Source organism: uncultured Albimonas sp. (assembly GCF_963977235.1).
Taxonomy (GTDB): domain Bacteria; phylum Pseudomonadota; class Alphaproteobacteria; order Rhodobacterales; family Rhodobacteraceae; genus Albimonas.
In genome coordinates this window covers 1-112467 of record NZ_CAXBOD010000009.1, presented here as the reverse complement: position 1 = coordinate 112467, position 112467 = coordinate 1, and the positions used below count along the sequence as shown (strand labels likewise).

Sequence of the window (112467 nt, the reverse complement as noted above, 5' to 3'; positions counted from 1 at the left end):
CTCCTCCGCCGCCGGCGCGAAGGACGAGTCCGCCGCCTCCCCCGCCGAGCGGGGCCACCATGCCGAGCGTCCAGGCCGGATCCCCGGCCCCGGCTGGCGCGAGGTGCTGGGGCGGGTCTGGCGGGCGCTCAACACCGACCATGTCGGCCTGATCGCCGCGGGCGTCGCCTTCTACGGGCTGCTGGCGCTGTTCCCCGCGATCACCGCCTCGATGGCGCTGGGGGGGCTGGTGCTCGATCCGCCGCGGGTGACCGAGCAGCTGCAGACCTTCGCCGGCGTCCTGCCCCAGGAGGCGGCCGAGATCGTGCTCGGCCAGGCGCGCGACGTCGCCGGCGCGCAGCGGGGCCTCGGCCTGGCCGCGATCCTGGGCATCGGGCTGGCGCTGTGGTCGGCCTCGCGCGGGGTGGCGAGCCTGGTCGAGGGCCTCAACGTCGCCTATGGCGAGCGCGAGACCCGCGGCTTCTTCAAGCGCACCGCCATCGTGCTCGCGCTGACCGTGTGCATGATCTTCGGGCTGATCGCGGGCCTGGGGGCGGCGCTGGTTCTGCCCACGATCTTCGCCATCGTCGACCTCGGGGTCACCGCCGAGATCCTGCTGCGCGGCGCCCGCTGGCTGCTGCTGATGGGGATGACGATCCTGGGCCTGTCGATCCTCTACCGGTTCGGGCCGAACCGGCGGGGAGCCAAGTGGCGCTGGCTGACGCCGGGCTCGATCGCGGCCTGCGGACTGTGGCTGGCGGCCTCGATCGGCTTCTCGGCCTATGTCTCGAACTTCGGCTCCTACAACGAGAGCTTCGGGGCGCTGGCAGGCGTGGTGATCCTGCTGATGTGGCTGTGGCTGTCGGCCTTCGCGGTGCTGATCGGCGCCGCCCTGAACGCCGAGGCCGAGCAGCAGACCCGCGTCGACACCACCGCCGGCGCCCCCCGCCCGATGGGCGAGCGCGGCGCCCACGTGGCCGACACGCCCCCGCCGACGGGCTGACCTCCGCGCGGGCGGGGGCGCCCGCCCGATCCTGGTGCGGGCGGGGGCGCGCCTGACTTGGTGCGGGCAAGAGCGCCCGCCAGCGTTTCCCTCTGCCGCTTCCCCTCGAGGATGGCGCCACACAGGTCGACCCCGTCTTTCTGTCGAGGTTCGGGATCTTCGCGATCGAAACGACGAACATCACGGGCTGGATCTTCGGCGGCGCAAGACCTCCCGGGCGCGCCCTGCCGCCATGTCCTCAGCCTTGTCGTTCTCATCGGCGACGCGGAGGCCAGGAGGCCGATGCCCGCCGGCGTGGCGTGGGGCGGAGACGAGTGGGTGGCCCTGATCGCGACGCGGCGCTCGGCATTGATCGGCCGCGATGAGCTGGCACGCTGCCGCGATCGCCTGTCGCACCCCGGCCTCTCGGCCAGTCTCCTCTCGCGAGGCGCCCATGTCGCGCGCCTCGGCCGCCCGCGCCGGACGCGCCGGACGCGATGCATCGCAATGCCCTCGTTGCGGCAGGGACCTGGCTGTGCGCACCAACAAGCGCAATGGCGGCAGGTTCGAGGGTGCACGCGACACCCCAAGCGCAAGGGAACTCGCAGCCTCATGCGATCTGGCGGTCGTGCGGAGCCGGTCTCCGCAGGCCCGCCCTGTGCGCTTTGCAAAGGTGTCCTGACGACGAAGGCTTGACCGACCGACAGGCAGGGCCGATTTTACGGCGTGGCCGCGGGGAATCCGATCCCGCGCGCGGCCCGAGTTGACAGCTGTCAACTTTCGCGCCCCGGCGCCCCACGACTGGCCGCGAAGACGGCCCCTCCCGGAGGAGACCCCATGCGTCCGCCCGTGCTCGACCTCGCCGACCTTGCCGCCCGGATCCCCGACGGCGCCCTCGTCTCCGTCGCCAAGGAGCCCAACGCCCCGATGGCGCTGGCGCGCGAGATGATCCGGCGCGGCGCAAAGAACCTGCACCTGGTCACCGCCCCCACCGCGGGCGTCTTCGCCGACGCGCTGATCGGGGGCGGCTGCGTGAAGATCATCGAGACCTCGGGCGTCAGCCTGGGCGAGTTCGGCCCCGCGCCGTTCTTCGCCGAGGCGGTGAAGACCGGCCGGGTCGAGATCCGCGACGCCACCTGTCCGGCCGTCTACACCGGCCTGCAGGCCGGCGAGAAGGGCATCCCCTTCATGCCGATCCGCGGCGTCATCGGCTCGGACATCCTGGCCAACCGTCCCGACTGGCGGGTGATCGACAACCCGTTCGAGGAGTCGGGCGATCCGATCGTGCTGATCCCCGCCATCCGCCCCGATTTCGCGGTGGTCCACGTCTCGGAGGCCGACCGCTTCGGCAACGCCTGGATCGGCGGGCGCCATGAGCTCAAGATCATGGCCCACGCCGCCCGCTGCACCCTCGTCACCGCCGAGCGCATCGTCGACCACGACCTGCGCGAGGACGAGGCCAGGTCGGCCAACCTGATCACGCCGATCTACGTCGAGGCGCTGGCCGAGGCCCCCGGCGGCGCCTGGCCACTGGCCTGTCCGCCCGACTACGCGCTCGATCCCGGCGCGGTGCGGGCCTACGCCTCGGCCGCGCGGCAGTCCGCCCGCTCGGGCGGCGGGGACGAGTGGCTGGCGCTGCTGACGCCCTCCCACGCGGAGGCGGCGGAATGAGCGGGGGCGCGACGACGGGCGAGTCGACGGGGGCGGCGATGGGCGAGGTGAAGCGCGAGGAGCTGCTGATCTCGGTGGTCGGCGACCTGCTGGAGGGGGCGCGGCATGTGGCCGTCGGCGTGCTCTCGCCGATCCCTGGCGCGGGGGCGCTGCTGGCGGCCTCGCGTTCGGGGGGGCGGGTGACGATCATCGGCTCGGACCTGCCGGCGCACCGGATGGACGGGGGGCTCGAGCTGTTCGACATGGCCGCCCAGGGCCGCGTCGACGGGTTCTTCCTGTCGGGGGGCCAGATCGACGGACAGGGCAACATCAACCTCACCGGCGCGGGCGCCTATCCCCAGGGCGACGTGCGCTGGTCGGGGGCGTTCGGCTCGGCCTTCCTCTATTTCCAGGTGCCCCGCGTGATCCTGTTCCGCGAGGAGCACACGCGCCGCATCTTCGTGCCGAAGGTCGATTTCGTCTCCGCCCCCGGCGCCTCCGAGCCCGGCGTGTTCCGGCCCGGCGGCGCCCATGCGCTGGTGACGGGCCTGTGCGTGATGAGCTTCGACCGGGCGCGGGCGCGGTTCACGCTGACGTCGGTGCACCCCGGCGTCACGGTCGAGGAGGTGAAGGACAACACCGGCTTCGACTTCGACCTGCCCGAGAGCGTGCCCACCACCGCGCCGCCCTCGGCCGAGACGCTCGGCGTGATCCGCTCCGAGATCGCGCCCACCATCGCCAACCCCTATCCGGAGTTTGCCGAGCGGGTCTTCGGCATCGCTCGCCAGGCCGCCTGAGGCCGGCGCCCTCCGGCCTCGAGAAACGCCCCGGCCTGTCCCGGGGCGTTTCGCATTCGGGGCCCGGCGTCGCGAGGCCGGCCCTCTCGCGCGCCCTGCGCGCCGCCCCCCGGCACGCTCCCCACCCGCCCACCCTCGCGCGCCGGCGGGCGGCGCGCAGGGCGCGCGGGCTCAGGCGGGGACGGCGCCCTCCAGCTCCTCGGCGAAGTGGCAGGCGGTCTCGTGGCCGTTCGCCATCGGGCGCAGGGCGGGCTCCTCGGCCGCGCAGCGCTCGCGCGCAAACGGGCAGCGGGTGCGGAAACGGCAGCCGGACGGCGGGTTGGCGGGGGAGGGGATCTCGCCCTGCAGTTTCCAGGCGCGCCCCCGGTCGTCGGGGTCGAGCGAGGGGATCGCCGACAGCAGGGCGCGCGTGTAGGGGTGCAGGGGGCGCGCGAACAGGGCGCGGGTGGGCGCGGTTTCGACCAGGCGGCCCAGATACATCACCGCCACGTGGTCGCAGACATGAGCCACCACCGAGAGGTCGTGGCTGATGAACAGGAAGGTCAGGCCGAGGTCCCGCTGCAGCCCCTTGAGAAGGTTGAGAATATCGGCCTGGATCGAGACGTCGAGCGCCGCCACGCTTTCGTCCGCCACCAGGAAACGGGGCATGGGGGCGAGCGCCCGGGCGATGGAGATGCGCTGGCGCTGGCCGCCGGAGAAGGCGTGGGGGAAACGCCGCAGATGCTCGACGTTCAGCCGGCAGCGGGCGGCGATCTCGCGCACGCGCTCGTCGGTCTCGGCGCGGGTCCTGGTGATCCCCATCACCTCCAGCGGCTCGGCGATGATGTCGCGGACGGTCATGCGGGGGGAGAGGGCGGCGTAGGGGTCCTGGAAGATCAGCTGGGCCCGCCTGCGGAAGTCGCGGATCTCGCCCTTGTTCTTCATCGCGCCGACGTCGTGGCGGGCCTCGCCGTCGTCGTATTCGATCGCGCCCTCCGCGATCGGCGCCGCCTTGAGGATCGCGCGGCCGAGCGTGGTCTTGCCCGAGCCGCTCTCGCCGACCAGGCCGAAGAACGACCCCTTTGGGATCTCGAGGTTCACCCGGTCCACGGCCCGCAGCATCGTGGGGCCGCCGAGCAGCCCGCCCTTGAGCGCGTACTGGACCGAGAGGTCGCGGACCTCGATCAGCGGCCGGCTCATGCGGCGCCCTCCGTCTCGCGCGCGAAGCAGGCGCAGGCGTGGCGGGGGGCGACGGGGGCCATGGCCGGGACCGAGGCGTCGCAGCGGCCGGGGATCTTCTCGGGGCAGCGGGTGTGGAAGACGCAGCCCGCGGGACGCTCGAGCGGGCTGGGGATGTCGCCGGGCACCGGCTGGAGGGGCGTGTCGAGGTCGCCGAGGTCGGGCAGGGCGTTCAGCAACCCTTGCGTGTAGGGGTGGGAGGCGGTGCGGATCACCTCGCGCACCGGGCCCTGCTCGACCATCTTGCCGAGGTACATGACGGCGACCTTGTCGGCGGTCTGGGCGATGACGCCGAGATCGTGGGTGATGAAGATGATCGCCATGCCGAACTCGGCCACGATCTCCTTCATCAGGTCGATCACCTGGGCCTGGATGGTGACGTCGAGGGCGGTCGTCGGCTCGTCGGCGATCAGCAGGCGCGGGCGGGTGGAAAGGGCCATGGCGATCATCGCCCGCTGGCGCATGCCGCCTGACAATTCGAACGCATACTGGTCGAAGCGGCGGGCGGCGTCGGAGATGCCGACGCGGTCGAGGAACTCGATCGAGGTCCGCTTGGCCTCGGCCTTCGAGACGCGCTTGTGGAGCATCAGCTGCTCGACCATCTGGTCGCCGATGGTGATGGCGGGGGCGAAGCTCGCCATCGGCTCCTGGAAGATCATCGACACCGCGCCGCCGCGCACCAGGCGCAGGTCGCGGGGGCGTTTCAGCTTCAGCGCGTCGGTCTCCTGGCCATCGAGGCTCAGCAGGATGCGGCTGTCCTCGCCATAGCGGACGCCGCCGAAATTCAACTGCATGATCGCCTTGGCGGTCACCGACTTGCCCGAGCCGCTTTCGCCCACGAGGCCCATCACCTCGCCGGGCTCGAGGTCGAACGAGACGCGGTCGACGGCGGTCACCAGCCCTTCGTCGGTGGCGAACCGCACCGTCAGGTCGCGGACGGACAGCAGGGTCATTTGCGCTCCGAATAGGGGTCGGCGGCGTCGCGCAGCCCGTCGCCCACGAAGACGAAGGCCAGCACCAGGCACACGAAGACGGGCACGGGGATGAAATACCACTGGTAGTTCAGCAGCACGTCCACCTTGGTGGTGTTCTGGAGCATGACGCCGAGCGAGTTGACCGGGTCCTTCAGGCCGAGGCCGATGAAGGAGAGCGCGGTCTCGGACAGCACCATGTAGGGAAACGAGATCACCAGATCGACGATGATGTAGCTGGCGAAACTGGGCAGCAGGTGACGACGGATCACGTGGCCCGGGCGGGCGCCGCAGAGCTCGGCCGCCAGCACGTAATCGGCGTTGCGCTCGGCCAGGATGTGGGTGCGCACGCGGCGGGCGAGCGTCGGCCAGTTGATCAGGCCGATGATCATCGAGATGAAGAAGAACCGCGTCTCGGCCGACCATTCGTCGGGCACGAAGGCCGCGAGCGCCATGAACAGCGGGATGGTGGGCACCGTGCGCACGGCGTCGGTGACCATCTGCACGACGGTGTCGTAGGTCCCGCCGAAGTAGCCCGAGGTGCCGCCGATGACCAGGGCCAGCACGAAGGAGATCACCACGCCGATGGTCCCCACCGCGAGGCTGACCCCGATGGCGTGGAGCGTGCGCGAGAAGATGTCCTTGCCCTGCGCGTCGGTGCCCGCGATGTGGATGAAGCCCTCGCCCTCGAGGCCGAAGAGGTGGGTGTCGAGCGCGATGCCCGGCACGAAGACGCGGCCGACGAGGGGCAGGGTCACGTCCATGCGGAACCAGTGGTAGGTCCAGCCCTCGGCGAACAGCTCGACATAGCGCCGCTCGTCCGTCTCGCGCGTCACCCAGCGGAAGTTGGTGTCGGCGCCGCGATAGCGCTCGACCCCCTTGATGAAGGGGACGAGCGAGCAGCCCCGGTCGTCGCAGAACTGCGGCAGCTGGGGGGCGCCGTTGGTGTAGTCGGGGTTGCGGCCCGCCGAGGTCGGGTCGTAGGGCGAGAGGAAATCCGCAAACACCCCGCACAGCACGAAGATCAGCAGGATCGCGGCCGCGACCATCGAGGAGCGCTTGCGCTTGAACCGCGCCCAGATCAGCTGGCTCTGCGAGGCGGTGAAATAGTCTTCCTTCGACTGCGCCGCCCCGCGGCCGAACACCCGCGCGATCATTTGAACAGCCCCTTGCGCACGCGCGGGTCGATCACCGCGAGAAGGATGTCGGTCAGGAAGTTCAGCCCCACGATCGAGGCCGTCAGCATGAAGATGATCGCGCCGGCCAGCTCCTGATCGTTCGAGCGCGCCAGCGCGTCGAACAGAAGCTTGCCCGCGTCGGTCAGGATCAGGACCACGGCGACGATGGGGAGTTCATTGAACACCCGGTTGAGGTCGAAGCCGACCGAGTTCACCAGCGGCCCCAGCGCATGGCGCGCCGGATAGCGCCACAGCAGCCGCCGGCCGGTGACGCCGCGCGCCATGGCGGCGGTGACATAGAGCTTGTCGAGCTCGTCGGAGACCAGCGCCCGCACCGTCTGCAGCGCGAAGGCGGTGGCCGACCAGCCCAGGATCACGATCGGCACCCAGGCGTGGGAGAGCATGTCCACGAAGCGGTCCCAGGACCACGGCGCCTCGCGGTAGGGGGCCGAGAACAGGCCCGTCAGGTCCACCTTCCAGAACACCGTCGCCGCCAGCAGGATCATCAGCGCCAGCAGGAAGTTGGGCAGCGCGAGGCCGAGGTAGGAGGCGAGCCGCAGGATCGAATCCGACCACCCGCCCCGCACCCGGGCCGAGAGGATCCCCACCGGCACCGCGATCAGATAGGCCAGCAGCAGCGCGCCCAGGCACAGCGAGAGGCTGAGCCAGAACTTGTCGCCCACGATGGTGGTCACGTCGGCGCGGATCAGGCACGAGGCGCCGAAGTCGCCCTCGGCGAACACCCCCCAGACCCAGCCGCCCCAGCGCTCCACGAACGGGCGGTCGAGGCCCATGGTGACCTCCATCGCGGTGATGTCGGCCTGGGTGATCGTCTGCCCCTGGGTGTTCTTGTAGGCGATGTAGCGCTCGGCGCAGTTGCCCGGCACCAGCTCCATCAGCGAGAACACGATGAAGGAGATCAGCAGCAGCGTCGCCAGCGAGCTGACGAGACGCACGGCGATGAAGCGGGCGAAGGCCATGCGGCGCGACGGCTCCTGGCGCTCGGGCGCGGCGGGGGCCGCGCGGGATGGGAGGGGCGGGATGGGAGGGGCGGGGGCGCGCGCGGCCGGGCCGGCCGCGCGCGGGTCTCACGCCTGACGCGTCAGTCGGCCAGGGACCACTGCTGGGGGCGGTAGGGGTAGACGCGGTAGTACTCGTAGGACCAGGTCTTGGGCGTCTCGAAGTTCTCGAGCTTGGCGGAGTGGTAGATCGGGTTCGGCGCTTCCACCAGGCCGATGAAGATCAGCTGGTCGAGCTGCGCCTCGATCAGCTGGGCGCCCAGGTCGTCGGACTCGGGCGTGCCGGGCAGGTGCTGCTGCCACGAGAGGACCAGGTCCTTCCACTCGCCGACCCAGGCGGGGGGCTCGACGCCCTCGGCGCCGTCGGTCTCGAGATACTGGGCCCACAGCATGCCGTTGCGCAGGAAGAAGTAGCTGCCGAACGGCGCGATGAAGGGCTGCGGGTCGCCCAGCAGCACCGGGATCGGCGCGCCGTGCAGCCAGACGTGGACCGAGAGCTCGTTGGCCGACTGGGCGGCGCGATACTCGTCGGGCGTCACCTCCTTGATGGTGGCGTTGACGCCGACGTCCTTCCAGTGCTGGGCCACCAGCTCGATCACCGCGGTGGCCACGCCCTGGGTGGCGAACTGGATGTTGAGCGTCAGCGGAGAGCCGTCGGGCAGGTCGCGCCAACCGTCGCCGTCCGCATCCACCGCGCCCAGCGCGTCCAGCTTGGCCTTGGCGCCGTCGGGGTCGTATTCGGTCGCGAAGGTCGCCTGCTCCTCGCTCGCAAACGAGGGGGTGGGGGCGAAGGTCAGGCTCTGCTTGGGGGCGCCGAGGTCGAAATAGGCGACCGAGTTGATCTCTTCGCGGTTGATCGCGGTCGACATCGCGAGCCGGAACTCCTTCTCGGAGAACAGCGCCCGCTTGCCCATGTCGGCGTCGGTCAGGTTGAAGGTGATCGTGGGCGCGGCGATCTGCGGGCGAAGGTCGACGACGTAGCCGCCGGCCTCCTGCCCATCCAGAAGCGTGGGCGCGTCGGGCAGGGTGATCGACTGGGATTTGTAGTCGACCTCCCCGTTGACCATCTTCAGGATCCGGACCTCGTTCTCGTTGACGTAGAGCTCGGCCATCTCGTTGAAGTAGGGCAGCTGGTTGCCGGCGGTGTCGACCATGTGGAAGTAGGGGTTGGCGACGACGCGCCGGCCTTCCGTGGTGTCCTCGACGGTGATGTGGCTTTCCAGCGTGGGGGCGACCGCCGCGGGCAGGTCGGGGATCCGCTCGGGGTCCTTGAGGTAGGGCGAGGGCACGTCCTTCCAGTCCGACGCGCCGTAGTAGAAGTTGATCAGCTCATAGCCGCTCTCGAAGCCCAGTTCCTTGGCCTTGGCGTCCGCGTCGTCCGAGACGTCGGGGTGGTAGGGGCCGAAGAAGTGCCTGGGCAGGAAGGGCTGGGCGAAGTCGGTGGCGAAGGAGGCCAGCAGGCCGGGCTTGGGGGCGGCCATGGTGAACTTGACCGTGACCTCGTCCACCGCCTCGACCGTGAACGGCTCGCCGCCGGCGAACCACAGGTCGCGGGGCTTCTCCACCAGGTTCTGGTTCATGGTGACGTCGTTGTACCAGAACGCCACGTCCTCGGCCGTGAAGGGGGCGCCGTCGGACCACTTGTGACCGCGGCGCAGGACGAAGGTCAGCTCGGTGAAGTCCTCGTTCCATTCCCAGGACTTGGCGACGTTGGGCACGATCGTCTGCAGGTCGTCGGAGAAGCGCACCAGGTTCACGTGGCGCACCGACAGAAGGTCCGAGGTGCCGGCCTCGGTCGCGTTCGACAGCCCGTCGAGCACGCCGCCGTAGGCGCCGATCCTGGCGTAGGGGGCCACCACCAGCGGCTCCTGCGGCAGGCGCTCGGCCACCGGGGGCAGCTCTGCGGGGTTGCCCACGATCCTGGCGTTCAGCTCCCCGATCGAGGGGTTCTCCTGGTAGCTCAGTTCGCAGGAGGCCAGCTCCTGGAACTCGGCCAGGTCATACTGCTGGGGGTAGGCGCCCGCGCCGACGCCCATCGGGTCGGCGACGGTGACGGTCGGACATTCCTGGGCGGCGGCGGCGGCGGCGAAAACGGTCGCGACGGCGCAGAGCGAAGCGCTCGCGAGCAACTGGCGTTTCATGCGGTCCTCTTGTTTTCCTGGAGTGAGCTGCGGAACTCGGGGCGTGAAGAGCGGCCTTGGACGGGGCCAGCATGGCGTTTCGCCCGCGCCGGTTGACGGGGCGTGATCAGGCTGCGACTCGCCTTACGCGCCTGTCAAGCAAACCGGGCCGAGCCGGCGTTCATTCGCGCGCCAACGAACCCGGGCGCCTGTTCGGCAGGCGCAGGTGCGCAAACCGCAGGCGGACGTCGTTCACCGCGATGAGAAACGATCGGGGGGAGCGGGCAGGGACCGCCCGGCGGAGGCGGCCGGGCGGGGGTCGCCCGAGCCGCGGCGAGCAGGCGCGGCGCCGTTTGCCCGGCCGCGCGCGGGGATCGGGTCGCACGCGCCGCTGCAAGCAGGGCCGGGACCGCGTGCGCGGTGGCGAGCAGAGGGCCGGGGCCGCTTGCGCGGTGGAGAGCAGAGGGCCGGGGCCGCGTGCGCAGTGGAGAGCAGAGGGCCGGGACCGCTTGCGCGGTCCCCGGGGGGGGGCGGCGTCAGCCGCCGATCTCGACGGCGAAGTTGCGCACGCCCCCGCGTCGCGCGAAGCGCGCGCGAAGCGCCGCCTCGTCGAGCGGACCGCCGGTCTCGCCCGAGACCGTGGCGGGGGCCTCGCCGAAGCAGGCCAGCAGGTCGCGCGTCGCCTCGAAGGCGCGGCGGGTGGCGAACAGGGTCCACGAGCGGCGCAGCTTCTTGGTCAGCAGCCGCGGATGCAGCGACAGGTGCAGCGCCGCCCCGGTCGGCGCCGCGGCCCCGCCAAGGCGGGCGCGCAGGCGGGCGAGCTCGGGGCCGAGCGCGTATTCGTGCCCCTCGATGTCGACCTTCATCAGCGCGGGGCCCTCGCCGGCGCGGTCGGCGACCTCCTCGACCGTGACGGTGGGCACGTGCACCGGCTCGCCGCGATGCACGCCGAGCGCCGAGGTCATTGAGCCGCCCAGGCCCCGCCGCCCGCCGAACAGCGTCAGCCCACCGCCGTCGGCATGCAGGGCCGAGGGCACGATCTCGGCCCGCAGGCCGTTCAGCGCCAGGTTCTCCTCGAGCGCGGCGCGCGCCACGGGGTCGGGCTCGAGCGCCAGCACCCGCGCGCCTTTCGAGGCCGCCAGCAGGCTGACCGGGCCGATCCAGGCGCCGATGTCGACAAAGACCACGCCGCGCGCGGCGCGGGCGGCGACGAAATCGAGGGTCTCGTCCTCCCACCCCACGTGCTCGGACCCCTGCGCGAAGGGCGCCCAGAAGGCGCGCTCGATCTCCGAGCGGGCCTGAACGCGAAGGCGTTTTCCCTTCAGCATGACCTCAAGGGTCGTGGGCATCGGCTGGTCCTCCCCCCATCCCGCCTGCTGCGGGCCTGCGCGCGGGGCCGCGGGCGCGCCCGCAATGCGGGGCGGGTCGCCGCGGCCACTGGCGCGCCTCCTACCTCAGCCCTACAATTACGGCAACTCGGCGCCGCAGGGGCGGCGTCGGTCCCGGGGCCCGCGTGGGGTCCCGCGGACGAGGGAGGAGCGCGATGTCCACCTGCGCGCGGCCATGCTGATCCGAAGCCTCTCCGGCCGGCTGCTGCTGCTGACCGCCGCCTTCGTGATGCTGATCGAGGGCCTGTTCTTCGCGCCCACGGTCGTCACCTATCGCGAGACCTACCTCAAGGAGCGGCTGGAGCGGGCGCAGATCGCCTCGCTGGCGCTGCTGGCGACGCCCGACGACATGGTGACGCCCGACCTCGAGGCGGAGCTGCTCAAGACCGCCGAGGTGCTCAACATCGTCCTGCAGCGCGACGAGGCCCGCGTGCTGATCCTGGCCCAGCCCGCGCCGCGCCCGATCGACGCCACCTACGACCTGCGCACCGAGGGCGCGTTCGCCCAGTGGCGCCACGCCGGCCGGGTGCTGCTGCTGGGCGGCGAACGGGTGATCCGGGTGATCGGGATGCCGGTCAACGGGGGCGGCGACGCCATCGAGGCGACGCTGGAGGAACGTCGCCTGCACGCGGCCATGGTCTCGTATGCGCTGAAGATCCTGGCGATGTCGGCGGTGATCGCGCTGTTGACGGGCCTGCTGATCTGGCTGGCGCTGCGCCGCTTCCTGGTGCGCCCGATGACCCGCGTGATCGAGAACATGCGCCGCTTCGCCGAGGACCCCGAGGACCCCGAGCGGGTGATCCGCCCCGACAGCTCCATCGCCGAGATCGCCGAGGCCGAGAAGACGCTCGCCGGCCTCGAGACCGAGCTGCGCTCGGCGCTCCGCCAGAAGGCGCGGCTGGCGGCGATGGGGGAGGGGCTCGCCAAGGTCTCCCACGATCTGCGCAACCTGTTGACCACGGCGCAGTTGCTGGCCGACCGGCTGGAGGGCTCGGCCGATCCGCGGGTGGCGCGGGTGGGGCCCAAGATCATCCGCTCGCTCGACCGGGCGGCGGCGCTGTGCGCCTCCACGCTCGACTTCGGCAAGACCGAGGAGCCGGCGCCGGTGATCCGCACCGTGGTCCTGCGCGCGCTCGCCGAGGAGGTGGGCGACGTGGTCTTCCCCGACCGCAACGCCGCCGAGCCCGCCGGCGCGGGGGTGCGCTTCGTCAACGCGGCGCCCGAGGGGCTGACCGCGCCCGCCGATCCCGACCAGCTGCACCGGGTGCTGGTGAACCTCGCGCGCAACGCCCGCCAGGCGATGGAGAACGCGGGACGCTCGGGCGAGGTGCGCATCGGGGCCGCGCGGGAGGGGGAGTCGGTGGTGATCGAGGTCGCCGACCAGGGCCCCGGCCTGCCCGAGCAGGCGCGCGCCAACCTGTTCACCCCCTTCAAGGGCGGCGCCACCCGCGGCGGCGCGGGGCTGGGGCTGGCCATCGCCGCCGAGCTCGCCCGCGCCCATGGCGGCCGGGTGGAGCTGGCGACCTCCACCACCGAGGGCGCTGCCTTCCGCGTCACCCTCCCCGCCGGCCCCCGCCTGGCGCCGGGCGGGCGCCCCGATCGCCGCTCCGCCGCCTGAGCGCCGGGTTGCGCGACCGGGTTCGCGTCGGGCGGAGCGTGTGGGGCGGAGCGTGTGGGGCTGGACGGTCGGCTGAGCGTCGGGCCGGGCGCCGCCCGCGTCCCGCCCGCGTCCCGCCTGCCGGGCGAGCGGGCGCCGCCTTTCCCTCTGGCCCTCCGCGCCCCTATGGTCGGGGCCGTCCGTCCCGGCCCCTGGAGTCCGCATGTCCGCTTCCGTCCGCCCCGGCCCTCGCAACCTGCTGACCGACGTCGCGGGCCTGCGCGTCGGCCACGCGCGCCACGCCGATCTGGCGACCGGCGTCACCGTGATCCTCGCCCCCGGCCGCGTCCCCGCCGGCGCCGACGTGCGCGGCGGCGGCCCCGGCACGCGGGAGATCGAGGTCCTCTCGCCCGAGAACCTGGTGGGGGGCCTGCACGCGGTGGTCTTCTCGGGCGGCTCCGCGCTGGGGCTTGGCGCGGGCGACGCGGTGGCCGCCGCGCTCTCGGCCCGGGGCGAGGGGCTGCCGATGCCGCCGGGCCTGCCGCCGGTGCCCATCGTGCCCTCGGCGATCCTGTTCGACCTCGCCCCCGGGTTCGCCGAGACCTTTGCGGCCGAGGGCGGCCCCCCTCATCCCCGACTCGCGCGCGAGGCGCTGGCCGCGGCTTCGGTCGACTTTGCGCTGGGCAGCGTCGGCGCGGGAACCGGCGCCAACGCGGGGCGGATCAAGGGAGGGGTGGGCTCGGCTTCTGTCGTGCTGCCGGGGCTGGGCGCAAACGGCGCCGACGTGACCGTGTCGGCGCTGGTGGCGGCGAATCCCGTCGGCTCGGTGCTGGTCCCCGGCTCGCGCGCCTTCTGGGCCTGGCCCTTCGAGATGCAGGACTCCCACGGCGTCTGGGAGTTCGGCGGCGCGCGCCCCGACCCCCATGCCATGCGCGACCCGGCGCCGCTGCCGGCCGAGGGCCGCCTCTCCCTCGCGCCCGCCGACGCGGCGGCCGCCGAGCCCGGCCGCGCCACCGCCATCGGCCTGGCGGCGACGGACCTCGCCCTGACCTCGGCCGAGGCGAAGCGGCTGGCGATGATGGCCCAGGACGGTCTGGCGCGCGCGATCCGCCCCTCGCACACGCCGATGGACGGGGACACGATCTTCGCCCTCTCGACCGAGCGCGTGCCCGCCGGCGAGGGCCGCGAGCGCGCCCTGCGCCTTGCCGCGGTCGGTTCGGCCGCGGCCGACTGCGTGGCCCGCTCGGTCGCGCGCGCGGCCTTCGCCGCCACCGCGCTGCCCGGCGGCCGCCCGGCCTGGAGCGACCTCGCCTGACCCCGGAGCCTGGCGGGGATCACGCGCCGCCGCCGCGGTTCGGCGGTCGCTTGCCGGGGGGCTGGGCCGGCGAGGGGCCTGTTTGCACGACGTTGCGTCGCTCAGGCCAAAACCCCCCTTGCACTCCCCCGGCCCTCTGGCTAAAAGCCCGCACGCGCCGCGGAACGAAGCCCGCAGCGCCCTGCACCGGTAGCTCAGCTGGATAGAGCACCAGACTACGAATCTGGGGGTCGGGGGTTCGAATCCTCCCCGGTGCGCCATTTCCCCTTTTCTCCCACACATCGCCCCTAACACCTTGAACGGCAATGCTGTTTGCGGGGTTCGAAATCCTTCTTCGCGTCGGTAGCCGATACGCTCCGCGAAGGCCAATCTCAGCACCGTCCGCTTGAGCGCGTAGCTCTCCGAAGCCCAGAGTTTCCAAGGGCTTGAGAGGAAGAGCATGGCGAGTTCGAACATCTCCTCAAAGGTATGGCGCGGCTGGCCGCCGGATCGGGCGGATTCGGACAGCGCGACCTTCTCGCGCTCCAGCTTGGCGATGCGGGTTTCGTAGGCCTTCACGACGCTGTCGCTGGAGGCGTCCACGATCCGGTCCAGCAGCGCATCGATCTGCTTCTGCGTCTCCGCCAGCTTGCGCTCGGCCTCGCCGATCCGGGCGCGGCTTTGGTCGAGTCGCTGCGTCCAGGCGTCCTTGAACATCTGCCGCGCCAGGGCGAACAGCCCCTCGGTCGGTTGCAGCGTCTGGACGAGCGCGCCGAACTCGTCCTCCATCAGGTCGCGCCGGATCGACTTGCGATAGCTCGGGCAGCCTTTGGTCGGGCACAGATAATAAGGGTGTTTGCGGCCTGTCTTGCTGCGCGACCAGCAGGCGGTCAGCAGCTTGCCGCAGTCGTCGCAGGTGACGAAGCCGCGGAGCGGGAAATCGTGATTGATGTCCTTGCGGGCGGAGGCCTTCGCGCCCTCCTTCAGGCGGCGCTGGATCTTCTCGAAGGTCGCGAACGACACCAGCGGTTCGTGATGGCCCCGGCGCAGCGGCACGTTCCAGTTCGGAACCTCGATGTAGCCGGCATAGATCGAACGGGTCAGCAGCTCATAAACCCGCTGATTGCGGACCTGTCCGCCGGGCGCGTCCTTCGGATAGGAGGGCACGCTTTCGAGGAAGCGCTTCACCTCCACCTGGCTCTGGAACCGGCCGCAGGCGAAGCCTTCCAGGGCCTCCTGCACCGTCGAGGCGTGGGGCTCGTCCCGCACCAGCAAGTTGCCGTGGCCCGAGACGCGGGCGTAGCGGTAGCCGACCGGGGCCTGAAAGCACCAATAGCCATTGAGGGTCCGGGCACGCATCCGGTTGACGGTCTGCTCGGCGTTCTTCTGGCGCTGATGCTGGGAGACGCTGGCCAGCAGGTTCTCGACCAGGATGGAATCCGAATCCTCGCCGAACTCGATCGAGGGGCTCTCCAGCTTGCCGCCTGCAGCGGCAAGCGAGGCGCGCAGCTCGAAATGCGCCTGCAGGCTGCGGGCGAGCCGCGAGATGTCGTCGATGATCACGACCGTCTCGCGCTTCTGGGCGCTGAGAGCGGCCAGCATGGAGAGCATGCCCGGCCGGGCGGTCTTGCCCCCGGTCATGTCGTCGGTGAAGACGGCCACGACCTCGTAGCCCTTGTAGCGGGCATACTCGCGGCAGCGTGTCTCCTGCGAGGCCAGGCCATCGCCCTGCCGCACCTGCTTGGTTCCCGACACCCGGCAGTAGATCACCGCCTGCTGATCCGTCGTCACTCCCATGATGGACTCCTTTCCGCCGCGGTCGGGGTCGGCCCCTCCGCGTTCGTCTCTTCTTTTGTTGTCGCTGCTGTCAGGTCCGAGGATACCAGATCGGCCAATGCCCCGGCGCCCTCGGCGGAAAGTTCTCCACAGCTTTGCGGAGCCGGCTGCAGGTTGAACCCCAGATCAACGAAGGTGACGACGATGGCCCAAAGCGTCTCGATCAGCTCGCGCTTCTGGGCGTCGGTGGCGTCGCTCTCCGCCAACATGGCGGCGTAGAGGTCCCAGTCGATGGCGAGCGACGGCGGCCTTGCCTTGTCGGGGATTGGTGGTGTTTCTTTGACCATCGTCGTGTCTCCTCTCCGCCCTGCCGGGCTATTCTCACGTGTTCTTCATTCGCGCCCCAACATTGGAACATAAAGAGAACATTATATGAATAAATTCCTAGATTGCGCAAGTAATATTTGCCGAGCGACGAACTTACTTCGAACAATAGCGAAGCTACCGCGCGCAGCGCGCGGGCAACCGGCAGGCAAGAACGGGTAATCGGGCATGAGCGACGATCCGGAGACCATCGACTGGTACGCGATGCCGACAGCGGAGCGCATCGCTGCGATCAGAAGCCTCTATCGGGTCTTTCGGCAGGTGGCGGACCTGAGCGGCCGGCATGCCGAGGACTTGATGGACGACGCTCTCGGCTCACCCAGAGCCCGCAGCGCGTCCGACATGAACAACTTCAGCAAAGGTCGCATCGCTCGCACCCGCGTCCGAGCGATCCACACCTGGCTCATAGGCAATCACTTCGAAACCGGACAGCAGCTTGCCCCGCAGCTCTTCCAGTCGAACCCAGAGACGGACTGGGAGTTGTTCCTGAAGCGGCATGCTTCGGCTGAAGGCAAGCTTGAGGTGGTGCCGCTGAAGTCGGAACGCGGCCTGACGGAGCGGGCGGGCAACCAAGCTGAGAACGTCCAGACGCTCAGGCTGGGCCAGAGCTTCTGCCTTCGGCTCACCAGCCCCATCAAAGGCGTTGCTGTCGCCTTCGAATGCTACCAACGCAAATGGTACCCGATCCCGCTTGGCGCGGATCAGCGGAAAGTGCGAACCTCAATTGGAGTTGGCCAGCAGTGGCTTCCCAAGGAAGCAAACGGCGATCCCATCGCGCTTGTTGAGCACAACGACGCCGGAGTCCACCGGTATGTGGTCGTCATGTCAGAGGACGCAGCGCTGCCAGCGGACCGACAGAGCTTAGTCCGCGCATCCCTTGCTAACACCCCGGCTACCTTTGATGTCGAGATGAATTTTGTGACGTAGGACACTGTGAGCGACCCGAAGGGCGGAGACCGGCCTGACTGCATTGCAGTATGGCGGTCGCAGAAACACTGTCAGAGCAGCCGTTGTGCCGGAATGCCGCGCGATCACTGGAGGATCACTCCCGTCACCCGTGCAGCGGTTCGAACTAGGATGCGCCGCAACCTTCGAAGAAGTAATTTACTAATACCGAGTGCTCACAGTCCTGTCGATTTTCTAATTATGCACAGATGGGGTTACCAACTATTTTTTCAGCGTAGAAAACATAGCACTCAACGCATTATCGGAGATAGGCCTCGCAGAACTTGAGGGACCAGCTCCCGCTCCAGGAACGGGTGTGGAACCCCCGAACACAAGTGGCGCCCCTCTTCTGTGGTACCGCTCCTCCCGATGCTCAGCTTGAAATTCATAGTTTCTCACGATAACTTCCAACTCTTCTCTCTTGGCGCTTACTCTCCAATCTGAAACTACCCTCTCAATTTTCTCGATTTGATCGAGCCAGTCTGCAACCGTACTTTCACGATGCTCTGAAGCGACCTCCATTGGATCAAGATTTTCGACGGTGTAACCGACCTCTTCCGACAAACGCTCATAGAATTTTTCCGAAAACTCAACATCAGCAGCCTCTATGCTGGAGCACAACTCGCTCGCCTCCTCCAACTCCAAAAGATATTCTCTATCTGTAAGGAATTTCATGAGCTTCCAGCGCATTAGTCGAGCGACAGCGCGAGCCAAGGGGAGCGCAGTATACACCCCGAACTCTAGCTCACTTATTGTATCAGGGAGAGATGGCTCATTGATGTAACAGTGGTCTGCAAACTCTTCCGATCTAAGATAGCGAACTAGATCAGCATTCGCAACCACAATAAGTGAAGCCCCTACAGTGCGCAAAACGACATCGAGCGATGCTCGGCCATGTAGAGCACCTTCGATCACTCTACGCTGGAGAAGAGATGCGACTTCAACCAAATCCTTTCGACGATTTGCAAGACGGATCTTGGCAAACTCCCACAGACTCTGCGCGAGATCCCATGTAAGGCAAGACTGCATCATTGGCCCTACTACGTCCACAGACGCCGCTTCGACCTCCAGAAAATCTTGCACAGATGGATTAATAAACGACGTTTGCCCAGAGTTTAACTTAAGAAATGCCCCCTCAAGGACCATTATCTTGTCTTCAAACCTTTCATCACGCACCAATCCGAATGCTTCATTGCCAGCCCTGTATGCATCCTTCAGATCCCTAAGTCCGATTGAGCGCGTAACCACCGACGAACGACCCAGAATGTGCTGGTAGTAGAGAACTATCTGGCACTCCCTTGAGATATGTCTTCGAAATGCTTTTTCCCAAATTCGGTGCGGATTATCAAGCGCGTCAAGAAAGGTCTTCGCATACGTGCTATCATCTGCCTCCAGAAGGCCATACTCATCCGTCATCCACTCAACAATTCGAGGCATGTAGTTGGGGTGGTCAATAATTCGAATTAGGCTGTCGCCGGTCAGCAAGCTCGCAATCGCAGCACTAGAGATTCCAGAATGATATACGTGATTATATAGAATACGAGCGCGGATTTCTCGATTATACCTAGTCAGATCAATCACTAACTCAGCAAGTTTTACATACGCACGATCTAATGACTCTGAATTTAGTTTTGCTTCGTGATATATGTGCGATCGCGAAGTAAGTATGAACCTCTTATTCTTACTCTTCATGATCATCTTTATGAAGCGCGCAATTTTGCTATCTTTGCTTCCCAGAGACCGTTCATCCAGTCGTGTTGTTCCCAGGAAGTCGTCAAACAAGAAGACTTGACTTTCGGCCTCAGAGTGCGCGCTGTAAGCGTCGTCGATGTCCCGCACAGCAACAAGGTCCCAGCCGCTATCACAATAATGCGCGGCGAGCACCTCAGCCAATGTGGTCTTGCCCACGCCCGGAGGACCGGAGATGATAAGAACGTGATGTTTATCCAGTATCTTAGACGCTTCGTCCAAGCTAGGGCTGGCGACGTAGACCTTCAGCTTTCGGTCGATATCGTCCCTAGTATCCTTTGTAAAAAGCTCACCCCCCCTACTCAGTAACTTCTCCAATACGCTGGAGCTAGTGAGCCAGAGCTTGATATTTCTCTTCTCTACGTTCGGATATTTTCTGAGCAATTCATTTAATTCAATTAGACCATAAATGTCCGTTGTTGAGGCGGATGGATGACTCAGCGCCGCGACAAGCTTATCTTTGCGTTGCGGCGTGAGGGGGACTGAGGCGGTCAAGACGTAGCGCGTCGGATTTAGCTTAGCGAGTTTCGTGGCTTCTTTCTTTGCCGATCGCTCAAGTGTTGCAAATTCACCTGTGTATCGCTTCGCTTGGAGAATGATATCTCCAGAAGCTGACTTAAACCTTCCGTCGATTCCTAGGTCAGCACCTTCGCTGAAGCCTTCAAAGTGACAGCCAAGGTGCTCACCTAAAAGGTCACGGCAAAGGCTTTCAAACTCTATGGGAGATAGATTTTTGAAGCTGTAGTTTTCGGTCAATCGGGCACCCCCCAAATAAAACTATCATACGTCGCCGCGTGGACTCTAATAAATACCGGCAAAGAGTGCCTTGTGCAACATAGCAGTGACATTATCGAGCGGGAAGGCCTCGGGTTATCGATCGGCGCGCAGTGCCAGCTGTTTGCGGCGATCGCGACGATGATGTGTGATAGAGCGAACGTCGGCTTTCGGGAGACGCCGCTTCGCAGCATCGATGATGTTTAGGCGTTCGCCCTGAGCCGAAATGAGCCGCAACGCAGTTTCGGCCTCACAAATCGGCCAGCCCTAATCTTTCAAGAATCGTGACGTTGGTCCGAACGAAATCGGCCCATTGCTTTGCGCCTGCGGTCTTGAGGCGACGGAAGTGGCGAGGGTTCCCCACGCTGGCTATCTCGATATCGTCGAAGAACGCTTCGGCCGATCCGAGGTCGTTCTGGACGGCCAGCGCCCCGGCCGCCGCCGCAAGGCCTATGGAATCCCGATAGAGCGGCAGCGTCACCGCCTCGCCGAAGGCGCGCACTTCGTCCTCGTGCGGCAGGTCTGCCGGATCAATCGTATCCGCTCCTCGCGCCTCCGCCTTGAAGCGGGCGGGTAGGAAAGGCATCTCGGCCACGTGTCCGAGCAACTGAAAGATGCGCGTTGCGGCCTTAGGGTGCGTTGAGAGTGCGCCGCCGTGCCGGCTGTCTTCCACTTCGATCAGCACCATCATCGCCGCGACAGCCGCCGCTCGATGGCGCAGGCTCTTCCACTCCTCCGTCGAGTAAGCGTCAATCAGCAGCTCGATCGCGTCATGGTCTGCCTGCAGTTCCAGGCAGGGATCAACCTTCGCCATTTCCGCTGGGCCAAAACCTGCGAGGAGATTGGGCCGGGCAACGTGGCGCTCTACGAGCGCCAGCACTTGAGGCGCGCGCGTCTCCGCGATGCCGCCGCGCCCGATGATCTCGAAGTGCCTCAGATCGTGATGCTGCATCTCGTGGAGCATCAGCCATACCAGCGACAGGTCGGCCATCACGCGGCTTTGCGCCAGGAGCGCGTCGCTACGCTCCGCTTGTGTGGCGAGGAAAGCCGCCCAAAGAGCGTCGAAGGCCGCGACTACGCCCTCGCTCACCCGGATCGTGAGGCCCTTTCCGTCCACCTCGCAGAGCGCCCAAAATGCGGCGTCCTCATGCAGGATGAGCCTGGGGACAAGGGCGAAAGGCTCACCCATCAGTTCTTCGACTTGGGCAAGCGCCGTGGTAAGTGCGGCCGATAGCCTTACTTTCGCATTGGACATTGCCGGCTCCATGGCCCGAGCCGTGGATGGTGTGAGGTGCCGAAGGGTTTCGACACCCAGGTTGCTTTGGGGTCAGGTTAAACATTGGCGCTTATTGCAAGATGTGTGCGGTAGTACCGCACCTCTTGGCAAGGGGGCCCGCTGCGCGCCCCCGTTGCATCCCCCCAGGCCCTGGCTCCGTCGAGGCATTGACGCTTTGAACAAGCCAGTGAAACATGCCGTCGTTCCAATCGCTTGCTGGCGAGCCGCTCTTTAGCCATCGACGTAGCAGGATGCCCTTCCAAAGCCCGTCGAGCGATCTCGCCGCGGGTGGATGCCCAGCTCGACTGTGGATAGGGTGGCGAGGAGCGTGTTTAGCGAGTGATCTTGGCGCGCTCACCTGCTATGCTAACAAAAAATCATAGGAAATTGAGTGTTGAGAAGCGAAATGGCAAGTCAGGGCAGCCTGTTTACATCTGAATTTTTGATCGAAAGCATTCAAGAACTTTCGGAATGGAGCGTCGTGTCTGGAGCCGAGCTCGATCAGTTTGGCGAGGCTAGGTTATGAGCAACGTTAACGTCAAACGCGCTGTCGAAAATATCCGCTCGGGGACGAATATTTACACCCCTCTTGTCGAAACCATCGTAAACGCCATCCAGGCGATTGAAGCATCATCGTCCAAAACGGGTCGCGTCGATATTCTAGTAAAGCGGTCGAGCCAGCAGGAACTTGAAGGCAGTCAGCCGCCAGTCGAGAGCTTCATTGTCATTGACAATGGTATCGGCTTTAATGACGAAAACAGGAATTCATTCGATACCCTTTATTCGGATCACAAGATCGCGCATGGTGGCAAGGGATTCGGGCGCTTTACCTGTCTCAAATACTTCGATGATCTGCTAGTTGAGAGCGTTTTTGAACACGAAGATGGACGAAAAAAGCGCTCCTTCAAAATGGGTAAGCAAACCGACATCATCGTTAACGAAAGCATTGAGGATTGTCCCGATGGTGGTATCGGTTCCCGTGTCACCATGCTCAACGTAAAGCGCGCATTTCCCGACAAAAAGATCAAAACTATTGCCAGGGCACTTGTGGAACGGCTCCTCCCTTATTTCATTGACGCCGACTATCAGTGTCCCGAAATCGGGATTGCTGAGGACGATGGAGCCAGTCGCATAATTCTGAATAACTTTGTCAATAATCAACTTTCTGCGATGATTCAGGAGATCCCGCTTCAGAACGGAGAAATAATCCTTGGTTCCGGGGACAAAGTTCAGAGTTTTACGGTTCGCGTGTTTAAAGTCTATGCTCCACGAAATCAGAAAAGTAAGATCAGCTTAGTTGCAGATCGCCGTGAGGTTACGGATACGGCAATCCATAGTTTTGTCCCTGAATTCGTTGATGAATTTTTCGAAGCAGGATCACGTGAGGGCGAGGAAAAAGATCGTAATTACATAGTCAAGGCGTATGTCTTCGGTCCATATCTAGATGCCAATGTTTCTCTTGAGCGAGGCGGTTTCGAGTTTCCTAAGGTCGATGATCTGCTTCATCCAATCTCGCAATTTGAGATCGAGCAGGCAGTCGCCCAGATCGCGCGCGATGCACTTGGTGATACTATCACCGCACGTCAGGAGAAGAAACGAGCACAAGTGCGTGGTTACGTCGAAGACTCAGCTCCGTGGCACCGATCGATCGCGGAAGATATCGACTTGGCGTCGATGCCCTACAACCCGACACCAGAACAAATAGAGACGATATTTCAGAAAGAGAAGTTCTCCCAGGAAGTGTCCATACGACAACAGGTTAGCAGGATGCTTAACGAGACAGATGCGCAGGATCTCAACGACGGTCTACCAAAGATTTTGGATCAGATATCCAAGACAAGTCGTAATGACTTGATTCACTATATAGCGCTTCGGAAGCACGTTCTCACGCTATTTGGGAAGAGCTTCGAGCTTACTGGCGACCAAAAGTATCCATCCGAGGGGGCTGTCCATGACATTATATTTCCCCGCAAGGGCGATTCCGCTGTGACACCTTTTGAGGAACACAATCTTTGGATTATCGATGAACGCCTCAATTTCACAAATTTCGTTAGTTCCGACAGGCCCGTGGACGGAGGAGCAACTGAGCGTCCAGATTTGTTGGTGTTTGAAAAGCCGGTGCTGTTTAGGGGGGATAACGAGGCGAGCAACCCAATCACTGTCTTCGAGTTTAAGAAGCCAGGACGCGATGACTTTGCGAACCCGTCATCAAAAGAAGATCCAGTGCAACAGATCATCAGATATGTAAATAATGTCAAGAAAGGGAAGTTCAAGACTCCTAGGGGACGTCCAATCCTAGTTGCGGATAATACACCGTTTTACGGCTATGTGATGTGCGAAATTACCGAGAAGGTGAAAGAATGGTTGGAGATGGAGAAGGAGTTCACCCCCATGCCGGATGGTGGCGGGTGGTTTAGATGGTTTGGCAACAACAATCTATACATGGAAGTATTATCGTGGGACAAAGTGCTGCGAGATGCAGAGATGCGAAACGGAATCTTCTTTCATAAACTTGGTATATGATAGCTATCTGCAGAAAACAAGGAGTTGCGCCCCAAGGAAAAGGTCTCAGCACCTGTCACGGTGTGGATCTTGACTAGGCGTCGTTGGAGGCTTCGCCGTAGGCTTTGAAACCCTCAGGCGGCGTGTCGGTTGGCGTTTCGTCGCCGTTCCGATGGCGGTTGCACTCGTCGGTCCAGAGCCAGTGCATGAGCAGATGCGACAGGGTCATGCCCTCGAACGGGTGGGTCTCGCAGTGCTTCACCCACGCCGCGAAGTCGATCGCGCCGCGCGCTTCAAGCCAATCGACATAGTCCCAATAGCCTTGGGTGAGGAAGATCACCTGATCCGCTCCGCGAATGGACGGATAGACGCGCGGGACGACCTCTGCCGGCTCGCCGCGGGTGCGCAGGTAATCCATGAAGGCGATGTGATCCATCTCAGCAGGATACCATCCTCATGGGTTAAATCGCCATTTGAACATATTCCTAACGCCTTTGACGGCTGCGGCTCTGACTTGCCCCGCGTAAGAGAAAAGGACGCCTTTCGGCGTCCTCCTGAGCTTGATAAGGGCTGAGATGGCTAGTCACCGCTCCCAGCCCAGCCCCTTGTCCTTGCCGGGGTCGAAGCCCTTGAAGGCGCGCTCCTGGCTGTCGTCCAGCCCGCTCCGGATGCGATGGACCGCCTCCTTCTGTTCCGGGGTCAGGGGCTCCTGTTTCCACTCCCGGTCGTAGAGCGCCACCTGCCGCCCGTCTTTCATCACCACGAGCTGCTCGACGGTGCCGCCATCCAGGCCGCTCTTGTCCGGCGTCTCCGTCAGCTTCGCCGCGAAGCTGTAGCCCGGCATCGAGAGCAGCTTGCCATCCGTGAACCGCCACGCATTGCCTTGATCGAGGGTCGGCAGCTTCACCTCGGGGGTGGCGTGCGTGACGGGCTGCTGCTGCGCCGTGATGCTCGTCCGAATGCCCATCATGCCCGGCGGGGCGATGTTCGGGGCGGGCTTGGTCGCCTGTTCCGGCGGCGGCACTCTCGGCGCGGCGTTGTCCTTGTCGCGGAAGGCGGGCGTCTCGCCACGGGAGGCCTCGTTGAACGGCTTACGCTGTTTGTCGTCGCTCATGGGAACGGGTCCTTCTCATCACCAGAGGGGATCGCCAGGCGTCACCGCCGCAGGCCGGGCCACGCTTCGATATGTGAGGTCTGCGCGCGGCCCGGCCTGCTCATCGCGTCGATGGCAGCCGGCCCGATCAGGGGCCGGCCGTGGGGCTCAGGAAGGATCGACCGGCCGGTGGAGGTTCATGCCTTTGGCCTGAAGCTCCGGGTCCTCGTACCAGCGCAGCTTGCGGGCCATGATCGGATCGGTGTTCTCGATCAGCACCAGCTGCCGATCGAGCTGCAGACGCATCAGCTCGTCCGGATAGGCCAGCTTGCGCTGCGCCGCCGCCCGCGTGTCGGTCTCGGTCCAGGAGGAGCCAATGCTGTTTCCGCCAGGCCCGGAGCCATGGTTGAAGGCGCTCGCCAGCGCGGAGCTGAAGTTCCACACCGTCGTCACCCCGCACATCGCCGAGAAGTACTCGGCCGAGGTCTTGTCGGGCGAGCCGAAGTAGCTGACCGCCCCGCTGTTGGCGATGAAGCTCTCATAGTCGTCGCCATAGACCTTGCGGAGCTGGCACAGGTCCTGAACCACGCCCCAGAGCTGCATGCCGAAGCCCGCCATCAGCCCATAGGCCTGTTCGACCGAGGAGAGCCGACCCAGGGCCGCCATCTCGTCCAGCAGGAACAGCACCGGCTTCTTCGGCTTGTCCTCGATGTTGCGGGCGTTCACCGTGATCGCCTGCTGCACCAGCAGGCGCAGGAAGCGGCTGAAGGCGTCGAGACGGTCGGCCGGCAGGATCAGATAGACCGTCATCGGCCGCTTCTTCAGATCCTCGAACCGGAAGTCGGAGACCGAGAGGCTTTCCCGCAGCCGGGCGCTGTCGAGCATATGCGTTTCCGCCTGCGCCGAGGCGAGGACGTTGGCCATCAGCCGCTCTTCCTTCTGCAGGCTGCGCGCCCCGGTGCTCGCCACGATATGGTGGGGCGAGTTGGCCATGCGCTCGAACATGACCTTCATGTCCGGGCCGCTGAGCAGGAGCAGGTCCCGCACCGTCCCCAGATGCCGGCGGCCCTCGAACGCTTCATCGACGGCCACGTGCATGATGGCTCCCTGGATCAGGGCCTTCGCTTCCTCGCGCCAGAAGGCGTCGCCCTTGGCGTCCTGCTGCTGCACGATCGCGTCGGCGAGCAGCATGGCGTTCTCGGTAATGTCGACATCGCCGAGCTGAAGCCAGTCCAGCGGGTTGAACCGCGCAGGTTCCCGCCCCATAGCCCCGGCGGCGATGTTCCAGGGATCGACCAGCAACACCTCCTGTCCCATGGCATCGCGCGCATCGGCCGTGATCATCGCGTTCTCGCCCTTGGGGTCGATGACCAGGGCCGAGCCGGGATAGGTCAGCAGGTTCGGAACGATATGCGAGACGCCCTTGCCCGAGCGGGTCGGCGCGACCGTCAGCAGATGCCGGTCGCCCTTGTAGGCGAACTTGCGCAGGGCGTGGCCGTCATAGGCCTGGCCCAGCACCAGGCCGTCCGTCCCGAAGAGCTTCTTCGAAGCCATGTGCTCCGCATCCGCCCACTTCGCCGAGCCGAAAGTGGTGGGAACCTCCCCCAGCTTCCGCACCGCCCGCGCGAGCCAGTAGCCCAGGGCGAGGCAGAACCCCACGACCGACATCAAGACGGCCGTGCTCCAGCCCAGCGCGCCTTCATCGATCACCGACACGACCACGGCGACCGCCGCCATCGCCATCAGCACCAGGCGGCGCGCCAGCCGGCCTTCGGGCGAGAGGAACCAGCCGATCACGAAGCCCGCGAGGGTCGCCAGCACCATCATGCCCACGCGCATGATGGCGAGCTGAAGCATCACCTCCTCGTAAGTGCGGGGTCGCCACAGATAGGGCTGCGCCTGCGCGGTCGCGCTCAGCAGGCACAGGCCCGCGCTCGCCCCGGCGACCAGCGCCGGGGTTTTCCAAGACGGTCGCATCGCGCCATCTCCTCATGTCCAGAGTTGCAGTGCGTCTGGACTAGAGGCGGACGGCCCATCGGCGCGCGGGTAGACCATGGGCAAGAACGGGCAATATTCAGCGCTCCAGCCGGGGTCCCGTCCGGGATCGCGGCCGTTCCGGCGTCGGTTGCCGATCATTGCGAGCCGCCGCGAGCGCAGACCGAAGGCTGCGCGCGAGGGTCTTTCGATCTTCGGCTTGCCGGGCGCGCAGGCGATCGGCCTGCAGCTTGAGCGTCCGGCGCTGCGTGAGCTGCGCCGTGACGATGGCATGACGCTCCGCCTGATCCCGCTCGGCGCAGGCCAGGGCGTCCAAGCGGTTCTGTTCCTTCATGCGCGAATGCCGGCCGGTGATCCGGTCGAAGATGCCCCGTAGACCGCCATTGAGGCGGGCCATCCGAACCTTCGCTTCCGCGTCTGCGCGGTTCGTCTGCTTCTGCCGCAGCTCGGCGCGTTGCGTCCGCTGGACCGCGACCATCGTGTTCCGCTCGTTCAACAGCGGAGCCAGGTCGCGGGCCTGTTTCTCCTTCACCTGCCAGATATAGCCGCGAAGCTGATCGTTGATCTTGCTCTTCAGCACCGCGCGCAGGTCGGCGACCGAGGGCAGCTCGTCCGCCGCCGCGCCGCACTTGTCGCGCACATCCTTGGTCTTCACGCCGGACCACCGCGAGAGCGCATAGACCTCGCCCTGCAGGTCCAGGGCGACGACGCTCCTGCGGTCTCCTCGCGCCAGAAAGTATCCCCGCTCCTCCAGCAGGTTGCTCAGGCCCTTGAGGCTGTTCGAGCGCTCCCAGGCATCCCGGAACACCTGCTTGATCTCCCGAGGATCGACGGATTGCCGGCGCGCCTGTTGCCATTCGGCCAGGGAGAAGTTGAGCGGGTTCTTGCCGCCGTAGGCCTGCAGCCCCTTCGGCAAGACCCATCCGTGATCCAGGAACAGATCGCGCGAGACATCGCGCAGCCGGGTCTTGAAGTGCGGCAGGTTCACCGCCTTGATCGTCTCGGGGTCGATGCGGGACCACACGACATGCGCGTGCCGCCGACCTTCCTTCTCGTGAATGACCATCGCCCGCGGCTGGCCATCGAGGCCGATGGCCTTGCCGGCCCGGTTCGCAGCCTCGCGGAACTCGTCCGGGGTGGCGACATGGTCGCCGGGCGGATTGAGGCTCAGCGAGAACAGGTATTGCTTGCAGCGCGTCGCCTTCGAGATCGCCTCCGCCTCGCGCAGCGCCCCTCGCAGATCGTCCGCCATGAAGCCGGAAATCTCGACCACTTCCACATGATCGTTGTCCCGATCGTTGAGGAGATGCGTCGCCAGAGCCGCCGCCCCTGACCGCTGCGAACCGACCAGGATCATCGCGTGGCGCCCCGCAGTCCGAGCGCCTGCATCAGCGTGGCGCGCATCCAGGCGACATCCACGCAGGCCTGCCGAAGATCGGCCTCCAGCGCGTCATCGACGACCAGCGTGCCGAGATGCATGCCCTTGGCGATCTGATTGAGATTGTTCGCCGTGCGGCTCTCCCCGAGCCGCGCCAGGATCGCCGCCAGAAGCCGCTGATCCTCGACCGGCGGCTTCGGCCGCGCCCGATAGCGGGCGGCATCCTCCGCGAGCACCACCGACTTGATGTAGGACGCCAGCGGCAAACCACCGGCCTGCGCTTCCAGTCGCGCGCGCTCCACATCGCTCAGTCGCAGAGAAAACGGCGCGGGACGTTTCCGCGTTTCGACTTGAATCCCGCTCATGGCCGCGGCCCCCGCAGGGCATCCGCATGGGGCTTCAGCGCCCGGTTCCAGTCCTCTAATTCACTGAAAAGCGCGTTCGAAGCTTCCCCTTTGAAGTGCGCCACTTCCCCACCCTTATCCTGAGCCTTCCGCCTCAATCCGGTTTCTGGAGCTCGTTCCGGCACCAGGTCTCGGGTCGGGCTCTCTCGCGTGTTGGCGCCCCCTCCTCCTGACGTATCGCCCGTCGCAACTGGGCCGCGCGGCACGCGTCTGAAGCCGATGTTCTCGACCGCGCGTTCGGATCCGCGCCGCCAGGTTCGGTGGGGGCGGTCGCGGGGCGAGAAAAAGCCGCCAGGCGCAGGGCGCGTGGCGGCTTTGGTCGGATCGGGCCCCCCGGCGCGCGAACGGATCGGCGCCGGGGGGCGTTGCGGCTTGCGGGCCGATCAGCTTGGCAGTTCGCCGTCCACGCCCTCGACGTAGAAGTTCATGCCCAGCAGGGTGCCGTCGTCGGCCGTCTCGCCCTCGGCGAGCCAGGCCGAGCCGTCCTGCTTGTTGATCGGGCCGGTGAAGGCATGGTGGGCGCCCGAGACGATGCCGTCCTTGATCGCGTCGGCCTCGGCGGCGACGTCCTCGGGGACGTTGTTGTACTCGCCGATCTTCACCATGCCCGACGAGATGCCCTTCCAGGTGTCGGTCGACTCCCAGGAGCCGTCCATCGCCATGCCCACGCGCTCGATATAGTAGGGCGCCCAGTCGTCGATGATCGAGGAGAGCCGCGCGGTCGGGCCGAACTCCTTCATGTCCGAGGCCTGGCCGAAGGCGTAGATACCCTTCTCCTCGGCGATGGTCACCGGGGCGGGGCTGTCGGTGTGCTGCATGATCACGTCGCAGCCCTGCTCGATCAGGGCGTTGGCGGCGTCGGCCTCCTTGCCCGGATCGAACCAGGTGTTGACCCAGATGATCTTGACCTTGACCTCGGGGTTCACCGCGCGGGCGGCGAGGAAGGCCGCGTTGATGCCGCGCACCACCTCGGGGATCGGGAACGAGGCGATGTAGCCGATGGTGTTGGTCTTGGTCATCCGCCCGGCGATGGTGCCGATCACCGCGCGCCCCTCGTAGAAGCGCGAGCCGTAGGTGGCGACGTTGGCGTCGCGCTTGTAGCCGGTGGCGTGCTCGAACTTCACCTGCGGGAACTGCTTGGCCACCTTCAGCGTCGGGTTCATGTAGCCGAAGGAGGTGGTGAAGATCAGGCCGTGGCCCGACTGGGCCATCTGGCGCAGGGCGCGCTCGGCGTCCGGGCCTTCGGGCACGGATTCGAGATACGAGGTGACGACCTTGTCGCCATACGCCTCCTCGACCGCGAGGCGGCCCTGGTCGTGCTGGTAGGACCAGCCGAAGTCGCCGATCGGCCCGACATAGATGAACCCGACCTTCAGCGGGTCCTGGGCCATCGCCCGGCCGAGGCCCAGCGTCGAGGCCGCGGTGGTCGCGCCGAGGCCGGCGAGAAACGTTCTTCTTTCCATGGTGCTGCAACTCCCTGGGGGTTTGGCGGTGCGTCCCTGCGCAGGACGATAACGAGGCTTGTCGGGCGCGTCACGGTTCATCTTGCGGCGCCGCAACGCGCACGGCCGCCGGGGCGCCGGCCGCGCTCAGGACGAGGCGGCCTGCCAGGCGAAATCGGCGCGCAGCGCCGCGGCGTCGGGCCCCTCGTCGGCGATCAGCTCGCGCATCAGCGCCCGCATCGCGTCGCAGAGCGGAGCGTCGCGGGTCTGGTCCGTCAGCGCCCGCAACTGGTCGGCCGAAAGACGTCCCCCCACCCGGCGGCGGGCTTCATGCATCGCCTCGGGCGAGACGGTGCGGCCCACGGGCGAGCGCTCGCCCTGGGCCATCGCCTGCAACTGCACCTCGGACATCTCGCCCATCCGGGGGGCGAGACGCTCCTGCGTGGCGAGGGGCAGGGCGGGGACGCCCTCGCGGATCATCGTCGCGCATTCGTCGGGACGGTCGGCCAGCAGGTCGAGAAGCTCGAGATAGGTGTCGAGGTAGGCGATGACATGCGCGTCCCCGGCCTGCAGCAGCCCGTCGGCGTGGCGGCGCCGCACGTCATGGCCCGCCTGGGCGCCCATCGACCGCTGCTCCGCCTCGGAGAGGTCGCTCTCCAGGGCCTGGGTCACGACCCGGGCGAGGTGATCGACCTCGTCGGGGTAGACCTCGCGCAGGCTGCGCGCGAAGGCGCCCAGCGGGCGGGGGTCGAGAAGCAGGGCGCCGAGCACGGCGCGCTCCTGCCGGGTCAGGGGGGCGTCGCTGCGTGGGGCGGGCTGCGGCGGGGCGGGTTGCGGCGCGGCGCATGCCGCTAGCGTCAGAACAAGCAGAGCGGCCGCAGCCGTACGCAGGCGTTGGGGTTTCAATGATCTTCCCTCTGTAACGTCAGTGTCTTGAATGAAGGCGATGCGGCGCGGCAGGCTCTTCAGCCCGCCGCGAAGAAGGGCCGCCCGAGGCAGGCCGGCGCGTTCATCCGCGCCCGGCGCTTGTCCGAGGAGATGATCACCAGCACCACGATGGTCACGAGGTACGGGGTCATCGAGAGATACTGGCTCTCGATCGCCACGCCGAGCGCCTGCAGGTTCAGCTGGGCGATGGTCACGCCGCCGAAGATGTAGGCCCCCAGCACCGCCCGCCACGGCTTCCACGAGGCGAAGACCACGATCGCGAGCGCGATCCACCCGCGCCCGGCAGTCATCCCCTCGACCCACAGCGGCGAGGCGACGAGGCTGAGATAGGCGCCCCCCACCCCCGCGCAGGCCCCGCCGAACAGGATCGCGGCGGTGCGGATCGCGACCACCCGGTAGCCGATGGCGTGGGCCGCGTCGTGGTTCTCGCCGACCGCCCGAAGCACCAGGCCGGCGCGGGTGCGGGCCAGCGCCCAGGCCGTGCCGCCGGCCAGCAGCAGCGAGACATAGACCAGCCAGTCGTGGGAGAAGAACAGCCGCCCCAGGATCGGCAGGTCCGAGAGCACCGGCAGCCACAGCCGCGGGAACTCGGGCGCAGGGATCCCCGAATAGGGCTGGCCCAGCATCGAGGCGAGCCCCAGCCCGAACAGCGTCAGCGCGAGGCCCGTGGCGACCTGGTTGGACATCAGCACCTGGGTCATGAAGGCGAACACGCCCGCCAGCGCCGCCCCCGCCAGCAGCGCGCACAGCACCCCGAAGGTGGTCGAGCCGGTGACGTTCGCCCCCGCGAAGCCCGCGATGGCGCCCACGATCATCATCCCCTCGACCCCGAGGTTCAGGACCCCGGCCTTCTCGACGATCAGTTCGCCCAGCGCCGCGAACAGCAGGGGGGTGGCCGCCACGATCAGCGCGATGGCGATGGCGACCGGATTCAGCGACGAAAGATCCATCACGCGGCCCCCTTGCGCGCGCCCCGCGGCGCGGGCGCCAGCCGGTAGCGCGAGAACACGTCCATCCCCAGCAGGAAGAACAGCAGCATCCCCTGGAACACCGAGATCGCGGCCGCAGGCAGCTGCATGGCCAGCTGCGCGCCCTCGCCCCCGATGTAGGTCAGCGCCAGCAGCAGGCCCGCGAGCAAGATCCCCGCAGGGTGCAGGCGGCCGAGGAAGGCCACGATGATCGCGGTGAAGCCGTAGCCCGCCGGCAGACCGGGGACGAGCTGGCCGACGGGCCCCGAGGCCTCGAAGGTCCCCGCCAGCCCCGCAAGCCCGCCCGAGACCGCCATCGCCAGCAGCACCGTGCGCGACTGCGAGAAGCCGGCGAAGCGGGCCGCGCGCGGCGCCTGGCCGAAGAGCTTCAGCGAAAAGCCGTACTCGTGCCGCTCGAGCAGCGCCCAGCCGATCAGCACGGCCGCGAGCGCGGCCAGCGCCCCGACATGGGCGCGCGTGCCCTCGAGCAGGATTGGCAGGGTGGCGCTGTCGTGGAACAGGCGGCTTTCGGGAAAGTTGAACCCGTCGGGGTCGCGCAGCGGCCCGGTCACCAGCGCCGAGAGCCACAGGCCCGCGACATAGACCAGCATCAGCGAGACCAGGATCTCGTTGGCGTTGAACCTGACCTTCAGGATCGCGGGGATCAGCGCCCAGGCGGCGCCGGCCGCCGCGCCCGCGAGGCACATCAGCGGCAGCACCCAGATCCCCTGGACGTCGTAGACGGCGAGGCCCGTCGCGCCGCCGGCGATGGCGCCGACGATGAACTGCCCCTCGGCCCCGATGTTCCAGATGCCCGCCCGAAAGCCCATGGCGAGCCCCACCGCGATCAGCACCAAGGGCGTGCCCTTCACCAGAAGCTCGGAGCGGGAGAAGTCGTTGGTCAGCGGTTCCCAGAAGATAGTGATGATCGCCTGCACCGGATCCTTGCCGAGCAGCGCGAACAGGATCATGCCGAAGATCATCGTCAGCACGACGGCGATCAGGGGGGCTGCCAGCGCCATGGCGCGGCTGCGCTCCTTGCGCGGTTCAAGCCGCAGCATGGGCCCCTCCTCCCATCAAGAGGCCGATTTCCTCGACCGAGGTTTCGCCCGCCGGCCGCGGGGCCGACAGGCGGCCCCCCGCGATCACGGCGAAGCGGTTGGAGATTTCCATCAGCTCGTCGAGGTCCTGGGAGATCACCATGATCGCGCAGCCCTGCTGGGCGAGGTCGCGGATCGCCTGGCGGATCGCCTGCGCCGCGCCCGCGTCCACGCCCCAGGTGGGCTGCGAGACGACCAGCACCTCGGGGTTCTGCAGCATTTCCCGCCCGATCACGTATTTCTGGAGGTTTCCGCCGGATAGCGACCCCGCAGCCGCCCCCACGCCGGGCGTGCGGACGTCGAAATCCTGCACGATCCGCTGCGCATAGCCGCGCGCGGCGCCAAGCTTCAGCAACCCCTTCAGCGACAGCTTCAGCCGCGTCCGGGCAGAGACGAAAGTGTTGTCGGTCAATGACATCTCGGGCGCCGCCGCGTGGCCCAGCCGTTCCTCCGGCGCCACGTTCAGCCCCAGCCGACGGCGGCGCGTGGGGCCGAGGTGGCCGATCGGCGCGCCCTCCAGCACGATCATGCCCGGCGCGGTGCGGGTCTCGCCCGAGAGCGCGGCGGTCAGCTCGTCCTGGCCGTTGCCCGCGACGCCCGCGATGCCCAGCACCTCGCCCGCCTTCAGCGCCACCGAGATCGAGCGCAGCGAGACGCCGAACTGCGCCTGCGAGATCACCGTCAGGTCGCTCAGCTCGAGCCGCGTCTCGCCGCCCGCGCCGGCGGGGGCGCCGGGGGCCGAAAGCTCGCGCCCGATCATCATTTCCGCCAGTCCGCGGGCCGTCTCCTGCCGCGGATCGCAGGCGCCCACCACGCGGCCCCCCCGCAGCACGGTGGCCGCGGTGCACAGGCTGCGGATCTCCTCGAGCTTGTGGGAGATGTAGAGGATCGCCACCCCCTCGTCGCGCAGCTTGCGCAGGGTGAGGAACAGGGTCTCGACCTCCTGGGGGGTCAGCACCGAGGTCGGCTCGTCCATGATCAGCAGGCGGGGGGATTGCAGCAGGCAGCGCACGATCTCGACGCGCTGGCGCTCTCCGACCGATAGCTCGCCGACCTGACGCCCGGGGTCCAGCGGCAGGCCGTATTCGGCCGATACCTTTCGGATACGGTCGGGCAGGTCGCGCCCCGCCTGGGCGGGCGGCAGGCCGAGGGCGACGTTCTCGCCCACCGTCATCGCCTCGAACAACGAGAAGTGCTGGAAGACCAGGCCGACGCCCGTCTCGCGCGCCTCGCCGGGTGCGGCGGGGGCGAAGGGGCGGCCCTGCCAGAGCATCTCGCCCTCGTCCGGGCGCATAACGCCATAGATCATCTTGACCAGCGTCGACTTGCCGGCCCCGTTCTCGCCCAGCAGGGCGTGGATCTCGCCCGGCTGGATCTCGAAGCTGACGTCGGCATTCGCGATCACGCCGGGGAAGCGCTTCCACAGCCCCCGGATCGACAGAAGCGCGGTCATTCGGCCCCCTCTCCCGTTCGCAGCGCGCTCCCGCGGGAGGCGCGCCAGCGCAGGTGATCGGCGGCGACCGAGACGGCGATCTCGGCCGGCGCCTTGCCCCCCTTCAACCCCTCGGGCCCCGCAAGGCCGATGGGGCAGTCCATTCGCGCCACGGTCTCCGGCCCGTGACCGAGCGCCGCCAGCCGCCCCCTGAAGCGCGCCGCCTTGGAGGCCGAGCCGATCACCCCCAGCCGCGCGAAGGTCCCGCGAGCGAGGATCGCGTGCACGATCTCGAGGTCCATGGCGTGGCTGTAGGTCATCACCAGATGCGCGGCGTCGCCCGGCGCCAGCGCCACGGTCGCGGCCATGTCCGGCGCGGGCAGGGCGCGGACGTGGGGCGAGAGCGGCTCGGGGAAGCGCGACGGCGCGTCGTCGATCCAGGTCACGGCGAAGGGCAGCCCCTCGAACACGCGGGTCACCGCGCGCCCGACATGGCCCGCGCCCCAGACCCACAGCGGGGTCAGCGCCGGGGTCAGCGGCTCGGCGAGCCACGGCGGCTCGCCGGGCTGGAACAGGAACGCGGCGCCCTTGCCCGAGCGCGCCGCCTTGCGCAGGGACCGCATGGCGAGCGGTATCTCGGAGATAGCGCCCAGCGGACGGGCGTAGAGGGGCGTGGTCTCGGGGTCCGGCAGAGCGTCGAGCTTCGCCTGGTCCCAGCGCTCGAACCCCAGCGTCGCCGCGCCCCCGCAGCATTGGGCCAGCGCGGGGCCGAGCGGGTAGTGCACGACCCCGTCCGGCGTTCGCGCGGCCAGCCTGCGGCGCGCCTCGGCCAGCGCCTCGAACTCCAGCGCGCCGCCGCCGATGGTGCCCTCGAAGGCGTCGGCGTGGACCAGCATGGCGGCGCCCGGCTCGCGCGGGGCGGAGCCCTGGGCGGCGGCCACCACGACCCGGATCAGCGGGCCGCGCCGCCCGATCGCCTCGCTCAGGGCCGCAAGGTCGAGGCTCACCGGCCGCTCTCCCGCCGCGTCTCCCAGGCGCGGCCGCGCACGTGGTCAACGGCGCGCAGCACCCGCTCGGGCGTCGCGGGGGCGTCGAGCGCGGGATAGATCGTGCCGTCCCCGCAGGCGGCGACCGCGTCCGACAGCGCAAGCAGCGCGGAAATACCAAGCATCAGAGGGGGTTCGCCGACGGCCTTCGAGCGGAAGATCGTCTCCTCCCGGTTCTCGTTGTCGAAGAGCGTCATGCGCATCTCCGGCCGGTCCGAGGCGGTGGGGATCTTGTAGGTCGAGGGCGCGTGCGTGCGCAGGCGGCCCGCCTCGTCCCAGAACAGCTCCTCCATGGTCAGCCAGCCGAGGCCCTGGATGTAGCCGCCCTCGATCTGGCCGAGGTCGATGGCCGGGTTCAGCGAGCGGCCGACGTCGTGGAGCAGGTCGGCGCGGTCGAAGCGATACTCGCCGGTCAGCGTGTCGATGGTCGCCTCGGTCACGGCCGCGCCATAGGCGAAGTAGTAGAACGGCCGGCCGCGGGCGGCGGCGCGGTCCCAGTGGATCTTGGGGGTCGCGTAGTGGCCCGCGGCCGAGAGGCTGACGCGGGACATGAAGGCCTGTTTGACCAGCTCGTCGAAGGCGATCTCGGCCTCGCCGACCTTCACCCGGCCGGGGAGGAAGGCGACGTCGGCGGGGCGGGCCTGGAAGCGCTCGGCGGCGAAGGCGATCAGGCGGTCGCGGATCTGCTCGCAGGCATGTTTGACCGCCATGCCGTTGATGTCGCTGCCCGAACTCGCGGCGGTGGGGGCGGTGTTGGCCGACTTTCCGGTGTTGGTGGCGGTGATCTTCACGCGGTCGAGGTCGATCTGGAAGATCTCGGCTGCGACCTGGGCGACTTTCACGAACAGGCCCTGGCCCATCTCGGTGCCGCCGTGGTTCAGGTGGACAGAGCCGTCGGTGTAGATATGCACCAGCGCCGAGGCCTGGTTCATCCAGGTCAGCGTGAAGGAGATGCCGAACTTCACCGGCGTGAACGCAAGCCCTTTCTTAAGGACGGGACTTTGCGCATTGAATTCGTTGATCTTCGCCCGGCGCTCGGCATAGTCGGAGGAGGCGAGCAACTGCTCGGCCAGCGCGTGGATGACGTTGTCCTCGACCTCCATGTGATAGGGGGTCGTGACGCGGTCTCCGCCGGGACGGTCGTAGTAGTTCAGCGCGCGGATCTCGGTGGGGTCGCGGCCGAGCTCGAAGGCGATGTGGTCCATCACCCGCTCGATCCCCACCATGCCCTGGGGGCCCCCAAAACCACGGAAAGCCGTGTTGGAGCAGGTATTTGTGCGGCAACGGTAAGAGCGGATGCAAACCGCGGGAAAATAGTAGGCGTTGTCGGCGTGGAACATCGCGCGGTCGGCGACGGGCATCGAGAGGTCCAGCGACCAGCCGCAATGGGCGAGCTGTTCGAAGTGGATGCCCAGGATGCGGCCCTCCGCGTCGATGCCCACGCGATAGTCGATGCGGAACCCGTGGCGCTTGCCGGTGATCTGCATGTCGTCGTCGCGGTCGTAGCGCATTTTCACGGGGCGGTTCAGGCGCTTGGCGGCGACGGCGCAGATGGCGGCCAGTGCGTTGCCCTGGCTCTCCTTGCCGCCGAACCCGCCGCCCATCCGGCGCACCTCGACGGTGACCGCGTGGAACGGGACGCCGAGGTTCTCGGCGACCTTGTGCTGGATCTCGGTCGGATGCTGGGAGGAGCAGTGGATCGTGACGTCGCCGTCTTCTCCGGGAACGGCCAGAGCGGCTTGAGATTCCAGGTAGAAATGCTCCTGGCCGCCGATGCCGATGGAGCCTTCGATCCGCTTCGGAGCAGCCGCGATCGCCGCCTGCGCGTCGCCGCGCTGCATCACATAGGGCGGCTCGAACAGGCTGTCGGCGGCGACGGCGTCCTCGACCGTCAGGATGGCGGGCAGCTCCTCCCACTCGATCTGCGCCAGGCGCGCGGCCTTGCGGGCGGCGAGGTGGGTGTCGGCGATCACGGCGAAGATCGGCTGGCCGACGAAGAAGACCTCCCCATCCTCGGCCAGCAGCGGCTCGTGGGAGGCGTTGGGCGAGACGTCGTTGGCGCCGGGGATGTCCGCGGCGGTCAGCACCTCGACCACGCCGGGCGCGGCGCGCACGGGGGCGAGGTCGATCGAGCGGATGCGGGCGCGGGCCTTGGTCGACAGGCCGAAGGCGACCGAGAGGCAGTTGGCCGGCGTGGGGATGTCGTCGACATAGGTCGCCGAGCCGGAGACGTGCTTGTGCCCGGAGTCGTGGCGCTGCGCCGCGCGCACGCCGCCGTCGATCGCGGTCTTCTGCGAGAGCGGCTTCGTGGGGGCGTTCATGCCAGCGCCTCCGCGCCGACGAGACGAGTTTGTCCTGCGGCGCCAGAGGTTTCGTGGAACACCTTCAGAAGCAGGTTCTGCGCGGTGCGCAGGCGATACTCGCCAGAGGCGCGCATGTCACTCATCGGTTCGAAGTCCTCGGCATAGGCCGGCAGGGCCGCCTCGACGGTCGCCAGGGACCAGGGTTTGCCGAGCAGCGCGGCCTCGACCGCGCGGGCGCGCTTCGGGGTGCCGGCCATGCCGCCGTAGACGATGGAGGCCGAGGCGACGGTCCCATCCGCGACCTCGATCAGGAAGGCGCCGAGGGTGGCGGTGATGTCCTGGTCGAAGCGCTTGGAGATCTTGTAGACCTTCAGCGAGTCCGGGCTCTTGGGGCGCGGAATGCGCACGGCCGAGACGTATTCGCCGGCCGCCCGGTCCTGCTTGCCGTAGTCGAGGAAGAAGGCCTCGAGGGGGATCGTGCGGGTGCGCTCGCCATGGCGCAGCACCAGCTCGGCGCCCAGCGCGATCAGGGGCGGTGGGCCGTCGCCGATGGGCGAACCGTTGGCGATGTTCGCGCCCACACAGCCGGAGTTGCGAACCTGGACCGAGCCCAGCCGGCGGACCATCTCTCCAAGATCGGGCGAGAGGCGCGCCAGGGCCTCGGCGGCGCGGGCGTAGGTGGCGGCCGCCCCCAGCTCGACATGGGTCGGGGTTTCAAGCACTCGGTCGAAGCCCTTGACCCGGTTCACGAAGATCAGGGTCTCGGGTTCCATCAGCCGCTTGGTGATCCACAGGCCGACGTCGGTGGCGCCCGCGACGATCACCGCCTCGGGGTGCGCGGCGACCAGGGTCGCAAGCTCGTCCTCGGTCGCGGGGACATAGGCGGTGCAGTCCGCGGCGGTCAGGGTCAGGGTCTCGGGGGCGGAGAGGGCCTCGAGCGCAGGGGACGGGTCCGTCTCCCAGTCCGGGGCGGGGAGGCTGTGCATCTTCTCGCCGGACTCGAGGATCGGGCCGTAACCCGTGCAGCGACAAAGGTTTCCAGCAATGGCGTCCTCGACCGCCCGGGGCGGCTGGGGGCCGTCGGGATAGGCGCTCCACAGGCTCATCACGAAGCCCGGCGTGCAGAAGCCGCATTGCGAGCCGTGCAGGTCGACCATCGCCTGCTGGGCGGGGTGGAGGCGGTCGGGGCCGGCCAGGGCCTCGACCGTGGTCACCGCGGCGCCGTCGAGCATCGGCATCAACTGGATGCAGGCGTTCACCGCCCGGCGGCGGGGGACGCCGTCCTCGAGCCGGGTCACCGCGACCGTGCAGGCGCCGCAGTCGCCCTCGTTGCAGCCTTCCTTCGTGCCGGTTAGGCGGCGGCTCTCGCGCAGCCAGTCGAGCAGCGTGGCGCGCGGGTCGACGTCCCGCAGCGAGACCGCCTCGCCGTTGAGAACGAAGCGCAGGTCGTCGCGCATCTCACGACCCCCGGTAGGTGGAGTAGCCGTAGGGCGAGAGCAACAGGGGCACGTGGTAGTGCGTCTCGGACGCAATGCCGAAGCGGATCGGGATGTCGGAGAGGAACGGGGGCGAGGGCAGGTCGCCGCCGCGCTCCTCGAGGTAGGGACCGCAGTGGAAGACCAGCTCGTAAGTGCCTGCGCGGAAGGCGGTTCCTTCCAGCATCGGCGCGTCGGTGCGGCCGTCGGCATTGGTCACCGTCTCGCTCAGCAGGTCGCGGCTGTCGGCGGCGAGCCGGTAGAGGTCGATCCGGATCCCCGCGGCGGGGCGGCCGGAGGCGGTGTCCAGCACATGCGTGGTGAGTCGTCCCATCGGTCCCTCTGATGCGGGAAGGCGCGGTTCCTCCGCGCGCTGCTGCGACGCATCAAAGACCGCTTGGGCGGTCGGCGCAAGGGGGCGTTCAGGCGGTGGGCGGCGGAGGGGGCGTGACGTCGGCGCCGCGACGCTCGGCGCGGATCAGCCACAGGTTTCTTGCGTAGATGAAGAAGCCCAGGCTCTGGCCCAGGATGAACACCGGGTCGCCGCGGTGGATCGCATAGGCCAGCAGCACCGCCGCGCCCCCGATCGAGAACCACCAGAAGGCCAGCGGGATCACCGAGCGCCGGGCCTTCTCGGAGGCGATCCACTGCACCAGAAAGCGGCCCATGAACAGCGCCTGACCGGCGAGGCCGATCAGGATCCACGCGAACTCGAGCATCGTGTCCGCGCCCAGGAACTCGGCCAGCGCCTGCATCATGCGGGGTCCGGTTCGTCGAGGCCGGGGTCGAGCGCGGCGACCGTCTGCAGCTTGCGCCGGCGGATCAGCCACCACACGCCCAGGAGGTCCAGCGCCCCGACCAGCGCGCGCCCGAAGTTGGTGTAGTTGGAATTGCCCGCGCCGCGCGCGCGGTGGGAGACGTCGACCAGCGCCACACGGTAGCCCTCGCGCTTGACCAGCGCGGGCAGGTAGCGGTGGATGTGATCGAAGAACGGCAGCGACAGGAACACCGCGCGCGGGAAGGCCTTGAGGCCGCAGCCGGTGTCGCGGGTGTCGTCGTGCAGCATCCGCCGACGCAGGCCGTTGGCCGCGCGCGAGGCCCATTTCTTCGACGCCGTGTCCTGCCGGTCCACCCGCTGGCCCGCCACCAGGCCCAGCCGGCCGGTGGCGTCGTCGAGCAGCGGCGCCACGAGGTTGGGGATCTCTGCCGGCGGGTTCTGCCCGTCGCCGTCGAGCGTGCAGCAGATCGGCGCCCGGGCCGCCCGCACGCCCGAAAGCACCGCGGCCGACTGCCCGCAGGAGGCGGCGTGGCGCAGCTCCCGCAGCCAGGGGTGGCGGGCGCGGGCGGCGGCGATGGCGCCGGAGGTGTCGTCGTCCGAACCGTCGTTGACGAAGATCGCCTCGAACGGGGCGAGCGAGGCGCAGGCGGCCGCGATCTCGTCCGCGAGGGCGGCGACGTTCTCCGCCTCGTTCTTCATCGGGGCGATGACGGTGATGCGCGGGCTGATCATGCGGGGTCCCTCGGCTCCGGGGGCGCGGTATAGCGCGGGCGGCGCCCGGGGCCAAGCGCGGGGTGAGGAGCGAGGCCGGGGCGTGGCGCCCCGGCCTCGGCGATCAGGCGATCAGGGGCAGGCGGCGAACAGCTCGGCGCCCTCGCGGGTGAACAGGCGCAGGGTGGTCACGCCGCCGCGGTTGGGGTTGAAGGCGGTGACCGAGGTCAGCTCGCGCAGCGCCGGCGGCGGGGCCTCGCCGGTGGGGTTCAGCGCCTGGTCGAGCTGGTCGCGGCGGCGATCCTCGATCCAGACCAGCGGCGCGGGGTCGTCGCGAAGCGAGTCCGCGGCCTCGGCCGGCTGGAGCAGGCGGACGCCGGTGCCCTGCAGGAACACCAGGCTCGGCTCGCGATAGCTCTGGGTGTCGGCGGGGCGGCCGACGCAGGCCTCAAAGGGGGCCGCGGCGCTGGCCATCAGCGTGCTGGGAAAGCCCCAGGTCAGGGCGGGCAGGGCGAACTGCAGCGTGGCGGGGTAGAGGGCGAGCGCCGCGGCGAACATCGCCGCCACCGCCGCCCCGCGCCGCACGGTCCACAGCGACAGCGTCCCCAGCGCCACGAAGACCAGCCCGATCACCGCCAGCGCCGCGCCCCAGGGCGAGACGGCGCCGGCGACATAGAGGGGCAGCGCGATGATCGCGAGCCCCAGCGCGCCGCCGACCGCGCCGAAAAGCACGGCGGCCGCGATCGACTGCCAGCGCCGGGGCGCCAGCACGGGCGAGGTCAGCCACAGCGCCACCAGACCGGCCGCGGCGGGGGCCGCAGGCATCAGGTAGTGGGGCAGCTTGGTGGGCGTCGCCTCGATGATCAGCCACCAGACCAGCGCGATCGCCAGCAGCGGCGCGGTCGCCCGCGCTCCGCGGGTCCGCCAGGCGAAGGGGGCCGCCAGCAGCATCAGCGGCGCCCAGGGCCACAGCGCCGCCCAGACGACGGCAAAGTAGGTTCCCGGAGGGGCGCCGTGGTTCTCCTGCCCCGAGGCGAGTTTGTCGAGGAAGTCGCCGCCCAGCGACTCCATCCAGAACATCCCGTCCGAGGCGAGGTGGATCGCCACCAGCCAGGGGATCACCAGCGCCACGAACAGCACCGGCCCGAGGCTCGCGAGCCCCAGCGCGCGCACCGGGGCGAGGCTGCGCTCGGCCACCAGCACGCCGATCACGGCCAGCGCCAGGATCGCGGGCGCGATGGGCCCCTTGACCAGCACCGCAAGGCCCAGCGCCCCCCACAGGATCAGCCGCAGCGCCAGCGCGTCGGGGCGCGGGGCGCGCGCATCCTCGACCGGCGCCGCGCGGCCGGGGCGGGCGGCGTGGGGGTGGTAGGGGTCCACCTTCCAACCCTTGCCCGCGGGCGCGGAGGGCGCATAAGGGTCGGGCACGTCCAGCGCCCGCCCCGCCGCGATCTCGATGGGCGGCGGCGCCGAGGCGAGGCCCGAGCGGGTCAGCAGCCGCACCCAGGCCCCCAGCGCGATCATCGTCAGGCCCAGCAGCATGGCGTCGGTCTTGGCGATGTTGGCCTCGCCCGCCAGCACCAGGCTGATCGCGGTCAGCCCCGCGGCGAGCGTGGCGGCCTGCGCCCCCATCAGCGGCCGGAACGCCCAGCCGGTGGCGAAGACCGCCAGGATCGCGCCCAGCAGCGAGGGGATGCGCCAGGCCCAGATGCCGGTCCCCTCGGGCCCGCCCACGGCCGCGACCGAGGCCGCCTGCATCCAGTAGATCCCGATGGGCTTTTTCCAGCGCGGCTCGTCCTGGAAGCGGATGTCGACGAAGTCGCGCGTCTCGAGCATCTGCTTGGTGGCCTGGGCGAAGCGGGCCTCGTCGCGGTCGGTGACCGGCAGGTCGGCGATGCCGGGCAGGAACAGCGCCAGGCACAGGGCCAGCAGCGCCAGCGCCCGGACCCAGCCACGCTCGATCCCCCTGCTGGCCGCGTCCTGGGCAAGGGCGCCGAAGCGCTCGGCCGTTCGCAGGGGCAGGGAGGGTCGCACGCTCATCTCGATCATCCGGTCGCTGGGATACGATACGGCCGGCGGGGGCGCCGCCGGCCGGGGGTGAACGTCGACCCGCGAGGGGGCCGAAATGCGGCGGACCGAGGCGCGGAGGTTTGCTCCGCGCCAGGGGAGCGCAGGTCAGTCGGCCGAGGGCGGCGCCAGCGGCGCGTTGGGCGCGGGGGCCGCGCCGGTCCCGCCGCCGTCGGCGGCCGGCGGGCTCAGCAGGCGCTGCAGGTCGGGCGCAAGCTCGTCCCCGCCGGGGGTCGCGGGCGCCTCGTCGCCGACCGAGGGCGTGCCGATGCGGTCGAGCACCGAACGCTCGTTCGAGTTCTGAGCGGCGATCACGGTCAGGGTCAGCGAGGTGACGATGAAGGCCGCGGCCACCCCCCAGGTCACCTTGGCCACGCCCGTGGTCGCCCCGCGCGAGGAGACCATGCCCCCGCCTCCGCCGCCCCCGATGCCCAGCGCGCCGCCCTCGGAGCGCTGCAGCAGAACCAGGCCGATCAGCACGGCGGCGAGGATCAGGTGGATGATGAGCAGGACGTTTTCCATGAGACGGGCGCTCTTTCCTTCCGAGCCGCGCGGCACGCGCGGAGACGGAGCGCGCGCAGGCGCCCCTTGCAACTTGGCCGCTGATCTAACGCGCGCGGGCGGCGATGTCGAGACGCCGCGCCTGACGCGAGGGGGCGCTTGATCGCCGCGCCGCTTGGGCGCACCTGAGGGGGACCAGCAGGGAGGACGACCATGACCGCCGAGATCCGGGAGATCGCCCGTCACGAGGGCGAGACGATCCGCCAAGCCACGCTCGAGAGCGACCGCGCGCGGGTGCGGCTGTTGAGCTGGGGCTGCGTGCTGCGCGACTGGCGCGCGCCGACGGCGGGCGGCTGGCGGCGCTGCACGCTCGGGCTGGAGCGGTTCGAGGACTATCCCGTGCACTCGCCCTCCTACGGCGCGGTGGTGGGCCGGGTCGCCAACCGCATCGGCGCCGCGCGGTTCCCGCTTGGCGGGCGCGAGGTGCGCCTGACCCCCAACGAGGGCCCCAACATCCTGCACGGCGGCCATGGGCTGGGGCGGCGCAACTGGCGGATGGAGGCGGACGGCGCAGGCTCGTCCGTGCGCCTGAGCTACGACAGTCCCGATGGCGAGGACGGCTTTCCCGGCGCCGTCGCCTTCGAGATCGTCGTGCGGCTGGCGGGGGCGCGGCTGACCTACGAGATGCGCGCCCGCCCCGACCGCCCGACCCCGATCAACCTCGCCCAGCACGCCTACTGGAACCTCGACGGGGGCGGCGAGGTGCTCGACCACCGCCTGCGGCTCGACGCGCACGCCTGGGCCGAGATCGACGCGGGCAAGATCCCCACCGGCCGGCTGATCCCGGCCGGCGAGGGGCTGCCCGATTTCCGCGAGGCGCGCAGCCTGCGCGACGCGGACGGCCGGGGGATCGTGATCGACCACGCCTATGCGCTGAGCGAGGGGCGCGATCGCGCCCAGCCGGCGGCCGAGCTTGTGTCCTCGTCCGGCGACCTGCGGCTGCGGCTGTGGACCGATCAGCCGAGCGTGCAGGTCTACGATGCGCCCAGGCTGACGCTGCCGGTTCCGGGGCTCGACGGCGAGCGGGTCGCGCCCTTCGGCGGCCTCTGCCTCGAGGCGCAGAATTTCCCGGACGCCCCCAACCGGCCCGAGTTCCCCAGCCCCATCGCCTCGCCCGAGACGCCGTATTCGCAGCGGCTGGAGATCGAGATCGCGGCGACCTGATCCCATCCCCGAGGGGCGCTGGGGCGGCGCTCCTCGGGGATTTTCCCACGCGGACCGCAAGTGCTGCCGTCAGACAACCGGCAGGGTCCTCGGGGCGGCCCCAGGGGCTTCGGGAGGCAGGAAGGCGAGGGCGCCGGTCTCAGCCGTTCATCAGGCGGGCGACCTGGTCGGCGATCGGGTCGGAGGGCATGGCGGGGCCGTCGGCGCTGACCCGCTCAGGCGCCTCGACGCGGCGCCAGGTTTCGCCCTGGTAGACCTCGAACGGGGTGAACCTGGCCTTGTAGTTCATCTTCGGCGAGCCGGGCACCCAGTAGCCGAGATAGACATAGGGCAGGCCCGCCGCGCGCGCGATCTCGAGGTGGTCGAGGATCATCCAGGTGCCGAGGCTGCGCCGGTCCTCGTCGGGATCGAAGAACGAGTAGACCATCGACAGCCCGTCGGCGAGCACGTCGGTCAGGCAGGCGCCGACCAGCACGTCGGGCCCGCGCTCTCCGATCTCGCGGTTGGGGGCGCGGCGATACTCGACGACGCGGGTGCGGACCGGCGTCTCCTCGATCATCGCGGCGAACTCGAAGGCGTCCATCTCGGCCATGCCGCCGTCGGCGTGGCGGCGGTCAAGATAGCGGCGGAACAGGTCGTACTGATCCTCGGTCGCCTGGGCCTCGGCGGCGTTGCGCGTCAGGTCGGCGTTGCGCGCGCGCACCCGTCGAAGGGTGCGGCCGGGCTGGAACCCCTCGACCGGGATGCGGGTGGACAGGCAGGCGTTGCAGCCTGCGCAAGAGGGGCGGTAGACGACGCCTTGACTGCGCCGAAAGCCGCGCAGCGACAGGAAGTCGTTGACGGCCGAGGCGTCGGGATTGCGCAGCGTGGTGAACAACTTCCGCTCGGACCGCCCGTCCAGGTAAGGGCAGGGCTGCGGGGCCGTCACGAAGAACTGCGGCGCGATCTTTCCCTGATGGTGGCTCATGGACCTCTGGACGCTCTGAAACGAGTCGCACCCTAGCAGGCGGTCATCAAGGCGTCATCATTCCCGCGGCGCAAACTGCCGCCCGACTGCGCGATCATGGCGCCGGCGCCATGGTTTCGGGGCGGTTCGTTCGTTGGCAAAACCAAGTGCCGCGCGAGATCTGGACACGGTGCGGGGTGACGCCGCGAAATGGATGCGGGCGGGTCGCGCGCAATCCCTCACGGCGAACGCCCGGAGGCTGCGAGAGCTCCGGGCGTTGCAGGCCCCGGCATCGGGGGAGAGGGGAAGACCCCGCCGCCGGGGCCGCGGCCCGCTCGGGCGCCGTGCGCCCAAGCGGGCCGGTCTTTGGGGCCAGCCCGTTTGGCCGGTCGGTGTCGGCGCCGACCGGGCGCGGGGGGCCGGTCGGCGTCAGGCTCAGGTCAGCTGCGCGGCGAGGCGGGGGCCGCCGGGCCCGGGGCCCGGGCGGCCGCCCGCCATGGCTGCCTCAGGCCGGGGCGGAGTCGGGCGCCGGACGGCGGCGGTCGTCCATGAACTGGTCGAACTCAGCCTGGTCCTTGGCCTTGCGCAGGCGGTCGAGGAAGGACTGGAACGCCTCCTGCTCCTCCTCGAGACGGCGCAGCGTCTCCTCCTTGTAGCTGTCGAAAGCGGTGTTTCCGCTCGACCGGTAAACCCCGCGTCCGCTGCGTTTCCAGCGAGAATTGCAGCCCTTGCCCATGCGTCCGCTCCAGATCATGTAGAAGAGAAAGGCGAGGCCCAGCGGCCATGCCACGATGAAGAGGAAGACCATCGCTCCGATCCAGCCGGGCTTGCCCCAGTGATCCAGCGTGGCTTCCGCGCGTTTCAGCAGGTCTTTTATCCTGTCCATCTCCGTCTCGGTCCTCTCAGGTCGCGATGTGAATGTAAATCACATTTACATAGATGGGCGAGGCCCCCGGCTTCGCAAGAGGGCGCTCGCGGATTTTCACGCCGGGCGGTTGTTTTTCCGTCGGGGGCGGAGGGGGAGGGGGCGCTGCATCGAGCCGGGGTGGCCAGGGGGAGCTTTCGCCACGGCCAGGGGCCCCCGCCGCGAGGCCGCCGGACCCCGGCGCGCGGCGCGGCCCGCGGCGGTCGGGACCTGCAGCGGAGGGGACGGGAGGGGCGCCCAACAGGCGTTGCGGGCCGCGATGGCCGGCCTAGAACCGCCGCCACAGGCCGAGGCGGATCTGCACGCCGTCGGTGACCGCGCGGCTCCAGGGCGTCGCCTCGACCTGCATCGAGAGGCTGTCGCCCGACCCGATCTCGCGCACCGCGATCAGCGAGACGCGCGCGACTTGCCAGGCCTGGCCGGTGCCCTCGCCATCGATGTCCGCCTCGACCTGGGCCATCGCCAGCCAGCGCGGCGCGGGACGCAGCCCGGCGACGAAGCTGCCCAGCGCGCGGTCGGCCTCGCCGCCCGCGGTCTCGATCCGCCAGCCGACCGAGGCCTCGGTCCAGGCGGCGCCCAGCGAGGTTGCAAAGCCGTGGCCCCACAGCAGGCGCGCGGCCACGTCGCCGCCGTCGTCGGTCTTGAAGAATCCGCCCCCCGCCTCGGCCTGGACCGAGACCACGTGGCCCGACTCGCTGCTCAGCAGGCGGGCGCGCACGAAGCCCTCGATCCGGCCCTCGAACCGCTCCCGCTCGGCGGGGTCGATCACCTGGTTGCTGTTGAACCCCACGGTCAGGCCGTCGCGCAGCCCGTGCTCGACATAGCGGTCGCGGCGCAGGCCGGTGGGGCCGTCGGGATCGGGGGCCAGCGCGGTGCTGAGGAAGCTGGTCCCCGCCTCGGCCGTCCAGGCGCCGGCAAGCGCCGGGGCCGCGGGCGCGAGCGCCAGCGTCGTCGCCAGCAGCGCGGCGAGGCGAAGGGGGAACAGCGGGCGGGTCTGGCCGGGACCGGACATGGCGGGCTCCGTCCTGGGAGAGGGGGACCCGCAGAGCCTGCCTGTTCGTGGTAAATGGATCCTTACCAAGCCCGCCAGAAGGCTAAGAAGTTTTCCGCGCGCGCCCGCTGCGCCCCCGTTGCGCCCACCCTTTCCGCGCGCTCAGGCGCCGACCCGCGCGAGGCCGCGCTCCCAGAGGGCGAACAGCGCCATGCCCGCGACCATCGCCGCGAGGAACAGCGCCACCGGCGCCCCGCCAAGGCCAAGCGCCGCGATCCCGGCGCCCGGGCAGATGCCCGACAGTCCCCAGCCGACGCCGAACAGGGTCGCGCCGATCAGCAGCCGCGCGTCGATTCGGGGCCGGGCGGGCCCTGGCATCGCGCCCCCGAACAGCGCCGTGCGCCGCGGACGCGCGAGCCGCCAGGCGATCGCGCTGAGCGTCATCGCGCCGGCCATGACGACCATCAGCGTGGGGTCCCAGGTCCCCTCGCGGATCGCGAGCAGGTCCAGAAAGGCCAGCACCCGTGCGGGATTGGCCATGTCCGAGATCAGCAGACCCAGCCCGAAGACCAGGCCGGCGACAAAGGCGACAAGCTTGCGCATCGCGATCTCCCCTCAGACCAGCCGGCCCAGCGCGACGGTCGCCACGGCCGCGGCCATGAACACCCCCATCGCCGCCAGCGAGCGCCGCGACAGCCGCGCCGCGCCGCAGACCCCGTGCCCCGAGGTGCACCCCGAGCCCAGGCGCGTGCCGAACCCCACCAGCAGGCCCGAGACGATCAGGGTCGGGGCGCTGGCCTCGACCACAATCTCGCGGATCCCGCCGAGACTCAGATACAGCGCGGGCGCCAGGGTCAGGCCCAGCAGGAACAGGGCGGTCTCGGCGCTCGGCCGCCGGCCCGCGCGTCCGCCGGGCAGGCCGCGGGCCAGGTCCTCGATCAGCCCGCCGACCATGCCGCTGACGCCGGCGATCCGCCCGGCGCCCAGCAGCAGAAGCCCCGAGGCGGCTCCGATCAGCGCGCCTCCCAGCAGGCCGGAAATCCAGTCGGGGGTCATGGGGTCACCTCAAACAAATTCGACAAACCGAATATATATGAGCGTCTGATCCTCCGCAAGGTCGAGCGAAGACCAAACCGATCCGGGTTTTCCCGCGTATGTTCTGTCAGGCGAGACGGCGAAGGAGGATCTGGCGATGACCGCGACCACCCGGCCCCGAGCCATGGGGCGGCGCCTCGCCATGGCGCTGGCGCTCGGCCTGTGCGTGGCGGCGACCCCGGCGCCGGGCTCCGCCCCCCGGGCGCAGCCGGCCGAGGCGCCGCGCGTGGGCGAGGCCGCCGTCGCCCAGCTGCGCGCGGCCATCGACGGCCAGCTGAAGGCGTTCCTTGCGGGCGATGTCGAGGCCGCTTTCGGCTTCGCCTCGCCCGACATCCAGGGCCTGTTCGGCTCGGCGGAGAATTTCGGGCGGATGGTGCGGCAGGGCTACCCGATGGTCTGGCGCCCGGGCGAGTGGCGCTTTGGCGAGCTCGCCCCCGAGCTCACCCCCAGCGGCCCGCGCCTGCGCCAGTCGGTGAGCCTGCGCGACGCCTCGGGCGCGCTGTGGATCGCGGACTATTTCATGATGCCGCTCGACGGGGGCTGGCGCATCGACGGCGTCACCCTGCGCAAGCCGGAGGCGACCGGCGTCTGACCGGGGGCGGCCTCCGGCGGCGGGCCTCAGAGCCCGAGCGAGTCCTCGCCGGCGTCGAGCATGATCGGGATCACGATCTCCTCCTCGTCGAAGAGGTGGCGGTCGAGCAGCCGGTCCATGCGCCTGAGCTCCTCGAGCACGTCGGCCACCGGTCGCTTGGGGTCCGAGGGCGCCGCCTGCAGCGCGTTCAGCGCCCCCACCGCGCCCGCCTGGAACCGGTCGAGCGCGTCATGGATCGTGTGGTGGTCGCGGTCGAGGATGTCGAACCCGCGCTGCAGGCCGGGCTGCAGCTTCACCAGGGCGGGGAAGTAGTGCACGTCCTCGATCTGGTGGTGTCCGTGCAGCTGCTGAAGGAAGAAGCCGGCGATGCGCCCGAACTCCTTGCTCCACCGGCTCGAGGTCTTGGCGCCGTCCAGCGCCTCGTCGGTCAGGCGGGTCATCACGGTCATCGCCTCGCGGAACATGGCGTGGCGATCGAGGTAGAATCGCGTGGTCGGCCCGAAGTTGGGGTGATCGCCCCAGATCAGCCGGGGGTAGTCGCCCAGCAGGAAGCGGAGGTCCTCGGGCAGTCCGGGGCGCTGGTCGAGGGCGAGCTCGGGGGAAAGGGGGGCGGTCATCGGCGGCTCCGGCGCTGGTCGAGGGGACCGTAGGCCGGCCGGGGGCGCAGGCCAAGGGACACGGATCGTTTCCATGCCGGCGACGGCAGGGGGCGCGGGCGCCCCCGCCGCCGCCGCCTCAGAGGAAAGCCGCCAGCGCCAGCGCGGTCAGCGGCGCGGCGAGGTCGCCAAACAGGCTCCCCGATCCGGCATAGCCATAGCCCACGTCGAACGCGTCCGGTCGCCAGGCCTGGTAGGCGCCGGAATAGGGCGAGAGGTAGGGGGTGCGGTAGACGCCCGAGCGATAGGTGTCGGCGACCCGCACGCCTCGCGGCCGGGGCGCATAGTCCCAGCCGTAGGGATAGGCGTGCGCGGCCGAGCCGAGTCCGAACAGGGAGGTCACCGGCGCCGGGCGCCAGTCGAACAGGGGCGTCGCCGCGGCCACCCGCCGATCCCAGCGCGCGCCGGGCGTCGGGTTCACCCGCACGCGGCGCGGCTCGCTCCAGCCCGTGACGCGGCGGTCGGGCGCGAACAGCAGGAACGCGCGGTCGCGGCGGAACTCGCGGTCGTGGCGATCGTCGTGGCGCGAGGCCTCGCGCCAGCCGTGGCGATCGTGGCGGTCGTCGCGCCAGTATCCGCCGCGGCGGCCGCGAGGATCGTCATCGCGCCAGCCATAGAGGTCGCCGCGGCGGCGGTCGTCGTCGCGCCAGGCCGCGCGCCGGCCATCATCGTCGCGCCAGGCCGCGCGCCGGCGGTCGTCGTCGCGCCAGGCCGCGCGCCGGTGGTCGTCGTCGCGCCAGGCCACGCGGCGGCGCTCGTCGGCATCCCAGCCCCGGCGCGCCACTTTCGATCGGTCGTCGTCGCGCCAGTCGCGAGCGGCGGGGCGGGGATCGTCGCGATTGCCGTGGCGATACAGCAGGCGCGGATCGTCCTGCCGGCGGTCCTCGCGGCGGGCTTCGCGACGGTCGTCGCGTCGCTCGTCGCGCCAGGCGCGCACGGCCCGACGCTCGGCGCCGCCGTCGCGGCGCGCGGCCGCCGCGCGATCCCGGATCTTGCCGGGCTTGTCGGCCTTGCGCACGTCGCGGCGGGCCTCGCGCTTGCCGCCGGCCGTCTTGCCGGCCTCGCCGCCCTTGCGGCCGGCGCCGGCGTGGCGTTTGCCGCCGCCCTTGCGCTTGGCCTTCTTTGCGCCCTTGCGCTGCTCGCCGGCCTGTTTCTTCTGCGCCTTGTCCTTCTTGCCGGCCACATGGAGCACCTCGGCTCCGGCGGGACCGGAGGCGGGAATCGGGATCGACTGGACTGCGGGCGCCGCGACGGGCGCGAGCAGGGCGCCGGCCGCGACCCCGGCGAGGATGAGAGATCGGATCTTCATGGGTCCGGGCTCCTGCGCTGGTTTCGGGGTCTCTCTCAGGAGTGTCGCGGAACAAGGCGATGGGGCGCCGAAACCCGCGCATTGCCGCGGCCTGGCCCCGAGTTTTCCGCGGACCGGCGCCTGAACCCGTCCGGCGGCTGGCAGGAGGGCCGTTCAGGCGCGCCGACAGGGCCGCGGGGCGGCGGCAGAGGGCGGGCGCCATGCAGAAGGGGCGCCGCGATCCCTCGCGGCGCCCCGTGAAACGCGATCCGGCGAGGCCGGGATCAGTTCTTCGCCTTGTCGACCATCTTGTTGTCGGCGATCCAGGGCATCATGGCGCGCAGACGCTCGCCGACTTCCTCGATCTGGTGGGCGTCGTTGTTGCGGCGGATGGCCTTGAACATCGCCGCGCCGGACTTGTGCTCGCGCATCCACTCCGAGACGAAGCGGCCGTCCTGGATGTCGGTCAGGACCTTCTTCATCCGGGCCTTGGTCTCGTCGTAGGGCAGGATCTGCGGGCCCGAGTGATACTCGCCGAACTCCGCGGTGTTGGAGATCGAGTAGTTCATGTTGGCGATGCCGCCCTCGTAGATCAGGTCCACGATCAGCTTCACCTCGTGGAGGCACTCGAAATAGGCCATCTCGGGGGCGTAGCCGGCCTCGACCAGGGTCTCGAAGCCCATCCGGATCAGCTCGACCAGGCCGCCGCACAGGACCGCCTGCTCGCCGAACAGATCGGTCTCGCACTCTTCCTTGAAGTCGGTCTCGATGATGCCCGACCGGCCGCCGCCGATGCCCGAGCAGTAGGACAGACCGATCTCGAGCGCGCGGCCCGAGGCGTTCTGGTTGACCGCCACCAGGCAGGGGACGCCGCCGCCCTTGAGGAACTCGCCGCGCACGGTGTGGCCGGGGCCCTTGGGGGCCATCATGATCACGTCGACGCCGGGCTTGGGCTCGATCAGGCCGAAGTGCACGTTCAGGCCGTGGGCGAAGGCGATCGCCGCGCCGTCCTTCAGGTTGTCGTGGATGTGCTTGTAGTAGGTCTCGGCCTGCAGCTCGTCGGGCATGGCCATCATGATGACGTCGGCCCACTTGGCCGCCTCGTCGATCGCCTTGACCTCGAGGCCGGCGGCCTCGGCCTTGGCGGCGGACGCCGAGCCGGGACGCAGGGCGACGGCGAGGTTCTTCGCGCCCGAGTCCTTCAGGTTGAGGATATGCGCGTGGCCCTGCGAGCCGTAGCCCACCACGGCCACGTTCAGGTCCTTGATCAGGTTGATGTCGCAGTCGCGATCGTAATAGACGCGCATGGGTCTCCCCTTTGGTGTTCGGGTCCGGTGTTTCGGGCGCTTGCGTTTCGTTGCATTGCGGCGAAGGGCCCTCCGCCGCAATTTCCGTGCGCGGGGTAGACGAGGGGCGCAGCTTTGTCCAGCGGCGCCGGGCAGGATCGGGAAGGCGCCGCGCGGGATTTGCACGCGAAAAGGCCCGCCCCGGGGAGGGGCGGGCCAGCGCGCGGCCGCAGGGCCGCCGGGCTGTCCGGGATCACCCGCGCTCGCGGATCATGATCTCCTGCTCGGCCGAGAGGCCGGTGTCGAGGTCGGGGTCCACCTCTCGCATGCGGTCGAGGTCGCCCTCGGTCATGTAGTCGAGGCGGACTTCGTCGTCCTGCATCGAGACGGCCGACAGCGGCACGAAGTAGTAGGCTTCGTCCAGGCCGAGGAAGTCGCCGCTCTCGATCAGCAGGCGGGCCTCCGCGCCGGAGCGGGAGACGCCCACGACCTCGCCCAGATCCTCGCCGCCCGCGCCGATCACCGAGCGCTGCTCGAGCTCGGACACGCGGATCGCGCGCTCGGGCATCTTCTGACCGGTCTCGTAGGCGTCTGCGGTCACCGCCTCGCGCATGCGGGTCGAGAGATCCTCGCGCAGCTGCGCCTCGTCGGCGGAATCGCGGGCGTCGTACATCTCGCCGCGCTCGCGGTCGAGCACCTCGCGGCTGCCCAGCTCTGCGCGCGCCGGCGTGGAGTCGGTCGCCGAGGCGGCGGGCTCGTCGCGGCCGGCCTGCATGCCGTCGTTGATCGGGTCGGCGTCCTGCGCGAAGGCGGGCCCGGCCAGCGGCAGGGCGATGGCCGCGGCGCCGGCGAGAAGCGTGAAGCGAGTGGTCGGTTTCATGGAGAAAACCTTTCGTGTTCGGCTTGCCGCAGCCGGGCTGCGGCGGCGCCGGGGCGGCCAGGTGTGGCCATGCCTTCCGGCGCGGTCCGCGGCGCCCTGATCTTCGTCGCCGGGCGCCGATCCGACGGGGCGGGCGAACCGCTTCCGTCGCACAGGCCAAGACATCGGGGAGCATGGCGCCCTTCGCGTGACGCTCAGGTGATGGTCTCGCGGAGACTTCGTGCGGATTTCTGGACGGGGCGGCGGCAGGGCAGGGGCGGCGGGGAAGGGGCCGCCAGCGGCTCGGGTCCGCCCCCGCGCCGTCCCGTCGCCTTGCGCGGGGGGGCGCGCGCCGCTACCTCCTCGCGCAACGGGAGAGAGACGGAGACCAACGCCCATGATCGGACGCCTGAACCACGTGGCCATCGCCGTGCCGGACCTCGAGGCCGCCTGCGCGCAGTACCGCACGGCGCTCGGCGCCAACGTCGGCGCGCCGCAGGACGAGCCCGATCACGGCGTCACCGTCGTCTTCATCGAACTGCCCAACACCAAGATCGAGCTGCTCTACCCGCTGGGCGAGAACTCTCCGATTCAGGGCTTTCTCGACAAGAACCCCTCGGGCGGCATCCACCATGTCTGCTACGAGGTCGAGGACATCCTCGCGGCGCGCGATCACCTCCAGGCCTCCGGCGCCCGGGTGCTGGGCGACGGGGAACCCAAGATCGGCGCCCATGGCAAGCCCGTGCTGTTCCTGCATCCCAAGGACTTCAACGGCACACTGACGGAGCTCGAACAGGTTTGACCATCACAGCCGTCATCGTCCTGCTCGCCGTCATCTGGTTCATGACCCTCTACATCTCGCTGCCGATCGGGATGAAGAGCCAGGGGGACGTGGGCGAGGTGGCGCCGGGCACCCCCGCCTCGGCCCCCTCGGACTTCCACCTCAGGCGCAAGCTGAAGTGGGTGACGATCATCGCGACGCCCATCTGGCTGGTCGTCTGCACGGTGATCTGGTTCGTGCCGTGGTCGATGGGCGACGTGGACTTCTTCTCGGGCATCGAGCCCGGCTGGAAGGCCCAGCGCGAAGCCGCCGCCGCCGAGGCCGCCCAGACCGAGTGAGCCGACCGAAGCCGCCCGGGGCGACTGAGCCGACCGAGGCCGATTTCGACAAGGGGCGAGGCGTCGACGCGCCTCGCCCCTTGTGGTTTCCGCCCGACATCCGGCCCCCGTCGCCACCCGCGCCGCCCGCCGGGCGCCCATGGGGCGAAGGGATCGTCCCCCGGAAAGCAGGCCGTCCGCGTGGCGCGACCGACCGGGCCTCAGCTCACCCGGCGCCGCGCGCCGGAGGCGGGGGGATCGTTGGGGGGGCCGGCGAAGCACTGGGCCTTGGCCATCCACGTGGTCGCCGCCGGGCCCGTCACCTTCAGATCCACGTCGGCGATGTTGCGGGTCTGGGCGACCACCTGGCAGAAGCCGACGGCCGGCCCCTCGATCCGCTCGACCTCCGAGGGCTCGTTCCACTCCCAGATCTCGCCCGAGGGGGCGGTCAGGCGGACGTAGGGCTTCGCCTCGGGGACCGGCTCCTTGCGGTTCGCGAAGGTCCAGCCGAAGGTGTTCACGCCCAGCATGGCGATGTTGCGGATATAGTCGCGCTCCTCCCGCTCGGCGCCGAGGATGTCGTAAACCTCCTGGCCGTGGGCCCAGGTCTCCATCAGGCGGGCGGTGATGAAGCTGCGCGCGCTCATGTCCGGGCCCGCCCATTTCAGCCGGGCCTTGGGGTCGGCCGGAGCGAACAGGTCGGCCACCCGCTCGCTGGTCGCGATCCAGGCGTCCAGCAGCGGGCGCCCGCGCAGGCCCTTCAGGTAGCGGTCGGTGTAGGCGATGGTGGTCTCGCCCGCCTCGCGCGCCGCCTTCAGCTCGGCAAACAGCGCCAGCAGCGCCGGCTCGTCGACCAGCGCCAACTCGGCGGCGATGTTGAAGAAATGCAGGTGCTGGATGACCGTGTCGATGGTCCAGCCCTTGAACTGCGTCTGCGTGCGGAAACGGTCGTCGGCCACCCCGTCGAGCAGGGCGTGCAGCCCCCGGCTCTCGGCGCGGAAATCCTCGGCCTGGTCCAGCATCATCGTCCTCCCTCGGCATACTCGCCAGTACGTCGCGCCTTGCAGCGGCGTCGTTTTCGGGGGAGTTTCTGCCATGTCCCGGCCCGGCGCGGAAGTCGTCGGAGGGGACGAGGTCGACGCGGGCCATCCGCGCGACCCTGCGCGAACGACGCGGGAGGAGACGACATGGACGGAGCGGTCAGGGCCGCGCCGGCGGGAATCGACCCCGCCGTGGCGGCGGGCTCGGCGGGGCTGACGGTGGCGGAGCTGTTCGCCCAGCGCGCCCGCCTCGACGCCGGACGCACGGCGCTGGAGGAGGGCGAGCGCAGCTGGACCTACGCCCAGCTCGACGCCCGCGCCTCGCAACTGGCCAATGCGCTCGCCGCGCGCGGGGTGGGGCGGGGCGACCGGGTGGCGATCCTCTCGGAGAACCGGGCCGAGTATGTCGAGCTGCTGCTGGCCTGCGCGCGGCTCGCCTGCATCGCCGCCTGCCAGAACTGGCGCATGGCCGACGGCGAGCTGCGCCACTGCATCGGTCTGGTGGAGCCGGCGCTGATCGTCGCCTCGCCGCGCTTTGCCGAGACCGCGGCCAAGCTCGCCGCCGAGCTGCCGGGCGCGCCCGAGGTGCTGGAGCTGGGGGACCCTTACGAATCCGCGCTCGCCGCGCAGCCCGAGCGGTCCCCCGCCGTGACCCCCCTCCCCGAGGACGGTCTGGTGATCCTCTACACCTCCGGCACCACGGGGCTGCCGAAGGGAGCGCTGATCTCGCAGCGGGCGGAGGTGGCGCGCGCGATGGTGGCGGCCTCGGACCTGCCGACCACGCCCGAGGACGGATTCGTGGCCTGGGCGCCGCTGTTCCACATGGCCTCGACGGATACGTCCCTCGCGACCCTGCTGAACGGGGGCAAGGTTATCGTGATGGACGGCTACGAGCCCGACGCGCTGGCCGAGGTCGTGACGCGCGAGCGGATCGGCCGCCTGACCCTGATGCCGGGCATGATCGGCGGCTTCATCGAGGCGATGAAGCGCGTGGGCAAGCCCGCCCGCGGCGTGAAATACTGCGGCGTGATGGCCGACCTGGTCCCGCGCGAGCAGCTCGTCGAGATCACCACGCTGCTCGACGCCCCCTACCTCAACACCTTCGGCGCGACCGAGACCGGCTCCACCCCCGCCTCCCGCGGCCGCATCCCGGTGGGTCAGGTTCCGGCGCGGCTCGACAAGTCCCAGAACTCCTGGTGCCTGGTGAAGCTGGTGGACGAGGAGGACCGCGAGGTCCCCGACGGCGAGCCCGGAGAGATGTGCGTGCGCGGCCCCACGCTGTTCTCGGGCTACTGGAACAACGCCGAGACCAACGCCAAGGATTTCCGCGGCGGCTGGTTCCACATGGGCGACGTGTTCGCGCGCAACCCCGACGGCACGCTCTCCTTCGTCGACCGGCGCAAGTACCTGATCAAGTCGGGGGGCGAGAACATCTACCCCGCCGAGATCGAGCGGGTGCTGCTCGCCTTCCCCGGCGTGGTCGACGCGATCGTGGTGCGCCGCGAGGACCCGAAATGGGGCGAGGTCCCCGTCGCCTTCGTCGTGCGCCGCAACGAGAGCGTCACCGAGGAGGCCCTCGTCGAGGCCTGCCGGGGCGAGATCGCCCGCTACAAGATCCCCAAGGCCGTGCGCTTTGTCGAGGATGCCGAGCTTCCCCGCTCGGTCACCGGCAAGATCAAGCGCCAGGACCTCGAAGCGCGTCTCAAACAGGAGCGGGCCGGCTGAACGGCTCGCCGCAAAGGAGGAACCATGTCCAAGCTGCTCAAGGAGATGCGGGGCCACGTGATGGTCCTGACGCTCAACCGGCCGGAGAAGAAGAACGCCTTCGACCCCGAGCTTCTGTGCAACCTCGCCGATGCGTTCGCGCAAGCCCGCGACGATGACGGGGTGCGCGCCGTGGTGGTCACGGGCGCGGGCGACACGTTCTGCGCGGGCGCGGATCTCGGCCGGATGATCCCGCTGATCTCCAAGGCCCGGGGGCCGGAGGACGAATACGACGAGCGCTACCTCAAGGATCGCGAGCTGGGCGCCAAGGGCCTGCTGCGGGGCTTCGACGTCGAAAAGCCGGTGATCGCGGCGATCAACGGCCACGCCATCGCGGGGGGCATGGAGCTGGTGCAGGGGACCGACCTGCGGGTCGCCGCCGACACCGCGAAATTCGGCGTGCAGGAGGTGAAGTGGGCGCTGTTCCCCGCCGGCGGATCCTCGGTCCGTCTGCCCGAGCAGCTGCCCTTCGCCCGCGCCATGGAGCTGCTGCTGACCGGCGACCTGATCGACGCGAAGACCGCGATGGACTGGGGGTTCCTCAACCGCGTGGTCGCGCGGGAGCAGGTGCTGGACACCGCGATCGAGCTCGCCGAGAAGATCGCCGCCAACGGTCCGCTGGCGGTGAAGATGATCCGCCGCTCGGCCCGCGCCTGCCTCGGCCGCACCGAGCCCGAGGCGCTGGCCCTTGAGCAGGAGTTCGCCGCGCCCGTGTTCGCCTCCGAGGACGCGCGCGAGGGGCCCAAGGCCTTCCTCGAAAAGCGCAAACCCTCGTTCAAGGGCGCCTGAGGCGACCGCTTCGCGGGGGCGCGTCCCCCACATGAGGCTCGGTCGGCGACGGCCGGGCCTTTTGCGTTTCCGGTCCGCGGACGCGCCTTCGGCGACGCTCTCGCCGCCGGGCCTGAGCCCGGGCGCGCGCAGGGGCCTGCGGCGGGGGAAATCCCTAGGATCCCACGCATTCTCCCCCTTGCGGGCAAGGAAATCTCAACCCCGGCCGAGGTTTGGTGGCCGCGAGCGCGCCGCGTCGGGGCCGGGTCCGCAGGGCCTGCCCGGGGGATGCGGCGCAAGGAGCTCGCGTCCGCGGCCGCCCCCGCCGCTCCCGGCTGCGGAGCCGCGTCATGTGCATGCATCATCCTCGTCCCCTCTCCCATCGAGTGTTCGGGGATCGTTCTGCGCGTCCCGCGCGTCCCGGCGGCGCGCGCCTGCTGCGTCCAGTGATCGCGGCGCTGCTGGTCTTGGCCGCCTCGGTCGAGGCCCTGGCCGGCCCGGTCGAGGACGACTGGTCCGACCTCGCGCTGATCCGCTGCGCCCAGGCGATGATCGAGACGCAGGACGCCGACGAGACCGGGCTTGCGCCTCTCGACCCCCAGGCCGCCTCGCTGATCGACGTCCGCTCGGAAGGGCTGGCGTGGAGCGGCGCGACGGGCGAGGTCCGCCTCGCCCACATGCAGCACGCCGTGGGGGGCGAGGTGTTCACCGGCTGCCGGGTCGCCTTCCGGCCCTCGAGCGACCCGCTGGCGCCGCCCTCGGTCCCGCTTGCGGTCGCGCAGGCCATATCCGCCTTCGAGGCCTGGTTCGCCGAGGCGCAGGCCGAGCACGCCTTCCTCGACATCCACTGCCCCACGGGCCCGCGCAGCTATGCCCGCAAGATCAAGACCCGCGACCTGGTCCCGGCCGAGGTGCAGGTCTCGGTGGTGTTCGAGGTCGGCCCCGCCGGCGACTGGATGTTCTTCGCCGCGGTCGAGGAGCCGCTGGGGCAGGGCGAATGCATGGGGTGAGCGCGCGCCCGAGCCCGCCTCTCGTCCCGCTTCGGGCGCCTGAGCGCGGCCCCGCGGCCTGCTCCCCCCGCGTGCCGTGCCTGGACGGCGGGCGGGGACCGCCGGCGCCGGGCGCCCGCCCGGCCCGCACGTCCGCGGGGCGCGTCGCCCTCGGGCCGGGCCGCGATCGCGCGGCCTCGCGCCGCGCGCGCCGCGGTCCCCGCGTGGGCGATCACGCCGCGCGAGCGGCCCCCGACGCAAGGTTTTCGCTCCATTTTCCCGCCGCGATCCTTGCCGCCGCATTGCACGCGCGCCGCTCCTGCGCTATCCGCCAGAGCGTGAGGGGCCGCGCGCAGGCGGCCCGAGCGCCTCGGAGATCCGGATGACCGATTACGCCGCAGCCCGCGTCGCCATGGTGGACAACCAGGTCCGTCCCTCGGACGTGACCTCCTACCCGATCATCGACGCGATGCTCGCCGTCCCGCGCGAGGCCTACACGCCAGGCCCCCTGCGCGAGGTCGCCTATGCCGGCGAGCATCTGCCGCTGGCGCGGAACCGGGTGATCCTCGATCCGCGCACCTTCGCCAAGATGCTCGAGGCCTCCGACATCGGCCCCGACGACCTGGCGCTGGATCTGGGCTGCGGTCTTGGCTACTCGACCGCCGTTCTGGCCCGCCTCGCCGCCGCCGTCATCGCTGTCGAGAGCGACCCCGACATGGCCCGCGCCGCGCGCGCCGCGCTCGAGGATCACGAGGTCGACAACGCCGAGGTGATCGAGGGCGAGATGGCCGCCGGCGCCCCCGACCACGCGCCCTACAACGTGATCTTCGTGCAGGGCGGGGTCGAGGACGTGCCCCAGGCGCTGCTCGACCAGCTTCGCGAGGGCGGGCGCCTGGTGGCGATCCGTATGAACGGCGCCTACGGCCGCTGCGAGGTGTTCACCCGCGCCGCCGCCGGCGTCTCCTCCTGGCGGGCGTTCGACGCGGCCGCGCCGGTGCTGGACGGCTTCGAGAAGGCCGCCGCCTTCGAATTCTGAGGCGTCCGGGCCGCCGGCCCGTGAGTCTCTCGCGCCCCCCGCGCGGCGCCTGTCCCGGCGCCGGGACGGGGCCTTGCGCCCGACCGTCCCCCGGGGTCCCCGGCTTGCCGTCCGCGGCCCGTCGCCGCTGCCTCCGCGGCGGCGGTGAGTCCGCACGGTCACGTCCGCGCGCGGCGCGTCCGCTGACGCGCGGTTTCGCTTTTCGGCCGCAATTCCCTCCGCTAGGGTCCGCCCCGAGGAGCCGGGTCGGCCCGCACCGCGCCCGGCCTGGTCGAAAACGGGCAGAACAACGGCGGGAATACAGGCGATGACGAGCAAACCCCTGGGCCTTGCGACCGCGCTATGCGCGTTGCTGGCCCTGGCCGGGCCTTCGCAGGCCGAGACCCTGGCCGACGCCATGGCCAAGGCCTATGCGAACCATCCCGGCCTTGCGGCCCAGCGCGCAGCGCTGCGCGGCCTCGACGAGGCCGAATACCAGGCGCGCGCCCAGGCCTATGGCACGGTCAACCTGCAGGCCGACTACGGCTGGCAGAACGCCGACACGCGCCGTTCGCTGGCGGGGTCGCGGTCGCGCGACGACGTGGATCCCTTCGACCTGGGGCTGCAGGGCTCGATCCCGATCTACTCGGGCGGGCAGATCGAGAACAGCTCCGACGCGGCGCTGCAGGCGGTGCGCTCGGGGCGATCCACGCTGACCTCGGCCGAGCAGAACGTGCTGCTGGCCGCGGTCACCGCCTTTGAGGACGTGCGCCGCGACATCGCGCTGGTCGAGGTCGCCCGCTCCAACGTCCGGGTCATCGGCGAGCAGCTCAAGGCCGCGCAGGACCGGTTCGAGGTCGGCGAGGTCACCCGCACCGACGTCGCCCAGGCCGAGTCGCGCCTGGCGGCCTCGCGCTCGACGCTCGCCGCGATCGTCGGGCAGCTGGCGCGGTCGCGCCAGTCCTACCTCGCCGCCGTGGGCGAGTCGGCCCAGGACCTCGAGAACCCGCCCCCGCTGCCTCCGCTGCCCGAGAGCGAGCTCGCCGCCCAAGCGCTGGCCGAGGCGCAGCACCCCGACCTGGTCGCCGCCCGCTTCGACGCGCGCCAGGCCGAGGCCCAGGTCAAGGTCGCCATCGGCCGGCAGCTGCCGCAGGTGTCGGTCAACGGCGCGGCCGGCTATTCCGATGACTCGGTGTTCATCGACGATGTGGCCTCGGCCACGGATTCGAACGCGGTCTCGGTGGGCGTGACCGCCTCGATGCCGCTGTGGACGGGCGGGCGCAACGCCTCGGCCGTGCGCCAGGCGCAGTCGACGTTCGCGCGCTCGATGGCGCTGATCCAGGACACCGGGCGGATCGTGCGCCAGACGGTGGCGAACTCCTGGTCCGGACTCGACGTGGCGCGCGCCTCGATCACCGCCGCCCGCCAGCAGATCCGAGCCGCGCAGATCGCCTTCGACGGCGTGCGCGAGGAGGCGACCCTGGGCGCGCGCACCACGCTCGACGTGCTGGACGCCGAGCAGGAGCTGGCCTCGGCCCGCGCCGATCTGATCTCGGCCCTGCGCGACGAGTATGTGGCGGGCTACAACCTGCTGGCCTCGGTCGGGGCGCTGACGGTGACCCATCTGGGCCTCGACGTGACGCCCTACGATCCCGACGCCTACCGGACCGGGGTGATGAACGAGGATCGCTACGGCTACCCCAAGGGCGAAGAGACCCGCTGGGCCACGCCGTATCGTCCGTAAGCCGATGGTCGGCGGGGAGAGTTCGATGAGCGGCGCAGGCGGTGACGACGGTCTGGGCGACACGGTTCGCCGGACCCTGGCCGAGGAAGAGGACGGCGCCGGCGTGCTGCTGCTGACGCCGGAGATGCAGGGCCAGGGCGGCGGGCAGGGCCGGGGGGGCGGCGCGTTCGGCGCGCCGCTGCCGACCTCGCTGCCGCCGGCCGAGGACGAGGAGCCGGCGCTGCTGCTGACCGAGCGGATCGACGGAGGCTGGGAGGCCCCCGCCGCCCCCGCCTGGAGCCCCGCCCCCGCCTGGAGCCCCGCGCCCGATGAGCGGGAGGACGACGCGGTCCAGCCCGAGGCGCCCCGGCAGACCAGCTTCCGGCGCACCGGCCCGCAGGCGACCGGCTTCTCGCAGGCCTCTCAGCCGCCGGGCGTCCACGCCGATCCCGACGCCCCCGCCTTCGCGAGGCGCCCCGAGACGCCCGGATTCGAGCCCGAGCCGGAGCTGGAGCCGGAACAGTCCGGATTCGCGCCCGAGCCGCAGTCCGGCGGCTTCGCGCCTGAACCGCGGTTCGACGCGCCCTCGGGCGATCATCCGCCCGAGCCTTCGGCCTGGTCGCCGCCTCCCGAGAGCGAGGCGCCGACCTCCTTCGCCCAGCCCCCCGCCTGGGGTCCCGCGCCCGAACCGGCGACGCCGGTCGAGCCCGCCTGGCGGGATGAGGGCGCCTCGCCGCCGTTCCCGGGCGAGCCCGCCCAGCCGGCCTTCCAGCCTGACGAGGTCGCGCCCGACCCGATCGACCCCGACCCCGTCGCGGAGGCGCCCTGGGCCCCGGCCGAGCCCGAGGCCGCCCCGCCGGCCTTCGCTCCCCGGCCCGAGACGCTGCGCCCCGCCGCGGCGGATCCCGAGGTGGAGCGCGTGCGCACCGGCGCCTCGGCCCGCGAGATGCGCGAGGCGTTCTCCGGCGCCACCCCCGGCCCGCGGGCCGCGACCGGCCTGCCGCGCAGCCGCGACGAACTGGTCGAGATCGTGAGCCAGTCGATCCGCGAGGAGCTTGCGGGCCCGCTGGGCGAGCGCATCTCGGCCAACATCCGCGCGCTCGTCGAGCGCGAGGTGCATCGCGCCCTGGCCGAGCGGGACCGCAACGGCGAGTCCTGACCCCGGCGCGCAGGCCCCGCGGGGAAGGCGTGACCGCGACAGCGTCAGCATGAACGAGGGGCCCCCGGCGCAAACCGGGGGCACCTCGCCCTTTGCGGCAGGATCATCGCCGGGCGCGGCCGCGGCATGGAAACGAAACGGCCGCGCCCGGGGGCGCGGCCGTTCGAGGTTCCCGCGAGCGCGGCTGCGATCAGGCGGCGAGCGCGGCTTCGATCAGGCGGCGAGCGCCAGGACCTCGGGCGTGCGCAGGGTCTCGACCAGCTCGGTGCGGCCAGGGCCGAAACCGTTGAAGCGGGTGGCGGTGGCGGTGCCGTAGGCGCCCAGGCCCTCGAAGATCACGAAGTCGCCCTCGGCCAGCGCCGCGGGCAGGTCGTTGTCGCCGGGCATCCGGTCGACCGAGTCGCAGGTCGGACCGAAGATCACGCAGGGACGCTGCGCGCCCTCGATCGCCGAGCCGTCCTCGCGGCAGGCGCGCATCACCGGCACGGTGCCGGTCAGCGGGGCCTCGGCCAGACCGCCGTAGACGCCGTCGTTGAGGAACACCGCGCCGTCCTCGCGGACCAGCTTCACGCGGGTGACCAGCGCCATCGAGTTGGCGATCATGCCGCGGCCGGGCTCGCACACCAGCGCGGGGTGATCCTCGCCGAAGGCCGCCACGGCCGCGGCCTTGATCGCGGCGAAGTAGACGGGCAGGGCGGGGGCGCCCTCGGACTTGCCGCCCGGGAAGCCGCCGCCGACGTTGAGGCGGGCGCATCGAACCCCGGCCCCGCGCGCGATGCGGCCGGCCGCCTCGATGTAGGAGACGTAGGCCTCGGTCGACTTGCACTGGGTGCCCGGGTGGAAGGTCAGCGAGGTGACGAACCCGGCCTCGGCCGCGCGGGCCATCAGGCCGACGGCATAATCCTCGGTGGCGCCGAACTTGGTGCCGAAGTCATAGGCGCCGCCCTTCACGGGCATGCGGAAGCGGATCGAGAGCTCGATCTTCGCGGGATCGGCCTCGGCCGAGAACACCTCGATCATCTTCTCGAGCTCGGCGCGGTTGTCGACCGAGTAGGTGCGCACGTCGTGCGAGAGCGCGAAGCGCAGCTCGGCGCGCGACTTGATCGGGTTGTGGTAATGCAGCGCGGCCTCGGGGCAGAGGCGGCGCAGCATCTCGATCTCCTCGGGGGAGGCGACGTCGAAGCCGCGCACGCCGGCGGCGATCAGGCCCAGCAGCACCGCGGGGGCGGGGTTGGCCTTCACCGCGTAGGTCACGAAGCCGGGAAACCCGTCCAGGAAGGCCCTCGCGCCCGCGGTCACCGCCGAGGGAGAGAGGAAGAACACCGGCTCGTCCGGCTGCTCGGAAGCGATGAAGGCTTCCAGGGAGGACCAGATGGGGGCGGCCTGGGACATGCGCGGCGGTTCCTTCTGCAGCGCTGAGAGGTGGGTCGGTCGGATCGCTCCGTTGCCGTTGGTTCCGGGTATTGAGGATGCGGGATATGCGGTCGAAATCGACCTGACTAAATGCGCATAGTGATGTATTTTGCCGACGATCCGCCATTTCAGACGGCAATATGACACATGACCGAGTCGCTGGACGATACCGACCGCGCCCTGCTGGGTCTGCTGGCGCGCAACGCCCGCTCTCCGGCCACCGAGCTGGCGCGCAAGCTGAACCTCGCGCGGACCACCGTGCAGGCCCGCATCGAGAAACTGGAGCGCGCGGGCGTGATCCGCGGCTACACCGTGCGCACCGAGACCGGGCCCGGCGCGGTGATCCGCGCCTACGTCCTGGTGCAGGTCGAGCCGAGATACGCAGGCCCCGTCGCCTCGACCATCGGCCGGATGAAGGAGGTCGAGAGCCTGCACACCACCTCCGGCCGCTTCGACCTGGCCGCCCAGGTGGGGGCGCCCGACACCGCCCGGCTCGACTCGGCCCTCGACCGGATCGCGATGATCGAGGGGGTGCGCGGGATCGAGACGCTGGTGCAGCTGACCACCAAGGTCGACCGGCGCTGGTAGGCATCGGGGGACCCGCCGCGATCCGCCGCTCGCGAGGCGTCACCTTTGGGTGAAATATCGAAACGAACCGTCCGCCTTCCGCGATCAACCCATATGCATGGACCGGAGGTCGCCCGACGCGCGGGCGACCCGACGCCCCTCCGGATCGACGCGGACGCGAGACCGGGCCAGGAGACGAGCATGCAGCACGACGCAGCCGGCCATCCGATCTCGCTCGAGGATCCGCGGGCCGCGACCCTGTGGAACCAGACCGTGACGGCGTTCCTGGCGCATTCGGCGGCCACGCCGCTGCGGCTGGGCGAGACGCTGGCCCTCGCGCCCGGCTTTGCGCTCGGTCATGCGGCCCAGGGGCTGTTCCTGTCGCTGCTGGGGCGGCGCGAGCTCGATCCCGCCATCGACGCGGCGCTGGCCGCCGCGCGCGCCGCCGCCGATCAGGGCGGAGCCGACGCGCGCGAGCGCGAGTATGTGGCGGCGCTGGCCGAGCATCGCGCCGGGCGCGCCTTCGCCGCCTCGGACCGGCTCGAGCGGATCGTGTCCCGCCACCCCGGAGATTCGCTTGCCGCCAAGCTCGCTCAGGCGATCCGCTTCATGCTGGGCGACGCGGCCGGGATGCGGGCGGCGGCCGACCGCATGGTCCAGCCCCACGCCGGGTTCGGGCGCGATCATCCCCATCTTGGCTACATGCTGGGTCAGCGGGCCTTCGCGCTGGAAGAGACGGGCGACTACGCCCTGGCCGAGGCCGACGGCCGCGCGGGGCTGGAGCTTGCGCCAGACGACGTCTGGGGGCTGCACGCGGTGGCCCATGTGATGGACATGACCGGCCGGGCGGACGCGGGCGTGCGCTGGCTGGCGGGCAAGTCGCGCCACTGGGCGCATTGCAACAATTTCGGCTGTCACGTCTGGTGGCACCTGGCGCTGTTCCACCTCGACCGCGGCAACCTGGGCGCGGCGCTGGCGCTCTACGACCGCAAGGTGCGCCCCGAGCCCACCGACGACTACCGCGACATCGCCAACGCCGCCTCGCTGCTGCTGCGGCTGGAGCTGGAGGGGACCGACGTGGGCGGGCGATGGGAGGAGCTGGGCGCGCTCTGCGCCGCGCGCACCGAGGACGGCTGCGTGGTCTTCGCCGACCTGCACTACCTGATGGCCCTGAACCGCACGGGGCGCGAGCCCGAGGCCGCGGCCCTGACCGCGCGGATCGCGCGCGACGCGCAGGGGCTCGACCACGACCAGCACGAGGTCTGCGCGGTGGCGGGGCTTCCCGCCGCGCGCGGGCTGAACGCCTTCCGCGCCGGCCGCTGGGCCGAGGCGCACCGGGCGCTGGCGCTGGCGCTGCCCCAGCTCCACCGGGTCGGGGGCAGCCACGCCCAGCGCGACCTGTTCGAACGGATGACCATCGACGCCGCCCTGCGCGCGGGCGACGTGCGCGCGGCCGAGGCCTCGCTCGCCGCCCGCTGCGCCCGCCGCGGGGCCGAGGACGGCTATGCCGCCCGCCGCCGCGCCGCCATCGCCGAGCGGGCGGGCGCCCTGCGCGCCGCCGCGCTCGCCGCCGAGTAACGGAGACCGCATGACGGCGACCGCCGCACCCCCCGCCGCCGCAGCCCCTCCCATGGCGCCCGCAAAGAAGCCCCGCGACATGCGGCTGGACTTCTTCCGGGGGCTGGCGATGTTCATCATCCTGCTGGCCCACACGCCCTTCGATCCGTGGACGCTGTGGATTCCGGCGCGGTTCGGGTTCTCGGACGCGACCGAGATTTTCGTGTTCTGCTCGGGCATGGCCTCGTCGCTGGCCTTCGGGGCGGCCTACCGCGATCACGGCTGGCCGATGGGCACGGCGCGGATCGGGTTCCGGGTCTGGCAGGTCTACTGGGCGCATGTCGGGCTGCTGCTGGTTGTGGCGCTGCTGCTGTGGACGCTGGACGCGCAGGGCTGGGGCGAGGCGGGGACGCGTTACATCGCCCGCGTGCCGATCGTGCCGCTGTTCGAGGACACCGGCCCGGCGCTGGCGGGGCTGTTCACGCTGACCTGGGTGCCCAACTACTTCGACATCCTGCCGATGTACCTGGTGATCCTGGCCCTGGTGCCGGCGGTGATGGCCGCCCATCGCGCGGGCGGGACGCCGGCCGCCGCGGCGCTGGTGGGGGGGCTGTGGCTGGCCGCGCAGTTCGGGCTGACGGATCTGCCCTCGCGCCCCTGGGCGCCGGAGATCCCGTGGTTCTTCAACCCGTTCGGCTGGGCGCTGGTGTTCTTCTCGGGCTTCTTCCTCGGGATGCGCTGGATCCCGGTTCCGCCCCGCAGCCGGGCGCTGCTGGTGCTGGCGCTGGCGGTGGTGTTGATCTCGATCCCCTTCGCGTGGTTCCGCATCCACGACGGGCAGTGGCTGCCGCAGGGCTGGCTGCTGCATGACTGGATCGCGGCCGTCCGCGCCGCGACCGAGCCGCTGTGGCGCAAGACCGAGATGGGCCTGTTCCGCTGGCTGCATTTCCTGGCGCTGGCCTACCTCGCCTGGATGATCGTGGGCCCCCGCGGTCACCGCCTGGTCGAGCCGCTGCGCCTGCCGGGGCGGCCCTCGGGCCGCTGGCTGGCGGCGGCGGCGACGGTGCTGGTCGTGACGCTGCCCTGGGCCTGGGTCGCCGACATTCAGGCCTACGCCCCCGCGCTCGACGCCTGGCTGAGCGAGCTGATGGGCCCGCGGGCCGAGGCCGCGCTGGGCTTCGACCTGTTCATCCCCGGCGAGCGTCTGAACATGACCTCCTTCGCGGCCTTCCTGGCGCTTGTCGTGCTGGGCTGGGCGGCGCTGGGGCCGGGCGGGCGCGCCTGGATCGAGACCACAGGCTGGGCCCGTTTCGTGCCGGTGGTGCGCAAGGTGGGCACCCAGTCGCTGGCGGTGTTCCTGGTCTCGATGGTGCTGGCCCAGGCGATCGGGGCGGCGCTGGACGTTGCGGGGCGCGACGGGATCACGGTGGCCCTCGGCAACCTTACGGGCTTTGGCTCGCTGATCCTGACCGCCTACGTGACCGGCTTCTTCAAGTCGCAGCCCTGGCGGCGTCCCGCGCCGGCGTCGGCCTCGGCCTCGGCCCGCCCGGCGCCTGCGACGGCCTCGAGCCGCGCCGCCGCCGCCTCGCCGGCGGAGTGACGCGGGTGGCCGGCCTCGCCTCCGCGCGCCGCCGCGCTACCATGGGTAACGGCGGGTATGCGCCCGCCGTCGCCCGCGCCCAGCGGTCCGCCGCCGCCCGCGCCTCGTGTCCAGCCGCCCGCCCCCGACCCGGCCGCCCGGCCGCCGAAAGCCAGACGAGCGACCCATGACCTACGCCCCCAACGAGGCCTTCCTTCCCCTGACGCCCGAGACCGGCGACGACCGTCCCATCGTCGTCGCCCAGCTTGGCCAGACGCTGGACGGCCGCATCGCCACGGTCACCGGCGCGTCGAAATACATCAACGGCGAGATGGCGCTGGATCACCTCCACCGCCTGCGGGCCCATGTCGACGCGGTGGTGGTGGGGGTCGGCACCGTGGCCGCCGACAACCCCCGCCTGACCGTGCGCCGCTGCGAGGGGCGCCATCCGGTGCGGGTGGTGGTCGACCCCTCGGGCCGGCTGCCGCGCGGCTGGGGCGGGCTGAGCGACGGCGCCTCCCCGGTCCTGGTCGTCACCCGAGAGGAGGCCGAGGCGCCGCCGGGCGTCGAGGCGATCCGCTTGCCCTGCGCCGAGGGCGGCTTTGCTCCGGGCGAGATCGTCGCGGCCCTGCACGCCCGCGGCCTCCGCCGGATCCTGGTCGAGGGGGGCGCGGACACGCTGGCCCGCTTCCTCGACGCGGGCGCGGTGGACCTGCTGCACATCCTGGTGGCGCCGATGATCCTGGGCTCGGGCAAGGAGGGCTTCCGCCTGAACCCGATCGAGAGCCTGGACCAGGCCCTGCGCCCCGAGACCCGGGTGCATGTGTTCGGCGACGGCGACGTGCTGTTCACCTGCGACCTGCGCCGGAGCTGGAGCCGGGCATGAGCGTCGCGGCCGCCCCCGTCTATCCGCGGATCCAGCGGGCGCTGCACTGGCTGGTGGCGCTGTGCGTGCTCGCGCTGCTGCCGCTGGGCTTCTACATCGAGGGCTACGAGCCCGAGGCGGTCGAGGCCGCCAACGCCGCGCTGGGACCGGGCGGCTTCGACCTGCTCTATGCGCTGCACAAGTCCTTCGGCCTGACCGTCCTGGGGCTGATGATCCTGCGCGTGGTGGCCCGCGCCGCGATGGGCGAGCCCGCCTACCGGACCCCCTTGCCGCGGCCGCTGCGCATCGCCTCGCACACGGTGCACATGGCGCTCTATGCGTTGCTGATCGCCACGCCGGTGGTGGGCTGGGTCGGGGTCAGCGCCTATCCCGCGCCGGCCGATTTCTGGTTCCTCGCCGATCTGGCGCTGCCCATCGGCGCCAACCGCGAGCTGTCCGAGACGCTGCTCGGCGACGTGCACGGCCCGCTTGCCATCCTGTTGATGTTCCTGGCGCTGGCCCATGTCCTCGCCGCGCTGAAGCACCGCTTCATCGACCGCGACGAGGTGATGGGGCGGATGACCGGGCGCGGATGACCGGGCGCGAGTGATCGGGCGCGGATGACCGGGCGCCGCCGGGCGGGCGCCGAGCGGGGCCGCCGCCCGCTCAGCCCTCGGGCGGCAGGGCCAGCAGATCGAGGTGGCCGATCTCGACCCGCGTCGCGGCCCGGCGGCCGGCCCGCCACTCGGCCATCTGGCGCCCGGGCAGGGCTGCGGTTTCGGCCACGGCCTCGGCCGCGCCCTCGGCGAGCGCCCGGATCAGGGCGCCGTCGCCCGCCCCCAGCCGCCAGGCGCTGTCGGCGAGCCGCACCTTCCAGCCCCGTTGCGCCAGCATCCCCGCCAGCGTCGCCCCCGCCTGAGGGCCCAGCGAGGGCCCGAACCCCTTGTCGCCGGCCTGGTGGCGCAGGAAGGCCGCCAGCGCCTGCGCCTCGTGCGGGGGGGCGGGGGACCAGGTCTCGCGCCCGTCGTAGCTGAGCGCGGCATAGACCGCGACGTCGGGCGCGAGCGCCTGCGCGAAGCGGCCCAGCCACTCGACCGAGACCAGGTCGAAGAGCGCCGAGGCCGTGACCACCCGAGCGCCGGCCACCGCCGCCTCGGGCCCCGCGGCGAGGTTGGCCGCGCGCACCCGCGCGCCGGTGCGCGCGGCGGCCTCCTCCAGCAGGGCGGCGTCATTGTCGAGCAGCGTCCACTCCAGCGCCGGCGCATAGGGGGCGAGCGCGCGCAGCGTCGCGCCGGTGCCGCAGCCGAGGTCGGTGGTGGGCAGGGCGCGCCCGCCGGACCACTCGGCGAGCTCGGCCAGCAGGCCGCGATCGCGGGCGGCCGCGTCGGCGGGCTCGCGCAGGGCGAGCCAGCTTGAGGCGAAGCTCATTGGCCCGCCGCCGCTTCGCGCAGCGCCTCGGCGGCGATCCGCGCCGCATCCTCCCAGCGCGGGGCGCGGGCGGCGCGGGCGAGCGAGGCGGCCGACATCCGCTCGCGCTCGTCCGCGTCGTCGAGCAGCCGGGCGATCGCCTCGGCCCAGGCGGCGGGGTCGCCGGGGGGCAGCAGCAGGGCGGCCCCGTCGGCGGCCTCGGGCAGGGCGCCCGCGTCGGCGGCCAGCACCGGCAGGCCGCGGGCCATCGCCTCGAGCACAACCATCCCGTAGCCCTCGTGGCGCGAGGGCAGGCAGAACAGGTCGGCCTCGGCATAGAGCTGTTCGATCTGGGCGCGCCGCAGGGCGCCGGGCAGGGCGATGCGGTCGTCGAGCCCTTCCTCGACCAGCACCCGTTCCAGCCGCTCGGCGGCCTCCGTGTCGCGGGTGACGTCGCCCGCGATCAGGCAGCGCCAGTCGCGGTCGCGAAGCTGGGCGAGCGCCGCGACCAGCGTCGGCCAGTCCTTGCGCGCGCTCAGCGTGCCCACGCCCAGCAGCAGCGGGGGGGCGCCGCGGCGGGGCGCGGGCTCGGCCGGGATCAGGCCCGGAACGGCGACGCGGATGCGGGCCGGGTCCACCCCCAACTCCCCGGCCAGCGCCGCAGCCGTCACGCGCGAGGTCGTCAGCACCGAGCGCGCCGCCCGCAGCGCCGCGCCCTCGGTTTCGAGCATCGCGCGGGCGCGCTCGGGCGGCAGGCCGGTCTCGTGGCCCAGCGGGTGATGGCACAGGATCACCAGCCGCTCGGCGAGACCCTCGGGCCAGCGCTCTGGCGAGAGCGCGCCCATCGCCAGCCCGTCGGCGAGGATCGGCCCGCGGGAGGTGGCGAGCGCCGCGGCAAGCGTGGCGCGGGCGGCCGCGGCTTCGTCGAGCGTCGGCTCGGGGAAGCCGCCGGGCAGGGGCAGGCGGCTCAGCTCGAGCCCCGCCGCAGGTCCGGCCGCGATCAGGCGTCGGTCGTACTCGTAGCCCCCGGTGGGGGTGTCGAGGTCGCCCGGGATCGCGAAGCCGACCCGCAGCAGGCCGCCCGCGCCGCTCACGGGGCGGCCTCGTACCAGGCGCGGGCGACGTGGCTTTCGTTAAGGGTGACGCGGATCCGCTCGATCCCGTCCGAGCCCACCCCCAGCTCCCCGGCGCGCGCGGCGGCCGAGAGCTGGTCGTGGACGTGTTTGGCCAGCCACTCGGTGGTGGTCAGCTCGCCGGGGAAGGTGGCGTCGAGGTTGGCGTAGTTCAGCGGCTTCAGCGCGGCCTTGAGCGCCTCGTGCGCGCGGCCGATGTCGACCACGATCCGCTCGGCCCCCAGCGTGGCGCGGAAGAAGGCCACGTCCACCACGTAGGTGGCGCCGTGCAGGCCCTGGGCGGGGCCGAACACCTCGCCGGGCAGCGAGTGGGCCAGCATCACATGGTCTCGGACCTCGACGGCGTACATGGAGCTCTCCGGATCGGGGATGGGACAGGGCGGACGCCGGCGCAGCATCGTCGGGCGGCGGCGAAGGTCAAGCGGTGCAGGGTCACGATGGCGGAAGAAGGGCGGGGGGCAAGAACGGCGGAGGAGGAACGCCGGGGCGGAAAACGGGCTGGGGAAGAAGGGGCGAAGGCGTCAGGGATAGCGCACCAGCGTCGCGATCCCTTCGGCCTCGCGCGCCAGCAGGGCGGGCAGGCGGGCGGGGAGGTCGGCGAAGGCGACCTCGGTCGAGATCAGCGCGTCGAGCGCGTCATCCTCGGCCAGCAGCCGCAGCGCCGCCTCCATGCGCCGGGCGTAGTCCCAGCGTGGCGCGCGGGCCGGCGGCAGGCGGCCCACCTGGCTCGAGACGATCGACAGGCGGCGGGAATGGAAGGCGCCCCCCAGCGGCACCGGCGTCTCGCCGGCGCCGTGCCAGCTCGCCTCGACCAGCCGACCCTCGGGCCCCAGCGTTCCCAGGGCGGTCGCCAGCCCTCCGGCGGAGGCCGAGGTGTGGATCGCCACGTCGCAGGCGCCCCCCTCGAACCCTGCGAAGGGGGCGGGGAACTCACCCGGCGATGACGTGAACTTGACGCCGAGTCGCGCGGCCGCCGCTTGGCGGGACGCCATCCTGTCGCACAGGATGACCTCGGTGCCCGGGATCCGCGCGCAGAGCCGCGCCACGAGGCAGCCGACCAGCCCCGCGCCGATCACCGCCACGCGGTCGCCGGGGCCGACGCCGGCGTCCCAGGTCACGTTGAGCGCCGTCTCCATGTTGGCGGCGAGCGCGGCGCGCGCGGGGGGCAGCCCCTCGGGCAGCGGCGTCAGGGCCGAGAGAGGGAGGCGGAAGCGCGCCTGATGGGGATGCAGAGCGAAGACCAGCCGGCCGCGCCAGTCGGGCGGGCCGTCCTCGACCCGGGCGACGGCGCAGTAGCCGTATTTCACCGGAAAGGGGAACTCGCCCGTCTGGAACGGGGCGCGCATGCGGGCGCGCTCGGTTTCCGGCACGCGGCCCTCGAAGACCAGCCGCTCGGTCCCGCGCGAGAGGGCCGAGACCTCCATGCGCAGCAGCGCCTCGCCCTCGCCCAGCGGCGCCTCGCGAAGCTCCGCCCGGCCGGGGGCCACGTAAACCAGGGCCGGCGCAGTTTCGGGCCCCGTCGCCGTCTCGTGATCGGAATTCGACTCCACGGGCTTCTGTTTCCGGCTAGGTGTGCGGGAGTCGCGAGAAAACCCGCCCCGCGCCGCACATGCAAGGGATCCGCATGAGCCAGACCGACGCCCCCCCGCCGACGACCGGCCCCCAGCCCGGCGCGGCGCCGGCCCTCACGCCCGCCGGCCTGCAGCGCAGCGGCGCGCTGACCCGGCGGCGCGCGCTGATGGCGGGCGCGAACCTCGTCTCGCTGGCCGCGGTGATCTGGGGGGCGACGCAGGTGTTCGGCGCCGGGGGGTGGAGCGCGACGGACCTCGTGATCCTCGCGTGCATCGCGCTGGGCGCGCCGTGGACGCTGATGGGCGCCTGGAACGCGGTGATCGGGCTGTGGCTGCTGCACGGCGTGCGGAACGGGATGGCGCGGGCGGCGCCGCATCTCGACGTCGATCAGACCCAGCCGATCCGGCTGCGCACCGCGGTCGTCATGACCCTACGCAACGAGGCCCCCGACCGCGCGCTGGCGCGGCTCGCCGAAATCCGCCGCTCGCTCGACGCCACGGGCGAGGGGCACGCCTACGACCTTTACGTCCTTTCGGACACCTCCGACCCCGGGATCGCCGAGGCCGAGGAGGCCGCCATGGCCCGCTGGCGCCCGCGGCTGGGCGGCGCGACCTACCGCCGGCGCACCCGCAACGACGCCTGGAAGGCGGGCAACATCCGCGACTTCCTGCGGCGTTGGGGCAAGGGGTACGAGCTGTTCCTGCCGCTCGACTCCGACAGCCTGATGGCGGGCGAGGCGATCCTGCGCATGACCCGCATCATGCAGAGCCATCCGCGCATCGGCATCCTGCAGAGCCTGGTGGTGGGCACGCCCTCGCAGTCGGCCTTCGCGCGGATCTTCCAGTTCGGCATGCGCCACGGCATGCGCAGCTTCACCATCGGCGCGGCCTGGTGGCATGGCGACTGCGGGCCGTTCTGGGGCCACAATGCGCTGGTGCGCGTGGCCCCGTTCCGCGCCCGCTGCGCCATGCCGCGCCTGCCGGGCAAGCCGCCGCTGGGGGGCTGGATCCTGAGCCACGACCAGGTCGAGGCCGCCCTGATGCGCCGCGCGGGCTACGAGGTCCGCGTGATCCCCGTCGAGGGCCCGAGCTGGGAGGACAATCCCCCCACGCTGCTCGACTTCACGCGGCGCGACCTGCGCTGGTGCCAGGGCAACATGCAGTATCTCAAGCTGCTGGCCCTGCCGGGGCTGAAGCCGATGAGCCGCTTCCAGATCTTCGCCGCCATCATGATGTATTTCGGCGCGCCCGCCTGGATGCTGATGACGCTGGCCGCCGCCGCCAAGATCGTGCTGGGCGAGGCGAACGACGTGAACCTCGCCTTCGGTCTGGCGATGTTCCTCGTGATGTTCGCCATGTCCCTGGTCCCCAAGGTCGCCGGCTGGATCGACGTGGCCCTGACGCCCGGCGGCGTGCGCGCCTACGGCGGCGCGCCGCGCTTCCTGGCGGGCGCGCTGATCGAGACCGTGTTCTCGATCCTCCTCGCCCCAGCGGCGGCGCTGCGGGTGACGATCTTCCTCATCGGCCTCGCGTTCGGCCGCACGGTGACCTGGACCGGGCAGGAGCGGGACGTGCACGCCCTGACGCCGGGCGACGCGATCCGGGGCCTGTGGCCGCAGACCCTGTTCGGCGCCGCGCTGACCGCGCTGATCGCCGCGACCGTGCCCGGCGCGCTGCCCTGGGCGGCCCCGGTGCTCGCCGGCCTGACCCTCTCGATCCCTTTCGCGCTGCTCACCGCCTCGCCCGCCCTGGGCCGCGCGATGGCGCGCGCCGGGCTCTGCGCCGTGCCCGAGGAGGCGAGTCGCCCCGATACGCTCCGCGCGCTGAGCGATGCGGCCCCCGTCGAGCGGACCCGCCCCGCGGTCGCCGCCGCCTGAGCCTGCTGCATCGCGGCGACGGATTGCACGGGGGCGCCCGTGGGCGCCGGTTCCATGCACGACCCTTGCGCGAAATCGCCCCGCCGCGGGAGGCTGTTGCGAATTTTCATGCGCGCGCGAACGAATATTGACGGCGCGCCCCGCGAGATGGTCGAGTATCGATAACTTCCCTTCGCTTGCCCGACCATGGAGTGGCCGATGATCGAGCTTCCCTACCTGCTGTTCCTGGGCGACGCGCCCGATCCCCTCGCCGCCAAGGTTGCGCAGGGGATCAAGGACTGGAACCCCGACGCCGCCGTCGGCCAGCTCCGCCTCGAGGGCTGCAACGCCGACATGAAGCTGCCCGAGATGACCATCGACCAGGCGGTCGAGGCCGGCGTGAAGACGCTGGTGATCGGCGTCGCCAACCGCGGCGGCATCATCTCGGAGAAGTGGAAGGTCGTGCTCAAGGAAGCGCTGGAGAAGGGGCTCGACCTCGCCTCGGGCCTGCACAACCTGCTGCGCGACGAGCCGGAGCTGGTCGACATCGCGAAGGCCAACGGCCGCAGCCTGCACGACGTGCGCATTCCGACGGTCAAGTATCCCATCGCCTCGGGCGTGAAGCGGACCGGCAAGCGCTGCCTCGCGGTCGGCACCGACTGCTCGGTCGGCAAGATGTACACCGCGCTCGCCATGGGCCGGGAGATGGAGAAGCGCGGGATCAAGTCCTCGTTCCGCGCCACCGGCCAGACCGGCATCCTGATCACCGGCGAGGGCGTGCCGCTCGACGCCGTGATCGCCGACTTCATGGCGGGCTCCATCGAGTGGCTGACGCCCGACAACGACGCCGACCACTGGGACCTGATCGAGGGGCAGGGCTCGCTGTTCCACGCCTCCTATTCGGGCGTGACGCTGGCGCTGATCCACGGCGGCCAGCCCGACACGCTGGTGGTCTGCCATGAGCCGACCCGCCCGCACATGCGCGGCCTGCCGGACTACAAGGTGCCCTCCATCGGCGCAGTGGCCGAGCTCGCCACCACCATGGCGCAGATGGTCAACCCCGACGCCAAGGTGATCGGCATCTCGGTCAACACCTCGGGCATGCCCGAGGCCGAGGCGATGGCCTACCTCAAGGAGCTGGAGGCGGAGTACAAGATGCCCGCCGTGGACCCGTTCCGCACCGGCGTCGGCGCCCTCGTCGACGCGCTGACGGCCTGATCGCATGGCCGGCCCGACCCTGACCGCCCGCCGGGAGGTCTTCCGTCTGCGGGAGGCCTTCACCATCTCCCGCGGCTCGCGCACCGAGCAGGCGGTGGTGACCGTCGAGGTCGCCGCCGGCGCCTTCAAGGGATGGGGGGAGTGCACCCCCTATCCCCGCTACGACGAGACCGTCGACGGCGTGATCGCGGAAATCGAGGCCCTGCAGACCCAGGGCCTCACCCGCACCACGCTGCTCGAGCGGATGCACGCGGGCGCCGCGCGCAACGCCGTCGACTGCGCCCTGTGGGACCTGGAGGCGAAGGCCGCCGGGATCCCCGCCTGGCGGCTCGCCGGCCTGCCGGCCCCCGGCCCCTGCGTGACGGCCTACACGCTGTCGCTCGCCGATCCCGACCACATGCGCCGCAAGGCCGCCGAGAACGCCTTCCGACCGCTCCTGAAGATCAAGCTGGGCGGCGAGGGCGACATGGCCCGCCTCGAGGCGGTGCGCGAGGGCGCGCCGAACGCGACGATCATCGTCGACGCCAACGAGGGCTGGACGGCGGCCGAATACGCCGAGCTCGCCCCCGCGCTGCAGCGCCTGGGCGTGGCGATGGTCGAGCAGCCGCTGCCCGCCGGGAACGACGACCCGCTGGGCGACGTCGAGCGGCTGGTGCCGGTCTGCGCCGATGAGAGCTGCCACGACACCTCGACGCTGCCCGGGCTGAAGGGCAAGTACGACATGATCAACATCAAGCTCGACAAGACCGGCGGCCTGACCGAGGCGCTGGCGCTTCGCGACGCCGCCCGGGCCGAGGGCTATCAGGTCATGGTCGGCTGCATGATGGGCTCCTCGCTCGCCATGGCGCCGGCGGTGCTGGCCGCGCAAGGGGCGGAGGTCGTGGACCTCGACGGGCCCCTGCTGCTGGCCGAGGACCGCGACCCGCCCCTGCATTACGACGCCGAGGGCGTCCACCCGTCCACGCCGGCCCTGTGGGGCTGAAGGAGCATCCCATGTCCCGCATTGTCTACGTCAATGGCGAGTATCTTCCCGAGGAAGAGGCCAAGGTCTCGATCTTCGACCGCGGCTTCCTGATGGCCGACGCAGTCTACGAGGTGTGCTCGGTGCTCGACGGCAAGCTCCTCGAGTTCGAGGGGCATGTCGCGCGCCTGCACCGCTCGCTGAGCGAGCTGAAGATGGCCGAGCCCTGCACCGACGAGGAACTGCTCGAGATCCACCGCGAGCTGGTTCGTCGCAACGAGGTGCAGGAGGGCGGCGTCTACCTGCAGGTGACGCGCGGCGCGGCGGATCGCGATTTCGCCTGGTCCAAGGACCTGACGCCGACGCTGGTGCTGTTCACGCAGGCGAAGTCGATCGAGCATTCGCCCACCGCCTCGACCGGGATCAAGGTGATCGCGATGGAGGACCAGCGCTGGGCCCGTCGCGACATCAAGACGGTGCAGCTGCTGTTCCCCTCGCTCGCGAAGATGGAGGCCAAGGCCCAGGGCAAGGACGACGCCTGGCTGGTCGAGGACGGCTATGTGACCGAGGGCACCTCGAACAACGCCTGGATCGTGACCAGGGACGGGACCATCGTGACCCGGGACCTGTCGACGGACCTGCTGCACGGGATCACCCGCGCCTCGGTGATGAAATACGCCAAGGAAGCGCAGATGAAGGTCGAGGAGCGCAAGTTCACGATCAAGGAGGCGCAGGAGGCGGCCGAGGCCTTCTTCACCTCCGCCTCCGCCTTCGTGACCCCGGTGGTCGAGATCGACGGCGCGACGCTGGGCGACGGAACCCCCGGCCCGGTGGCCAGGCGCCTGCGCGAGATCTACCTCGCCGAGAGCCGCGCCCGCGCCATCTGAGCGGCGCGCCCCCTGGCGACAGGGTCCACGGCCCCCGCGATCCGTTCGCGGGGGCCGTTTCCGTGTGGGGGGGCGGGGAGGAGGAGGCGCCGCGTCGGGCGTCGTGCGCGTGGGGGCCGGCCGCTCGCGGCGCGCGGCGGGCGGCGGCGCGCGTGGCGCGGGGTCCCGGAGGCCGAGGGGACGCCGGGAGCGCGGCGTTTCGCCCGGGATCGGCGGCGCCCGCGCGCGCGCCGGGCCGGGGCCTGCGGCCCCCTCGCGCCCGACCGCCGGCCGCGGGAACCCGCGCGACTGACCTTGCGGCGCCGCGCGCCAAGGTCGCGGTCCTCCGCCGCGGTTCCGCCACCCCGGCTGGCTAGCCGGAGGAAACCCCACCAGCGACGGAGCGCGCATGCGACGGTTTCCTCCCTCCCCTCGCCTTCCGGGCCCGTCCCGGGCGCGCCGCCTCGCGGCGGCGCTGGCGCTCGCGGCCCTGGCGGGGGGCTGCACCGGGATCGGGCCGCGGGCGGTGGTCACCGACCAGGCCGACTACGCCGTGGCCCTGCGCGACGCGCGCAAGAGCCAGCTGCTGCAAAGCATCGTCTCGGTGCGCAACGGCGACATCCCCAGCTTCGTGAGGGTCGACCAGATCGTGGCGGGCTATGAGCGGCGGGTGGCAGGCTCGGCGGGCAACGTCCTGGGCACCGACTTCCTGTTCAACAGCGATTTCAACGTCTTCGCCGAGGGCTCCTTCGCCGACCGGCCGACCTTCACGCTCAAGCCCCTGCAGGGCGTCGACTATGCCCGTGTGGTGCTGCGCCCGGTGGCGCCGGCGGACCTTCTGGCGCTGGCCTCGGGGGGCGCGGATCTGCGGGCGCTGTTCGGTCTCGCGGTGCAGAGCATCAACGGCGTGGTCAACCAGCGCCTGCCCGGACCGCCGCCCGAACCCGGAGCGAGCGGCGACTTCGACTCGCTGATCTCGGCGCTGACCCGGATGCGCGACGCCGGCCGTCTGCTGATGGAGTTCGAGCGCGATCCCGAGACCGGCGCCCCGGAGCCCTACCTGACGATCCTCGACGATCCCTCGGGGCGGGCCTCGGCCGACGCGCAGACCGTGCGCCGCCTGCTGCGCCTGCCCGAGGGGTCCGAGCGCCATCCGGTGACGCTCGCCCAGGCCCGGCGCGCCTCGGACGCGATCGCCATCCAGACCCGGCCGCTGATCGAGATCCTGACCGACGCCGGCCGCACAATCCTGGTCGAGGGCGCCGAGGAGCCGTACTTCCTGACCGGCGACTGGCGCCGCCCGCCCGGGGTGATCGTGATCCGGCGCACCGACCGCGCGCCCCTGATGCACGGCGCCTATGCCGCGACCGAATACAACGGCGACTACTACTGGATCGAGACCGACGACGCGCCCAGCAAGGCGAGCTTCGCGATGCTGATGCTGCTCGCCACGGTGATGGAGCAGACCAGTTCCGAGGCCAACCCGGTGCTGCTGATCCCCACCAACTGACCCCGCGCGGGCGGCCGCCGCGCCGGAAACAGCCGGCGCGGCGGTCGCCTCATTCCGCGGCCTGGGAGGACGCGGGGGGCTCCTCGAACAGGTTGAGGCTGCGCTGGCCGGCGGGGACCGGAGCGGCCCCGGTCCAGAGCAGGTCGGCGGGCGCGGTGCGCCCGGCCTCGCGCTTCAGACGCAGACCCTCGCGGGCGTCCTGCGACCAGGTCAGCGCCCGGGAGACGCCGATCCCGATCCAGATCCGCGCCGCCAGCGCCGAAGGCGTCACGATCAGCGTCAGCACCGTCGCCGAGCCCAGCCCGAAGACCACCGCGGTCGAGAGCTGCTTCCACCACAGCGCCGAGGGCGCGTCGACCGTGTAGCCGCCCCCGAAGAAGTCGACCGAGATGCCGAACATCATCGGCGCGAGGCCGGCCATGGTGGTGATCGTGGTCAGCAGCACCGGGCGGATGCGCGCCTCGGCGGTGCGGGTGATCGCCTCGAGCTCGGGCATCTGGCGGCGGAACTCCTGGTAGGTGTCGATCAGCACGATGTTGTTGTTCACCACGATGCCCGCCAGCGCCACGATGCCGGTGCCGGTCATGATGATCGAGAACGGCTGCTGCATGATCACCATGCCCACCAGCACGCCCGCCACCGACATCACCACCGCCGAGAGCACCAGCGCCGAATTGTAGAACGAGTTGAACTGCGCCAGCAGGATCACGAACATCAGCCCAAGCGCGCCGGCGAAGGCCTTCATCAGGAAGTCCTGGGACTCGGCCTGCTCCTCCTGGTCGCCGGTGAAGGACCACTCGACCGAGGCGGGGAACGGGGTCTCGGCCTCGATCCATTGCTGGATCTGCGCAATCTTGTCGTTGGCGTTCACGCCCTCGTCCACGCCCGCCTTCACGTCGAAGAAACGGGTTCCGTTGAAGCGGTTGATCTCGCCCAGCTTCTTGACCGGCTCGCGCTCGACGAAGTTCTCGAGCGGCACCAGCCCCGAGGAGGTGCGGATGCGCATGGTGTCGAGCGTCGAGATCACCCGATGCTCCTGCGGGTAGCGCACCCGGATCTCGATCTCCTCGTCCGAGTTGTCGGGGCGCATCTCGTCGAGCAGGATGCCGCGCGTGATCAGGCTGACCATCGGGCCGATCTGGGAGACGTCCGCGCCGAAGCGCCCGGCCTGGGCCACGTCCACGTCCAGCGCCCAGTCGATGCCGGGCAGGGGGCGGGTGTCCTCGACCTCGGCCAGGCCCTCCATCTCGGCGAAGTGATCGCGGGCGATGGCGGCGGCGTCCTGAAGCTCCTGCCAGTCGTCGCCCTGCAGGCGCAGCTGGATCGGCTTGCCCTGCTGGGGCCCCTCCTGCGCCTGGGCGACCTCGGAGATCACGCCGGGATAGGCGGCGATGGCCTCCTCGATGGTGGCCAGCACCGCGTCGCCCGAGGGCCGCGTCCCCCAGGGCGACAGCTCGAGCTGGATGCGGCCGACCGCGTCCTTGGGGGCGTTGCCGCCGCGGTCGTTCAGCCCGCCGTCGCCGGCGAAGGCGAAGACCGACTGCACGCCGTCGATGTCGAGGACGATCTCCTCGACCGCCTGCAGCAGGCGGTCGCGCTCCGAGAGCGAGAGGTTGCCGCGCGCGCGCACATAGATCACGGCGCGCTCGGGCTCGGTCTTCACGAAGAACTCGGTGCCCAGCTGGTTGGCGGGATACCACACGCCCATCACGAAGAAGACCGCCGCGAGCGACGAGCCGATAGCCACGAACGGCATCACCGGGTTGCCGGTCAGGAAGCGGATGATCCGCCCGAAGGGCGTGCGCCGGTAGCCCGCGCGCGCGGGCGGCGGCAGGCCATGCTCGCGGAACGATCCCGCCACGGCCGAAAGCTCGAGCCAGAACAGGACCAGAAGGGCGGCGAACAGGATCCGGGCGGAGGTCTCCGGCGCCTCGATCATCATGAAGGCCGCGCCGGCGGTCAGCAGCGCCATGACCGCAAAGCGCACGACGCGCGCCGGGCGCGACCAGCGCGCCTGCATCGCGGTCGAGCGACGCTCGAGCGTGCGGGTCACCCGGCCCGCGACGCCGCCCACGATGGGCAGGTAGATCAGCGCCACCACCAGGCTGGCGGACAGCACGAAGATCAGCGTGACCGGCAGGTTGCCCATGAATTCGCCCGGGATCCCGGGCCAGAACAGCATCGGCAGGAAGGCGCACAGCGTCGTCGCGGTCGAGGAGACGATGGGCCAGAACATCCGCTTGGCCGCCTCGACATAGGCGGTCATCGGGCCCGAGCCCTCCTGGATCCGCTGGTCGGCGTATTCCACCACCACGATGGCGCCGTCCACCAGCATGCCGACCGCCAGGATCAGGCCGAACATCACGATGTTGGTGATCGACATGCCGAACACGGCCAGCAGCCCGAAGCACAGCATGAACGAGGTCGGGATCGAGAACCCAACCAGCAGCGCCGAGCGCACCCCCAGGCTCGCCAGCACCACGATCATCACCAGCGCGATGGCGGTCAGGACGGACCCCTCGAGCTGGCTGACCATCCCGGCCACCTGGGTGGATTCGTCCATCGCGTAGTTGATCGAGACGGCCTCGCGCAGCGGCTCGGGCCACTCGGCGCGGGCGAGCTCGAGCTCGGCCTTCACCGCGTCGACGGTGTCGATCACCGGCATGCCCTTGCGCTTGACCACCTGCAGGGCGACCGTGGGGTGACCGTTGTAGCGCGCGGTGCCCCGCGCGTCCTCGAAGGTCAGGCGGATGTCGGCGATGTCGCCCATGGTGACGATGCGGTCGCCGTTGACCTTCACCGGCAGGTTGTAGACGTCCGAGGCGTCCTCGAACGAGCCCGGCAGCTTCACCGAATACTGGCCCGAGCCGCTCTCGACCGCGCCGGCGGCGACCAGGGCGTTGTTGTTGACCACCACCTGCACCAGCTCCTGGCCGGTGACGTCGTAGGCCTCGAGCTTGAGGGGGTCGATGACCACCTCGAGCATCTCCTCGCGGTGACCGGCGAGCCCGGCCTCGAGCACCTCGGGCAGGCCCTCGAGGCGCAGCTGCAGGTCCTTGGAGACCTTGAGCAACGTGCGCTCGGGCACGTCGCCCGACAACGCCACCACCAGGATCGGGAATTCCGAGAAGTTGAACTCGTCGACCTCGGGCTCTTCGGCGCCGGCGGGGAACTCGACCTTGGCGGTGTCCACGGCCTCGCGGACGCTGGCCATGGTGGCGGTCTTGTCCCAGCCGAACTCGAACTGCAGCAGCAGGCCCGCGTAGCCCTCCGAGGCGAAGGAGGTCATCTTGTCGAGCCCGTCGATCGAGCGCAGCTCCTGCTCGAGCGGCTTGACCATCAGGCGTTCGCTGTCCTCGGCGGTGATGCCGGGGAAGGGGGCCGAGATGAACACCATCGGGATGTCGATGTCCGGCTCGCCCTCCTTGGGCAGGCCGACATAGGCGAGCGAGCCTGCCCCGATGGTCAGCAGGATGAAGGCGAAGATCATTCGCGCCCGGGCCGCGGCCCAGTCGATCATGCCGGTCATGCGGAAGATCCGTTCATGCTGAAATCGAGCGCGAGGCGCGAAGCGGTGGCCGAAACGGGGCCAGACGGGAGGCCGGCTGCGGGTCGGGTCATTGCGCGCCCTTCCAGTCCTTCCACGTGACCTCCAGCGCGCGGCCGTCGGCCACGAACTCCTGGCCCACGTAGATGACCGCGGTTTCCGCGGGCAGGCCGGTCAGCCAGATGCCGTCCTGGTCCTCGCGCAGGATCTCGGCGCCCAGGAACTTCGCCTCGGGCCCCTCGGCGCCCTCGACCACGGCGCGCACGCCCAGCACGCCCGAGTCGTCGAGCGTCAGCGCCGACTGCGGGACGAGGTGAGCCTCGTCGGAGGCCACGGGGATCAGGATCTCGGCGGTGACGCCGTCGCGAACGCTCTCGTCGGCGTTGGCGGCCTCGACCTCGACGCGGAAGGTGCGCGTGGTCTCGTCGGCCGAGCGCGAGACGAAGGCCACCTGGCCGGCGATGGTGCGGCCGCCCACCAGGCGCGCGTGGGCGGGCATCCCGGGCGCCAGCTGGTCGACCTCGGATTCAGGCACGAAGCCCACGACCTTGATCGGGTCGAGCGAGATGATCGTGGCGCAGACGTCGCCGGTGCGCACGAGGGAGCCGATCTCGGCCGAATCCGTCTCGAGCACGCCCGAGAACGGGGCGGCGAGCTCCAGCCGCTCGATGTCGAGCTGGATGACGCGGACCGCGGCGCGCGCGGCCTCGAGCGCGGCGCGGCGGGCCTTGGCGGTGTTCTCGGCGGTCAGGCCGCGCTGGGCGAGGGTCTCGGCGGCCTCGGCGTCGGCCTCGGCCTGGCCCAGCCTGGCCTGCATTTCGGCGAGCTGCGCCTCGCGCGAGCCGGAATCGAGCCGGCAGAGCACCTCGCCGACCGTGACATGGGCGCCGGCGCGCAGCGGATCGGAGACCACAAGGCCCGCGGTTTCGGCCTTCACCTCGACCAGGCGGTGGGCCTCGGTTCGGCCGCGCAGGACGATGGCGTTGCGCACCGCTTCGGCCTGGCTGGCGAAGGCCACGACCTTCACCGCGGGCGCCTGGGCGTTGCGGTCGACGCCTGCGGCGGGCGCGTCCACGGCGGCGACCTGCTGGCCGCTGGCGGGCACGATCCAGAACCAAAGCCCGACGCAGACGGCCAGCGCCATCAGAACGGGAACCAGTCTCATCAAAGACGCCTTTCGTCCGCCGGCGGGCGCCGGCTCTCGATCCTTGCCGGCGGCTGCCGGCGATTTGCCATTGCCGGCGAGCGCCGGCGACTGACCCTGCCGGCGGCTGCCGGCCCCTCAACACAGGGCCGTGGAGGCCCCCCCTCTCACGCCGCAGGCGACTCGATCCGTCGGCCTAGATGGCGCGCACGTAAACTTCGCGCAACCTTGCGCCGCATCGGATCGACATCTATACGCAAAACCGCGTTCAACGGATCGCGGAAAGGCGGAAAAACCGCCGCGAGGCGCCGCTCCGGCCACGCGACACGACGCCCGGAGGGGGCTGACGCAGCGGCGAAGGCCGCCGCGCCGCGCCGCCGGCGCGAACCGACGCGCCCGCAGGGGCGACGACACGATGCCCTCGGGCGAGCGGGGACGGCTCCGCCCCTCTGGGTGGGGAACCGCTCCACGGGGGCGCGCGAAACGACAAGGGATCCGATACGTGGCCGACAGGGACTCCTTCATCGACGAGGTCTCGCAAGAGCTTCGCCGCGACCGGATGCTGACGGCCTGGCGGCGCTGGGGCCCCTGGGTCGTCGGCGTCGTGGTGCTGGCGGTGGCCGGCGCGGGCGTCGCCACCTGGCTCGACCAGCAGGACGACGCCTCGGCCCGCGCCGCCGGCGCCCGGCTGATCGAGGCCGCCGACATCCCCGACGCCTCCGAGCGGGCCGAGGCCTTCGGAACCCGCGCCGCCGCGCTTGACCCCGGCGCCGCGGTCATCGCGCGACTCTCGCAGGCCGGCGCCCTGGCGGACGCCGGAGAGCGCGACGCGGCCATCGAGGTCCTCGACGGGATCGAGAGCGACGGCGCCGCCGACCCGCTCTACCGCGATCTCGCCGGCTTCAAGGCCGCGCTGCTGCGCGCCGAGGACCTGGACCCCGCCGCCCGCGCCGACGCGCTGACCGCCTACGCGGCCGAGGGCGAGCCCTTCCGGCTGCTGGCGCTCGAGGCCCGCGCCGTGGCCCGGCTCGAGGCCGGCGACCGGGACGGCGCGCGCGAGGACGTGAGCGCGGCGCTGGGCGACCCGATGCTCAGCCCCTCGCTGGGGCAGCGGCTGACCCAGCTCCAGCAGCTTCTGGGCGGAGGCGAGGGATGATGCGGCCGGTTCTGCTGACGGCTCTTGCGGCGGCGCTGGCGCTCGCAGGCTGTTCCGACGACGACGACCCCCGCCTGCCGGGAGAGCGGATCCCGATCCGCGCCGCGGCCGATCCCACGCTGCCCACGCCCACGCCGCGGGCGCTGCCTGCGGTGCAGGGTTCGCCCGACTGGACCCATCGCGGCGGCGGGGCCCAGCGCTCGGGCGGCCGGCTGGAGGCGCCGGCCTCGCTGTCGCTGGCCTGGCGCGTGTCGGCCGGCGCCGGCGCGGACGAGCGGATCCCGATGGCGGGGCCCGTGATCGCCGACGGCGCGGTCTTCGTGCGCGACGGCGAGGCGGGGGTCGAGGCCTTCACCACCGCGGGCGCCGACAAATGGTCCGTGGACCTGACGCCCGAGGGCGAGCGCGCCCGTGTGGGCTACGGCGGCGGCGTCGCCTTCGCCGACGGCAAGCTCTTCGTCACCGACGGCTTCGGCCAGCTGACCGCGCTGGACGCGGCCAGCGGCGAGGAGCTGTGGCGGGTGAAGGGGTCGGCCCCCTACCGCGCCGCGCCGACCGCGCGCGGAGGCATGGTGGTGGCGGTGAATCGCGCCGACGTCGCCGCGGGCTTCGATGCGGCCACCGGCGAGAAACGCTGGGAGATCGAGACCGGCCTGCCCAACGCCGGCAATCTCGGCGGGGCCGCGCCCGGGCTTGCCACCGACGTGGCGGTGCTGCCCTTCGGCTCGGGCGAGGTGATGCTGGTGCGCACCGGCCCGGGGTTCCGGGTGTGGACGGCGACGGTGGTCTCGCTGGGCTCGACCTCGGGGCTCTCGGCCTTCTCCGACATCACCTCCGACCCGGTGCTGGCGCCGGGGCCGCTGGTGATCGCGGGCAACGCCGGCGGCGCGCTGGCGATGTTCGACGGGCGCAACGGGCGGCGCGTGTGGCAGCGCGACTTCGGATCCCTGTCGCCGGTGTGGGCGGCGGGCGAGACGCTGTATGCCGTGACCACCCAGCCCGCGATCGTGCGCCTCGACATCCAGACCGGCGCCACGCTGTGGCGCACGCCGCTCGACGCGCGCGAGGATCCCGACGACGCCGCGACCGGCATCGTCTACGGCGGTCCGGTGCTGGCGGGGGACCGGGTGCTGGCGACCTCGTCCGACGGGCGCCTGCTGAGCTTCGACGCCCAGACCGGCGCGCCGGGCCAGGTGATCGAGATGCCCGGCGGCTCGCGCACGGGGCCGGCGGTGGCCGGCGGAACCGTGTATGTTCTGACCGACGACGGCGACCTGCTCGCCTATCGTTGAGGGCCCCTCCGGATCGGACCGGGCCGGATTTCTCTTTGGACCGGCCGGGACGGCCGGAATGGTGACGCGGTGTTCAAGCTCGCGATCGTCGGGCGGCCCAACGTGGGCAAGTCGACGCTGTTCAACCGCCTGGTGGGCAAGCGCCTGGCGCTGGTCGACGACCAGCCCGGCGTCACGCGCGACCTGCGCGAGGCCGAGGCGCGGCTGGGCGACCTGCAGTTCATGGTGATCGACACCGCCGGCCTCGAGGAGGCCGACGCCGAGTCGCTGCCCGGCCGCATGCGCGCGCTGACCGAGCGGGCGGTCGACATGGCCGACGCCTCGCTGTTCCTGGTCGACGCGCGCGCGGGCCTGCTGCCCCAGGACGCCACCTTCGCCGAGATCCTGCGCCGCAAGGGCGCCCGCGTGCTGCTGGGCGTCAACAAGGCCGAGGGCCGGCAGGGCGCGGACGCGGCGCTGGAGGGCTGGAGCCTGGGCTTCGGACAGCCGATCCCCCTCTCGGCCGAGCATGGCGAGGGCATGGGCGACCTCTACACCGCCCTGCAGGAGGCGATGCAGGAGGTCGAGGCCCAGCGCGCCGCCGGCGCCGTGGACCTCGAGATCGACGAGGACGGCGCGTTCGACGAGGACGACGAGGCGATCGAGCCCGGCGCCCCGGAGAAACCCATCCAGATCGCCGTGGTCGGCCGGCCGAACGCCGGCAAGTCGACGCTGATCAACAAGATCCTGGGCGAGGACCGCCTGCTGACCGGCCCCGAGGCCGGCATCACCCGCGACGCGATCTCGGTCGAGATCGACTGGGCGGGGTCGCGGATGCGGATCTTCGACACGGCCGGCATGCGCAAGAAGGCCCGCGTGCAGGAGAAGCTCGAGAAGCTCTCGGTCTCCGACGGTCTGCGGGCGGTGAAGTTCGCCGAGGTCGTGGTGGTGCTGGTCGACGCCGACAAGCCCTTCGAGACCCAGGACCTGCGCATCGCGGACCTTGCCGAGCGCGAGGGCCGCGCGGTGGTGATCGGGGTCAACAAGTGGGACCTGGTCGAGGACCGCCAGGGCGCGCTGAAACTGCTGACCGACGAGTTCCAGCGCCTGATGCCGCAGCTCTCGGGCACGCCGGTGGTGCCGGTCTCGGCCCTGTCGGGCGAGGGGCTCGAGCGGCTGCGCGCGGCGATCCTCAAGGCGCGCTCGCGCTGGGAGATGCGGATCTCGACCGCCAAGCTGAACCAGTGGCTGGGCGAGATGACCTCGTCCCACCCGCCGCCCGCGCCCGGCGGGCGACGGATCAAGCTTCGTTACATGACCCAGGCCAAGACCCGGCCGCCGACCTTCATCGCCTTCTGCTCGCGCCCCGAGGTGCTGCCAGACAGCTACAAGCGCTTTCTGGTGAACGGGCTGCGGCGGGACTTCGGGATGCAGGGCACGCCGATCCGGCTTGCCTGGCGCAAGGGCGAGAACCCCTATGAGGGGAAGCGCAAGAAGCGCTGAGCGAGGCGAGGAGGCGCCCTGCGGGCGGGCTTGGCTGCGTTGCGAGGGGGGCCGTGGAGGCGCCCGGAGGGTCGAGGGGGGGGGAGCCTCCGGCGGGCTCCTGACTCACCAAAGAATAGGCGCTTTGCGAGGCGGGTTCGGGCGTGGCGCCAGGGGCGCCAGGCCGGCGAGGGCAGGGGGCGCGAGGGGGCGTCGTCGGGGGCGTGGGTTTCGAGGCCGGGTTCGACCGCGAGGGCAGGGCGAGGGATTCGGGCGTGGGCGGGTCCCCGGGGCTCGCGGCGCTTGCCAACCCGGGGACGGCGCGCGAGGCTCCGCGTCGATCAGACTGGGAGGACGATCAATGGACCTGTTTCCCGCCGGACGCCCCGCCGCCCGCGCCGCCGCCGACCATTTCACCGGCGAGGTCTGGCAGGAGCCGATCAACAGCGCCCCGGCGCCCGCCCGCGTCGCCTCGATCCGGGTGACCTTCCTGCCCGGCGCGCGCACCAACTGGCACACCCATCCCTTCGGGCAGACCCTGTTCGTGGTCTCGGGCTTCGGGCGGGTCGGCACGCGCGGCGGGCCGGTGCGGGTGGTGCGGCCCGGCGACACGGTCTGGTTCGCGCCGGGCGAGGAGCACTGGCATGGCGCCGCCCCCGACAGCCCCATGGCCCATATCGCCATGCAGGAGAAGGACGACGGGCGCACCGCCGACTGGCTGGAGCCCGTGGCCGAGGACGACTATCTCAAGACCCCCGAATAGGCCGAACCCGGGGCAAGGGACGCGGGGGGCGCGCCTTTCCGCGTCCGCCTCGCTGCCGAAGGGTCCCGCGATGCCCGCCCCACACGCCGAGCCCCAGGGATGAGCGGCCCGCGCAGCGCGCCGCGGGCGCTGATCTGGGCAAACCTCGCGTTGCTGATCCTGTTCCCGCTGGCCTGGGCCGCGCCGCTGGTCGAGGCGGGGCTGATCCCGTTCCTCGACGGGGAGACGATCTCGATCCTCTCGGGCGTCGCCGCGCTGTGGGCGGACGAGCCCCTGCTGGCGGGGCTGGTCGGCCTTTTCGGCGTCGCCATGCCCTACGCCAAGACCCTGGCGCTGGCCGGCGTCCACTTCGGCAGGCTCAGCTCGCGCTGGCTGCCGGCGCTGGAGGTGCTGGGCAAGCTCTCGATGGCCGATGTTTTCCTGGTGGCGCTGGCGGTGATCGTGGCCAAGGGCGTCGGCTGGGGCCGCGTCGAGACCGCCTGGGGGCTGCCGCTGTTTGCGGGCTGCGTGCTCGCCTCGCTGGCGATCTCGCTGGCCACCGGGCGGGCGCGGCGCTGACGCCACGGGCGGGCCGCGCCGACGCCCCGCAGGGCTTCCCTTGGCGCGCGGTTCGGCGCAGAACCCCCTCATGGCCAAGAACGCCCCGATCTTCGTGTGCGCCGAGTGCGGCGCCATCCACGCCCGCTGGACCGGGCGCTGCGACGGCTGCGGCGCCTGGAACTCCGTGCAGGAGGAGACAGGGGTCGCGGCCTCGCTGCCCAAGTCGGTGGGCGTCTCGCGCACCGGCAAGACGCGCGCCGCCGCGCTGGTCTCGCTGGAGGGGGAGGAGCCCGCGCCTCCCCGCCTCTCGGCCGCGGTCGAGGAGCTGGACCGCGTGCTTGGCGGCGGACTGGTGCCGGCCTCGGCCGTGCTGGTGGGCGGCGATCCGGGGATCGGCAAGTCGACGCTGCTGCTGCAGGCCGCCGCCGCCTTCGCCCGGCAGGGGGCGAAATGCGTCTATGTCTCGGGCGAGGAGGCGACCGCCCAGATCCGCATGCGGGCCTCGCGCCTCGGGTTGCAGCAGGCGCCGGTGTCGCTCTCGGCCGAGACCGACCTGAACGCGATCCTCGCCATGCTCGAGACCGAGAGGCCGATGGTCGCCATCGTCGATTCGATCCAGACCATGTGGCTCGATTCGGTCGAGAGCGCGCCGGGCTCCGTCTCGCAGGTGCGCGCGGCGGCCCATGCCCTGACCGCGTTCGCCAAGCGTCGCGGCTCGGCCGTGATCCTGGTCGGCCACGTCACCAAGGAGGGGCAGATCGCCGGTCCCCGCGTGGTCGAGCACATGGTCGACACCGTGCTCTATTTCGAGGGCGAGCGCGGCCACCCGTTCCGGATCCTGCGCGCGGTGAAGAACCGCTTCGGCCCGGCCGACGAGATCGGGGTGTTCGAGATGACCGGCAAGGGCCTGGCGCAGGTCTCCAACCCCTCGGCGCTGTTCCTCTCCGAGCGGGGGCGCGAGGCGCCCGGCGCCGCGGTGTTCGCGGGCGTCGAGGGCACGCGCCCGGTCCTGGTCGAGATCCAGGCGCTGGTCGCCCCCTCGCCGCCGGGCTCGCCGCGGCGCGCGGTGGTGGGCTGGGACAGCTCGCGGCTGGCGATGATCCTTGCGGTGCTCGAGGCGCGCTGCGGCGTGGCGCTGTCGGGCAACGACATCTATCTCAACGTCGCGGGCGGCCTGCGGGTGACCGAGCCGGCCGCAGATCTCGCGGTCGCGGCGGCGCTGCTCTCGGCTGCGGGGGGCGATCCGCTGCCCCCCGAGGCGGTCTATTTCGGCGAGATCAGCCTCTCGGGGGCGGTGCGCCCCGCCCCCCAGGCCGACACCCGTCTGCGCGAGGCCGCACGTCTCGGCTTCAACGTCGCGTTCGCGCCTTCGCAGGTGAAGCCGGGGGCGAATTCTGGCATGACGGTTCGACGAATCGAGCATCTCTCGACCCTTGCGGGCGAAGTGCTTGGCGAGGATGGCCCCGGGGTGGGGTCGGGAAAAAACCGAACCGGAACGGGTCGAGGGGACCAGCAGGCATGAGCTTCACGATCGTCGACGGCGTGGTCCTGGCGGTGCTGGCGCTGTCAGGCATCCTGGCGTGGTCGCGCGGGCTGACGCGCGAGGCGCTGGCCATCGCCGGCTGGATCGTGGCGGCCGCGGCCGCGCTCTACGCCGCGCCCTTCCTCGAGCCGCTGCTGCAGGAGATCCCGGTCGCCGGCGAGATCCTGGCCGGGGCCTGCACGCTCTCGAAGCTGGCGGCCTTCTCGGTCGCCTTCGCCATCGTGCTGATCCTGCTGTCGGTGTTCACGCCGCTGTTCTCCTCGGCGGTGCAGGAGAGCATCCTGGGGCCCGTCGACAAGGCGCTCGGCTTCGTCTTCGGGGTGCTGCGGGGGCTGGTGCTCGCGGCGGTGGTGTTCCTGATCTACGATCAGGTGGTGCCGCCCTCGGACCGGCTGGCGATGGTCGATCAGTCGCGCTCGGTGGCGATGATCTCCGAGGCCGCGGACCTGATCTCGGAGCGTCTGCCGACCACGCTGCCCGACTGGGCGCTGAACCCGATCAACGGGCTGATGCAGGAGTGCGGCGGGGTCCCGGCGCTCTCCGACGCGCAGGAGGCCTGAGACGCCCCGGCCGCGCGGTCCCGGGGGCGTGACCCTGCGCCCCTCGCAACGCCGCGCGACCTGCGTTACATGACGCCGCGATGACACGCGGCGCGATGACAATCGGATCCGGGCCGCGTATACAGACTTCAGCGACCCCCTGAACCACGGGAGCCATCGCCAGATGCCCGAGACCCGTCTCGCGCCGCTCGCCAGCCCTTTCGAAGACCGCGACGGCGACAAGCTGCGCGAGGAATGCGGCCTCTTCGGCGTCATCGGTCTGACCGACGCGGCCAATTTCGTCGCGCTCGGCCTGCACGCGCTGCAGCACCGCGGACAGGAGGCGGGCGGCATCGTCACCTACGACGCCGACTCCGGCTTCCACTCGTCCAAGAAGCTGGGCTACGTCCGCGACAACTTCACCACCGCCGACAGCATGGCCGAACTGCCCGGCCGCATCGGCATCGGCCATGTCCGCTACTCGACCGCCGGCGGCAAGGGCGCCACGGCCCTGCGCGACGTGCAGCCGTTCCTGGCCGACCTCGCCATGGGCTCGATGGCGCTGGCCCATAACGGCAACCTGACCAACGCCCTTTCGATCCGGCGCGAGCTGATCGAGCGGGGGTCGGTGTTCAACTCCTCCTCGGACACCGAGGCGGTGGTGCACCTGATGGCCCGCGGCTTCCACCGCACCATCGCCGACCGCATGAAGGAGGCGCTGCGCCGGGTCGAGGGCGCCTTCGCCATCGTCTGCATGACCGAGACCCAGCTGATCGGCTGCCGCGACCCGCTGGGCGTGCGCCCGCTGGTGCTGGGCCGGCTGGGCGAGGGCTGGATGCTGGCCTCCGAGACCTGCGCGCTCGACATCGTGGGCGCCGAGTTCGTGCGCGAGATCCTGCCCGGCGAGATGGTGATCATCGACGACCGCGGCGTGCATTCCTCGGCGCCCTTCGAGACGCAGCGGCCGCGGTTCTGCATCTTCGAGCATGTCTATTTCTCCCGCCCCGACAGCGTCATCGGCGGCCGCTCGGTCTACGAGAGCCGCCGCCAGATCGGGGTGGAGCTGGCGCGCGAGGCGCCGGTCGAGGCCGACCTGGTCTGCGCGGTGCCCGATTCCGGCACGCCCGCGGCGATCGGCTATTCCCAGGAGTCGGGCATCCCCTTCGCCATGGGGATCATCCGCAACCAGTACGTGGGCCGGACCTTCATCGAGCCGACCGAGCAGATCCGCAACATGGGCGTCCGCCTGAAGCTGAACGTCAACCGCGCGCTCGTGCGCGGCAAGCGGGTGGTGCTGGTCGACGACTCGGTGGTGCGGGGCACCACCTCGATGAAGATCAAGGAGATGATCCTCGACGCCGGCGCGCGCGAGGTTCACTTCCGCATCGCCTCGCCGCCCACCGCCTGGCCGTGCTTCTACGGCGTCGACACGCCCGACAAGGACAAGCTGCTGGCCAGCCACATGACCGAGGACGAGATGTGCGCGCATCTGGGCGTCGACAGCCTGCGGTTCGTGTCGCTCGACGGGCTCTACCGCGCGGTCGGCGAGGCCGAGGGGCGTGATCCCGGCAAGCCGCAGTATTGCGACGCCTGCTTCTCGGGCGAGTATCCGATCCAGCCCTCCGACATGATCGAGAGCGGCCGGATCTCGCTGAAAGCCGCGGAGTAGTCTTCATGCAGGATCTGAAGGGACAGGCGGCGCTCGTCACGGGCGCCAGCCGGGGGCTTGGCCGCGCCTTCGCCGAGACGCTGGGCGCCCGCGGGGCCGAGGTGATCGCGGTCGCGCGCACCGTCGGCGCGCTCGAGGAGCTGGACGACGCAATCCGCGCCGCCGGCGGTCCGCAGGCGACGCTGGTGCCGCTCGACATCACCGACGACCCGGCGCTCGAGCGTCTGGGGGCGGCGATCCACGGGCGCTGGGGCAAGCTGGACCTGTGGATCCATGCGGCCGTCAACGACCCGCCGCTGGCCCCCGCCGAGCATGCGACCGACAAGGACTGGGACAAGGCGATGGCGGTGAACGCGCGCGCCACCCAGCGGCTGATCCGCAGTCTCGACCCCCTGTTGCGCCTGGCCCCCGCGGGCGGGCGCGCGGTGTTCTTCGACGACCGTCACAACGGCGGCGCCTTCCATGGGGCCTACGCGGCCTCCAAGGCCGCCGCCCGCGCGATCACCACCGCCTGGGCGGTGGAGACGACGCGGTTCCCGCTGACGGTGCTGCACCTTTCGCCGCCCCCGATGCCCAGCGGCCTGCGCGCCCGCTTCCGCCCCGGCGAGGACCGCGCGACGCTGACGCCCGCGCGCGAGGTGGCGGCCGAGATGATGTCCGAGGCGCTGGGAGACTCCGCCGCGCGCGCCTGACGGCGCGAGGGGGGGAGAGGAGGCGCCCTGCGGGCGGGCTTGGCTGCGTGTCGCGTGTGCCGGGGGTGCGCTGAGCGCTCCAACGAGGGAGCCTCCGGCGGAGCTCCTGACTCACCCAAGAACAGAGGCCGCGCCTGTCCTCCGGAGCCGTCCGTCGCTTCTGATGCCTGAGCGACTCGTCCGGCCCGGTCAAGGACAAGCCCCCTGCGGGGGTCGCTTCGCGATCCTTGACCGGGCCGGACGAGTCGCTCTGATCGGCATCAGCGACGGACGGCTCCGGAGAACAGGCGCTCGCGCCGGATGTCGGCGTTGCGCCGGGCGCGTGGCTGGCCGGGGGGAGACGGTCGGGCCGGGCGACCGGGTGAAGCGCGCCGCGGGCGGGGGGGCCGGACCGGGCGCGAGCCGGACGCGGCGCCTGCGCGAAGGTCAGCGGATCGCGGCGATGGGGCCCTCGGCGCGGCCGTGGATGAACTGGTCCACGTAGGGGTCGCCGGCCCCGTCCATCTCCGAGACGTCGCCTTCCCAGCGGATCCTGCCCTCGTGGATCATCGCCACCCGGTCGGCGATGGCGCGCACGCTGGTCATGTCGTGGGTGATGGTCATCGCCGTGGCGCCGATCTCGGTCACCAGCTCGCGGATCAGCTCGTTGATCACGCCCGACATGATCGGGTCGAGGCCGGTGGTGGGCTCGTCGAAGAAGATGATCTCGGGATTGGTGGCGATGGCGCGGGCGAGACCCACGCGCTTCTGCATCCCGCCCGAGAGCTCGGCGGGGAACAGGTCCGCGGTCTCGGGCGTCAGGCCGACGCGGCGCAGCTTCTCGATGGCGATCTCGCGCGCCTCCTTCTTCGGCTTGCGGCCGTGGCCATGGCGCATGCGGAAGGCGACGTTCTCCCAGACCGTCATGGAATCGAACAGCGCTCCGCCCTGGAACAGCATCCCGAAGCGGCTCAGCAGCGCCTCGCGGTTGCGTCGGGTGGCGGGGGCGCCGTCGATCTCGATGGTCCCGGCGTCGGGGTGGACGATGCCCAGCACGCATTTCAGCGTCACCGACTTGCCCGTGCCCGAGCCGCCGATGATCACCAGGCTCTCGCCCTTCGCGACCGAGAGGTCGACGCCGCGCAGCACCTTCTTGGGGCCGAAGGCCTTCTCGACCCCCGCCATCTTGATCATCGGCGTTTCGGTCATGTGGGGAACAGCGCCTCGGTCAGGATGTAGTTGGCGGCGAGGATCAGGATCGAGGCCGACACCACCGCGTTGGTGGTGGCCTTGCCCACCCCCTGCGCGCCGCGGCCGGAGTTGTAGCCCTGCCAGCAGCCCATCAGCGCGATGATGAAGCCGAACACCGCCGCCTTGATCAGGCCCGAGGCGACATCGTCGTTGGTGAGATACGTCCAGGTGGTGTTGATGTAGGTCGAGGGGTTGAACCCCAGCCGGGTCACGCCGACGGCGAAACCGCCCATGATCCCGATCACGTCGCCGATGAAGGCCAGCGCCGGCATCGTCAGCGTGGCCGCAAGCAGCCGCGGCGCCACCAGGTATTTCAACGGGTTGGTCGAGAGGGTGGTCAGCGCGTCGATCTGCTCGGTCACCCGCATGGTGCCCAGCTCGGCCGCGATCGAGGCCGAGACCCGCCCCGCCACCATCAGCCCGCCCAGCACCGGTCCCAGCTCGCGCACCATGCCGATGGCCACGATCGAGGGGACCACCGACTCGGCGTTGAAGCGGCCGCCGCCGGTGTAGATCTGCAGCGCCAGCGCGCCGCCGGTGAACAGCGCCGTCAGCCCCACCACGGGCAGGGAATACCAGCCGATCTTCATCACCTGGCGGGCGAACTCCACCGGATACCAGGGCGGGCGGAACACGTGGCTGACCGAGAGCCCGGCGAACAGCGTCAGCGCGCCGGTTCCCGCGCACAGCGACAGCACCGCGCGGCCGATGGCGGCGAAAAACATCTGGATCGGAGCGATCAGGGTCATGTCGCGGCCTTTCCGGCCATCCGGCCTGCGCCGCCGTGGGCCCCGTCGGCGCCCGTTCTGCGACCTGCTTTTCCACCGCCGGCTCCGGCGCGCTTGGCGCCCGCCTTGGCCGCGCCCGCCTTGCCCCCGGCCCGCTTGCCCTCGCCGCCCCCGGGCCCGGCGCCGGCCCGCTTGCCGCCGCCCTTGCGCGGGCCGCCTTCGGGGCGGGTCGAGGGGAAGGGCTCGAAGCCGAGCTTGCGCTCAAGCCAGGCGACATCCTGCGCCGAGCCGCGCGACACCGCCGTCCGCACCGCCCGGGGCAGGGCGAAGCGCGGTCCCGGCAGGCGCGCGACCGAGGGCATGATCCACGGCGGATGCCGCCGGGCGAAGGTCGGGGAGATCTTCTTGAACAGCCGGTTGCGCAGGTCCATCAGCCACGCCGCCCGTCCGCTCATCGAGCTGTTGGAGGCGAGCGAGGCCGGGGCGTCGAGCGCGATGTCCGGTTCGTCGATGGCGTCCATGAAATCGGCCAGCACGTCGCCGTCCTTCAGGCGCTTGCGGTCGTAGACGCGGATCTCGACGTTCTCGCGCCCGAAGAAGCGGAAGTACTTCTGCAGGCGGCGGCGGTAGTCGGGGGTCGGCGGCTCGTCGGTCAGCTCCTGCAGGGTGAGGCCGGCCTTGAGCCGCTGCTGGGTCATCGAGGCGGCATAGCCCAGCGGCTCGCGCGCGTAGAAGATCACCTTGATCTCGGCGCCGTCGCGCTGGAGGGCCTCGCCCATGGCGCGGACCTCGTTCCAGCGGAGCATGTCGCACAGCTGCTCGCCCGAGATCACGATCTTGCGCCACCTGGGATCGTCCAGCGCGGCGTCGAGGATCGCGCGATTCTGCGCCTTGCGCCTGGGGTTCGAGTGTCGCCGCCGCTGGCCGATCATCGGGCCGAGCCGGTCGATGTCGTCGCCGCGCGCGAACAGGAACACCAGCGGCCAGCCGTGGCAGGCGCCGAGGTCGGGATAGCAGACGCCGCGCTCGGCCAGGCGGGCGCGGTTATGGTCCAGCACGTTCTGGATCCACGTGGTGCCGGTCTTGTGCTGGCCGACGTGGAGATAGATGCGGCGTGCGGGCGCCTCGCTCATTGTGCTCGTTTCCCGACCCCGTATCCCAGTGCGGCGCGTCATGCGCCCGGCGACGCGGCCCCGGTCCCGGGCGGCGCCGACCCCTCGGCCGCGTCTCCGATATAGACGCGGGCGGGCGGCGGGCCAAGGCCGCGCGACCGCGTTGCAGCATGGCGCGGCTCTGGGTCGCCCGGGTGGGGCGGGTGGGCGCCATGCGGCGCGAGCGCGCCCGGGCTCCTCCGCGCCCGGCTCAGCCGCCGAGCTCGGGGTCGCTGGCGCGGGCGCGCTGGGGCCGGGCGGGGCCACGGCCGGAGGGGAAGGGCTTGCGCCCCATCAGCCGGCCCAGCCAGATCAGGTCCTTGCGCGAGCGGCGGCGCGCGCTGCGCCGGGTCTCGGCGCCGATCCGAAAGCCGCGGCCGGGCAGCGACTCGGCCAGCGTGGTGGCGAGCACCGGGGGAAAGCGCATCGCCCGGCCGGGGCGCCGCCAGCCCACCAGCCGGTTGCGCAGGTCCAGCGCCAGGGCGGCGGCGCGGGTCAGACCGGTCGTCCGGGCCGGCTTGGCGGGCCGCTCGAGCGTGCCGGGCGCCAGGCCGCAGGCGGATTCGAAATCGTCCAGCAGGCGGCGGTTGAGCAGGCGGCGAGGGTGGTGGACGCGCAGGTCCATCGCCTCGGGCCCGAAGTGGCGGATGAACTTCTTCAGCGTCTTGCGGAACCCGGGCTGCGGGGGCACGCGCTTGAGCATGGTCAGCGGCACGCCTTCGCGCAGGCGCTTCTCGGCGGCGGCCTGGGCATAGGCGCCGGGCTCGCGCAGATAGGCGAGCACGGTGACCTCGCCCGCGTCCTGCAGACGGCCGGCCAGCGCCTTGATCTCGCGCCAGCGCAGATGCTCGGCCAGCAGGTCGCAGGAGAGCACCACCGTATGGGCGTTGCGATCCTCGAGCGCGGCGTCGAGGGCCTTGCGCGCGGCCTTCACCGCCTCGGGCGCCGCGCCGGCGCGGCGCGCGCCGCCCAGGCCCTTGAAGCGCGGATCGCCCTTTTCGCGGCGTTTGTCGGGGGTCGCGAACAGATAGACCAGCGGCCAGCCGCCGTGATCGAGGTCGACCACCCGCACGCCCTGCCGGGCGAGCCGGTCGCGGTTGAGCCTCAGCATCGCCTGGATCTCCGGGGCGCCGGTGAACTGCAGGCCGATGTGCAGCAGGATTCGGCGTGGCTGCGCCTGGCTCATGTCGCCCCGCTCCCTGTCGTAGTGCGCGTCAGCCGCGGGCCTCAGCCCTCGGCGCCCCCGACATAGCGGCGGGCGTAGCGCGGGCCAAGGGAGGTCAGGACCTCGTAGCCCGTGGTGCCGATGCCCTTGGCGAGCGCGTCGACCGACTGGTTGGGGCCCAGCACCTCGACCATCGCGCCGGGGGCGGGCTCGGGCATGTCGGTCAGGTCGAGGGTGATCATGTCCATGCTCACCCGCCCCACCAGCGGCGCCGGGCGCCCGTCGAGATAGAGGTTCAGCCCCTTGGACAGCCGGAAGAACCCGTCGGCGTAGCCCAGCCCCAGCACGCCGATGCGCGAGGGGCGGCGCGCGGTCCAGGTCCCGCCATAGCCCACGCTCTCGCCCGCCGCGATCTCGCGCACCTGCAGGAGGGGGGCGTGGAGGTGGACGACGGTCTGCGCCTCCATGAACGGCTCGCCGCCATAGAGGCCCACGCCCGGCCGGGTCAGGTCGAAGTGATAGTCCGGCCCCAGCAGCGTGCCCCCGGTCGCCCCCAGCGACAGGCGCGCGCGGGGCGCCAGCGCGTGCAGCAGCTGCGCGCGCCCGGTGAAGGCCCCGCGCTGGCGGGCGTTGCCGGAGTTCTCGGGCTCGTCCGCGCAGGCCAGGTGCGACATCACCAGCGAGATCTCGAGCTCGCGCGGGGGATCGGCGCGCAGGGCGTCGATCTCGGCCGGCGTGAAGCCCAGCCGGTTGATGCCCGATTCGATATGCAGCCCCGCGCGGGGCGGAGAGGCGAGACCCAGCGAGGGCAGCGCCTCGCGAAAGGCCTGGACGTGGAAGGGCGAGGCCAGCACCGGGATCAGGTCGGCGCCGCGAAAGGCCTCGAGGTCGCCCGGCATGAAGCCGTTGAAGACGTGGATCGGCGCCTCCGGGCCCAGCACCGCGCGCAGCTCCGCGCCCTCGCTCGCGTGGGCCACGAAGAAGGTCCGCGCGCCGGCCGCGCGAAGCGCCCGCGCCACGGGGGCCACCCCCAGCCCGTAGGCGTCGGCCTTGATCACGGCCGCGGCCTCGGCCTTGCCCGAGCGCGCCTGCAGCGCGCGCCAGTTGGCCCCGATCGCGTCGAGATCGACGCTCAGGACCGGGCGCGAGGCCGCGGGGCGCGCGGGGGGCGCGAAGGGCGAGATCGCGGCCGGGGGCGTCGCGGCCCCCGCCGCAAGGGAATCAGAAGCCGTCATGCTCCGCGTAGCCCTCCGAGCGCGCGAGGTTGCCGAAGCGGGTGAACCTGCCCTCGAACGACAGCTCGACGGTGCCGATGGGGCCGTGGCGCTGCTTGCCGATGATCAGCTCGGCCTTGCCGCGCACGGATTCCATCACCTCCTGCCAGCGCATCGTGGCCTCGACGTCGGCCTCCGAGGGCTTCTCGCGTTCCTTGTAGTATTCCTCGCGGAACACGAACATCACCACGTCGGCATCCTGTTCGATAGATCCCGATTCCCGAAGGTCCGACAGCTGCGGCCGCTTGTCCTCCCGGCTCTCGACCTGGCGCGAGAGCTGGGAGAGCGCGATGACCGGGATGTCGAGCTCCTTGGCGATGGCCTTCAGGCCCATCGAGATCTCGGCGATCTCGTTGACCCGGCCCTCGGTGCGCCCCGAGCCGCGGATCAGCTGCAGGTAGTCGATGACCAGCGCGTCGAGCCCGTGGGTCCGCTTCAGCCGCCGCGCGCGGGCCGCCAGCGTGGCGATGGGGATCGAGGCGGTGTCGTCGATGTAGAAGGGCATCTTCTCGAGTTCGCGCGCGGCCTCGACGAAGCGGCGGAACTCCTCCTCCTCCATGTCGCCGCGGCGGATCTTCTCGGAGGCGATGCGGGACTGTTCGGAGAGGATTCGGGTGGCGAGCTGCTCGGCCGACATCTCGAGGCTGAAGAACCCCACCCGTCCGCCGTTGAGCGTGCCGAAGGTGCCGTCGGGGCGCTCCCCCTCCCGGAACGCCTTGGCGATGTTGAAGGCGATGTTGGTGGCGAGCGAGGTCTTGCCCATCGAGGGCCGCCCCGCGAGGATCAGAAGGTCCGAGGGGTGCAGGCCGCCGAGCCGCTTGTCGAGGTCGATCAGCCCCGTCGAGATCCCCGCCAGCCCGCCGTCGCGCTGATAGGCGGCGTTGGCGACCTCGATGGCGTCGGTCGCGGCCTTCAGGAAGCTGACGAAGCCGCCGTCCGAGCGGCCCTTCTCGGCCAGACCGTAGAGCTGCTGCTCGGCCTGCACGATCTGTTCGGTCGGCTCGAGGTCGACGTCGGCGCGCTGGGCGCGGTCGCGGATCTCGACGCCGATGCGCATCAGCTCGCGGCGGATGGCGAGATCGTAGATCGCCTGCGAGTAGTCCTTGGCCGAATAGATCGACACCGCGGCCCCGGCGAGGCGGGCCAGATACTCAGCCCCGCCCAGCTCCTTGAGCCCCTCGTCGTCCTCGAGGAAGGTCTTCAGGGTGACGGCGTTGGCCTGGAAGTTCTTCTGGATGCGCCGCGCGGCGGTCTCGTAGATGCGCGCGTGCACGGGGTCGTAGAAATGTTCGGGCTGAAGCAGGCCCGAGACGCGGTCGTAGACCTCGTTGTTGATCAGGATCGCGCCCAGCAGCGCCTGCTCGGCCTCGATGTTGGAGGGCGGCGCGGCCGCCTCGGGCATGGCCGGACGGGACCCCTCGCCGTGAGGCTCGGGGGAATGGGGCTGGGGCTCGCCGGGGGCGAGCGATCCGTCATGCATGGTGGGGTCTCCCTGCTCGAAGGCCCTGCAGTCTACACCGGGATGCGGTTATCCCCGGCCTGTGAATAACGGGGACGGATGCCGCGCGACGCGACGTTCCGGGGCTTCGTCCCCGGTCGCGCCCCCGGTTGCGCCCCCGGTTGCGTCGGGGCCGTGGCCTGCCCATGGTAACACGCGACGCCGGAAAGGCGACCCGCCGGATGCTCTGGGAGATGACGATGACGCTGCGGATCAACGACACCGCGCCCGACTTCGAGGCTGACACCACCGAGGGGAAGATCGCCTTCCACGACTGGATCGGCGACGGCTGGGCGATCCTGTTCAGCCATCCCAAGGACTTCACCCCCGTGTGCACCACCGAGCTGGGGACCATGGCCGGGCTCAGCGAAGCGTTCACGCGGCGCAACACCAAGATCATCGGCATTTCGGTCGACCCGGTCGAGGCGCACCATCGCTGGAAGACCGACATCGCGACGGCCACGGGGTCGAGCGTCTCCTACCCGATGATCGGGGATCCGGACCTGAAGGTCGCGAAGCTCTTCGGGATGCTGCCCTCCGAGCTTGACGGAACCTCCGAGGGGCGGACCGCCGCCGACAACGCCACCGTCCGCACGGTGTTCGTGATCGGGCCGGACAAGAAGATCAAGATGACCATGTCCTACCCGATGACCACGGGCCGCAACTTCGACGAGCTGCTGCGGGTGATCGATTCCCTGCAGCTGACCGCAGGCCACAAGGTCGCGACGCCGGCCAACTGGAAGTCGGGCGAGGACGTGATCGTGGTCCCTGCCGTCTCCGACGACGACGCCCGCGCCCAGCACGGCTCGTTCGAGGCCAAGCTGCCCTACCTGCGCATGGTCAAGCAGCCCGGCGCCTGAACCCTCGGCCGTCGCGCTCGGTCGCCGAAAGGACACGGGCCGCCCGAGGGGGCGGCCCTTTCTCGTTTCGCGGGGTGCGTGAGGGTCACTCTTCGGCGGACGCCGGGGCGGCGAGCATGCCGCCCACTCGACCTTCAGCCGTCCGAGGAGGGCGTCGGCGCCCGCGGCGCGCTGGTCGAAACTGCACCGGCAGCCCTCGGGCTCGGAGGCGCGGCGCAAGCCGATCCGGTCGGGGGCGAACCGCCGCCAGCTCTCGGCGCTCAGCCGCGCGACGGTCTCCTCCCAGGTGGCGGCGCAGATGTTCCTGTTGCGCAGGAGCGCAGCGGCGCGGCCGTTGGGCTTGGCCGTTGGGGAGACGTCCAGGAAGGCCATCTCGACCTCGCGCCCCTGGCTCTCGAAGGCGTGGATCCGCACTGTCTGGGGACGTCGAGATCTTCGAGCGGGGGGACGTCGCTGTCCTGCGCGGCCAAGCGGACCGAGCGCAGGAGCGCGGGGGACGAGCCGGAAGCCGGGGGCGGCGCAAAGGCGCGGCATCCCCGTCTCCGTCAGGGCGGGGTCGCGCGCGGCAGGGCGAGGCCCCGCCCGCCGCCGCAGCCAGGTCGCCCCTTGGCGAGCGCGTCAGGCGCCGCCGCGTCGGCCGTCCTCGTCGGCTTCCTGCTCGCCTTCGGGGTCCAGCAGCCGCGCGCCGGGGCCAAGCGCGGCCAGCGCGTCGCCGGGATTGCGCAGGGGGCAGCGGCTGACCGAGAGGCAGCCGCAGCCGATGCAGCCCTCCATCTGGTCGCGCAGTCGGGTCAGCCGCTCGATCCGCGCGGTGAGGCCCGTGCGCCAGTTCTCGGCCAGGCGCGCCCAGTCCTCGGGCGAGGCGACCTCGTCATGGGGCAGGGCCGAGAGCTGCTCGCGGATCTCGCGCAGCGGAACGCCCGCGCGCTGGGCCACCCGGATCAGCGCCAGCCGCCGCAGCGAGGCGCGGAAATAGCGCCGGTGGTTGGCCGGCGTCCGCCAGCCCTCGAGGAGCCCCTGCGACTCGTAGAAATGCAGGGTCGAGACCGGGACGCCCGAGCGCTCGGCCAGTTGCCCCACGCTCAGGGCCTCGTAACGGCGCCCCTTGCGATCGGGACCCGTCGTCCTACCGTGCTGCGTCGCATCGTCCACCGTCTTGCCCGCCCTTGACCTCAACTAAACTCGAGGTCCTACCTGACCGCGCATCGCCGCCAATATCAAGGGATGCCTGCCATGTCCGCGCCCTCCGCCCCCGCCCGCCCGTTCCGTGTCGCCGTCCTGCAGGGGAGCGTGCGCCAGGGCCGGCGCAGCGAGGCCATCGCCGGCTGGGCGCTGGCCCGCCTGGCCGCGGATCCCCGCTTCGAGGCCGACCTGATCGACCCGCGCGCCCTCGGCCTGTCGCTGTGGCACGACGCCATGGCGCCCGAGGCGCTGTCCGCCCTGCGCGCGCGCATCGCCGCCGCGGACGCCTTCCTGCCGGTGTTCCCGGAGTACAACCGCGGCTATCCCGCCGCCCTCAAGGCGCTGATCGACCTTGCCGGCGGCGAATGGCGCGAGAAGCCGGCGGCCTTCGTCTCCTACGGCGGGCGCGCGGGCGGCGCGCGGGCGGCCGAGCAGCTTTCGCAGGTGATGGGCGAGCTGCACGTGGCGACCCTGCGCGACGGGGTGCTGCTGGCCGACATCGGCCGCCTGTTCGACGCGGAGGAGCGCTTTGCCCCCGACGCCCCGGCCGAGGCGGCGCTGAGCCTCGTCCTCGACCGTCTCGCGTGGTGGGCCGCGCCCTTGCGCGCGGCGCGCGAGTCTGCCGCCGCCCTGCCTGGAAAGGACGCCGCATGAGCGCCTCTGCCGACGTGCGCGCGCCGGGGGCGGCGGGGCTGGGGGCCTCGCCCTCCACGGCCACGATGATCTCGCTGCTGGCGGCTTCCTCGCTGACGATCATGGCCTCGACGGTGATCTCGCCCGGCCTGCCGGGGATGGAGGCGCATTTCGCCGACGATCCCGACGCGGCCCTGCTGACCCGCCTGGCGGTGACGTTGCCGGGGCTTCTGGTGGCGATCTTTGCGCCGCTGGCCGGCGGGCTGTCGGACCGGCTGGGGCGGCGGCGGATCCTGCTGGCTGCGATGGTCCTCTACGTTCTGGCGGGCATGTCGGGTCTGCTGCTCGACACGTTGCCCGCGATCCTGGTGGGGCGGGCCATGCTGGGGGTGGCGGTGGCGGGCGTGCTGACCTCGGCCTCGGCCATGGCCGGCGACCTGTTCCGGGGCGAGGCCCAGACCCGCTTCATGGGCCGCCAGGCCTCGGCCATGGGCTTTGCCGGCCTGATCTTCCTGACCGGCGGCGGCCTGCTGGCGGAAATGCACTGGCGCGCGCCCTTCGGCCTTTATGGCATCGCGCTGCTGGTGCTGGCCGCGGCCGCGGTGTTCCTGCCCGAGACCCGGGGCGCCGCCGCCCGCAGCCAGGCCGCGGCCGAGGACGATGGCGCGACCGCGCCCTGGGGGTCGCTGGCGATCCTCTATTTCCTGGGCCTCGGCACCATGGTGGCGATGTATGTGATGCCGGTGCAGCTGCCCTTCCGCCTGCGGGAGCTGGGCATGGACGCGCCCAGCCAGGCGGGCCTGGCGCTGGGGGTGTTCACGCTGGTGTCCTCGATCTCGGCGTTCGGGGCGGCGTTGCTGCGCGGGCGGCTGGGGGCGGGGGGAATGTTCGCCCTCTCGTTCCTGGGGCTGGGGGCGGGGCTGGCCTGGGTCTCGGTCTCTTCGGACCTGCTCTCGATCTGCCTCGGCGGCGCGGTGGCGGGCGCGGCGATGGGGCTGACGATGCCCAACCTGTTCAACACCGTGGTCTCGCTGGCGCCGGCGCGGGTGCGCGGACGGGCCACCGGAGGCATGACCTCGGCGGTCTTCCTGGGGCAGTTCGTCTCGCCGCTGCTCTCCCAGCCCGCGGCCGAGGCGTGGGGCTATGGCGGGGCCTTCCTCGCGGCGGGCGTCTTCGCCCCGCTGCTCGCGGTCGTCGCCCTTCTGGCGCGCCGCTCCTTCAGAGCCTAGTGTCCGCGCCGACAAGAAACCCTGGAGGAGACCCGCTCATGTCCGACGCCTCGCTGGTGCGCACCGAGAAGGAGGGGCGCATCGCCCGCATCGTGATGGAGGCGCCGCCGCTCAACGCGCTGACCCTGCCGATGCTGGACCAGATCCTGGCCGCCTACCGGGCCGCGGCCGCCGACGACAGAGTGCGCGCCGTGATCCTGTGCAGCGCGCTCGAGAAGGTGTTCTGCGCGGGCCTCGACCTGAAGCTGCTGCGCGAGGAGGGGCAGGGCGGGGTCCGGGCGCTGCTCCAGAAGCTGTATCTCGACATGCTCGACGTGCAGCACACGATGGGCAAGCCGACGATCTCGGCGGTGTCGGGCGCGGCGCGGGGCGGGGGCATGACCCTCTCGATCACCTGCAACGTGATCGTGGCCGACGAGAGCGCGACCTTCGGCTACCCCGAACTCGACAACGGTCTGATCCCGGCGATCCACTTCGTGCACCTGCCGCGCGTGATCGGGCGCCACCGGGCCTTCGACCTGCTGTTCTCCGGCCGCAGCTTCAAGGCCGAGGAGGCCGAGCGCATGGGCCTCGTCGCCCGCGTCGCCCCCGGGCGCGGCGCGCTCGAGGCCGCGATGGAGATGGCCGAGAACTTCGCCCGCCAGCCCCCCGGCGCCACGAGGATCGCCCACGCGGCCTTCATGCGCGCCCAGGACATGGACTTCCGGCGCGAGGTCGCGGACGTGACCGAGACCTTCATCAACGTCTCCCAGACCGAGGAGACCCAGGCCGGCCTGGCCGCCTTCGCCGAGAAGCGCACGCCCCCCTGGCGCTGAGCGCCCCGCGTCCCGGCCTTCCGCCGACGCGTCGGGCCCTCCGGCCCGCGGCGGTGCGTCGGGCCCTCCGGCCCGCGGCGGCGCGTCGGGCCCCCGGGACTGCGGCGGTGCGTCGGGCCCCCGGGCCCGCAACGGTGCGTCGGCGGGACCCGGTTGCGCATCGCGCCGCGATCGCCTTGATCTGGGACGAGGCGCCGGGCAGGGGGCCTGGACCGGCACGGGACCGGGCGCGAGGCCGAGGGCGTCGGGGATCGCCCGGCGACCCCTCGACACGGGAGCGGACATGAGCGCGACGACGTCAGCACTGGAGCGGGCATGACCCTCTCGATGTCGGTCCTCCGCCGGTCGCCGCAATTTCCGGCGCGCGCGTGCGGGGCGCTCGCCCCGCGCTCGACGCCCGCGCGCGTCGGTCCCGCCGCGCGATGAGCCGGATGCGCCGTCCCCCGCCCTCGCCCGCCGCCCGGCGTCTCGCCGCGATCGAGGCGCCGGTCGCGCCGCTGCTGCGCCGCTCGGCCCGGCTGACCACGGCGGCCGCGCTGCTGTGGCCGGTGCAGGCGGCGGCCCTAGCCTGGGCCGTGTCGGGCTGGGTCGAGGGGGGCGCGCCCCTCTCCGACACGCTGATCTGCGCGCTGGCGTTCCTGGCTGCCGCCGCCGTGCGGGCGGGCCTCGATCACCGCGCCGGCGCGCTCGCCTTCGACGCCGCCGACCGCACGCTGGAAACCGAGCGCGCCCGCCTGGTCGAGGCCGAAAGCCTGCGCGGGGACGACGCCGCCCCGGCGCCCTCCCCGACCCCTGAGACCGCGGTAGCGAAGTCCGGCGCCGCGACGCCGCCGGCCGCGTCCGGCGGCGCCCTCGCCGGCCCTGCCGAAACCCCGCCAGGCGCGCGCGAGAGCGACCCCGAGCCTGCGGCCGGGCAGGGCGCCTCGTCGGCCTCGGCCGCCGCGATGGCCGCGCAGAAGCTGCCGATGCTGGTTCCCTACCTCGCCCGCTACCGGCCCGCGGCGCTGCGGGCGGTGGCCGGGCCGCTGGCGATCCTGGTCGTGGCCTTTCCCGTCTCCTGGGCGGCGGGGCTGATCCTGCTGATCGCGGGCCCGCTGATCCCCCTGTTCATGGCCCTGATCGGCGTCGCCGCGGCCAAGGCCAGCCGCCGGCAGCTGGCCGAGATCACCGACCTCAACGCCCTGCTGATGGAGCGGCTCGCGGCCCTCCCCGACATTCGCCTGCTCGACGCGCGCGCGCGGCTGGCCCGCGACTTCGCCGCCCGCTCGGACGGATTGCGGACGCGCACGATGGCGGTGCTGAGGGTCGCGTTCCTGTCCTCGACGGTGCTCGAGCTGTTCGCGGCGCTGGGCATCGCCATGGCGGCCGTCTACGTGGGGTTCTCCCTGCTCGGCACGCTGAACTTCGGCGCCTGGGGGGCGCCGCTGACGCTCGCCGAGGGCCTGTTCCTGCTGCTGCTCGCGCCCGAGTTCTTCCAGCCGCTTCGCGACTTCGCCGCCGCCTGGCACGATCGCGCCTCGGCGCTGGCGGTGGCCGAGGACCTGCTGCAGGCCGAGGCCGCCGAGCCCCCCCGGATCCTGGGTCGCGGCGCCCCGGCCGCGCCGCTTGCCGGCCCGGCCACGATCGTCCTTTCGGGCCTCGTCGCCCGCGGCCGGCCGCTGCCGGACGCCGAGATCGCGCCGGGCGACACGCTCGCGCTCACCGGTCCCTCGGGCGCGGGCAAGTCGACGCTGCTGGCCGCGCTGGCGGGGCTGATCGCCCCGGAGCGGGGCCGCATCGAGGTCGCCGGGCGGGCGCTGAGCGATCAGACCGCCGACGCCTGGCGCGCCCGCCTCGCCTGGATCCCGCAGACCCCGCATTTCCCCGACGCGCCCCTGCGCGAGATCCTCGACCCCCGCGGGACCGGCGACCTCGCCGCCGCGCTGGCGGCCGCCGAGGCCGAGGGGATCGTCGCGGCCCTCCCCCAGGGCCTCGAGGCGCGCCTGTCGGAGAGCGGCGCCGGGGTCTCGGGCGGCGAGGCGCGCCGGCTGATGGTCGCCCGCGCCTTCGCCTCGCGCGCCGATGTGCTGCTGGCCGACGAGCCGACCGCCGATCTCGATTCCCGGACCGCCGAAGCGGTGATCCGCGGGTTGCGCCGGCTGGCCGGGCAGGGCGTGACGGTGATCGTGGCGACCCACGATCCGGCGCTGGTCGCGGCGATGGGGCGGGAGCTGCGCCTCGTCCCCGCCTCGCTGCCGGCCGAGGCGCCGGCATGAGGCCGCTGGTCTCCGCCCTTCGCCTGCTGTGGCGCGGCCAGCGGCGCGCGCTGCTGTTGGGCTTGCTGCTGGCGGTCTGCGTCCTGGCGATGGGGGCGGCGCTGCTGGGCCTCTCGGGCTGGTTCGTCACCGCGGCCGGGGCCGCGGGGCTGGCGGGGGCGGGCCTGAGCTTCGAGGTGTTCCGCCCCGCCGCCGGGGTGCGCTTCTTCGCGCTGGGCCGCACCGCCGCGCGCTTTGGCGAGCGGCTGACCACCCATGACGCCACGCTGCGCGCCCTCTCGACGCTGCGCATCGACCTGATGCGCCGCCAGGCCGCCGCCCCCTGGGAGGCGCTGACCCGCCTGCGCGGACCCGTCGCGCTGACCCGGATCACCGCGGATGTCGACGCGCTCGACGGGCTCTACCTGCGTCTCGCGCTGCCGCTGGCGGCGGGGGGGCTGGCGCTGGCCGGGGCGTTCGCGCTGCTGGCCTGGCTGGTGAGCCCGGGGATCGCGGCGCTGGCCTGCGGGGGGCTGGCGCTCGGCGGCGCGCTGGTGCTGTGGGGGGCGGGGCGCGCGGCCTTCGCGCCCTCGGCCGCCGCCGAGGCGGGCGCGCAGGAGCTGCGGCGCGGGATGATCGACCTCTCCCGCGCGCGCCGCGACCTGGTGGTGTTCGGCGGCATGCAGGCCGCCCGCGGCCGCGCCGGCGAGGCCGACGCCCGCTCCCGCGCCGCGCTGCGCGCCGTGGACGGGGTCGAGCGTCGGGCCGGCCTGCGCCTGTCGATTCTCGCGGCCGGCCTGACCGCGGCCGTGCTCGTCGCCGGGGGGCGCCTTGTCGAGGCGGGCGAGATCCCCGCTGCGGTGGCCGCGCTTGCGGTGTTCGCGACCCTGGCGCTGGCCGAGACGCTGGCCCCCCTGCGCCGCGGCGCGGTGGAGCTGGGCCGGATGCGCGACGCCGCCGCCCGCGTGATGGCAGAGCCGGACAGGACGCCCGACGAGGCGCCCGACAGGGCGTCCGGCGACGCCGCGACGCCGGCCGCCGCCGGCGCGCCCCCTGCGTTGACGCTCGAGGCCGTCAGCCTGCGCCGCCCGGGCGCCGCGCGGCCGGTGCTGCACGACGTCTCGCTGCGCGTCGGACCCGGCGAGACGGTGGCGCTGGTCGGCCCCTCGGGCGTCGGGAAATCCACCCTGCTGACCCTTGCGGCCGGTCTCGTCGCCCCCGACGCCGGGCGGGTGAGCTGGCGCGGCCGGCCGCTCTCGTCCTTCCCCGAACCCGCGCTGCGCGCCGAGATCGGCTTCCTGCCCCAACGCTCCGCCCTGGTGGCGGGATCCGTGCTCGAGAACCTGGGACTTGCCCGCGACGACCTGACCGAGGCCGAGGCCTGGGCCGCCCTCGAGGCCGCCGCCCTGCGCGAGACCATCGCGGCGAGGGGCGGGCTGCATGCGCGCCTTGGCGAGGCCGGCGCCGGCCTTTCGGGGGGCGAGTCCCGCCGCCTGGCGCTGGCGCGCACCCTGTTGCGGCGCCCCGCGCTGCTGCTGCTCGACGAGCCGACCGAGGGGCTCGACGCCGCGTCCGCCCGCCGGGTCCTTTCGGGCTTGCGCGCCTACCTGCCCGGGGCGGCGATCCTGCTCGCCTCCCATCGCGCCGCCGAGCGCGAGGCGGCGGATCGGCTCCTGCCGCTGGGCTGAGGCCGCGGGGGCGAAACAGGTCGACGGATCGTGATCGCCTGTGCAGAAATTACGCGGCGAAAGCAGCCTTATGCCGCATTCCGGATCAAATTCGTATCAGGGAATATATTTACGAAACGACAAGCGAGTCGCGGCGGCGCCGTCTGAGGCCGCCCCTCTCCGTCTCTCCGTCACCCAAGGAGACTCCGCATGGAGCTGGACGTCGTCGACCTCTCCCGTCTGCAATTCGCACTGACGGCGCTGTACCATTTTCTGTTCGTCCCCCTGACGCTGGGCCTCTCGGTCCTGCTGGCGATCATGGAGACGGTCTACGTCATGACCCGCCGCCCGATCTGGCGGCAGATGACCAAGTTCTGGGGCACGCTGTTCGGCATCAACTTCGTGCTGGGCGTGGCCACGGGCATCACCATGGAATTCCAGTTCGGGATGAACTGGAGCTACTACAGCCACTACGTCGGCGACGTCTTCGGCGCGCCGCTCGCGATCGAGGGCCTGATGGCCTTCTTCCTCGAGGCGACGTTCGTGGGCCTGTTCTTCTTCGGCTGGGACAAGCTGACCCCGCGGGTGCACCTTCTGGTCACCTGGCTGGTGGCCTTCGGCTCCAACTTCTCGGCGTTGTGGATCCTGATCGCCAACGGCTGGATGCAGAACCCCGTGGGGGCCGAGTTCAACCCGATGACCATGCGCATGGAGATGACCTCCTTCTACGAGGTCATGTTCAACGAGGTGGCCCAGGCCAAGTTCGTGCATACGGTGTCGGCGGGCTATGTCTGCGCCTCGGTCTTCGTGCTGGGGGTGTCGTGCTGGTATCTGCTCAAGGGCCGGCATGAGCAGCTCGCGCGGCGCTCGATCACGGTGGCCTGTTCGTTCGGGCTGGCCTCGGCGCTGTCGGTCGTCGTGCTGGGGGACGAGTCGGGCTACAACGCCTCCCACTCCCAGAAGATGAAGATGGCCGCCATCGAGGCGATGTGGGAGACCGAGCCCGCCCCCGCCTCCTTCACCCTCTTCGGCATCCCCGACCAGGCGGACCGCGAGACGCATTATGCCGTCCACATCCCCTATGTGATGGGGCTGATGGGCACCCGCTCGCTGACCACCGAGATCCCGGGCATCAAGCAGCTTGTGGGCGAGGCCGAAACCCGCATCCGCTCGGGCATCGTGGCCTACGACAACCTGATGACCATCCGCGAGCTGCGCGACGAGGCGCCGGCCGAGGCGCTGATCTCGTTCGAGGATCACGGCCCCGACCTGGGCTTCGCCTTCCTGCTCAAGCGCTATCTCGACGACCCGCGCGAGGCGAGCGAGGAGCAGATCCTGCAGGCCGCGTGGGACACCGCGCCGACCGTGTTCCCGATCTTCTGGACGTTCCGGATCATGGTCGGGCTGGGGTTCCTGTTCATCGGGGTGATGGGGCTGTTCTTCTTCCTCAACAGCTTCGGCAAGGGGCGCTATCCGCGCTGGGCGCTGCGCCTGGCGGTGGTCATCATCCCCGCCCCCTGGATCGCGGCCGAGTGTGGCTGGATCGTCGCCGAGTACGGCCGCCAGCCCTGGACGGTGGACGGGGTGCTGCCCACCGCGCTCTCGGTCAGCCACCTGTCGGTGACCGACCTGCTGATCACGCTGGCGGGGTTCATCGCCTTCTACACCGTGCTTTTCGTGATCGAGATCGCGTTGCTGCTGAAGTACATCCGCCTCGGCCCCCACCAGGACGTCGAGGAGACCGAGGACTGGATCCGCCGTCGCCGCACCTTGCTGCAGGGCGGCCGCGGCGCGGTCCAGCCGGGGGAGTGAGATCATGATCCTGCACGAGCTCATCGACTTCTCGACGCTGCGGGTGATCTGGTGGGCGCTGCTGGGCGTCCTGCTGATCGGCTTCGCGCTGACCGACGGCTTCGACATGGGGACCGGCGCGCTGCTGCCCTTCGTCGCCAGGACCGACCTCGAGCGGCGGGTGGTGATCAACACCGTCGGCCCGGTGTGGGAGGGCAACCAGGTCTGGTTCATCCTCGGGGGCGGGGCGATCTTCGCCGCCTGGCCCCCGCTCTATGCGGTCAGCTTCTCGGGCTTCTATCTCGCGATGTTCACGGTGCTGGCGGCGCTGATCCTGCGGCCCGTGGGCTTCAAGTACCGCTCCAAGCGCGAGGGGGCGCGCTGGCGGCGCAACTGGGACCGGGCGCTGTTCCTGGGCGGCGCGGTTCCGGCCACGGTGTTCGGCGTGGCGGTCGGCAACGTCCTGCAGGGCGCGCCCTTCCACCTGACGCCCGACCTGATGTCGCGCTACGACGGCTCGGCGCTGGGGAAGTTCTTCCTGCTGCTCGATCCGTTCTCGCTGCTGTGCGGAGCGGTCTCGATGGCGATGCTGCTGATGCACGGCGCGGCCTGGCTGGGGCTGAAGACCGAAGGCGACATCGCCGCGCGGGCGCGCCGCTACGGCTCGGTCGCGGGGCTGGTCGCGGCGGGGGGCTACGCGCTCGCCGGGCTGTGGCTGCTGGTGGGCGTCGACGGCTACCGGTTCGTGCAGGCGCCCTCGCCCGACGGCCCCTCCAACCCGCTGCTTTCGGAGGTGGTGCGCGAGGGCACGTGGCTGGTCGCCTATCTCGACCGGCCCTGGATCCTGGTCGCCCCGCTGATGGGGTTTGCGGGCATCGCCATGGCGGTGCGCGGCCTGCGGGCGGGGCGCGAGGTCTCGACCCTGGGCTGGTCGAAGATGGCGATCGTGGGGATCATCTCCTCGGTGGGGCTGACGATGTTCCCCTTCATCTTGCCCTCGACGGTGGATCCCAGTTCCTCGCTGACGGTGTGGGACGCCTCGTCCTCGCATCTGACGCTGTTCGTGATGCTGGGGGCGACGGCGATCTTCCTGCCGCTGATCCTGGTCTACACCGCCTGGGTCTACCGGGTCCTGTGGGGCAAGGTGACCGAGGCCGAGGTTACCGAAAAGGGCGAAAGCCTCTACTGAACGGGAGCAGCGACGATGTGGTATTTCGCCTGGATGCTCGGCCTTCCGCTCGCGGCGCTCTTCGCCGTGGTCAACGCGATGTGGACCGAGATGCAGATGGACCGCACCCTCGAGGAGGGCGGCGAGGACTGAGCGGGCAGGGGGCGTCCTCCAGGGCGCCCCTTGGCCGGTCCGCCCGCCGAAGGCGACCACGGCCCCGCCGCATTGCGGCGGTCGCTCGGCTGCGGCCCTAGGGGCCGGGCAAGGTCAATCCTGGGAGGGCTGGAGCGGGTGAAGGGAATCGAACCCTCGTCGTAAGCTTGGGAAGCTTCTGC

Annotated in this window: 96 protein-coding genes and 1 tRNA gene (1 of these 97 only partly in view); 47 read left to right on the top strand and 50 right to left on the bottom strand. The window is 71.0% G+C overall.

Annotated elements, in window-relative coordinates:
- From AAC134_RS07785 to AAC134_RS07775, 3 genes are all read left to right on the top strand, one after another.
- Window positions 1-982: the 3' portion of a YihY/virulence factor BrkB family protein gene (locus AAC134_RS07785; RefSeq protein ID WP_339948505.1), read on the top strand. It extends 74 nt beyond the left edge of the window; only the last 982 of its 1056 coding nucleotides appear in the window; the start codon falls outside the window, past its left edge; it ends in the stop codon at window positions 980-982.
- Window positions 983-1798: 816 nt separating this feature from the next.
- The gene (locus AAC134_RS07780; RefSeq protein ID WP_339948504.1) at window positions 1799-2632 is read left to right on the top strand and encodes a CoA-transferase; all 834 of its coding nucleotides are present in this window, start codon (window positions 1799-1801) and stop codon (window positions 2630-2632) included.
- Window positions 2629-3408, top strand: coding sequence for a CoA-transferase (locus AAC134_RS07775; protein ID WP_339948503.1), 780 nt, complete (start codon window positions 2629-2631; stop codon window positions 3406-3408). The genes AAC134_RS07780 and AAC134_RS07775 overlap by 4 nt, the downstream gene beginning before the upstream one ends.
- A 171-nt stretch (window positions 3409-3579) precedes the next feature.
- Here AAC134_RS07775 and AAC134_RS07770 read toward each other — a convergent pair whose 3' ends face one another.
- The 6 genes from AAC134_RS07770 to AAC134_RS07745 form a co-directional block, all read right to left on the bottom strand.
- Window positions 3580-4587, bottom strand: a complete 1008-nt coding sequence (locus AAC134_RS07770; protein ID WP_339948502.1) for an oligopeptide/dipeptide ABC transporter ATP-binding protein — start codon at window positions 4585-4587, stop codon at window positions 3580-3582.
- Window positions 4584-5579: an ABC transporter ATP-binding protein gene (locus tag AAC134_RS07765; RefSeq protein WP_339948501.1), complete on the bottom strand. Its 996-nt coding sequence runs from the start codon at window positions 5577-5579 to the stop codon at window positions 4584-4586. The genes AAC134_RS07770 and AAC134_RS07765 overlap by 4 nt, the downstream gene beginning before the upstream one ends.
- The gene (locus AAC134_RS07760) at window positions 5576-6754 is read right to left on the bottom strand and encodes an ABC transporter permease (protein ID WP_339948500.1); all 1179 of its coding nucleotides are present in this window, start codon (window positions 6752-6754) and stop codon (window positions 5576-5578) included. Before AAC134_RS07760 ends, AAC134_RS07765 begins: the two co-directional genes overlap by 4 nt.
- Window positions 6751-7755 carry an ABC transporter permease gene (locus AAC134_RS07755; RefSeq protein WP_339948499.1) on the bottom strand — a complete coding sequence of 335 codons (1005 nt, stop codon included), beginning with the start codon at window positions 7753-7755 and terminating at the stop codon, window positions 6751-6753. Before AAC134_RS07755 ends, AAC134_RS07760 begins: the two co-directional genes overlap by 4 nt.
- Window positions 7756-7877: 122 nt before the next feature.
- Window positions 7878-9935, bottom strand: a complete 2058-nt coding sequence (locus AAC134_RS07750) for an ABC transporter substrate-binding protein (protein WP_339948498.1) — start codon at window positions 9933-9935, stop codon at window positions 7878-7880.
- Window positions 9936-10450: 515 nt separating this feature from the next.
- Window positions 10451-11263 carry an FkbM family methyltransferase gene (locus AAC134_RS07745; protein ID WP_339948497.1) on the bottom strand — a complete coding sequence of 271 codons (813 nt, stop codon included), beginning with the start codon at window positions 11261-11263 and terminating at the stop codon, window positions 10451-10453.
- 214 nt (window positions 11264-11477) lie between these two features.
- Between AAC134_RS07745 and AAC134_RS07740 the strand changes: the two genes are divergently transcribed.
- From AAC134_RS07740 to AAC134_RS07720, 5 genes are all read left to right on the top strand, one after another.
- A complete protein-coding gene (locus tag AAC134_RS07740) occupies window positions 11478-12920 on the top strand; it encodes a HAMP domain-containing sensor histidine kinase (protein ID WP_339948496.1) in 1443 nt (480 codons plus the stop codon).
- Between the two features lie 202 nt (window positions 12921-13122).
- On the top strand, window positions 13123-14214 hold the full coding sequence (locus AAC134_RS07735; RefSeq protein WP_339948495.1) for a P1 family peptidase: 1092 nt from the start codon (window positions 13123-13125) through the stop codon (window positions 14212-14214).
- A 183-nt stretch (window positions 14215-14397) separates the two neighbouring features.
- Window positions 14398-14474: transfer RNA gene (locus tag AAC134_RS07730), tRNA-Arg, on the top strand.
- Window positions 14475-14682: 208 nt separating this feature from the next.
- Window positions 14683-16248, top strand: a complete 1566-nt coding sequence (locus AAC134_RS07725; protein ID WP_339948494.1) for a hypothetical protein — start codon at window positions 14683-14685, stop codon at window positions 16246-16248.
- Between the two features lie 273 nt (window positions 16249-16521).
- Window positions 16522-17280 carry a hypothetical protein gene (locus AAC134_RS07720; protein WP_339948493.1) on the top strand — a complete coding sequence of 253 codons (759 nt, stop codon included), beginning with the start codon at window positions 16522-16524 and terminating at the stop codon, window positions 17278-17280.
- 240 nt (window positions 17281-17520) lie between these two features.
- Here AAC134_RS07720 and AAC134_RS07715 read toward each other — a convergent pair whose 3' ends face one another.
- Window positions 17521-19803 carry a restriction endonuclease gene (locus AAC134_RS07715; RefSeq protein WP_339948492.1) on the bottom strand — a complete coding sequence of 761 codons (2283 nt, stop codon included), beginning with the start codon at window positions 19801-19803 and terminating at the stop codon, window positions 17521-17523.
- Window positions 19804-20071: 268 nt separating this feature from the next.
- Entirely contained in the window at window positions 20072-21076 is a 1005-nt protein-coding gene (locus tag AAC134_RS07710) for a hypothetical protein (RefSeq protein ID WP_339948491.1), read from the bottom strand.
- A gap of 543 nt (window positions 21077-21619) precedes the next feature.
- On the opposite strand from AAC134_RS07710, the gene AAC134_RS07705 reads away from it, so the two are divergent.
- Window positions 21620-23620 (top strand): ATP-binding protein, encoded by a 2001-nt coding sequence (locus AAC134_RS07705; RefSeq protein ID WP_339948490.1) that lies wholly within the window; start codon window positions 21620-21622, stop codon window positions 23618-23620.
- A 73-nt stretch (window positions 23621-23693) separates the two neighbouring features.
- Here AAC134_RS07705 and AAC134_RS07700 read toward each other — a convergent pair whose 3' ends face one another.
- From AAC134_RS07700 to secG, 18 genes are all read right to left on the bottom strand, one after another.
- Entirely contained in the window at window positions 23694-24035 is a 342-nt protein-coding gene (locus AAC134_RS07700; protein WP_339948489.1) for a hypothetical protein, read from the bottom strand.
- A 147-nt stretch (window positions 24036-24182) separates the two neighbouring features.
- Entirely contained in the window at window positions 24183-24713 is a 531-nt protein-coding gene (locus tag AAC134_RS07695; protein WP_339948488.1) for a hypothetical protein, read from the bottom strand.
- Between the two features lie 147 nt (window positions 24714-24860).
- The gene (locus tag AAC134_RS07690) at window positions 24861-26669 is read right to left on the bottom strand and encodes a type IV secretory system conjugative DNA transfer family protein (RefSeq protein ID WP_339948487.1); all 1809 of its coding nucleotides are present in this window, start codon (window positions 26667-26669) and stop codon (window positions 24861-24863) included.
- A 97-nt stretch (window positions 26670-26766) separates the two neighbouring features.
- Entirely contained in the window at window positions 26767-28044 is a 1278-nt protein-coding gene (locus tag AAC134_RS07685; protein ID WP_339948486.1) for a relaxase/mobilization nuclease domain-containing protein, read from the bottom strand.
- Complete coding sequence (locus AAC134_RS07680; RefSeq protein ID WP_339948485.1) at window positions 28041-28430, bottom strand: hypothetical protein; 390 nt, start codon at window positions 28428-28430, stop codon at window positions 28041-28043. Before AAC134_RS07680 ends, AAC134_RS07685 begins: the two co-directional genes overlap by 4 nt.
- Window positions 28431-28852: 422 nt before the next feature.
- Window positions 28853-29932: a BMP family ABC transporter substrate-binding protein gene (locus AAC134_RS07675; protein WP_339948484.1), complete on the bottom strand. Its 1080-nt coding sequence runs from the start codon at window positions 29930-29932 to the stop codon at window positions 28853-28855.
- Window positions 29933-30058: 126 nt separating this feature from the next.
- Window positions 30059-30682, bottom strand: a complete 624-nt coding sequence (locus tag AAC134_RS07670) for a hypothetical protein (RefSeq protein ID WP_339948483.1) — start codon at window positions 30680-30682, stop codon at window positions 30059-30061.
- A gap of 194 nt (window positions 30683-30876) precedes the next feature.
- Window positions 30877-31809 carry an ABC transporter permease gene (locus tag AAC134_RS07665; RefSeq protein WP_339948482.1) on the bottom strand — a complete coding sequence of 311 codons (933 nt, stop codon included), beginning with the start codon at window positions 31807-31809 and terminating at the stop codon, window positions 30877-30879.
- Entirely contained in the window at window positions 31809-32888 is a 1080-nt protein-coding gene (locus AAC134_RS07660; RefSeq protein WP_339948481.1) for an ABC transporter permease, read from the bottom strand. Before AAC134_RS07660 ends, AAC134_RS07665 begins: the two co-directional genes overlap by 1 nt.
- On the bottom strand, window positions 32875-34380 hold the full coding sequence (locus tag AAC134_RS07655; RefSeq protein ID WP_339948480.1) for an ABC transporter ATP-binding protein: 1506 nt from the start codon (window positions 34378-34380) through the stop codon (window positions 32875-32877). Before AAC134_RS07655 ends, AAC134_RS07660 begins: the two co-directional genes overlap by 14 nt.
- The gene (gene xdhC / locus AAC134_RS07650; protein ID WP_339948479.1) at window positions 34377-35366 is read right to left on the bottom strand and encodes a xanthine dehydrogenase accessory protein XdhC; all 990 of its coding nucleotides are present in this window, start codon (window positions 35364-35366) and stop codon (window positions 34377-34379) included. Before xdhC ends, AAC134_RS07655 begins: the two co-directional genes overlap by 4 nt.
- Window positions 35363-37726, bottom strand: a complete 2364-nt coding sequence (gene xdhB, locus AAC134_RS07645; protein ID WP_339948478.1) for a xanthine dehydrogenase molybdopterin binding subunit — start codon at window positions 37724-37726, stop codon at window positions 35363-35365. Before xdhB ends, xdhC begins: the two co-directional genes overlap by 4 nt.
- Window positions 37723-39165, bottom strand: a complete 1443-nt coding sequence (gene xdhA, locus AAC134_RS07640; RefSeq protein WP_339948477.1) for a xanthine dehydrogenase small subunit — start codon at window positions 39163-39165, stop codon at window positions 37723-37725. Before xdhA ends, xdhB begins: the two co-directional genes overlap by 4 nt.
- A 1-nt stretch (window position 39166) precedes the next feature.
- Window positions 39167-39517 carry a hydroxyisourate hydrolase gene (uraH, locus tag AAC134_RS07635; protein ID WP_339948476.1) on the bottom strand — a complete coding sequence of 117 codons (351 nt, stop codon included), beginning with the start codon at window positions 39515-39517 and terminating at the stop codon, window positions 39167-39169.
- A gap of 88 nt (window positions 39518-39605) precedes the next feature.
- The gene (locus AAC134_RS07630; RefSeq protein ID WP_339948475.1) at window positions 39606-39941 is read right to left on the bottom strand and encodes a lipid-A-disaccharide synthase N-terminal domain-containing protein; all 336 of its coding nucleotides are present in this window, start codon (window positions 39939-39941) and stop codon (window positions 39606-39608) included.
- Entirely contained in the window at window positions 39938-40693 is a 756-nt protein-coding gene (locus AAC134_RS07625) for a glycosyltransferase family 2 protein (RefSeq protein WP_339948474.1), read from the bottom strand. The genes AAC134_RS07630 and AAC134_RS07625 overlap by 4 nt, the downstream gene beginning before the upstream one ends.
- A gap of 111 nt (window positions 40694-40804) precedes the next feature.
- Window positions 40805-42712: a glycosyltransferase family 39 protein gene (locus tag AAC134_RS07620; RefSeq protein ID WP_339948473.1), complete on the bottom strand. Its 1908-nt coding sequence runs from the start codon at window positions 42710-42712 to the stop codon at window positions 40805-40807.
- Window positions 42713-42847: 135 nt separating this feature from the next.
- Window positions 42848-43261, bottom strand: coding sequence for a preprotein translocase subunit SecG (gene secG, locus AAC134_RS07615; RefSeq protein WP_339948472.1), 414 nt, complete (start codon window positions 43259-43261; stop codon window positions 42848-42850).
- A gap of 192 nt (window positions 43262-43453) precedes the next feature.
- Here secG and AAC134_RS07610 point away from each other — a divergent pair, with 192 nt between their 5' ends.
- Window positions 43454-44464, top strand: a complete 1011-nt coding sequence (locus AAC134_RS07610) for an aldose epimerase family protein (RefSeq protein WP_339948471.1) — start codon at window positions 43454-43456, stop codon at window positions 44462-44464.
- Between the two features lie 139 nt (window positions 44465-44603).
- Here the strand turns inward: AAC134_RS07610 and AAC134_RS07605 are convergent, their stop codons facing one another.
- From AAC134_RS07605 to AAC134_RS07585, 5 genes are all read right to left on the bottom strand, one after another.
- The gene (locus AAC134_RS07605; RefSeq protein WP_339948470.1) at window positions 44604-45431 is read right to left on the bottom strand and encodes an arginyltransferase; all 828 of its coding nucleotides are present in this window, start codon (window positions 45429-45431) and stop codon (window positions 44604-44606) included.
- A gap of 484 nt (window positions 45432-45915) precedes the next feature.
- The gene (locus AAC134_RS07600) at window positions 45916-46296 is read right to left on the bottom strand and encodes a DUF2852 domain-containing protein (protein WP_339948469.1); all 381 of its coding nucleotides are present in this window, start codon (window positions 46294-46296) and stop codon (window positions 45916-45918) included.
- A gap of 307 nt (window positions 46297-46603) precedes the next feature.
- Complete coding sequence (locus tag AAC134_RS07595) at window positions 46604-47347, bottom strand: hypothetical protein (protein ID WP_339948468.1); 744 nt, start codon at window positions 47345-47347, stop codon at window positions 46604-46606.
- A gap of 141 nt (window positions 47348-47488) precedes the next feature.
- Window positions 47489-47929, bottom strand: coding sequence for a DUF6691 family protein (locus AAC134_RS07590; RefSeq protein WP_339948467.1), 441 nt, complete (start codon window positions 47927-47929; stop codon window positions 47489-47491).
- Window positions 47930-47941: 12 nt separating this feature from the next.
- A complete protein-coding gene (locus AAC134_RS07585; RefSeq protein ID WP_339948466.1) occupies window positions 47942-48382 on the bottom strand; it encodes a YeeE/YedE family protein in 441 nt (146 codons plus the stop codon).
- A 136-nt stretch (window positions 48383-48518) separates the two neighbouring features.
- On the opposite strand from AAC134_RS07585, the gene AAC134_RS07580 reads away from it, so the two are divergent.
- Window positions 48519-49013 (top strand): DUF4864 domain-containing protein, encoded by a 495-nt coding sequence (locus tag AAC134_RS07580; protein WP_339948465.1) that lies wholly within the window; start codon window positions 48519-48521, stop codon window positions 49011-49013.
- Window positions 49014-49039: 26 nt separating this feature from the next.
- Here the strand turns inward: AAC134_RS07580 and AAC134_RS07575 are convergent, their stop codons facing one another.
- The 4 genes from AAC134_RS07575 to AAC134_RS07560 all read right to left on the bottom strand — a co-directional run bounded on the left by AAC134_RS07575 (window position 49040) and on the right by AAC134_RS07560 (window position 53123).
- A complete protein-coding gene (locus tag AAC134_RS07575) occupies window positions 49040-49630 on the bottom strand; it encodes a hemerythrin domain-containing protein (protein WP_339948464.1) in 591 nt (196 codons plus the stop codon).
- 118 nt (window positions 49631-49748) lie between these two features.
- Window positions 49749-50978, bottom strand: a complete 1230-nt coding sequence (locus tag AAC134_RS07570; protein ID WP_339948463.1) for a hypothetical protein — start codon at window positions 50976-50978, stop codon at window positions 49749-49751.
- A gap of 263 nt (window positions 50979-51241) precedes the next feature.
- On the bottom strand, window positions 51242-52264 hold the full coding sequence (gene ilvC / locus AAC134_RS07565; protein WP_339948462.1) for a ketol-acid reductoisomerase: 1023 nt from the start codon (window positions 52262-52264) through the stop codon (window positions 51242-51244).
- A gap of 232 nt (window positions 52265-52496) precedes the next feature.
- Window positions 52497-53123: a PRC-barrel domain-containing protein gene (locus AAC134_RS07560; protein ID WP_339948461.1), complete on the bottom strand. Its 627-nt coding sequence runs from the start codon at window positions 53121-53123 to the stop codon at window positions 52497-52499.
- Between the two features lie 376 nt (window positions 53124-53499).
- Between AAC134_RS07560 and mce the strand changes: the two genes are divergently transcribed.
- Together mce and AAC134_RS07550 are read left to right on the top strand one after the other, a co-directional pair.
- A complete protein-coding gene (gene mce / locus AAC134_RS07555; RefSeq protein ID WP_339948460.1) occupies window positions 53500-53904 on the top strand; it encodes a methylmalonyl-CoA epimerase in 405 nt (134 codons plus the stop codon).
- Window positions 53901-54221: a DUF1467 family protein gene (locus AAC134_RS07550; protein ID WP_339948459.1), complete on the top strand. Its 321-nt coding sequence runs from the start codon at window positions 53901-53903 to the stop codon at window positions 54219-54221. Before mce ends, AAC134_RS07550 begins: the two co-directional genes overlap by 4 nt.
- 200 nt (window positions 54222-54421) lie before the next feature.
- Here AAC134_RS07550 and AAC134_RS07545 read toward each other — a convergent pair whose 3' ends face one another.
- Entirely contained in the window at window positions 54422-55222 is an 801-nt protein-coding gene (locus tag AAC134_RS07545; RefSeq protein ID WP_339948458.1) for a TIGR03084 family metal-binding protein, read from the bottom strand.
- Window positions 55223-55387: 165 nt separating this feature from the next.
- Here AAC134_RS07545 and AAC134_RS07540 point away from each other — a divergent pair, with 165 nt between their 5' ends.
- The 6 genes from AAC134_RS07540 to AAC134_RS07515 all read left to right on the top strand — a co-directional run bounded on the left by AAC134_RS07540 (window position 55388) and on the right by AAC134_RS07515 (window position 62658).
- On the top strand, window positions 55388-56965 hold the full coding sequence (locus AAC134_RS07540; RefSeq protein WP_339948457.1) for an AMP-binding protein: 1578 nt from the start codon (window positions 55388-55390) through the stop codon (window positions 56963-56965).
- 24 nt (window positions 56966-56989) lie between these two features.
- A complete protein-coding gene (locus tag AAC134_RS07535) occupies window positions 56990-57793 on the top strand; it encodes an enoyl-CoA hydratase-related protein (protein ID WP_339948456.1) in 804 nt (267 codons plus the stop codon).
- 335 nt (window positions 57794-58128) lie between these two features.
- A complete protein-coding gene (locus AAC134_RS07530) occupies window positions 58129-58782 on the top strand; it encodes a hypothetical protein (protein ID WP_339948455.1) in 654 nt (217 codons plus the stop codon).
- A gap of 361 nt (window positions 58783-59143) precedes the next feature.
- Complete coding sequence (locus AAC134_RS07525) at window positions 59144-59797, top strand: protein-L-isoaspartate O-methyltransferase (protein ID WP_339948454.1); 654 nt, start codon at window positions 59144-59146, stop codon at window positions 59795-59797.
- Window positions 59798-60104: 307 nt separating this feature from the next.
- Window positions 60105-61520 (top strand): TolC family outer membrane protein, encoded by a 1416-nt coding sequence (locus AAC134_RS07520; RefSeq protein WP_339948453.1) that lies wholly within the window; start codon window positions 60105-60107, stop codon window positions 61518-61520.
- A gap of 25 nt (window positions 61521-61545) precedes the next feature.
- Window positions 61546-62658, top strand: a complete 1113-nt coding sequence (locus tag AAC134_RS07515; protein WP_339948452.1) for a hypothetical protein — start codon at window positions 61546-61548, stop codon at window positions 62656-62658.
- A gap of 213 nt (window positions 62659-62871) precedes the next feature.
- Here AAC134_RS07515 and AAC134_RS07510 read toward each other — a convergent pair whose 3' ends face one another.
- Window positions 62872-64050 carry a type III PLP-dependent enzyme gene (locus AAC134_RS07510; protein ID WP_339948451.1) on the bottom strand — a complete coding sequence of 393 codons (1179 nt, stop codon included), beginning with the start codon at window positions 64048-64050 and terminating at the stop codon, window positions 62872-62874.
- A 168-nt stretch (window positions 64051-64218) separates the two neighbouring features.
- Here AAC134_RS07510 and AAC134_RS07505 point away from each other — a divergent pair, with 168 nt between their 5' ends.
- The 5 genes from AAC134_RS07505 (at window position 64219) to AAC134_RS07485 (ending at window position 69235) form a co-directional block, all read left to right on the top strand.
- Window positions 64219-64659 carry an Lrp/AsnC family transcriptional regulator gene (locus AAC134_RS07505; protein WP_339948450.1) on the top strand — a complete coding sequence of 147 codons (441 nt, stop codon included), beginning with the start codon at window positions 64219-64221 and terminating at the stop codon, window positions 64657-64659.
- Window positions 64660-64839: 180 nt separating this feature from the next.
- Window positions 64840-66216 carry a tetratricopeptide repeat protein gene (locus AAC134_RS07500; RefSeq protein ID WP_339948449.1) on the top strand — a complete coding sequence of 459 codons (1377 nt, stop codon included), beginning with the start codon at window positions 64840-64842 and terminating at the stop codon, window positions 66214-66216.
- Between the two features lie 79 nt (window positions 66217-66295).
- Window positions 66296-67795, top strand: a complete 1500-nt coding sequence (opgC, locus tag AAC134_RS07495) for an OpgC domain-containing protein (RefSeq protein WP_339948448.1) — start codon at window positions 66296-66298, stop codon at window positions 67793-67795.
- 166 nt (window positions 67796-67961) lie between these two features.
- Window positions 67962-68660, top strand: coding sequence for a RibD family protein (locus tag AAC134_RS07490; protein ID WP_339948447.1), 699 nt, complete (start codon window positions 67962-67964; stop codon window positions 68658-68660).
- Window positions 68657-69235 carry a cytochrome b/b6 domain-containing protein gene (locus AAC134_RS07485; protein WP_339948446.1) on the top strand — a complete coding sequence of 193 codons (579 nt, stop codon included), beginning with the start codon at window positions 68657-68659 and terminating at the stop codon, window positions 69233-69235. Before AAC134_RS07490 ends, AAC134_RS07485 begins: the two co-directional genes overlap by 4 nt.
- A gap of 70 nt (window positions 69236-69305) precedes the next feature.
- Here AAC134_RS07485 and AAC134_RS07480 read toward each other — a convergent pair whose 3' ends face one another.
- The 4 genes from AAC134_RS07480 to AAC134_RS07465 form a co-directional block, all read right to left on the bottom strand.
- Complete coding sequence (locus AAC134_RS07480) at window positions 69306-70067, bottom strand: class I SAM-dependent methyltransferase (RefSeq protein ID WP_339948445.1); 762 nt, start codon at window positions 70065-70067, stop codon at window positions 69306-69308.
- Window positions 70064-71140 (bottom strand): glycosyltransferase family 4 protein, encoded by a 1077-nt coding sequence (locus AAC134_RS07475; RefSeq protein ID WP_339948444.1) that lies wholly within the window; start codon window positions 71138-71140, stop codon window positions 70064-70066. Before AAC134_RS07475 ends, AAC134_RS07480 begins: the two co-directional genes overlap by 4 nt.
- Window positions 71137-71529 (bottom strand): 6-carboxytetrahydropterin synthase, encoded by a 393-nt coding sequence (locus AAC134_RS07470; RefSeq protein WP_339948443.1) that lies wholly within the window; start codon window positions 71527-71529, stop codon window positions 71137-71139. Before AAC134_RS07470 ends, AAC134_RS07475 begins: the two co-directional genes overlap by 4 nt.
- A gap of 171 nt (window positions 71530-71700) precedes the next feature.
- Window positions 71701-72729 carry a zinc-binding alcohol dehydrogenase gene (locus AAC134_RS07465; RefSeq protein WP_339948442.1) on the bottom strand — a complete coding sequence of 343 codons (1029 nt, stop codon included), beginning with the start codon at window positions 72727-72729 and terminating at the stop codon, window positions 71701-71703.
- A 74-nt stretch (window positions 72730-72803) separates the two neighbouring features.
- Here AAC134_RS07465 and mdoH point away from each other — a divergent pair, with 74 nt between their 5' ends.
- The 5 genes from mdoH to AAC134_RS07440 all read left to right on the top strand — a co-directional run bounded on the left by mdoH (window position 72804) and on the right by AAC134_RS07440 (window position 79161).
- The gene (mdoH, locus tag AAC134_RS07460) at window positions 72804-74627 is read left to right on the top strand and encodes a glucans biosynthesis glucosyltransferase MdoH (protein WP_339948441.1); all 1824 of its coding nucleotides are present in this window, start codon (window positions 72804-72806) and stop codon (window positions 74625-74627) included.
- A 198-nt stretch (window positions 74628-74825) separates the two neighbouring features.
- A complete protein-coding gene (gene dgcN / locus AAC134_RS07455) occupies window positions 74826-75824 on the top strand; it encodes an N-acetyltransferase DgcN (protein WP_339948440.1) in 999 nt (332 codons plus the stop codon).
- Window positions 75825-75828: 4 nt separating this feature from the next.
- The gene (gene dgcA, locus AAC134_RS07450) at window positions 75829-76806 is read left to right on the top strand and encodes an N-acetyl-D-Glu racemase DgcA (protein ID WP_339948439.1); all 978 of its coding nucleotides are present in this window, start codon (window positions 75829-75831) and stop codon (window positions 76804-76806) included.
- A gap of 11 nt (window positions 76807-76817) precedes the next feature.
- Complete coding sequence (locus tag AAC134_RS07445) at window positions 76818-77672, top strand: D-amino-acid transaminase (RefSeq protein ID WP_339948438.1); 855 nt, start codon at window positions 76818-76820, stop codon at window positions 77670-77672.
- Window positions 77673-78060: 388 nt separating this feature from the next.
- Window positions 78061-79161 (top strand): hypothetical protein, encoded by a 1101-nt coding sequence (locus AAC134_RS07440; protein ID WP_339948437.1) that lies wholly within the window; start codon window positions 78061-78063, stop codon window positions 79159-79161.
- A gap of 49 nt (window positions 79162-79210) precedes the next feature.
- On the opposite strand, the gene AAC134_RS07435 is transcribed toward AAC134_RS07440, so the two are convergent.
- Window positions 79211-82690, bottom strand: coding sequence for an efflux RND transporter permease subunit (locus AAC134_RS07435; protein WP_339948436.1), 3480 nt, complete (start codon window positions 82688-82690; stop codon window positions 79211-79213).
- 88 nt (window positions 82691-82778) lie between these two features.
- Complete coding sequence (locus AAC134_RS07430) at window positions 82779-83873, bottom strand: efflux RND transporter periplasmic adaptor subunit (protein ID WP_339948435.1); 1095 nt, start codon at window positions 83871-83873, stop codon at window positions 82779-82781.
- A gap of 481 nt (window positions 83874-84354) precedes the next feature.
- On the opposite strand from AAC134_RS07430, the gene AAC134_RS07425 reads away from it, so the two are divergent.
- From AAC134_RS07425 to AAC134_RS07385, 9 genes are all read left to right on the top strand, one after another.
- Complete coding sequence (locus AAC134_RS07425; protein ID WP_339948434.1) at window positions 84355-85008, top strand: hypothetical protein; 654 nt, start codon at window positions 84355-84357, stop codon at window positions 85006-85008.
- Window positions 85005-86300: a PQQ-binding-like beta-propeller repeat protein gene (locus tag AAC134_RS07420; RefSeq protein ID WP_339948433.1), complete on the top strand. Its 1296-nt coding sequence runs from the start codon at window positions 85005-85007 to the stop codon at window positions 86298-86300. Before AAC134_RS07425 ends, AAC134_RS07420 begins: the two co-directional genes overlap by 4 nt.
- Before the next feature lie 69 nt (window positions 86301-86369).
- Window positions 86370-87782 carry a ribosome biogenesis GTPase Der gene (gene der / locus AAC134_RS07415; RefSeq protein WP_339948432.1) on the top strand — a complete coding sequence of 471 codons (1413 nt, stop codon included), beginning with the start codon at window positions 86370-86372 and terminating at the stop codon, window positions 87780-87782.
- 340 nt (window positions 87783-88122) lie between these two features.
- Complete coding sequence (locus tag AAC134_RS07410; protein WP_339948431.1) at window positions 88123-88524, top strand: cupin domain-containing protein; 402 nt, start codon at window positions 88123-88125, stop codon at window positions 88522-88524.
- Between the two features lie 99 nt (window positions 88525-88623).
- Window positions 88624-89082, top strand: a complete 459-nt coding sequence (locus AAC134_RS07405; protein ID WP_339948430.1) for a paraquat-inducible protein A — start codon at window positions 88624-88626, stop codon at window positions 89080-89082.
- A gap of 70 nt (window positions 89083-89152) precedes the next feature.
- Window positions 89153-90586 carry a DNA repair protein RadA gene (gene radA, locus AAC134_RS07400; protein WP_339948429.1) on the top strand — a complete coding sequence of 478 codons (1434 nt, stop codon included), beginning with the start codon at window positions 89153-89155 and terminating at the stop codon, window positions 90584-90586.
- The gene (locus tag AAC134_RS07395) at window positions 90583-91167 is read left to right on the top strand and encodes a CvpA family protein (RefSeq protein WP_339948428.1); all 585 of its coding nucleotides are present in this window, start codon (window positions 90583-90585) and stop codon (window positions 91165-91167) included. The genes radA and AAC134_RS07395 overlap by 4 nt, the downstream gene beginning before the upstream one ends.
- A gap of 163 nt (window positions 91168-91330) precedes the next feature.
- Window positions 91331-92815 (top strand): amidophosphoribosyltransferase, encoded by a 1485-nt coding sequence (gene purF, locus AAC134_RS07390; RefSeq protein ID WP_339948427.1) that lies wholly within the window; start codon window positions 91331-91333, stop codon window positions 92813-92815.
- A gap of 5 nt (window positions 92816-92820) precedes the next feature.
- On the top strand, window positions 92821-93507 hold the full coding sequence (locus AAC134_RS07385; RefSeq protein WP_339948426.1) for an SDR family NAD(P)-dependent oxidoreductase: 687 nt from the start codon (window positions 92821-92823) through the stop codon (window positions 93505-93507).
- 426 nt (window positions 93508-93933) lie between these two features.
- Here the strand turns inward: AAC134_RS07385 and AAC134_RS07380 are convergent, their stop codons facing one another.
- From AAC134_RS07380 to AAC134_RS07355, 6 genes are all read right to left on the bottom strand, one after another.
- A complete protein-coding gene (locus AAC134_RS07380; RefSeq protein ID WP_339948510.1) occupies window positions 93934-94680 on the bottom strand; it encodes an ATP-binding cassette domain-containing protein in 747 nt (248 codons plus the stop codon).
- An 11-nt stretch (window positions 94681-94691) separates the two neighbouring features.
- Window positions 94692-95486 (bottom strand): ABC transporter permease, encoded by a 795-nt coding sequence (locus AAC134_RS07375; protein ID WP_339948425.1) that lies wholly within the window; start codon window positions 95484-95486, stop codon window positions 94692-94694.
- Window positions 95483-96598: a hypothetical protein gene (locus AAC134_RS07370; protein WP_339948424.1), complete on the bottom strand. Its 1116-nt coding sequence runs from the start codon at window positions 96596-96598 to the stop codon at window positions 95483-95485. Before AAC134_RS07370 ends, AAC134_RS07375 begins: the two co-directional genes overlap by 4 nt.
- A 229-nt stretch (window positions 96599-96827) precedes the next feature.
- Entirely contained in the window at window positions 96828-97802 is a 975-nt protein-coding gene (locus tag AAC134_RS07365; protein WP_339948423.1) for a hypothetical protein, read from the bottom strand.
- Window positions 97803-97843: 41 nt separating this feature from the next.
- Window positions 97844-99016, bottom strand: a complete 1173-nt coding sequence (gene alr / locus AAC134_RS07360) for an alanine racemase (RefSeq protein WP_339948422.1) — start codon at window positions 99014-99016, stop codon at window positions 97844-97846.
- Window positions 99003-100457, bottom strand: a complete 1455-nt coding sequence (locus tag AAC134_RS07355; protein ID WP_339948509.1) for a replicative DNA helicase — start codon at window positions 100455-100457, stop codon at window positions 99003-99005. The genes alr and AAC134_RS07355 overlap by 14 nt, the downstream gene beginning before the upstream one ends.
- Window positions 100458-100753: 296 nt before the next feature.
- On the opposite strand from AAC134_RS07355, the gene AAC134_RS07350 reads away from it, so the two are divergent.
- A complete protein-coding gene (locus tag AAC134_RS07350) occupies window positions 100754-101413 on the top strand; it encodes a peroxiredoxin (protein ID WP_339948421.1) in 660 nt (219 codons plus the stop codon).
- 618 nt (window positions 101414-102031) lie between these two features.
- Here the strand turns inward: AAC134_RS07350 and soxR are convergent.
- Window positions 102032-102493 (bottom strand): redox-sensitive transcriptional activator SoxR, encoded by a 462-nt coding sequence (gene soxR / locus AAC134_RS07345; protein WP_339948420.1) that lies wholly within the window; start codon window positions 102491-102493, stop codon window positions 102032-102034.
- A gap of 153 nt (window positions 102494-102646) precedes the next feature.
- On the opposite strand from soxR, the gene AAC134_RS07340 reads away from it, so the two are divergent.
- The 8 genes from AAC134_RS07340 (at window position 102647) to cydX (ending at window position 112285) form a co-directional block, all read left to right on the top strand.
- Entirely contained in the window at window positions 102647-103249 is a 603-nt protein-coding gene (locus AAC134_RS07340) for an NAD(P)H-dependent oxidoreductase (RefSeq protein ID WP_339948419.1), read from the top strand.
- Entirely contained in the window at window positions 103246-104457 is a 1212-nt protein-coding gene (locus AAC134_RS07335) for an MFS transporter (RefSeq protein WP_339948418.1), read from the top strand. The genes AAC134_RS07340 and AAC134_RS07335 overlap by 4 nt, the downstream gene beginning before the upstream one ends.
- Before the next feature lie 38 nt (window positions 104458-104495).
- Entirely contained in the window at window positions 104496-105272 is a 777-nt protein-coding gene (locus AAC134_RS07330) for an enoyl-CoA hydratase/isomerase family protein (RefSeq protein ID WP_339948417.1), read from the top strand.
- 431 nt (window positions 105273-105703) lie between these two features.
- Window positions 105704-107527 carry an ATP-binding cassette domain-containing protein gene (locus tag AAC134_RS07325; protein WP_339948416.1) on the top strand — a complete coding sequence of 608 codons (1824 nt, stop codon included), beginning with the start codon at window positions 105704-105706 and terminating at the stop codon, window positions 107525-107527.
- Window positions 107524-109194: a thiol reductant ABC exporter subunit CydC gene (cydC, locus tag AAC134_RS07320; RefSeq protein WP_339948415.1), complete on the top strand. Its 1671-nt coding sequence runs from the start codon at window positions 107524-107526 to the stop codon at window positions 109192-109194. The genes AAC134_RS07325 and cydC overlap by 4 nt, the downstream gene beginning before the upstream one ends.
- Before the next feature lie 189 nt (window positions 109195-109383).
- Window positions 109384-110985, top strand: a complete 1602-nt coding sequence (locus AAC134_RS07315; protein WP_339948414.1) for a cytochrome ubiquinol oxidase subunit I — start codon at window positions 109384-109386, stop codon at window positions 110983-110985.
- 4 nt (window positions 110986-110989) lie between these two features.
- Window positions 110990-112153 carry a cytochrome d ubiquinol oxidase subunit II gene (cydB, locus tag AAC134_RS07310; protein ID WP_339948413.1) on the top strand — a complete coding sequence of 388 codons (1164 nt, stop codon included), beginning with the start codon at window positions 110990-110992 and terminating at the stop codon, window positions 112151-112153.
- Between the two features lie 15 nt (window positions 112154-112168).
- Window positions 112169-112285 carry a cytochrome bd-I oxidase subunit CydX gene (cydX, locus tag AAC134_RS07305; protein WP_339948412.1) on the top strand — a complete coding sequence of 39 codons (117 nt, stop codon included), beginning with the start codon at window positions 112169-112171 and terminating at the stop codon, window positions 112283-112285.
- Window positions 112286-112467 lie beyond the last annotated feature (182 nt).

Excerpts from the sequence above, each read along its gene's own strand:
- radA (WP_339948429.1), top strand. The coding sequence starts at position 89,153 with ATGGCCAAGAACGCCCCGATCTTCGTGTGCGCCGAGTGCGGCGCCATC.
- xdhA (WP_339948477.1), bottom strand. The coding sequence starts at position 39,165 with ATGCGCGACGACCTGCGCTTCGTTCTCAACGGCGAGGCGGTCTCGCTG.
- AAC134_RS07620 (WP_339948473.1), bottom strand. The coding sequence starts at position 42,712 with ATGAGCGTGCGACCCTCCCTGCCCCTGCGAACGGCCGAGCGCTTCGGC.
- AAC134_RS07510 (WP_339948451.1), bottom strand. The coding sequence starts at position 64,050 with ATGTCCCAGGCCGCCCCCATCTGGTCCTCCCTGGAAGCCTTCATCGCT.
- AAC134_RS07350 (WP_339948421.1), top strand. The coding sequence starts at position 100,754 with ATGACGCTGCGGATCAACGACACCGCGCCCGACTTCGAGGCTGACACC.
- AAC134_RS07535 (WP_339948456.1), top strand. The coding sequence starts at position 56,990 with ATGTCCAAGCTGCTCAAGGAGATGCGGGGCCACGTGATGGTCCTGACG.
- AAC134_RS07520 (WP_339948453.1), top strand. The coding sequence starts at position 60,105 with ATGACGAGCAAACCCCTGGGCCTTGCGACCGCGCTATGCGCGTTGCTG.
- AAC134_RS07315 (WP_339948414.1), top strand. The coding sequence starts at position 109,384 with ATGGAGCTGGACGTCGTCGACCTCTCCCGTCTGCAATTCGCACTGACG.
- mce (WP_339948460.1), top strand. The coding sequence starts at position 53,500 with ATGATCGGACGCCTGAACCACGTGGCCATCGCCGTGCCGGACCTCGAG.
- AAC134_RS07695 (WP_339948488.1), bottom strand. The coding sequence starts at position 24,713 with ATGAGCGACGACAAACAGCGTAAGCCGTTCAACGAGGCCTCCCGTGGC.
- AAC134_RS07470 (WP_339948443.1), bottom strand. The coding sequence starts at position 71,529 with ATGTACGCCGTCGAGGTCCGAGACCATGTGATGCTGGCCCACTCGCTG.
- AAC134_RS07515 (WP_339948452.1), top strand. The coding sequence starts at position 61,546 with ATGAGCGGCGCAGGCGGTGACGACGGTCTGGGCGACACGGTTCGCCGG.
- AAC134_RS07700 (WP_339948489.1), bottom strand. The coding sequence starts at position 24,035 with ATGGATCACATCGCCTTCATGGATTACCTGCGCACCCGCGGCGAGCCG.
- AAC134_RS07375 (WP_339948425.1), bottom strand. The coding sequence starts at position 95,486 with ATGACCCTGATCGCTCCGATCCAGATGTTTTTCGCCGCCATCGGCCGC.
- AAC134_RS07710 (WP_339948491.1), bottom strand. The coding sequence starts at position 21,076 with ATGTCCAATGCGAAAGTAAGGCTATCGGCCGCACTTACCACGGCGCTT.
- AAC134_RS07480 (WP_339948445.1), bottom strand. The coding sequence starts at position 70,067 with ATGAGCTTCGCCTCAAGCTGGCTCGCCCTGCGCGAGCCCGCCGACGCG.
- AAC134_RS07690 (WP_339948487.1), bottom strand. The coding sequence starts at position 26,669 with ATGCGACCGTCTTGGAAAACCCCGGCGCTGGTCGCCGGGGCGAGCGCG.
- AAC134_RS07630 (WP_339948475.1), bottom strand. The coding sequence starts at position 39,941 with ATGATGCAGGCGCTGGCCGAGTTCCTGGGCGCGGACACGATGCTCGAG.
- AAC134_RS07625 (WP_339948474.1), bottom strand. The coding sequence starts at position 40,693 with ATGATCAGCCCGCGCATCACCGTCATCGCCCCGATGAAGAACGAGGCG.
- ilvC (WP_339948462.1), bottom strand. The coding sequence starts at position 52,264 with ATGCGCGTCTATTACGATCGCGACTGCGACATCAACCTGATCAAGGAC.
- AAC134_RS07560 (WP_339948461.1), bottom strand. The coding sequence starts at position 53,123 with ATGAAACCGACCACTCGCTTCACGCTTCTCGCCGGCGCCGCGGCCATC.
- cydX (WP_339948412.1), top strand. The coding sequence starts at position 112,169 with ATGTGGTATTTCGCCTGGATGCTCGGCCTTCCGCTCGCGGCGCTCTTC.
- AAC134_RS07370 (WP_339948424.1), bottom strand. The coding sequence starts at position 96,598 with ATGAGCGAGGCGCCCGCACGCCGCATCTATCTCCACGTCGGCCAGCAC.
- AAC134_RS07680 (WP_339948485.1), bottom strand. The coding sequence starts at position 28,430 with ATGAGCGGGATTCAAGTCGAAACGCGGAAACGTCCCGCGCCGTTTTCT.
- cydB (WP_339948413.1), top strand. The coding sequence starts at position 110,990 with ATGATCCTGCACGAGCTCATCGACTTCTCGACGCTGCGGGTGATCTGG.
- dgcA (WP_339948439.1), top strand. The coding sequence starts at position 75,829 with ATGGCCGGCCCGACCCTGACCGCCCGCCGGGAGGTCTTCCGTCTGCGG.
- AAC134_RS07605 (WP_339948470.1), bottom strand. The coding sequence starts at position 45,431 with ATGAGCCACCATCAGGGAAAGATCGCGCCGCAGTTCTTCGTGACGGCC.
- alr (WP_339948422.1), bottom strand. The coding sequence starts at position 99,016 with ATGACGGCTTCTGATTCCCTTGCGGCGGGGGCCGCGACGCCCCCGGCC.
- AAC134_RS07675 (WP_339948484.1), bottom strand. The coding sequence starts at position 29,932 with ATGGAAAGAAGAACGTTTCTCGCCGGCCTCGGCGCGACCACCGCGGCC.
- AAC134_RS07530 (WP_339948455.1), top strand. The coding sequence starts at position 58,129 with ATGCATCATCCTCGTCCCCTCTCCCATCGAGTGTTCGGGGATCGTTCT.
- AAC134_RS07745 (WP_339948497.1), bottom strand. The coding sequence starts at position 11,263 with ATGCCCACGACCCTTGAGGTCATGCTGAAGGGAAAACGCCTTCGCGTT.
- AAC134_RS07335 (WP_339948418.1), top strand. The coding sequence starts at position 103,246 with ATGAGCGCCTCTGCCGACGTGCGCGCGCCGGGGGCGGCGGGGCTGGGG.
- mdoH (WP_339948441.1), top strand. The coding sequence starts at position 72,804 with ATGAGCCAGACCGACGCCCCCCCGCCGACGACCGGCCCCCAGCCCGGC.
- AAC134_RS07655 (WP_339948480.1), bottom strand. The coding sequence starts at position 34,380 with ATGACCGCGCTTCTGTCGATCCGGGGGCTGTGGAAGCGCTTCCCCGGC.
- AAC134_RS07610 (WP_339948471.1), top strand. The coding sequence starts at position 43,454 with ATGACCGCCGAGATCCGGGAGATCGCCCGTCACGAGGGCGAGACGATC.
- AAC134_RS07365 (WP_339948423.1), bottom strand. The coding sequence starts at position 97,802 with ATGAGCCAGGCGCAGCCACGCCGAATCCTGCTGCACATCGGCCTGCAG.
- AAC134_RS07445 (WP_339948438.1), top strand. The coding sequence starts at position 76,818 with ATGTCCCGCATTGTCTACGTCAATGGCGAGTATCTTCCCGAGGAAGAG.
- AAC134_RS07430 (WP_339948435.1), bottom strand. The coding sequence starts at position 83,873 with ATGAGACTGGTTCCCGTTCTGATGGCGCTGGCCGTCTGCGTCGGGCTT.
- AAC134_RS07435 (WP_339948436.1), bottom strand. The coding sequence starts at position 82,690 with ATGACCGGCATGATCGACTGGGCCGCGGCCCGGGCGCGAATGATCTTC.
- AAC134_RS07600 (WP_339948469.1), bottom strand. The coding sequence starts at position 46,296 with ATGGACAGGATAAAAGACCTGCTGAAACGCGCGGAAGCCACGCTGGAT.
- AAC134_RS07395 (WP_339948428.1), top strand. The coding sequence starts at position 90,583 with ATGAGCTTCACGATCGTCGACGGCGTGGTCCTGGCGGTGCTGGCGCTG.
- secG (WP_339948472.1), bottom strand. The coding sequence starts at position 43,261 with ATGGAAAACGTCCTGCTCATCATCCACCTGATCCTCGCCGCCGTGCTG.
- opgC (WP_339948448.1), top strand. The coding sequence starts at position 66,296 with ATGCGGCTGGACTTCTTCCGGGGGCTGGCGATGTTCATCATCCTGCTG.
- AAC134_RS07385 (WP_339948426.1), top strand. The coding sequence starts at position 92,821 with ATGCAGGATCTGAAGGGACAGGCGGCGCTCGTCACGGGCGCCAGCCGG.
- AAC134_RS07490 (WP_339948447.1), top strand. The coding sequence starts at position 67,962 with ATGACCTACGCCCCCAACGAGGCCTTCCTTCCCCTGACGCCCGAGACC.
- AAC134_RS07755 (WP_339948499.1), bottom strand. The coding sequence starts at position 7,755 with ATGGCCTTCGCCCGCTTCATCGCCGTGCGTCTCGTCAGCTCGCTGGCG.
- AAC134_RS07735 (WP_339948495.1), top strand. The coding sequence starts at position 13,123 with ATGTCCGCTTCCGTCCGCCCCGGCCCTCGCAACCTGCTGACCGACGTC.
- AAC134_RS07595 (WP_339948468.1), bottom strand. The coding sequence starts at position 47,347 with ATGTCCGGTCCCGGCCAGACCCGCCCGCTGTTCCCCCTTCGCCTCGCC.
- purF (WP_339948427.1), top strand. The coding sequence starts at position 91,331 with ATGCCCGAGACCCGTCTCGCGCCGCTCGCCAGCCCTTTCGAAGACCGC.
- AAC134_RS07525 (WP_339948454.1), top strand. The coding sequence starts at position 59,144 with ATGACCGATTACGCCGCAGCCCGCGTCGCCATGGTGGACAACCAGGTC.
- AAC134_RS07405 (WP_339948430.1), top strand. The coding sequence starts at position 88,624 with ATGAGCGGCCCGCGCAGCGCGCCGCGGGCGCTGATCTGGGCAAACCTC.
- uraH (WP_339948476.1), bottom strand. The coding sequence starts at position 39,517 with ATGGGACGACTCACCACGCATGTGCTGGACACCGCCTCCGGCCGCCCC.
- AAC134_RS07420 (WP_339948433.1), top strand. The coding sequence starts at position 85,005 with ATGATGCGGCCGGTTCTGCTGACGGCTCTTGCGGCGGCGCTGGCGCTC.
- AAC134_RS07720 (WP_339948493.1), top strand. The coding sequence starts at position 16,522 with ATGAGCGACGATCCGGAGACCATCGACTGGTACGCGATGCCGACAGCG.
- AAC134_RS07780 (WP_339948504.1), top strand. The coding sequence starts at position 1,799 with ATGCGTCCGCCCGTGCTCGACCTCGCCGACCTTGCCGCCCGGATCCCC.
- AAC134_RS07380 (WP_339948510.1), bottom strand. The coding sequence starts at position 94,680 with ATGATCAAGATGGCGGGGGTCGAGAAGGCCTTCGGCCCCAAGAAGGTG.
- AAC134_RS07750 (WP_339948498.1), bottom strand. The coding sequence starts at position 9,935 with ATGAAACGCCAGTTGCTCGCGAGCGCTTCGCTCTGCGCCGTCGCGACC.
- AAC134_RS07325 (WP_339948416.1), top strand. The coding sequence starts at position 105,704 with ATGCGCCGTCCCCCGCCCTCGCCCGCCGCCCGGCGTCTCGCCGCGATC.
- AAC134_RS07725 (WP_339948494.1), top strand. The coding sequence starts at position 14,683 with ATGGCGCGGCTGGCCGCCGGATCGGGCGGATTCGGACAGCGCGACCTT.
- AAC134_RS07775 (WP_339948503.1), top strand. The coding sequence starts at position 2,629 with ATGAGCGGGGGCGCGACGACGGGCGAGTCGACGGGGGCGGCGATGGGC.
- AAC134_RS07545 (WP_339948458.1), bottom strand. The coding sequence starts at position 55,222 with ATGCTGGACCAGGCCGAGGATTTCCGCGCCGAGAGCCGGGGGCTGCAC.
- AAC134_RS07740 (WP_339948496.1), top strand. The coding sequence starts at position 11,478 with ATGCTGATCCGAAGCCTCTCCGGCCGGCTGCTGCTGCTGACCGCCGCC.
- AAC134_RS07355 (WP_339948509.1), bottom strand. The coding sequence starts at position 100,457 with ATGCCCGAGGCGGCCGCGCCGCCCTCCAACATCGAGGCCGAGCAGGCG.
- AAC134_RS07665 (WP_339948482.1), bottom strand. The coding sequence starts at position 31,809 with ATGGATCTTTCGTCGCTGAATCCGGTCGCCATCGCCATCGCGCTGATC.
- AAC134_RS07340 (WP_339948419.1), top strand. The coding sequence starts at position 102,647 with ATGTCCGCGCCCTCCGCCCCCGCCCGCCCGTTCCGTGTCGCCGTCCTG.
- cydC (WP_339948415.1), top strand. The coding sequence starts at position 107,524 with ATGAGGCCGCTGGTCTCCGCCCTTCGCCTGCTGTGGCGCGGCCAGCGG.
- AAC134_RS07765 (WP_339948501.1), bottom strand. The coding sequence starts at position 5,579 with ATGACCCTGCTGTCCGTCCGCGACCTGACGGTGCGGTTCGCCACCGAC.
- dgcN (WP_339948440.1), top strand. The coding sequence starts at position 74,826 with ATGATCGAGCTTCCCTACCTGCTGTTCCTGGGCGACGCGCCCGATCCC.
- AAC134_RS07760 (WP_339948500.1), bottom strand. The coding sequence starts at position 6,754 with ATGATCGCGCGGGTGTTCGGCCGCGGGGCGGCGCAGTCGAAGGAAGAC.
- AAC134_RS07485 (WP_339948446.1), top strand. The coding sequence starts at position 68,657 with ATGAGCGTCGCGGCCGCCCCCGTCTATCCGCGGATCCAGCGGGCGCTG.
- AAC134_RS07540 (WP_339948457.1), top strand. The coding sequence starts at position 55,388 with ATGGACGGAGCGGTCAGGGCCGCGCCGGCGGGAATCGACCCCGCCGTG.
- AAC134_RS07770 (WP_339948502.1), bottom strand. The coding sequence starts at position 4,587 with ATGAGCCGGCCGCTGATCGAGGTCCGCGACCTCTCGGTCCAGTACGCG.
- AAC134_RS07410 (WP_339948431.1), top strand. The coding sequence starts at position 88,123 with ATGGACCTGTTTCCCGCCGGACGCCCCGCCGCCCGCGCCGCCGCCGAC.
- AAC134_RS07440 (WP_339948437.1), top strand. The coding sequence starts at position 78,061 with ATGCGACGGTTTCCTCCCTCCCCTCGCCTTCCGGGCCCGTCCCGGGCG.
- AAC134_RS07590 (WP_339948467.1), bottom strand. The coding sequence starts at position 47,929 with ATGCGCAAGCTTGTCGCCTTTGTCGCCGGCCTGGTCTTCGGGCTGGGT.
- AAC134_RS07500 (WP_339948449.1), top strand. The coding sequence starts at position 64,840 with ATGCAGCACGACGCAGCCGGCCATCCGATCTCGCTCGAGGATCCGCGG.
- AAC134_RS07580 (WP_339948465.1), top strand. The coding sequence starts at position 48,519 with ATGACCGCGACCACCCGGCCCCGAGCCATGGGGCGGCGCCTCGCCATG.
- AAC134_RS07585 (WP_339948466.1), bottom strand. The coding sequence starts at position 48,382 with ATGACCCCCGACTGGATTTCCGGCCTGCTGGGAGGCGCGCTGATCGGA.
- AAC134_RS07660 (WP_339948481.1), bottom strand. The coding sequence starts at position 32,888 with ATGCTGCGGCTTGAACCGCGCAAGGAGCGCAGCCGCGCCATGGCGCTG.
- AAC134_RS07705 (WP_339948490.1), top strand. The coding sequence starts at position 21,620 with ATGAGCAACGTTAACGTCAAACGCGCTGTCGAAAATATCCGCTCGGGG.
- AAC134_RS07575 (WP_339948464.1), bottom strand. The coding sequence starts at position 49,630 with ATGACCGCCCCCCTTTCCCCCGAGCTCGCCCTCGACCAGCGCCCCGGA.
- AAC134_RS07505 (WP_339948450.1), top strand. The coding sequence starts at position 64,219 with ATGACCGAGTCGCTGGACGATACCGACCGCGCCCTGCTGGGTCTGCTG.
- AAC134_RS07330 (WP_339948417.1), top strand. The coding sequence starts at position 104,496 with ATGTCCGACGCCTCGCTGGTGCGCACCGAGAAGGAGGGGCGCATCGCC.
- AAC134_RS07685 (WP_339948486.1), bottom strand. The coding sequence starts at position 28,044 with ATGATCCTGGTCGGTTCGCAGCGGTCAGGGGCGGCGGCTCTGGCGACG.
- xdhB (WP_339948478.1), bottom strand. The coding sequence starts at position 37,726 with ATGAACGCCCCCACGAAGCCGCTCTCGCAGAAGACCGCGATCGACGGC.
- AAC134_RS07570 (WP_339948463.1), bottom strand. The coding sequence starts at position 50,978 with ATGAAGATCCGATCTCTCATCCTCGCCGGGGTCGCGGCCGGCGCCCTG.